The 115343-nt window shown below is 61.5% G+C and carries 104 protein-coding genes and 4 pseudogenes (1 of these 108 running past the window's edge); 54 read left to right on the top strand and 54 right to left on the bottom strand.

Annotation, left to right across the window (positions count from 1 at the left end):
- Positions 1-211 (top strand): TAXI family TRAP transporter solute-binding subunit (locus FJ954_RS17165; RefSeq protein WP_246681082.1); only part of this gene is annotated, 211 nt, incomplete at its 5' end.
- A gap of 86 nt (positions 212-297) precedes the next feature.
- Positions 298-2355 (top strand): TRAP transporter permease, encoded by a 2058-nt coding sequence (locus FJ954_RS17170; RefSeq protein WP_140662088.1) that lies wholly within the window; start codon positions 298-300, stop codon positions 2353-2355.
- A gap of 177 nt (positions 2356-2532) precedes the next feature.
- On the opposite strand, the pseudogene FJ954_RS32375 reads toward FJ954_RS17170, so the two are convergent.
- Positions 2533-2760: pseudogene (locus FJ954_RS32375) on the bottom strand (ATP-binding cassette domain-containing protein); the annotation flags it as partial.
- Here FJ954_RS32375 and FJ954_RS17180 point away from each other — a divergent pair.
- Positions 2743-3093 (top strand): hypothetical protein, encoded by a 351-nt coding sequence (locus FJ954_RS17180; RefSeq protein ID WP_181177839.1) that lies wholly within the window; start codon positions 2743-2745, stop codon positions 3091-3093. The pseudogene FJ954_RS32375 and the gene FJ954_RS17180 overlap by 18 nt on opposite strands.
- Before the next feature lie 304 nt (positions 3094-3397).
- On the opposite strand, the gene FJ954_RS17185 is transcribed toward FJ954_RS17180, so the two are convergent.
- From FJ954_RS17185 to FJ954_RS17205, 5 genes are all read right to left on the bottom strand, one after another.
- Positions 3398-4261 (bottom strand): VOC family protein, encoded by an 864-nt coding sequence (locus FJ954_RS17185; RefSeq protein WP_140662090.1) that lies wholly within the window; start codon positions 4259-4261, stop codon positions 3398-3400.
- A gap of 54 nt (positions 4262-4315) precedes the next feature.
- Positions 4316-4765, bottom strand: coding sequence for a DoxX family protein (locus tag FJ954_RS17190; RefSeq protein WP_281407726.1), 450 nt, complete (start codon positions 4763-4765; stop codon positions 4316-4318).
- Positions 4766-4785: 20 nt separating this feature from the next.
- Entirely contained in the window at positions 4786-5415 is a 630-nt protein-coding gene (locus FJ954_RS17195) for an NAD(P)-binding domain-containing protein (RefSeq protein WP_140662091.1), read from the bottom strand.
- 114 nt (positions 5416-5529) lie between these two features.
- On the bottom strand, positions 5530-6441 hold the full coding sequence (locus tag FJ954_RS17200; protein WP_140662092.1) for a LysR family transcriptional regulator: 912 nt from the start codon (positions 6439-6441) through the stop codon (positions 5530-5532).
- Between the two features lie 133 nt (positions 6442-6574).
- Positions 6575-8014, bottom strand: coding sequence for a saccharopine dehydrogenase C-terminal domain-containing protein (locus tag FJ954_RS17205; RefSeq protein ID WP_140662093.1), 1440 nt, complete (start codon positions 8012-8014; stop codon positions 6575-6577).
- Positions 8015-8722: 708 nt separating this feature from the next.
- On the opposite strand from FJ954_RS17205, the gene rnk reads away from it, so the two are divergent.
- The 3 genes from rnk to FJ954_RS17220 all read left to right on the top strand — a co-directional run bounded on the left by rnk (position 8723) and on the right by FJ954_RS17220 (position 10347).
- A complete protein-coding gene (gene rnk / locus FJ954_RS17210) occupies positions 8723-9166 on the top strand; it encodes a nucleoside diphosphate kinase regulator (protein ID WP_140662094.1) in 444 nt (147 codons plus the stop codon).
- Positions 9167-9311: 145 nt separating this feature from the next.
- The gene (locus tag FJ954_RS17215; protein ID WP_140662095.1) at positions 9312-9854 is read left to right on the top strand and encodes a nucleoside-diphosphate kinase; all 543 of its coding nucleotides are present in this window, start codon (positions 9312-9314) and stop codon (positions 9852-9854) included.
- A 322-nt stretch (positions 9855-10176) separates the two neighbouring features.
- Positions 10177-10347, top strand: coding sequence for a hypothetical protein (locus tag FJ954_RS17220; protein ID WP_140662096.1), 171 nt, complete (start codon positions 10177-10179; stop codon positions 10345-10347).
- A 232-nt stretch (positions 10348-10579) separates the two neighbouring features.
- On the opposite strand, the gene FJ954_RS32260 is transcribed toward FJ954_RS17220, so the two are convergent.
- A complete protein-coding gene (locus tag FJ954_RS32260) occupies positions 10580-10702 on the bottom strand; it encodes a hypothetical protein (RefSeq protein ID WP_281407727.1) in 123 nt (40 codons plus the stop codon).
- 1318 nt (positions 10703-12020) lie between these two features.
- Between FJ954_RS32260 and FJ954_RS17230 the strand changes: the two genes are divergently transcribed.
- Both FJ954_RS17230 and FJ954_RS32030 read left to right on the top strand, forming a co-directional pair.
- Positions 12021-13166: a PTS sugar transporter subunit IIA gene (locus tag FJ954_RS17230; RefSeq protein ID WP_140662098.1), complete on the top strand. Its 1146-nt coding sequence runs from the start codon at positions 12021-12023 to the stop codon at positions 13164-13166.
- A gap of 77 nt (positions 13167-13243) precedes the next feature.
- A complete protein-coding gene (locus FJ954_RS32030) occupies positions 13244-13507 on the top strand; it encodes a hypothetical protein (RefSeq protein ID WP_246681083.1) in 264 nt (87 codons plus the stop codon).
- On the opposite strand, the gene ligD is transcribed toward FJ954_RS32030, so the two are convergent.
- A complete protein-coding gene (gene ligD / locus FJ954_RS17240) occupies positions 13476-15413 on the bottom strand; it encodes a DNA ligase D (protein ID WP_140662099.1) in 1938 nt (645 codons plus the stop codon). The genes FJ954_RS32030 and ligD overlap by 32 nt on opposite strands.
- A 130-nt stretch (positions 15414-15543) precedes the next feature.
- Here ligD and FJ954_RS17245 point away from each other — a divergent pair, with 130 nt between their 5' ends.
- Both FJ954_RS17245 and xth read left to right on the top strand, forming a co-directional pair.
- Positions 15544-15726 carry a DUF3606 domain-containing protein gene (locus tag FJ954_RS17245; RefSeq protein ID WP_140662408.1) on the top strand — a complete coding sequence of 61 codons (183 nt, stop codon included), beginning with the start codon at positions 15544-15546 and terminating at the stop codon, positions 15724-15726.
- 18 nt (positions 15727-15744) lie between these two features.
- The gene (gene xth / locus FJ954_RS17250; RefSeq protein ID WP_140662100.1) at positions 15745-16533 is read left to right on the top strand and encodes an exodeoxyribonuclease III; all 789 of its coding nucleotides are present in this window, start codon (positions 15745-15747) and stop codon (positions 16531-16533) included.
- Here the strand turns inward: xth and FJ954_RS17255 are convergent.
- From FJ954_RS17255 to FJ954_RS17290, 7 genes are all read right to left on the bottom strand, one after another.
- Positions 16523-17471, bottom strand: a protein-coding gene (locus FJ954_RS17255) for an IS630 family transposase (RefSeq protein ID WP_140662101.1) whose coding sequence is annotated in 2 segments (ribosomal slippage) — positions 16523-17134 and positions 17136-17471 — 948 coding nt in all. Because the reading frame shifts where the segments join, the coding sequence is not laid out codon by codon here. The genes xth and FJ954_RS17255 overlap by 11 nt on opposite strands.
- Positions 17472-17775: 304 nt before the next feature.
- Positions 17776-19173 carry an L-serine ammonia-lyase gene (locus FJ954_RS17265; RefSeq protein ID WP_140662102.1) on the bottom strand — a complete coding sequence of 466 codons (1398 nt, stop codon included), beginning with the start codon at positions 19171-19173 and terminating at the stop codon, positions 17776-17778.
- An 88-nt stretch (positions 19174-19261) separates the two neighbouring features.
- On the bottom strand, positions 19262-20536 hold the full coding sequence (gene glyA / locus FJ954_RS17270) for a serine hydroxymethyltransferase (RefSeq protein ID WP_140662103.1): 1275 nt from the start codon (positions 20534-20536) through the stop codon (positions 19262-19264).
- Between the two features lie 17 nt (positions 20537-20553).
- A complete protein-coding gene (locus FJ954_RS17275; protein ID WP_140662104.1) occupies positions 20554-21114 on the bottom strand; it encodes a sarcosine oxidase subunit gamma family protein in 561 nt (186 codons plus the stop codon).
- A 10-nt stretch (positions 21115-21124) separates the two neighbouring features.
- On the bottom strand, positions 21125-24124 hold the full coding sequence (locus tag FJ954_RS17280) for a sarcosine oxidase subunit alpha (RefSeq protein WP_140662105.1): 3000 nt from the start codon (positions 24122-24124) through the stop codon (positions 21125-21127).
- Positions 24121-24423, bottom strand: coding sequence for a sarcosine oxidase subunit delta (locus FJ954_RS17285; protein ID WP_140662106.1), 303 nt, complete (start codon positions 24421-24423; stop codon positions 24121-24123). The genes FJ954_RS17280 and FJ954_RS17285 overlap by 4 nt, the downstream gene beginning before the upstream one ends.
- 11 nt (positions 24424-24434) lie before the next feature.
- A complete protein-coding gene (locus tag FJ954_RS17290; protein ID WP_140662107.1) occupies positions 24435-25688 on the bottom strand; it encodes a sarcosine oxidase subunit beta family protein in 1254 nt (417 codons plus the stop codon).
- A 129-nt stretch (positions 25689-25817) separates the two neighbouring features.
- Between FJ954_RS17290 and FJ954_RS17295 the strand changes: the two genes are divergently transcribed.
- On the top strand, positions 25818-26807 hold the full coding sequence (locus tag FJ954_RS17295; protein ID WP_246681085.1) for a GlxA family transcriptional regulator: 990 nt from the start codon (positions 25818-25820) through the stop codon (positions 26805-26807).
- 17 nt (positions 26808-26824) lie between these two features.
- Here FJ954_RS17295 and FJ954_RS17300 read toward each other — a convergent pair whose 3' ends face one another.
- The 5 genes from FJ954_RS17300 to FJ954_RS17320 form a co-directional block, all read right to left on the bottom strand.
- On the bottom strand, positions 26825-27919 hold the full coding sequence (locus FJ954_RS17300; RefSeq protein WP_140662109.1) for an ABC transporter ATP-binding protein: 1095 nt from the start codon (positions 27917-27919) through the stop codon (positions 26825-26827).
- Positions 27916-28749, bottom strand: coding sequence for an ABC transporter permease (locus FJ954_RS17305; protein WP_140662110.1), 834 nt, complete (start codon positions 28747-28749; stop codon positions 27916-27918). The genes FJ954_RS17300 and FJ954_RS17305 overlap by 4 nt, the downstream gene beginning before the upstream one ends.
- Positions 28746-29591 carry an ABC transporter permease gene (locus FJ954_RS17310; protein ID WP_140662111.1) on the bottom strand — a complete coding sequence of 282 codons (846 nt, stop codon included), beginning with the start codon at positions 29589-29591 and terminating at the stop codon, positions 28746-28748. Before FJ954_RS17310 ends, FJ954_RS17305 begins: the two co-directional genes overlap by 4 nt.
- A gap of 107 nt (positions 29592-29698) precedes the next feature.
- On the bottom strand, positions 29699-30835 hold the full coding sequence (locus FJ954_RS17315; protein ID WP_140662112.1) for an extracellular solute-binding protein: 1137 nt from the start codon (positions 30833-30835) through the stop codon (positions 29699-29701).
- A 91-nt stretch (positions 30836-30926) separates the two neighbouring features.
- Positions 30927-31841, bottom strand: coding sequence for a LysR substrate-binding domain-containing protein (locus FJ954_RS17320; RefSeq protein WP_140662113.1), 915 nt, complete (start codon positions 31839-31841; stop codon positions 30927-30929).
- On the opposite strand from FJ954_RS17320, the gene FJ954_RS17325 reads away from it, so the two are divergent.
- Complete coding sequence (locus FJ954_RS17325) at positions 31840-32721, top strand: creatininase (RefSeq protein WP_246681086.1); 882 nt, start codon at positions 31840-31842, stop codon at positions 32719-32721. The genes FJ954_RS17320 and FJ954_RS17325 overlap by 2 nt on opposite strands.
- A 339-nt stretch (positions 32722-33060) precedes the next feature.
- On the opposite strand, the gene FJ954_RS17330 is transcribed toward FJ954_RS17325, so the two are convergent.
- A complete protein-coding gene (locus FJ954_RS17330; RefSeq protein ID WP_140662114.1) occupies positions 33061-34275 on the bottom strand; it encodes a M24 family metallopeptidase in 1215 nt (404 codons plus the stop codon).
- A 264-nt stretch (positions 34276-34539) separates the two neighbouring features.
- On the opposite strand from FJ954_RS17330, the gene FJ954_RS17335 reads away from it, so the two are divergent.
- Positions 34540-35754 carry a M24 family metallopeptidase gene (locus tag FJ954_RS17335; RefSeq protein WP_140662411.1) on the top strand — a complete coding sequence of 405 codons (1215 nt, stop codon included), beginning with the start codon at positions 34540-34542 and terminating at the stop codon, positions 35752-35754.
- Positions 35755-35852: 98 nt separating this feature from the next.
- Positions 35853-36746 carry a LysR substrate-binding domain-containing protein gene (locus FJ954_RS17340; RefSeq protein WP_140662115.1) on the top strand — a complete coding sequence of 298 codons (894 nt, stop codon included), beginning with the start codon at positions 35853-35855 and terminating at the stop codon, positions 36744-36746.
- Between the two features lie 45 nt (positions 36747-36791).
- Here FJ954_RS17340 and FJ954_RS17345 read toward each other — a convergent pair whose 3' ends face one another.
- The 4 genes from FJ954_RS17345 to FJ954_RS17360 are packed head-to-tail and all read right to left on the bottom strand — an operon-like array spanning position 36792 to position 41041.
- Positions 36792-37601, bottom strand: coding sequence for an ABC transporter permease (locus FJ954_RS17345; protein WP_140662116.1), 810 nt, complete (start codon positions 37599-37601; stop codon positions 36792-36794).
- Between the two features lie 4 nt (positions 37602-37605).
- Positions 37606-38838 carry an ABC transporter permease gene (locus tag FJ954_RS17350; RefSeq protein WP_140662117.1) on the bottom strand — a complete coding sequence of 411 codons (1233 nt, stop codon included), beginning with the start codon at positions 38836-38838 and terminating at the stop codon, positions 37606-37608.
- Positions 38839-38841: 3 nt separating this feature from the next.
- Positions 38842-39963, bottom strand: a complete 1122-nt coding sequence (locus FJ954_RS17355; protein WP_246681087.1) for an ABC transporter ATP-binding protein — start codon at positions 39961-39963, stop codon at positions 38842-38844.
- A gap of 25 nt (positions 39964-39988) precedes the next feature.
- A complete protein-coding gene (locus FJ954_RS17360) occupies positions 39989-41041 on the bottom strand; it encodes an ABC transporter substrate-binding protein (RefSeq protein WP_140662118.1) in 1053 nt (350 codons plus the stop codon).
- Between the two features lie 1178 nt (positions 41042-42219).
- Between FJ954_RS17360 and FJ954_RS17365 the strand changes: the two genes are divergently transcribed.
- Positions 42220-44373, top strand: coding sequence for a hypothetical protein (locus FJ954_RS17365; protein WP_140662119.1), 2154 nt, complete (start codon positions 42220-42222; stop codon positions 44371-44373).
- A 122-nt stretch (positions 44374-44495) separates the two neighbouring features.
- The gene (locus tag FJ954_RS31595; RefSeq protein ID WP_181177840.1) at positions 44496-44642 is read left to right on the top strand and encodes a hypothetical protein; all 147 of its coding nucleotides are present in this window, start codon (positions 44496-44498) and stop codon (positions 44640-44642) included.
- A gap of 324 nt (positions 44643-44966) precedes the next feature.
- On the opposite strand, the gene FJ954_RS17370 is transcribed toward FJ954_RS31595, so the two are convergent.
- Both FJ954_RS17370 and FJ954_RS17375 read right to left on the bottom strand, forming a co-directional pair.
- Complete coding sequence (locus FJ954_RS17370; protein ID WP_140662120.1) at positions 44967-50996, bottom strand: DEAD/DEAH box helicase; 6030 nt, start codon at positions 50994-50996, stop codon at positions 44967-44969.
- On the bottom strand, positions 50993-54211 hold the full coding sequence (locus FJ954_RS17375; RefSeq protein WP_140662121.1) for an STY4851/ECs_5259 family protein: 3219 nt from the start codon (positions 54209-54211) through the stop codon (positions 50993-50995). The genes FJ954_RS17370 and FJ954_RS17375 overlap by 4 nt, the downstream gene beginning before the upstream one ends.
- A gap of 268 nt (positions 54212-54479) precedes the next feature.
- Here FJ954_RS17375 and FJ954_RS17380 point away from each other — a divergent pair, with 268 nt between their 5' ends.
- From FJ954_RS17380 to FJ954_RS17425, 10 genes are all read left to right on the top strand, one after another.
- Entirely contained in the window at positions 54480-57521 is a 3042-nt protein-coding gene (locus tag FJ954_RS17380; RefSeq protein WP_140662122.1) for a DEAD/DEAH box helicase family protein, read from the top strand.
- The gene (locus tag FJ954_RS17385; protein WP_140662123.1) at positions 57514-59382 is read left to right on the top strand and encodes a DUF262 domain-containing protein; all 1869 of its coding nucleotides are present in this window, start codon (positions 57514-57516) and stop codon (positions 59380-59382) included. Before FJ954_RS17380 ends, FJ954_RS17385 begins: the two co-directional genes overlap by 8 nt.
- A 36-nt stretch (positions 59383-59418) precedes the next feature.
- Positions 59419-59859 carry a hypothetical protein gene (locus tag FJ954_RS17390; RefSeq protein WP_140662124.1) on the top strand — a complete coding sequence of 147 codons (441 nt, stop codon included), beginning with the start codon at positions 59419-59421 and terminating at the stop codon, positions 59857-59859.
- Positions 59856-60863, top strand: coding sequence for a hypothetical protein (locus FJ954_RS17395; protein ID WP_140662125.1), 1008 nt, complete (start codon positions 59856-59858; stop codon positions 60861-60863). Before FJ954_RS17390 ends, FJ954_RS17395 begins: the two co-directional genes overlap by 4 nt.
- Before the next feature lie 67 nt (positions 60864-60930).
- Positions 60931-61272 (top strand): hypothetical protein, encoded by a 342-nt coding sequence (locus FJ954_RS17400; RefSeq protein ID WP_140662126.1) that lies wholly within the window; start codon positions 60931-60933, stop codon positions 61270-61272.
- Positions 61273-61292: 20 nt separating this feature from the next.
- Positions 61293-64259 carry a site-specific DNA-methyltransferase gene (locus tag FJ954_RS17405; RefSeq protein ID WP_140662127.1) on the top strand — a complete coding sequence of 989 codons (2967 nt, stop codon included), beginning with the start codon at positions 61293-61295 and terminating at the stop codon, positions 64257-64259.
- A 92-nt stretch (positions 64260-64351) separates the two neighbouring features.
- Positions 64352-64756 carry a hypothetical protein gene (locus tag FJ954_RS17410; RefSeq protein WP_140662128.1) on the top strand — a complete coding sequence of 135 codons (405 nt, stop codon included), beginning with the start codon at positions 64352-64354 and terminating at the stop codon, positions 64754-64756.
- Positions 64757-66007: 1251 nt separating this feature from the next.
- Positions 66008-66922, top strand: a complete 915-nt coding sequence (locus FJ954_RS17415; protein ID WP_140662129.1) for a hypothetical protein — start codon at positions 66008-66010, stop codon at positions 66920-66922.
- A gap of 12 nt (positions 66923-66934) precedes the next feature.
- Positions 66935-69016 (top strand): 3'-5' exonuclease, encoded by a 2082-nt coding sequence (locus FJ954_RS17420; RefSeq protein WP_140662130.1) that lies wholly within the window; start codon positions 66935-66937, stop codon positions 69014-69016.
- 233 nt (positions 69017-69249) lie between these two features.
- Positions 69250-69879: a hypothetical protein gene (locus tag FJ954_RS17425; RefSeq protein ID WP_140662131.1), complete on the top strand. Its 630-nt coding sequence runs from the start codon at positions 69250-69252 to the stop codon at positions 69877-69879.
- A 134-nt stretch (positions 69880-70013) separates the two neighbouring features.
- On the opposite strand, the gene FJ954_RS17430 is transcribed toward FJ954_RS17425, so the two are convergent.
- From FJ954_RS17430 to FJ954_RS17445, 5 genes and pseudogenes are all read right to left on the bottom strand, one after another.
- Positions 70014-70193: a hypothetical protein gene (locus tag FJ954_RS17430; protein WP_140662132.1), complete on the bottom strand. Its 180-nt coding sequence runs from the start codon at positions 70191-70193 to the stop codon at positions 70014-70016.
- 169 nt (positions 70194-70362) lie between these two features.
- Positions 70363-70855 (bottom strand): annotated as a pseudogene (locus tag FJ954_RS32380) (hypothetical protein); the annotation flags it as partial.
- 253 nt (positions 70856-71108) lie between these two features.
- A complete protein-coding gene (locus FJ954_RS31830; protein WP_210243320.1) occupies positions 71109-71270 on the bottom strand; it encodes a hypothetical protein in 162 nt (53 codons plus the stop codon).
- A 51-nt stretch (positions 71271-71321) separates the two neighbouring features.
- Positions 71322-72077, bottom strand: coding sequence for an SMC-Scp complex subunit ScpB (locus tag FJ954_RS17440; protein WP_140662134.1), 756 nt, complete (start codon positions 72075-72077; stop codon positions 71322-71324).
- A 2-nt stretch (positions 72078-72079) separates the two neighbouring features.
- A complete protein-coding gene (locus FJ954_RS17445; RefSeq protein WP_140662135.1) occupies positions 72080-73036 on the bottom strand; it encodes a DUF1403 family protein in 957 nt (318 codons plus the stop codon).
- 284 nt (positions 73037-73320) lie between these two features.
- On the opposite strand from FJ954_RS17445, the gene FJ954_RS17450 reads away from it, so the two are divergent.
- A complete protein-coding gene (locus FJ954_RS17450; RefSeq protein ID WP_246681104.1) occupies positions 73321-74385 on the top strand; it encodes a site-specific integrase in 1065 nt (354 codons plus the stop codon).
- A gap of 42 nt (positions 74386-74427) precedes the next feature.
- Here FJ954_RS17450 and FJ954_RS17455 read toward each other — a convergent pair whose 3' ends face one another.
- Positions 74428-74946, bottom strand: a complete 519-nt coding sequence (locus FJ954_RS17455) for an RES family NAD+ phosphorylase (RefSeq protein ID WP_140662137.1) — start codon at positions 74944-74946, stop codon at positions 74428-74430.
- Positions 74943-75278, bottom strand: a complete 336-nt coding sequence (locus FJ954_RS17460; protein WP_179296568.1) for an MbcA/ParS/Xre antitoxin family protein — start codon at positions 75276-75278, stop codon at positions 74943-74945. The genes FJ954_RS17455 and FJ954_RS17460 overlap by 4 nt, the downstream gene beginning before the upstream one ends.
- Positions 75279-75407: 129 nt before the next feature.
- On the opposite strand from FJ954_RS17460, the pseudogene FJ954_RS32035 reads away from it, so the two are divergent.
- Positions 75408-75542, top strand: a pseudogene (locus FJ954_RS32035) (integrase); the annotation flags it as partial.
- A gap of 38 nt (positions 75543-75580) precedes the next feature.
- On the opposite strand, the gene FJ954_RS17470 reads toward FJ954_RS32035, so the two are convergent.
- From FJ954_RS17470 to FJ954_RS17480, 3 genes are all read right to left on the bottom strand, one after another.
- Complete coding sequence (locus FJ954_RS17470; RefSeq protein WP_140662138.1) at positions 75581-75985, bottom strand: type II toxin-antitoxin system VapC family toxin; 405 nt, start codon at positions 75983-75985, stop codon at positions 75581-75583.
- The gene (locus FJ954_RS17475) at positions 75982-76215 is read right to left on the bottom strand and encodes an AbrB/MazE/SpoVT family DNA-binding domain-containing protein (RefSeq protein WP_027170537.1); all 234 of its coding nucleotides are present in this window, start codon (positions 76213-76215) and stop codon (positions 75982-75984) included. The genes FJ954_RS17470 and FJ954_RS17475 overlap by 4 nt, the downstream gene beginning before the upstream one ends.
- 240 nt (positions 76216-76455) lie before the next feature.
- Positions 76456-76731 carry a helix-turn-helix domain-containing protein gene (locus FJ954_RS17480; RefSeq protein ID WP_140662139.1) on the bottom strand — a complete coding sequence of 92 codons (276 nt, stop codon included), beginning with the start codon at positions 76729-76731 and terminating at the stop codon, positions 76456-76458.
- A gap of 1564 nt (positions 76732-78295) precedes the next feature.
- On the opposite strand from FJ954_RS17480, the gene repA reads away from it, so the two are divergent.
- The 4 genes from repA to FJ954_RS17500 all read left to right on the top strand — a co-directional run bounded on the left by repA (position 78296) and on the right by FJ954_RS17500 (position 82277).
- Positions 78296-79498, top strand: a complete 1203-nt coding sequence (repA, locus tag FJ954_RS17485; RefSeq protein WP_181177841.1) for a plasmid partitioning protein RepA — start codon at positions 78296-78298, stop codon at positions 79496-79498.
- 2 nt (positions 79499-79500) lie between these two features.
- Complete coding sequence (repB, locus tag FJ954_RS17490) at positions 79501-80511, top strand: plasmid partitioning protein RepB (RefSeq protein WP_140662141.1); 1011 nt, start codon at positions 79501-79503, stop codon at positions 80509-80511.
- 166 nt (positions 80512-80677) lie between these two features.
- A complete protein-coding gene (gene repC / locus FJ954_RS17495; RefSeq protein WP_140662142.1) occupies positions 80678-81883 on the top strand; it encodes a plasmid replication protein RepC in 1206 nt (401 codons plus the stop codon).
- Between the two features lie 46 nt (positions 81884-81929).
- Positions 81930-82277, top strand: coding sequence for a DUF5131 family protein (locus FJ954_RS17500; RefSeq protein WP_140662143.1), 348 nt, complete (start codon positions 81930-81932; stop codon positions 82275-82277).
- Positions 82278-82437: 160 nt separating this feature from the next.
- Here the strand turns inward: FJ954_RS17500 and FJ954_RS17505 are convergent, their stop codons facing one another.
- On the bottom strand, positions 82438-82638 hold the full coding sequence (locus FJ954_RS17505) for a DUF6494 family protein (protein ID WP_008878415.1): 201 nt from the start codon (positions 82636-82638) through the stop codon (positions 82438-82440).
- Positions 82639-83083: 445 nt separating this feature from the next.
- Between FJ954_RS17505 and FJ954_RS17510 the strand changes: the two genes are divergently transcribed.
- The 3 genes from FJ954_RS17510 to FJ954_RS17520 all read left to right on the top strand — a co-directional run bounded on the left by FJ954_RS17510 (position 83084) and on the right by FJ954_RS17520 (position 84245).
- Positions 83084-83377 (top strand): type II toxin-antitoxin system Phd/YefM family antitoxin, encoded by a 294-nt coding sequence (locus tag FJ954_RS17510; protein WP_140662144.1) that lies wholly within the window; start codon positions 83084-83086, stop codon positions 83375-83377.
- On the top strand, positions 83364-83795 hold the full coding sequence (locus tag FJ954_RS17515; protein WP_140662145.1) for a type II toxin-antitoxin system PemK/MazF family toxin: 432 nt from the start codon (positions 83364-83366) through the stop codon (positions 83793-83795). Before FJ954_RS17510 ends, FJ954_RS17515 begins: the two co-directional genes overlap by 14 nt.
- 237 nt (positions 83796-84032) lie before the next feature.
- Positions 84033-84245, top strand: a complete 213-nt coding sequence (locus tag FJ954_RS17520) for a cold-shock protein (protein ID WP_006339568.1) — start codon at positions 84033-84035, stop codon at positions 84243-84245.
- Between the two features lie 136 nt (positions 84246-84381).
- Here FJ954_RS17520 and FJ954_RS17525 read toward each other — a convergent pair whose 3' ends face one another.
- The 5 genes from FJ954_RS17525 to FJ954_RS17550 all read right to left on the bottom strand — a co-directional run bounded on the left by FJ954_RS17525 (position 84382) and on the right by FJ954_RS17550 (position 87668).
- Positions 84382-84846 carry a MucR family transcriptional regulator gene (locus tag FJ954_RS17525; RefSeq protein WP_140662146.1) on the bottom strand — a complete coding sequence of 155 codons (465 nt, stop codon included), beginning with the start codon at positions 84844-84846 and terminating at the stop codon, positions 84382-84384.
- Positions 84847-85143: 297 nt separating this feature from the next.
- On the bottom strand, positions 85144-85764 hold the full coding sequence (locus FJ954_RS17530; RefSeq protein WP_246681088.1) for a DUF309 domain-containing protein: 621 nt from the start codon (positions 85762-85764) through the stop codon (positions 85144-85146).
- 299 nt (positions 85765-86063) lie between these two features.
- Positions 86064-86897 (bottom strand): thermonuclease family protein, encoded by an 834-nt coding sequence (locus FJ954_RS17535; RefSeq protein WP_181177842.1) that lies wholly within the window; start codon positions 86895-86897, stop codon positions 86064-86066.
- 48 nt (positions 86898-86945) lie between these two features.
- Entirely contained in the window at positions 86946-87227 is a 282-nt protein-coding gene (locus tag FJ954_RS17540; protein ID WP_140662148.1) for a hypothetical protein, read from the bottom strand.
- Between the two features lie 255 nt (positions 87228-87482).
- On the bottom strand, positions 87483-87668 hold the full coding sequence (locus tag FJ954_RS17550) for a DUF3606 domain-containing protein (protein WP_140662149.1): 186 nt from the start codon (positions 87666-87668) through the stop codon (positions 87483-87485).
- Positions 87669-87799: 131 nt separating this feature from the next.
- Here FJ954_RS17550 and FJ954_RS17555 point away from each other — a divergent pair, with 131 nt between their 5' ends.
- Positions 87800-88678, top strand: a complete 879-nt coding sequence (locus tag FJ954_RS17555) for an ATP-dependent DNA ligase (protein ID WP_140662150.1) — start codon at positions 87800-87802, stop codon at positions 88676-88678.
- Between the two features lie 356 nt (positions 88679-89034).
- On the opposite strand, the gene FJ954_RS17560 is transcribed toward FJ954_RS17555, so the two are convergent.
- The 6 genes from FJ954_RS17560 to FJ954_RS17585 all read right to left on the bottom strand — a co-directional run bounded on the left by FJ954_RS17560 (position 89035) and on the right by FJ954_RS17585 (position 91305).
- Positions 89035-89280 carry a hypothetical protein gene (locus tag FJ954_RS17560; RefSeq protein ID WP_140662151.1) on the bottom strand — a complete coding sequence of 82 codons (246 nt, stop codon included), beginning with the start codon at positions 89278-89280 and terminating at the stop codon, positions 89035-89037.
- Positions 89277-89570, bottom strand: a complete 294-nt coding sequence (locus tag FJ954_RS17565; RefSeq protein WP_140662152.1) for a hypothetical protein — start codon at positions 89568-89570, stop codon at positions 89277-89279. The genes FJ954_RS17560 and FJ954_RS17565 overlap by 4 nt, the downstream gene beginning before the upstream one ends.
- Positions 89571-89757: 187 nt before the next feature.
- Positions 89758-89928: a hypothetical protein gene (locus tag FJ954_RS31600; protein ID WP_181177843.1), complete on the bottom strand. Its 171-nt coding sequence runs from the start codon at positions 89926-89928 to the stop codon at positions 89758-89760.
- An 11-nt stretch (positions 89929-89939) separates the two neighbouring features.
- Positions 89940-90644, bottom strand: coding sequence for an SOS response-associated peptidase (locus FJ954_RS17575; protein WP_140662154.1), 705 nt, complete (start codon positions 90642-90644; stop codon positions 89940-89942).
- Between the two features lie 2 nt (positions 90645-90646).
- Positions 90647-91006, bottom strand: a complete 360-nt coding sequence (locus tag FJ954_RS17580) for a hypothetical protein (protein ID WP_140662155.1) — start codon at positions 91004-91006, stop codon at positions 90647-90649.
- A gap of 20 nt (positions 91007-91026) precedes the next feature.
- Positions 91027-91305: a hypothetical protein gene (locus tag FJ954_RS17585; protein WP_140662156.1), complete on the bottom strand. Its 279-nt coding sequence runs from the start codon at positions 91303-91305 to the stop codon at positions 91027-91029.
- A 164-nt stretch (positions 91306-91469) separates the two neighbouring features.
- Here FJ954_RS17585 and FJ954_RS31605 point away from each other — a divergent pair, with 164 nt between their 5' ends.
- A complete protein-coding gene (locus FJ954_RS31605; RefSeq protein WP_181177844.1) occupies positions 91470-91718 on the top strand; it encodes a hypothetical protein in 249 nt (82 codons plus the stop codon).
- 69 nt (positions 91719-91787) lie between these two features.
- On the opposite strand, the gene FJ954_RS17590 is transcribed toward FJ954_RS31605, so the two are convergent.
- On the bottom strand, positions 91788-92999 hold the full coding sequence (locus tag FJ954_RS17590; protein ID WP_140662157.1) for a DUF1173 domain-containing protein: 1212 nt from the start codon (positions 92997-92999) through the stop codon (positions 91788-91790).
- A gap of 317 nt (positions 93000-93316) precedes the next feature.
- Here FJ954_RS17590 and FJ954_RS17595 point away from each other — a divergent pair, with 317 nt between their 5' ends.
- From FJ954_RS17595 to FJ954_RS17625, 7 genes and pseudogenes are all read left to right on the top strand, one after another.
- Positions 93317-94513, top strand: a complete 1197-nt coding sequence (locus FJ954_RS17595) for a DUF932 domain-containing protein (protein WP_140662416.1) — start codon at positions 93317-93319, stop codon at positions 94511-94513.
- A gap of 183 nt (positions 94514-94696) precedes the next feature.
- A pseudogene (locus tag FJ954_RS17600) lies at positions 94697-94843 on the top strand (DUF2958 domain-containing protein); the annotation flags it as partial.
- Positions 94844-94890: 47 nt separating this feature from the next.
- A complete protein-coding gene (locus FJ954_RS17605; RefSeq protein WP_140662159.1) occupies positions 94891-95091 on the top strand; it encodes a hypothetical protein in 201 nt (66 codons plus the stop codon).
- 118 nt (positions 95092-95209) lie between these two features.
- Positions 95210-97357: a ParB N-terminal domain-containing protein gene (locus tag FJ954_RS17610; RefSeq protein WP_140662160.1), complete on the top strand. Its 2148-nt coding sequence runs from the start codon at positions 95210-95212 to the stop codon at positions 97355-97357.
- A gap of 69 nt (positions 97358-97426) precedes the next feature.
- Positions 97427-97903, top strand: coding sequence for a hypothetical protein (locus tag FJ954_RS17615; RefSeq protein ID WP_140662161.1), 477 nt, complete (start codon positions 97427-97429; stop codon positions 97901-97903).
- Between the two features lie 86 nt (positions 97904-97989).
- Positions 97990-98382 (top strand): hypothetical protein, encoded by a 393-nt coding sequence (locus FJ954_RS17620; protein WP_140662162.1) that lies wholly within the window; start codon positions 97990-97992, stop codon positions 98380-98382.
- A gap of 84 nt (positions 98383-98466) precedes the next feature.
- Positions 98467-99096 carry a DUF1419 domain-containing protein gene (locus FJ954_RS17625; protein ID WP_140662163.1) on the top strand — a complete coding sequence of 210 codons (630 nt, stop codon included), beginning with the start codon at positions 98467-98469 and terminating at the stop codon, positions 99094-99096.
- 340 nt (positions 99097-99436) lie between these two features.
- Here FJ954_RS17625 and FJ954_RS17630 read toward each other — a convergent pair whose 3' ends face one another.
- Positions 99437-99913, bottom strand: a complete 477-nt coding sequence (locus FJ954_RS17630; protein ID WP_246681089.1) for a hypothetical protein — start codon at positions 99911-99913, stop codon at positions 99437-99439.
- A 196-nt stretch (positions 99914-100109) separates the two neighbouring features.
- Here FJ954_RS17630 and FJ954_RS17635 point away from each other — a divergent pair, with 196 nt between their 5' ends.
- The 8 genes from FJ954_RS17635 (at position 100110) to FJ954_RS17670 (ending at position 109958) form a co-directional block, all read left to right on the top strand.
- Positions 100110-104558 carry a strawberry notch family protein gene (locus FJ954_RS17635; protein ID WP_140662164.1) on the top strand — a complete coding sequence of 1483 codons (4449 nt, stop codon included), beginning with the start codon at positions 100110-100112 and terminating at the stop codon, positions 104556-104558.
- A 13-nt stretch (positions 104559-104571) separates the two neighbouring features.
- Positions 104572-105630, top strand: coding sequence for a toprim domain-containing protein (locus FJ954_RS17640; protein ID WP_140662165.1), 1059 nt, complete (start codon positions 104572-104574; stop codon positions 105628-105630).
- 245 nt (positions 105631-105875) lie between these two features.
- Complete coding sequence (locus FJ954_RS17645) at positions 105876-106817, top strand: DUF2493 domain-containing protein (RefSeq protein ID WP_140662166.1); 942 nt, start codon at positions 105876-105878, stop codon at positions 106815-106817.
- Positions 106818-107022: 205 nt separating this feature from the next.
- Positions 107023-107307: a DUF1778 domain-containing protein gene (locus tag FJ954_RS17650; protein WP_140662167.1), complete on the top strand. Its 285-nt coding sequence runs from the start codon at positions 107023-107025 to the stop codon at positions 107305-107307.
- Positions 107308-107817 carry a GNAT family N-acetyltransferase gene (locus FJ954_RS17655; RefSeq protein WP_140662168.1) on the top strand — a complete coding sequence of 170 codons (510 nt, stop codon included), beginning with the start codon at positions 107308-107310 and terminating at the stop codon, positions 107815-107817. It abuts the gene before it with no gap.
- 198 nt (positions 107818-108015) lie between these two features.
- On the top strand, positions 108016-108549 hold the full coding sequence (locus FJ954_RS17660) for a hypothetical protein (protein ID WP_140662169.1): 534 nt from the start codon (positions 108016-108018) through the stop codon (positions 108547-108549).
- 686 nt (positions 108550-109235) lie between these two features.
- Positions 109236-109559: a DUF736 family protein gene (locus tag FJ954_RS17665; protein WP_006339490.1), complete on the top strand. Its 324-nt coding sequence runs from the start codon at positions 109236-109238 to the stop codon at positions 109557-109559.
- Between the two features lie 57 nt (positions 109560-109616).
- On the top strand, positions 109617-109958 hold the full coding sequence (locus tag FJ954_RS17670; protein WP_140662170.1) for a hypothetical protein: 342 nt from the start codon (positions 109617-109619) through the stop codon (positions 109956-109958).
- A gap of 118 nt (positions 109959-110076) precedes the next feature.
- On the opposite strand, the gene FJ954_RS17675 is transcribed toward FJ954_RS17670, so the two are convergent.
- Both FJ954_RS17675 and FJ954_RS17680 read right to left on the bottom strand, forming a co-directional pair.
- On the bottom strand, positions 110077-110484 hold the full coding sequence (locus tag FJ954_RS17675; protein WP_140662171.1) for a hypothetical protein: 408 nt from the start codon (positions 110482-110484) through the stop codon (positions 110077-110079).
- Positions 110481-111302, bottom strand: coding sequence for a ParA family protein (locus FJ954_RS17680; protein WP_140662172.1), 822 nt, complete (start codon positions 111300-111302; stop codon positions 110481-110483). The genes FJ954_RS17675 and FJ954_RS17680 overlap by 4 nt, the downstream gene beginning before the upstream one ends.
- A gap of 348 nt (positions 111303-111650) precedes the next feature.
- Here FJ954_RS17680 and FJ954_RS17685 point away from each other — a divergent pair, with 348 nt between their 5' ends.
- Positions 111651-112058, top strand: coding sequence for a hypothetical protein (locus FJ954_RS17685; protein WP_140662173.1), 408 nt, complete (start codon positions 111651-111653; stop codon positions 112056-112058).
- A gap of 245 nt (positions 112059-112303) precedes the next feature.
- Positions 112304-114289 carry a relaxase/mobilization nuclease domain-containing protein gene (locus tag FJ954_RS17690; RefSeq protein ID WP_181177845.1) on the top strand — a complete coding sequence of 662 codons (1986 nt, stop codon included), beginning with the start codon at positions 112304-112306 and terminating at the stop codon, positions 114287-114289.
- A gap of 159 nt (positions 114290-114448) precedes the next feature.
- Here FJ954_RS17690 and FJ954_RS17695 read toward each other — a convergent pair whose 3' ends face one another.
- Positions 114449-115343, bottom strand: the 3' portion of a protein-coding gene (locus FJ954_RS17695; protein WP_140662175.1) for an amidohydrolase family protein. Its footprint extends 14 nt past the window's final position; only the last 895 of its 909 coding nucleotides appear in the window; the start codon falls outside the window, past its right edge; it ends in the stop codon at positions 114449-114451.

The raw sequence follows: 115343 nt of genomic DNA on the forward strand, positions 1-115343 counted from the left end.
CGCCGCGCAATGGGTGACCAGCGCCAAGCAGACCGACGACCTCGTCTACAAGATCGTCAAATCGCTTTACAGCGACGAAACCCAAAAGGCGCTGCAGGCTGGTCATGCTAAGGGCAAGCTGATCACGCTCCAGAACGCGGTCACCAGCGCCGGCATTCCGTTTCATCCCGGCGCGGAGAAATTCTACAAGGAAGTCGGCACCCTAAAATAGGAGCCACTTGGACCGGCTGACAACAACGAGGCGGAAGGCATGCTTTCCGCCTCGTTTGTCTGGGGATTCAGGATGCGGAACCGGCTATGAGCGACGACGACAAGATCAAGCTTTCCGCAATGGAGTTCGACGAGGAGAAGGCTCGCGAACTGGAGGAGAAATTCGATTCCGAGATCCGCTTCCGGCCACTGACCCGTGTCGCGGGCTGGCTGGTCGGCTTCCTCCTGGTGGCGCTGTCACTGTTTCACTACTACACCGCCGGCTTCGGCCTGCTGCAGGAAATGCTGCACCGGGGCATCCACCTGTCGATGGTGCTGGCGCTGATCTTCCTCGTCTTCCCGCTGGTGAAGAAAAGTTACGACCAGCCCGCGCAGTCCAGCCTGCTGCGGCCGCTCGGCATACCCCTTTTCGACTGGCTGCTGGCGATCGCTGCGGTCGTCGTCGTCATGCACGTGCCTATGATCCCGCTCGACGACCTTGCCTTCCGCGTCGGCAATCCCACGGCGCTCGACGTGGTGTTCGGCCTTATCCTCATCCTGCTTCTGCTGGAGGCAACGCGCCGCTCCGTCGGTATCCCGCTGCCCATCATCGCCGTCGTGTTCATGGCCTACGCGCTGTTGGGGCGGTACATGCCGAGCATTCTGGTGCACCCCGGCGCGTCCGTCTCCCAGCTCATCGATCACCTTTATCTGACGACGCAGGGCATCTACGGCATCGCGCTCGGCGTCGTCGCCACCTACGTCTTCCACTTCGTGCTGTTCGGCGTCTTCGCCACCCGCATTGGCCTCGGCCAGCTCTTCCTCGACTGCGCGGCGTGGGTCGCCGGCCGCTACGCCGGTGGTCCCGCCAAGGTGTCGATCTTCGGCTCGGCGCTGTTCGGCATGATTTCCGGCTCGTCGGTCGCCAACACCGTCACCGTCGGCTCGCTGACGATCCCGGCGATGATCAAGCTCGGCTACAAGAAACATTTCGCCGCAGCGGTGGAAGCGGCGTCGTCGACCGGCGGTCAGGTGACGCCGCCGATCATGGGCGCAGCGGCCTTCCTTATGATCGAATTTCTCGAACTGCCCTACACGACCATCATCCTTGCCGCCATCGTGCCCGCCTTCATGCACTTCTTCGGCGTGTTCATGCAGGTGCATTTCGAGGCCAAGCGAACCGGCCTCAGGGGGCTCAGGCCAGACGAGATGCCCGATGTCGTCGAGGCACTGAAGCGGGACTGGCCGACGATCATCCCGCTCGTCGTCCTCATCGGCGTGCTGCTCTCGGGCTACACGCCCTACATGGCCGCCTTCTGGGGCATCACCTTGTGTATTCTCGTCGGCCTGCTCAATCCGCGCCGGCGCATGTCGGTCGCCGACATCGTGACGTGCCTGCGCGACGGCGCCAAATATGCGCTCGCAGTCGGAGCCGCCGCCGCAACCGTCGGCATCGTCGTGGGCGTCGTCACCCTGACCGGAGTGGGCTTCAAGCTGTCCTACATCGTCACATCGACGGCTGGACACCTTTCCATTCTGTTCGGCACCTTCATCCCCGAGGCGATCTTCTCGGCCCAAGGCCTGACCCTGCTGTTCACCTTGATCATGACCGGCGTGGTCTGCATCCTGATGGGCTGCGGCATCCCGACGACCGCGAACTACATCATTATGGTGACGATCGCGGCACCGGCGCTTGTCATGCTCGGCACCGAGCCGATCGTCGCCCACTTCTTCGTGTTCTACTACGGACTGCTGGCGGACATCACGCCACCGGTGGCGCTGGCGGCGTATGCCGCCGCTGGCATGGCGGGGGCGGACCCGTTCAAGACCGGTAACACCGCCTTCCGGCTCGGGATGGGCAAGGCACTGGTTCCTTTCGTGTTCGTCTTCTCACCATCTCTGCTGCTGGTGACGAAGGATTTCACCTGGCCGAACTTCTTCCTCGCCTTTTTCGGCTGCGTGCTGGGCATCACCTGCCTGGGCGCCGCCCTGTCGCGCTATCTTCTGGTGCGCACACGCCCGTGGGAAAACGTGCTGCTTGTGTTCGCCGCCCTGCTTCTGGTGGCACCCGAACTCTATTCCTCGCTACTCGGCATGGCGCTTTTCGTCCCGGTCCTGCTGCGCCATTGGAATGCACGCCACACCGAAGAGGCGCAACCAGCCTGATCAGCGCCGCTCCAACGCAATCCTTCCCGGAGTTTCGACGTCGCGGATATGCGGAAAGATGAGAGGGGGCGGACCATCGAGTCCATTGCTTCAGCATAGTCCCGAAGATGTCTGCTCTTGAGAAGGGGCGACGACCGGCATGAGGCGCTTAGCATCCACAACTCCACTGGGGTTCATAACCAGGAGGATCTTTGGGTTGCGCACCAATGCACGCGCTATAGCCAGCATCTGTTGTTCGCACCTGACAAATCCGTACCACCGCTGGTGCGTCGTTCCAGCCGGGTGAACATCATATAAATACGTTCCAGCGGCCACCGGTCATACAGTCAATCCGGCCAGGATAATGTTCTCCTCGACGGTCAGGCTGCCGAAGATGCGTCGCTTCTCGTGCACCAGTTGCATGCCCCCCGGGCGATGCCGTGCGCCTTCCTGCCCACCTGGGCGGTCACGCCGGCGGGGCTTCACCTGTCCGTGGTCGTGGCGCTGCTGGGCCTGTTAGGTGCCTGGCTCGGCTATTCCGGATACCGCTCGGTGGAGAAGGACGGAATGCGCTTAGCTATGCCGATTTCGGTGGGATTGCTTTTCTTGTTGACGGGATGTGTCACCGCGCCGAAAGACGAACCCGATTCCAGCACGCCGCACGACCTCACGGATGTCGAAAAACATCGGATCAAGTTCAAGACCCCGGACGCACTGTTCTCACCCGTTCGCGCGGTCGTTCCCGGTCCGGCAAGATGACGGTATGTGGATGGGTCAGTGTGAAGTCCGACTTCCAGACTATCCCAGGTACCCTGACAACAGCCCGTTCGTGGTCACTTACATTTATGAGGAACCGCAGCTCAGGGATTTCCGCCTCGCTCATTTTGCCAATAAGCAGAGCGAAGTCCCGCCGTTGTACGTCCTATGCTCGACGCTCGGAATTCCGTTTTGACCGAAGGAAAGGCGCGAAGCCGGCAACCCGCCCGGCTCGCGATCCTTAGCCGCCGCTGTGCGGCGGCAGCCGATCAAGAGCTATCCTTTAGATCCAACGCGTGGCCGCATTTCACTTCCGGATTTTAATTGCGGTGCCCCAAGGGTCAGAGAATCTCACCGCACTCCTCTCGTTCGTGTGGGCGATTGCCATTCCTTCCGCCCGGGCGACTAGGCTTGCCAACACATCGGCGTCCCGTGCAATGATTTCCACCTCCTCTAGCCCGGCCGTTCCGGATGGACGGCCCGCCACCCCGCGACTGTTCCAGACGTTGCCCGCGAGCTGATGATGGTAGCCGCCGCTGCCATAGAAGGTTGCGCCGGGATAATCGACGGCCACGTCGAACCCGAGGACATCGCGATAGAAGCGGTCCGCCACAGCCGTGTCCCCGACCTGGAGATGGACGTGTCCGATGCTGCCGCCTTCCGGGAAGCCCGCCCATTCCGTTTCCCCCGCTGCCTTCAGGAGGTCCTCGACGTCGAGGCGTTCCGTCGCCATCTGGATGTTGCCGTCCTGATCGCGCCATCTTGAAACGGGACGATCCGCGTAGACCTCGATTCCGTTCCCTTCCGGATCGCTGAGGTAAAGGGCTTCACTCACGATATGGTCTGAAGCACCCTGGATCCGTATTTCCGCGGCTGTCACAAAGGACAGCCAGCGGCCGAGGTCCGCACGGGAGGGCAGGAGGAAGGCCGTGTGAAACAGCCCTGCCTGTCTCGGATCGCCAGGGCTGAGTGTGGGGTCGCCGTGCAAGGTGACCATCGACGTTCCGTTTGCGCCCAGCGTGACGCTTCCCTTGCTTTCGGCAGCGGGGATCAGGCCGAGAACGCGCTGGTAGAAGCTCGAAACCGTATCCAGGTCGCGCACCTTGAGGGTGACGGTGCCGATGCGCATGGGCGCGGCGTTCATGTCGAAGAAGTCAGATGTGTCGGTCATGATGGTGCTCCAGCGAGAGGGGCCGCGGCTCATGCCGCGGCCATTGAGGCGGGATCAAGCCTTGGCACGATTCAGTGAGAACGCGCCATCTCCAAGCAACGCCTGGACAATAAGGCCGACCGTCCAGAATGCGGGAAATTCCCAACCGCCGCCTTCATTCGAGAAGAAGAAGCCGGCAGCGCCATGGGGAGCGTAGATCGAGCCGAGCAGTACTGGCACCAGCGCAAGTGACACCCAACGGGTGGCGACGCCAACGATCAGGGCGATGCCGCCGGCAAGTTCCGCCGCGATGACAATGTAAGCGAGGAAACCTGGGAAGCCGAGGCTTTCGAAGAATCCGACGGTGCCACCCGGGGTGAAGATCACCAGCTTCAGCCAGACGTGGGCGAGAAAGAGGACGCCCATCGAGGCCCGCAGGATAGTCGCGGCGAGATCGGCATTGCTCACGCCCTCGATGAAGGTCGGCCGGGTGGACTTTTGAACCGTTGCGTAGGTCATGGTCATGTTCCTTGTGTTTGAGACAATCAGGCAGCGCGCTGCCAGGTGGGGGCTATGTCGGTTCCGTGGCCGAGGCCGTAGCCGAGCGTGATGTTCAGCGCCGCGACAGGCTCCAGGAAACGAGCGGTGGCGAGGCTACCCGTGTCGGTTGCTTCGAACCCGGCGCTGCGTGCCAGTTCGATAACCAAGGCCCGGGCGTCGGCATCGTCGGAGGCCACGAAGGTAGTGGCGGCACGGCCACCGGCCTTCCCGCCGTTCTGGAGCACCTGCGCGAAGATCGTGTTGAACGCCTTCACCACCCGCGCCTGGGGCGCATGCTTCTGGATTTCTTCGGCGGCGCTTGTCGTGTGGCCGATGCTGAGGCCGGAGTAGTCGGCCTTCATCGGGTTGGTGATGTCGACCACAACCTTGCCGGGCAGCCCGCCTGCGGCATCGATCGCCTCGGCCGCACCGTCGTACGGAACGGCGAGGACGACGATGTCGGCATCGGCGGCATCAACAACTGCCACTGCGGCTACTCCGCTGCCGATGTCGCGGGCGGCAGCTTCGGCCTTGGCAACATCACGAGCGGCGAGTGTGACGCGATGTCCGCCCTTAGCGAAGAGGGCGGCAAGGCCCTTGCCCATGTGGCCGGCTCCGATGATCGAGATGTCCATGTTCGTTCTCCTTGCGAAGCGCCTTCCTGGCGCGGTCACCTGAAGATGGGGAAGATCACGTCGTATGATAATCCGGCTCATAGGAAGATGATTGCATCCGGAACGGAAGCAATGTCACCAGCCCGCCTCCCATGCCGGAACACCTCGGTAGCGCTCGACCAAGGCGTCGACGAGCAGTCGCACCTTGGCTGCGAGATGTCGGTTGTGAGGATAGAGAACGTGAACGTCGTAAGGTTCGCTCTCGAAATCCTGCAAGAGGCGGACCACCCGGCCGGACCGGATGGCTCCCCCGGCGACGAAACCTGGAAGGCAGGCAATGCCTAGGCCCTCTTCCGCTGCCTGCAGACAGGCTTCCGTGTTGGAGTACCGGATGCGTCCCGTCACGCCCACCGTGTAGGCCTTTCCGGAGGAATGCCTGAAGGGCCATTTCTCGGGTTCGCGGAAGTTGGTGTCGATGATGCAGGCGTGGCGTGTCAAGTCTTCGGGTCTTCCGACTGGGTTGTGGTCCTCGACATAGGCCGGAGTTGCGACGACGACGATGCGGACGGCGCACAGCCTGCGGATGGTCAGGCTCGAGTCACCGGGGCGCCCGACACGCACTGCCATGTCAAAGCCCTCGTCCACCAGGTTCACCACCCGATCGGTGAAGCTGACGTCGAGCTCGATGTCGGGATGCCTGCTCGCGAACTCATTGAGCGCAGGGGCGAGTTCGGTGGTGCCGAAGGTGAGTGGAGCCGTGAGGCGAAGCCGCCCGCGCGGTGACTGGGAGATGTTGCGGATGTCGAGGTCGAGGGTCTCGAGATCGTCGATCAGAGGGCGTAGCCGCTCGTAGTAGGCCTGCCCGGCTTCGGTCGGCGAAACCGAGCGGGTCGTCCGGTTCAGGAGCCTTACGCCGAGGTCCGCCTCCAGCCTCGAAACGAGTTTTGATGCCTGTCCGGAACTGGTCTTCAGCCGTGTCGCAGCGCTGGCGAACCCCCCGGTTTCCATCACCGCGATGAACATCCGGTCGCATTCGAGACGGTCCATTGCTTCCTCCAACGACACAAAAAAGTGTCGAGCGAGGCTATTCTATCTCGATCAGGCAGCAGTGGCGACGACGGCCTATAGGCTACGGCGAGTAGAACCCTTGCCGCCGTAGCCGATCATCGGCAACCAACCGTCAGCCGACGAGCACGTTGCGGAACTGCCACGGATCCGATGCGTCGATGTTTTCCGGAAACAACCCGGGCCGACCGTCGAGCGGCGTCCAGTCGGTGTAGGTCCCGGAGACCTTCCCGAGATAGGGCGTCTGGATTTCCAGGCAGCGGCGGAAGTCGAGCTCCTCGACTTCGACGATGCCTGCCGACGGGTTTTCAAGTGCCCACACCATTCCGGCGAGGATCGCGGACGTCACCTGGAGGCCCGTCGCATTGTGGTGAGGGACGAGCACACGCGCCTCTTCAATGGAAAGCGTCGAGCCATACCAATAGGCATTCTTGCCGTGGCCGTAGAGCAGCACGCCCAATTCGTCGACGCCATCGGCGATCTCGTCCTCGCCGAGGATGTGGAAGGTCTCCTGCGGCGTACCAGCCTTGCCGAACATTTCATGCAACGACAGTACGGCGTCGTCACATGGATGATAGGCGTAGTGGCATGTTGGGCGATAGGCAGCCGCTCCGTGCTCGTCGCGCACGGTGAAATAGTCCGACAAAGTGATCGCCTCGTTGTGGGTGACGAGGAAAGCGTGCTGGGCTCCGGCGGTCGGGGTCCAGGATCGAACGCGCGTGTCGGCGCCGGGCTGCAGAAGGTAGATCGCGGACTGCGATCCCTTCCCATGCCTGCGGCCGTTCTTCGGCATCCAGGTTTCATGCGTGCCCCAACCCAGTTCGGCCGGCTGCAGCCCTTCGGCCACGAATCCTTCGACGGACCAGGTGTTGACGAATGTCCCGATCGGTTTCGGCGACAGCGAACGCTGGGTGTCGCGCTCGGCGATATGGATGCCCTTGACGCCGACATGCTGCATCAGCGCGGCCCATTCCTCCCGCGTCTTCGGCTCCGGAGCTTCGATGACCATGTCCGTGGCAAGGTTCAGCAGGGCCTGTTTGACGAGCCATGAGACCAGACCCGGATTGGCGCCGCAGCAGTTCACGGCTGTCGGGCCACCGGGGTTTTTTGCCTGCGCATCGAGGATGATCTCGCGCAGGGCGTAGTTGGTGCGTGCCCCGGGCCCGGCGTTCTCATCAAGGTAGAAGCCTGCCCAGGGCTCGGCGACGGTATCGATGTAGAGCGCCCCGACTTCGCGGCAGAGCTCCATGACGGCGCGCGACGAGACGTCGACCGACACGTTGACGCAAAAACCCTGGCCACCGCCGTCGGTGAGGAGCGGTGTCAGGAGGTCACGGTAGCCGTCTCGGGTGACCGCCGCATGGACGAAGCGAACGCCATTCGCGTCGAGGAGCGCGCGGTCCGCGTCGTTCGGATCGATGACGACGAAGCGAGAGCGGTCGAACTCGAAATGGCGCTCCAGCAGATGCAGCATGCCTTTGCCGATCGAGCCGAAACCGATCATGACGAGGGGTCCCGTAATCCTGCCGTGAACCGGCCATTCGTTGTTGTTCATGAGACTGTCCAATCTTCAATTCTGCGCCTGTTCGGCGCGCTGTAATGCGCGGGGAGATCGCCGGACGCGGAAACGCGTCCGGTTTGTCGCGCGTCGGCGCGATCAGTGTTTGAGCCACTTGTCGGGACGGGTCCGTTTCCGGCTACGTCGTGGGATGACCGCCCCGCGCCCAAGGCGTGTAGACGGTCATGATCATCGTGTTTGAAAAGGAGATTGCCGCGCGGCGTCGATCGACCGCCACCAGCATTTTGGCCCACAGCCGGGCGCAACGCGTCCCGACCGGGGGCTAGTTGCCCGCGATGGGGCACACCCTGAAGAGAATTCCGCTGAGGGGGAAGACACTGGTCATCCCCCAGAGGTGGGAGCTATCGGCATGCTTGTCAAGGCAGCCGCGGCGGCAGCGTCGGGCATCCTCCCCCGTCGGGGCTGGAGCAATATTTCGCCCGGCTTGACTTTGCGTCTGGGGCGTCCCACGTTCTGTAGCATGTCGACTGATCGCTGCATCCACCCGCTTGAACGGGCGTTCCCCATCGCGGGCACCTAACCCCCGGCTCGGTCGCGTCGCGCCCGGCCGCGGGGCATATGCCTACTCGCGCTGCGATACGCGGCACTGTAGGACCGGCGACAAACCAATCCACACAGACAGTCCTTCAGCCGTTGGCGCCCTTGTCGCGCCCGCGTTTTGATCAATTTGGAAGAGTTTTGAAAATGACCACCACTACGGGCAGGCGCAAGCCTGCCATCACCATGACCCGCTCCGACCATTCCAGCCTGTCGCGCCTTGCCGAATCCCGCGCGGCGCGGGATCCGGATATGCCCGAGCAGTTGCTTACCGAACTCGACCGCGCTCGCGTCGTGGAAGACAGGCGCATCGCGGCCGATGTTGTACGCATGGGCTCGACGCTACGGTTCACTACCGACGCGGGCGAGGACCGGACCGTCACGCTGGTATTCCCTGGAGAGGCTGACATCGCAAGGGGCAAGGTGTCCGTCCTGACGCCTATCGGCGCGGCGTTGATCGGCCTGTCCGCCTCACAGTCGATCGATTGGACGTCGCGCGATGACCGCGTCCACAGGCTGACCGTCGAGCACGTCGAACAGAACGATGTCGCACGGCCTGCGCGGCCGCAGCCTGAGCACCGGACGGCATGACCATGTCAATGCCCCTCAGCCGCCTCTCGCTTTACGGAGGATGCCTCATCGCAGGATCGTAGCCCCCTGTGCCGCACACATGCGGCCAGGGGTTCTCCACCTCGACCCGACTCACCGCTCCCAGGCGGAGCAATGGAGAACTACGATGTCAAAAGAAACCTGCATTCTAACCACAAAGGACTTCACGATTGTCGAAGTCATGCGCGACCGTTGCCTCGGCCAGGACGATCTGCTCGCTCCGATCCTCAAAAGGAAGATCGAATCCGCTATCGTCATGTTCCGCGATGACGTTCCGGACGATGTCGCCACCATGAGCAGCCGCGTCACGTTCAGCGTGGACGGTCGCGATCCCGATACTAGGATCATCTCGCACGACCGGATGACGTCTCCGATCGGCATGTTCCTGCCCGTCACCACCTTGCGCGGGCTGGCGCTTCTCGGCCTCGCTGAGGGTGAGCACTTCATCTTTTCGAACAGCGACGGCGTGGAGGAGCGGATCCTGCTCGAGAAGGTCCACTACCAGCCGGAGTCCGCGCGGCGTGAAAAGGAAGCTCTGGAGAGACACTCACTGGGACAAGCATCCGGCAAACCTTCCCTGAAATTGATACGCGGTGCGTTCTACGACCGAGCGCCGCTCGTCCCAGTCTCCCCCGACGGTTTCGACGATCCCGGCCCTTCGGCTGCGTGACGGCAGCGCCGCGCTAAACGAGGGCAGACAATGAACAGGTGTTCGGTCGGCTGTAGTCGAGCTCGGTCGTCGGCGGCGACAGGCGGATCACGTAGAGTGCCGCAATTGATCTGTTTCAAGGGGCGAAATGGAGAACTATCAGCTACTTCTGATCCTAGCCCTGCCCTTTCTGGCAGGGCTCGCGGCGTTGCTCCTTCCGTCAGATTCGAGCGCTTCGGCCACATAGTTTGCCGGGGCGACGACCTTCGCATGTCTCGCGTTGACGCTGTCGCTCTGCCCATCAGTCAGCGATGGCGGCACCGTCCATCACAGGACTGCAAGGATGCCATCGCTGGGGGTCGACTTCACCCTCTGGACGGATGGGTTCGCCTGGATCTTCGCCTTTCTGGTAAGCGCCATCGGTTTCCTCATCGTCATATACACCCGCTACTACATTTCGCCCGAAGATCCGGTGCCGCGATTCTACGGTTCTTCCTGGCATTCACGGGCTTGATGCAGGCGTCATCCTGTTAGGCAACCTCATCGTCCTGGTCGTGTTCTGGGAATTGACCAGCATCACCGTCACCACTCCGGTCACGCTGATGTTGCTTGCGCGGGCGTCTATCGCGACTGTGCGGAGATGGACGCGACCGTACCTTCGCGCACGATACTCGCCGTTGGCCCTATCGCAGGATGGAAGCAGCGACAGCGCCTCATGAGGGACGCCGTCGCGCAGAATGCGGGTGTCAGCGCCGCTTCGCTCCAAGTCCGGGCTTGGCGATCGCCGACACTGTCGACGGAGCTTGAACCTGCTTCTCCTTGGGCTGCTTCGGCTTGCGGCCTTCGCGATTGCCTTTTCTGGTGGCCATTTTCGGTCTTCCTTCTTCCAATGCCCATCGAGCCGGCCGCATGCGAGCGCGCCAGACGCCTGGATGGAATGCTTCGAACTATAGAACGGGCAGCCCTGGTCCTGGGCGCTCGCCGCGGACCAGGGCTAGAGGCCTGTTTTGGGCCGCCGCCGGAAGCAAAGTCCGTAAGATGGAATTCTATTCATGGTGTGCATCATGGCCAAGATTAGAATAAAGTCAAACATAATGGGCGCGCACCAAGCAGTGACGCAAGGCCGCACTTAAGATTTGCAGCTTGAAACATCCTTCTGGAGTTGTTAAATCTATTGTATGTTAAACGTCATTCAGAAGAACAACTGGTTCGCTTTTATAGCGCCATCCCTGACCCGCTCTTAGCCCCGAGCGGCTCGAACGCACGCGTTCGCCGCCTCGGGGATTCCAACATGACAATCATGCACAACGCGATGGCGCGCTTCCCAACGGGAACGCACCAGACGTCATGCACGCTGCCAGCGCAATCTTGCGCGCGCGGCTCAGTCAACATCGTGAATGGAGCGGCAATCATGTCCGAATTCAAACAGTCAGGTACCCGTCCCAGTTCAGGCCCGCGATCCGGTTTCCGCGCGGCATTAGCGGTTTTCGTCTCCCGCGCGATGGAACGTTGGCACCGCAGCCAGCGGCCGCAGTGCTTCATCGCCTCGAAGACAGGCAGCTGGAAGACATCGGCATCTCGCGGAATGAGATCCCTCACGTCGTCGCAGGTCTCGTCCCTTCGAACATCGAGACCTCAACACAGGAATCCCGGATCTCGGCTCATGCCGCCAGGCTCCTTGGGGCCGCCCGATACCAGTGATGGAGACCGAAATGGATATGACGACCAAGACAATCGTGGGCGTTGGCCTCCTCAGCATGATGATCATCGCTTTCCTGGTGATCTGAACGAACTGCAGCGATGACGCGCCGTCCCGAGAGCCAGGCTAGGTTAGGTAGACGCCACCATGCGCATTGAAACGTTCATCAGGATATCGAGGCTTGCCGGGAAAGGCCGAGTCCTTTCCCGGAGCAGGCACCCCACCCTGTATTCCCGCATGTAGGCGCCTGCTTCCGGGACCCTTTCGACAATGCGGTTCATTCCGCGGCGCCTGCGCGCCGCATCGATGGAGCGTGACATGAGAAAATCCCGGTCGAGACGCGTTTGCCTTTCCTGTAGCCGTCCGTTGCCTCGGGCGGCGTCCCGTTGCCCGTGGTGCATCGATTCCGTCGTCGTGCCGGCGGCGCTGCTCGATCACCCCGCCCCGCATCGCCACCTACGCGGACGCGACATGATGCCGAGGCAATCATGAAACTTAGCGAACTCCTCGGAGAGGACGGTTTCGTGCTAGGCGTGCTGTCAGGAGAGAAGCGTTCTGCCCTCAAGACGGTCGCGGCGAAGCTCGCCGCCAGAACGGGACCTAGCGAAGGAGCGATCCTGAACGTGCTCCTGCGGCGCGAGCGCCTTGGGTTGACGGCGACGGCAACGGGTGACGGTGTTGCGGTTCTGCACGCAGTGCTCGATGGCATATCGGAGCCTGCAGCCGTCATCGCGACACTGAAGCACCCTATTTCGTTCGACGGGCCAGACGACAAAAATGTCGATCCGCTGCTCGGCCTCCTATGGCCTTGCGGCGGCAATTTCGGCGTGGTGACGAGCTTCGAGTTCAAGCTGCATCCGATCGAGCCGGAGCTGATGTTATGCGGTCCGGCCTATCCAGAAGAGCGCGCCAACGAGATCATTCCACTCTGGCGCGACTTCATGCAGACCGCACCCGACCGCCTGAGCGGCCTGGCCGAGTTCTCCACCCTGCCCGACGATCCCTCGATTCCCGAGCATGCAAGGGGCCGGCGCGTCCTGGCGCTCGCGCATGTCTATGACGGACGGGCCGACGAGGGCGAGCGGCTCGTGGCGCCGTTGCGCAGCTTGGGGGAACCACTCGTCGATTTCAGCGGCCGCATGCCGTATCGCACCATCCAGTCGCTCTATGACGGGCTGTTCCCGAAAGGCCGCGACCGCTGCTACTGGAAATCCACCTACCTCTCGCACCTCGGCGACGAAGTCATCGAGGGGATCACCGCGCGGATGGTGAAGCGGCCCTCCGAAATGACCTTCGCGTCGATCTGGAAGTTCGGCGGTTTCGTCCAGCGCGTTGCAGCCGATGCAACTGCCTTCGGCGACCGTTCCATGCCCTTCATGCTCAGCCTCGACGCCATCTGGCTAGGCGCTGACGAGGACCATGCGAACATCGGCTGGGTTCGCAGCTTCTTGCAGGACATGCAGCGCTACGCGACCGGCCGCCTCTATCTGAACTTCCCCGGCCATGGCGAAGGAGCGGACCTCGTGCGCGACGCCTTGGGAGCCGAGGCCTACGCGAGGCTCGCCAAGATCAAGCACAGATACGATCCGGACACCCTGTTCCGCCTCAACCAGAACATCCTGCCAATGCACTGACGCGCAATTTCAAGTCGGGCGTACGGTAGCGCAATTGCGAAGCCAAGCAACTTTCCGGCAGGACGGTGACGCCGAAGGTGAAATTCACCGATTTCCAGCAAGTAACACGCAGCCGTACCCTTCCAAGGCTCGTGCTGGGCGCCGATGAAATGCTTGAGGTGGCACAGACCATTGCTCGCCGACCTGTTTCCGATCGGGAAGGGTATCCGCTTGCTGGGTGTGACGCTGTCATCATTGGAAGGTATGGACAGCGTCGCGGTCGTAGATCAGCTAGGACTGTTTTGATGCGGTTCAGACCGAGCTGGTCGACTACTGAACTGCTCTGCGCATACGGTCCGTAAGCGTTTGCTCGACCTCGAAATACCCATGCCAGGCATCGGGCTCTTGAGCCCGCGCCGCAGCGGCAAAAACGTCAAAGGCATTGGCGCGTGTGAGCTTCGGCAACTCTTCCCAGGTTACGGGGACAGCGCAGGAGGCACCGGCCCGCGCACGGGTCGACCATGGGCAGATGGCCGTGGAGCCTTGTCCATTGCGCAGATAGTCCAGAAACATGCGGCCCTTGCGCTTGGCCTTGCTCATGTTGGCGACGAACCGCGAAGGGTCTGTGCGGGCCAGCAGTTCCGCGAAGTCTTGGCAGAAGCTTTTAACCTCCTCCCAGTCCGCTTCGGGAACGAGCGGAACGACGACATGCACGCCCTTGCCGCCGGACAGCAGCGGCCAGGATTGCAAACCAAGCGCTTCGAGTACGCCGCGAATGTCTAGCGCCGCCTGCTTGACGTCGCCGAAGCCCAGGCCCTCGTCGGGATCGATGTCGAAAATCATGCGGTGCGGCAGGTCAGGCTGCTGGCGCAGGCTGCCCCAGACGTGGAATTCGAGCACGTTCATTTGGACACCGGCGATCAACCCCGCCAAGTCGTCGACCCAGAGGATGCGGCTTTCCTTGCCTGACATCTTCTCCACTTGGCCGTCATGGATCGCCTTGGCCATGCCAGGCAGCTTGTGCTTCTGGAAAAAGGTCTGCCGCAGGTCGCCGTCGGTGTCGCGCACCAGCGATAGCGGCCGATCCTGGATATGCGGCAACATCTTCTCGGCGACGGCGGCGTAGTATGCGGCGAGCGTCGCCTTCGTCACCTCTGTGCCTGGATACATAAGCTTATTGGGATGTGTCAGGGTCACGCCAACCGCACGGGCGATCTCCTTGCCCATAGCGGGATCGAGATCGGCCGTCGCGGTGGTCACGACTGTCTTCGGCATTTCCATCACCACCTGGTCGGCTTGCTTGTCTTCGCGCATGCCTTCGAAGCTCGGATGGCGCAGGCTCCCGTCGGGCGTCACCTCGGAATATGTGACCTCGGCGACGAGTTCGGGCTTCACCCACCTGGCACGACGCGCGATGTCGCGCGGCACGGATACGAACGCAGGCTTGTCCAGAAGCCGCTTCTCCAACTGCGTGAGAATGGACCTGCGCATCGCTTCGGTGAACCCGGTGCCGACGCGACCGCGGTAAATCAGCTTGCCGTTCTCGTAGGTGCCAAGGATCAGCGAGGCCATACCGCGGCCGGTGTCGCTTGGCCGGTAGCCTCCGACCACGAACTCCTGTCGTTTCGTGCACTTGATCTTCAGCCAGCTCGCGGTGCGGTCTCCGACATAGCGACCGTCCGCGCGCTTGGCGATAATGCCCTCATGGCCGCCGGCGCACATCGTATCGAAGACCTTCCTGCCATTGTCGGCTATATGGCTGGAAAACTGCAGGCTGTCGTCCGGGTCCCTCTCGCCCAAAAGTTCCGCAAGCCGTTCCTTGCGCTCGAGCAGGGGCAGAGTGGAGAGGTCCTCGCCATTCAATTCCAGCAGGTCGAAGGCGTAGAATTTGAGGGGCATGCCCGCGGCAATGCCGGTTTTTAGCATTGAGAAGTTCGTGCGGCCCTGGCTATCGATGGCCACAATCTCGCCGTCGATTAGCGCCGAGCCCCTGGTCAGTGCCTGAAGCGGCGGCAGGATAACCTTGAACTGGCGGGTCCAGTCGTGGCCGTTGCGGGTGTAGACGACGACGTCCGCTCCCGACATGGCGACTTGGGCGCGGTAGCCATCGAACTTCATCTCAAAGAGCCAATCGGCGCCAACCGGTATGTCGTCGGTCAGCGTGCAGAGTTGGAACGGACGAAACTGAGGCAGGGGGTATTTCGGGTTAGATTCTGAGTCCCTGCGCCGCGTGCGCTTTTTGCTTGGGGCGGCCTTTACGGCCGACATGTGGAACTCGAATACATAGTCCGATTCAATACTCTGCCCTGTGATTCAGTTCCACACTGCGCGCCCATGAATTGAACCGGAAGAGTCCGGCCGCGTTAATGCAGACTGGAACGGAACTATGGAGGAAGAAATGGCCACCTCTCAAACAACTCGCGGGCGCAACCAGGACCGCGCAAAGGTCGCTGGCGGGCAGGACCATGAGGTGAAATACGAGGCGGGCAAGACCCGAGCGAGCAAGGCCCAGGTCAAGTCGGCGGTCAAATCGGTCGGCAACAGCCGCAAGAAGGTCGAGGATAAGCTGGGCAAGAACTGAACCACGGCATCGGGGTAAATGCTGCGCGTTGCCACATTCAACGTAAACGGCGTCAATGGTCGCCTGCCGGTCCTCATCTCGTGGCTAAAGGCCACGCGCTATGACGTCGTCTGTCTTCAAGAACTGAAGACATCCGACGAGAAGTTCCCGGTTGAGGCGATCCGCGAGATGGGATACGGCGCGATCTGGCATGGCCAGAAATCCTACAACGGCGTCGCTATCCTGTCTCGCGGAACAGACCCCATCGAGCGCCGGCGCGGGCTTCCCGGCGACCCTGACGACACCCACAGCCGCTACATCGAAGCCGACGTGAACGGGCTCATTGTCGGCTGTCTCTACCTGCCGAATGGGAATCCGGCGCCTGGTCCCAAGTTCGACTACAAGCTGCGCTGGTTCGACCGCCTGATTAGCTACGGCCAGGATCTGCTCAAAGCGGGAGCGCCGACCGTGCTGTGCGGCGACTACAATGTCGTTCCAACTCCGATTGATGCCGTGGTGCCGCGACGATGGATCGGCGATGCGGTTTACTTTCCCGAGAGTCGCCAAGCCTATGCCGCGATGATCGAGGACGGCTGGATCGATGCGGTCAGGCTCATCCATCCGGAAAAGGGGGTCTATACGTATTGGAATCACTCTTATGGCGGCGGCTACGACAAGAGTTCTGGCCTGCGAATGGATCACCTGCTGATCGGTCCCTCGTTATCGCCAAAGCTTCGCGACGCCGGGGTGGATGTTGAGACGCGAGGGTGGGAGAAGCCGAGCGATCATGCGCCGGCATGGATCGAGCTAGAGTCTTTCATGTTTTGACGGAAGCGTATCCAGCGTTGTTGAAGTAGTTCGCGCATTCGTCAGGCTTGATGGTGCCGACGAGGGTGCCGAGATGGCGCCATGTGTCTTCGATGGTTCGCTTCTGAGCGTGGCGCATCCAGTGCTTGATCTTGGCGAAGGTCTGCTCGATCGGGTTGAGATCGGGCGAGTATGGCGGCAGGAACCAGAGCCTTGCGCCAGCGGTCCTGATGGCCTGACGGATGGCTGCGGATTTGTGGCTGCCCAAATTGTCCATGATCACGATGTCGCCGGGCCGCAGGGTTGGGAGCAGTTGCTGGCGGACATAGGCGTGGAAGCATTCCCCGTTGATGGGGCCGTCGAAGACGCATGGCGCGGTGAGTGCGTCGCAGCGCAAAGCGCCGAGGAAGGTCAGGGTTCGCCAATGGCCATGTGGAGCGAAGCCACGTAAGCGCTGTCCCCTTGGGCCCCAGCCGCGAAGCGGGGCCATGTTGGTCTTGATCCACGTCTCGTCGATGAAGACCAGACGCGCCGGATCGAGGCGACCTTGCCACGACCTCCAGCGTTGGCGGCGACGGGCAACGTCGGCCCGGGCCTGCTCAAGAGCAAACAGCGTTTTTTTTGAAGCTCAGGCCCTCGCGCCTCAGGAACATCCAGACCGCGTTATGCGAGACCGTCACCCCGCGTGCGGCCAACTCGTCCTTCAGCCGATGCAGCGTCAGATCAGAGGTCTGGTTGATCCGCTCCACGATGAAGGCTCGATGCGGCTCCAGCAACCGCTTGCGATGCCCGCCCATCTTGCCTGGTGCCACCGAGCCGGTGGCACGGTAACGCTGCGACCACTTCACCGCCGAGGAAACTGCAATCCCAAAGCGCGACGCCACCGCACGGCAGCTCTCGCCTGCGCCAACTGCCTCAACAACACGCTCACGAAGATCGTTCGAAAGGGCTCGCGTCATCAGATGCTGGCCTCCGTCCAGCCAGCATCTTGAATCACAAACCCGCTTCTTTGGGAATCCTACGATTCTCTCAAAAGATGAAACGCTCTAGAGTAGCGCGATTTTGACGGGCAAATTCAGATTGCCTCCAGCAGGCTCACCCGTGCCATGCTTGTCCGAAATTTTCCGTATTCGGACGGTCCTCGTCTGGAAGCGCACCAACCGGGCCAAGTTCGTTCGACATTTCGTTGAGGTTGCCAAGAACCTGCCAGCTCGCGGCTGAAGAAGCACAATACCTAAGTTCGTCAACCGTCTCACGTCCCGCTCAACACTCGGGTAGATTGACAGCGAGCCCGCCAAGGCTGGTTTCCTTGAATTTCATGCTCATTTCTACGCCGGTCTGCCGCATCGCCTCAATGCAATTGTCGAGCGGCATGAAATGCGAACCGTCGCCGCGCAGCGCCAGAGAAGCGGCCGCGACTGCCTTGGTCGCCCCGATACCGTTGCGCTCGATGCATGGCACCTGGACCAGCCCAGCGACCGGATCGCAAGTCATGCCGAGATGGTGTTCAAGCGCGATTTCGGCTGCGTTCTCCACCTGCTCCGGTGTGCCGCCGAGAACCGCGCAGAGTCCTGCGGCGGCCATCGCTGCGGCCGAGCCTACCTCGCCCTGGCAACCGGCTTCCGCGCCCGAGATCGAGGCGTTGTGCTTGATAAGGCCGCCGATCGCGGCTGCGGTCAACAGGAACTCCGAAACGCGGGCCGGGTCGGCACCGACGCAGTGGCCAAGATAGTAGCGCAGCACCGCTGGCACGACCCCGGCCGCGCCATTGGTCGGCGCGGTGACCACTTTGCCGCCGGCCGCGTTCTCCTCGTTCACCGCCATGGCATAGACGCTGAGCCAATCGGAAGCGACATGCGGTTGAGCGCGGTTCGAGCCGCGTTCCTGCTCAAGTTGCTGAAGGATTTTCTTGGCACGCCGTTTGACGCGAAGGCCGCCCGGCAGTTCGCCGTCAAGCGCAAGCCCTCGGTCGATGCAGTTGCTCATCGTCGCCCAGATCCGCGCCACGCCCTCATTGAGGTCGCGCGGCTGGCGCACCACGAGCTCGTTGGCCCGCTTCATCGCCGCGATCGAAAGGCCAGTGTCCCTGGCCATGCGCAGCATCGACGCCGCTGTGTCGAACGGATAAGGCCAGCGCGCAACCTCGCCGGCCGGTGTCGCCTGAGGTGCCCCCCGCTCTGCCGCCGTGACGACGAAGCCGCCGCCTATCGAGTAGAAGGTTTCAGCGAAGTATAGTCTGGTATCGGCGTCGAACGCTTCGAAATGAAGCCCGTTGGCATGGCCGGGCAACGCAGGCCCGTAGTCGAACACGATGTCAGTGCTCGGATCGAAGGCAAGTGGCGGCAGATCGACAGGCCGCAGCGTCTTGGTGCCTTGCAAATCCATGAGCCGCGGTTCCGCCTCATCCGGGTCGAGATCGGCTGGCGTGTAACCAAGCAGTCCGGTCGCCACGGCACGATCCGTCCCATGGCCCTTGCCGGTGAAGGCCAATGAGCCATAGAGCGTAACGCGCAAGCTGGCCGGCTTGGAAGTTTCGCCAGCCGTTGATGCATGCTTCTTCAGCGATTGCAGGAAGCGGACCGCTGCGGTCATCGGGCCCATCGTGTGCGAGGACGACGGACCAATGCCGATCTTGAACGTGTCGAATACACTGAGAAACATCTGACTGCTCCGGCCCATCAGGCTGGCGAAATTAGGCGCGCCGGGTGGACACGGCACATTCGCGAAAGATTTGGCCATCGAACTGGCGCTACTGGTAAATAGGAAAACGGCGGCAGAGGTCGCGGACTTCGGCCAGAACCTTTTCTTCGACTGCGCGGTTGCCCTCCGGCCCAGCCTCGGCGAGTGCATCGATCACCGACAGGATCAATGCACCGATCCGCCGGAATTCCTTATCGCCGAAGCCGCGTGTCGTGCCGGCCGAGGTGCCGAGCCGCACGCCGGAGGTGACAGCCGGCTTTTCCGGATCGAAGGGGATCGAGTTCTTGTTGCAGGTCAGTCCGGCACGCTCCAATGCCTGCTCGGCATCGCGGCCCTTGACGCCCTTCGGCCTCAAGTCGACCAGCACCATGTGGCAGTCCGTGCCGCCCGAAACAATGTCGAGGCCGCCCGAAATCAGCATCTCACACAGCGCCCGAGCATTGGCGACCACCTGTCCGGCATAGGCCTTGAAGTCGGGTCGCAAGGCTTCGCCGAAGGCCACCGCCTTGGCGGCGATGATGTGCATCAGCGGGCCGCCCTGATTGCCCGGAAACACTGCCGAATTGAACTTCTTCGCCAGCGTCTCGTCATTGGTCAGGATCATGCCGCCGCGCGGGCCACGCAGCGTCTTGTGCGTCGTGGTGGTGACCACATGGGCATGCGGCAGCGGGTCTGGATAAAGGCCGGCAGCGACCAATCCGGCATAGTGCGCCATGTCGACCATAAGATAGGCGCTGACCTCGTCGGAGATTCTGCGGAAAGCCGCAAAGTCGATGGCGCGTGGATAGGCCGATGCGCCGGCGATGATGAGCTTCGGCCTGGTTTCCAGTGCTTTGTGCCTGAGCATATCGTAGTCAATCTGCTGGTCGGAGAGGCGCACCTCGTAGCTGACGACGTCGAACCATTTACCCGACATTGTCACTGGCGAGCCGTGGGTGAGATGCCCCCCATGCGCCAACGACATGCCCATAATGCGGTCGCCCGGGTTGAGCAGCGCCAGGAACACCGCTTGGTTGGCCTGCGCGCCCGAATGCGGTTGGACATTGGCAAAACCAGCGCCGAACAGCTTCTTCGCGCGGTCGATGGCAATCGTCTCGACCTCGTCGACGAATTCGCAGCCGCCATAATAGCGGCGGCCCGGATAGCCCTCGGCATATTTGTTGGTCAGTACCGACCCTTGCGCCAGAAGCACGTCGTTCGAGACGATGTTTTCGGACGCAATCAGTTCGATCTGGTTCATCTGTCGATCCAACTCGCGGCCGATGGAGGCCGCGATCTCAGCGTCACCGAGCGTTGCATTCAACTCTGTTTGGTGGACGGTCATTTGCTTGTCCTTTGTTCTCAGATGCCGAGCGCGATTTCGCGGCTGGCTGCCCGCAGCAGTCCCCAGACGTGATCGGCGAAAGAGCGCCAGACCTCAATGCGGAACCGGTTTTCGTCGTGGCGGATCAAGATGATCTGCGCCTTGTCGAAAATGGTGCGCGTTCCGGTGCCCGAAGGCATGGTGTCGAAGTCGAAAGCGCAGGCCGATCGCAGCGCCAGCACAGCGTCAGCACCTTCGACGGCGATGCCGATCTCGCGATGGCCGACATCGACCAGGCTGTGCGGGCATCTCGCATAGAGCGCGGCGAAGGTGGCTTCGATGGCGCGGCTTTCGTCGACAGGTGCGTAGAGCTGCCACTCGGCCGGACCAAGGCAAAGCGCCAGCCTGCCACCCGAAGTCGCGGTCGCGCCGATCGTCGCCGGCAGTGCGCAGCCAAAGGCTTTCGAGGCAGCTCCCAGGTTTTCCGGCGCGATGCGGAGATTGAAGCGCGAAGAATCCTCGGCGTCGTGGATGACGAGGGAGGATCGCTCGGCCAGTGAGATGCGGTGACCCATCAGCGGGTGGCGTTCTTGCAGCATGATGGTTCTCCTAGGCGTTGAGGCGCTTGTTTTCCGGATCGACGAACACCATGCCGACGATCTCGGCTTGGTGGGTGATGTCCGGCATCGGAACGTGAATGGTCTGACCTTCCTTCGCCCGTCCGCCCTCGACGATGGCAAGCGCGATGGAGCGTCCGAGCGTTTCGCTCCAGTAGGACGAGGTGACATGACCGACCATTTTCATCGGCACCCGCTGCCTTGGGTCGAGGACGATCTGAGCCCCCTCCTCCAGTACGGTTTTGGGATCGCTCGTCAGCAGCCCGACCAACTGCTTGCGGTCGGTCTGGAGCATATCCGGCCGGGTCAGCGAGCGCTTGCCGACGAAGTCCGGCTTGGTCTTGCCGATGGCCCAGGCAAGGCTCGCATCGTCTGGCGTCACCGTGCCGTCGGTGTCCTGGCCGACGATGATGTAGCCCTTCTCGGCGCGCAGCACGTGCATGGTCTCCGTGCCATACTGTGTGAGGCCGTATTTGCGGCCGGCGTCATAAAGCGCTTCCCAGACGGCCCGGCCGTACCGCGCCGGCACGTTGACCTCGAAGCCGAGTTCCCCGGTGAAGGAGACGCGGAACAGTCTTGTCGGTACGCCGCAGATCTTGCCCTCGGCGACCGACATATGCGGGAATGCCTCGTTGGTGAGGTCGATGCCTTCGACCAGCGGCTCAAGCAGCTTGCGGGCGTTCGGACCGTTCAGCGCGATAACTGCCCACTGCTCTGTCGTCGAGGTCAGCCACACCTTCAGCTCGGGCCATTCGGTCTGGAGATAGTCCTCCATCATGTTGAGCACCCGCGCCGCGCCGCCCGTCGTGGTGGTGACATGGAAGCGGTCCGTCGAAAGCCGGCCGATGACGCCGTCGTCGCGGATGAAGCCGTCCTCGCCGAGCAGCAGGCCATAGCGCAGCCGTCCCGGCGCCAGCTTGGTCCAGGCGTTGGTATACATGCGGTTCATGAACTCGGCCGCATCCGGACCGACGACTTCGATCTTGCCGAGCGTCGAAGCGTCGAACATGCCGACCGACTGGCGCGTCGCCCGGCATTCCCGCGCCACCGCCTGGTGCATATCCTCGCCCTGCTTGGGGAAATACCAGGCGCGCCGCCAGAGCGACACCGGCTCGTAGGCCGCGCCATTCTCTTCGGCCCAACTGTCGATCGACGTTTTGCGAGTCACCTCGAACAGGTCGCCGCGATTGTAGCCGGCGAAGGCGCCAAAGGTGGTCGGCGTGTAAGGCGGGCGGAACGTGGTTAGCCCGACCGACGGCGATGGTCGCTTAACCGCGTCCGATGCGATAGACAGGCCGTTCATATTTGACGTCTTGCCCTGGTCGGTCGCCATGCCGGTGGTGGTGTAGCGCTTGATGTGCTCGATCGACTTGAACCCTTCGCGGACGGCAAGGCGGATGTCCTTGGCGGTCACATCGTTCTGGAAGTCGACAAAGGCCTTGGCAAAGGATGCGTTCTTGTCCGACGGCAGTTCGCGGTTGCTAGCACCAGCGCAAAGCACCTCGCCTTCCACCGCGTAGGACCCGGCGATGGCGCCAAAGCCGGCATCCGTAGCAGCCGCGGCTCCCGCCGAAGCGCCTTCCACCAGGGACTCTTCCAGACCGAAGTTGCCATTGCCGGCGCCGGCGCAGCGGCTGTCCTCGGTGCGCGCACCCGGCAGGAACATCTGCCGCTCCTCATTCCAGTCGAGCTTGCCTTTGGTGTGGGAAAACAGATGGACACTCGGCGTCCAGCCGCCCGACATCAGCAGCGCGTCGCAGGCGATCGTCCGGGCCGGTCCGACCTGGCCGCCGACAGCGACCGGATTGACCCGAACAGAGCTGACGCGAAGACGCCCTTTGGTTCCAGTCACAGTCCAGCCACACAGGGTTTCGATGCCCAAAGCCTTGGCGCGCTTGACAAAGTCGTCTGGAACCTTTGCGCGGACGTCGACGATCGCCGCAACCTTTGCGCCGGCCTGCGCCATGTCGAAAGCGGCGAGCCAAGCCGAGTCGTGCGAGGTGACGACCACAGGCCGGTTGCCAACCTTGACGCCGTAACGATTGAGAAAGGTCCGCGCCGAGCCGGCCAGCATGACGCCCGGCCGGTCGTTACCGTCGAACACGAGCGGCTTTTCGATCGAGCCCTGCGCCAATACGACCTGCTTTGCGCGCACCTTCCATAGCCGTTCGCGCGGCGCGCCTTCTGGGGGGTCGGAAAGGTGGTCAGTCAGGCGCTGGCATAGGCCGACAAAATTCTGGTGGTAGTATCCGATCGCCGTGGTGCGGTTGAGTAATATGACGTTCTTCATCGCAGCGAGCGCCGCGTTGGTTTGTTTTAGCCAATCCCAGGCCGGAAGACCGTTGATCTGAGCATCCGGCTCGCTGAGCAACGAGCCGCCGAATTCAGCATTCTCGTCGACAAGGATGATCTTGCCGCCGCTCCTTCCCGCTTCTAGAGCTGCCGCAAGACCAGCAGGACCTGAGCCGACCACCAGCACGTCGCAATGCGCATAGCGGCTGGCATAGGTGTCGGGATCGGGAACCGCCGGCGACTTGCCGAGGCCAGCGGCACCGCGGATGAACGGTTCGTAGACCTTGTTCCAGAAGGACTTCGGCCACATGAAGGTCTTGTAGTAGAAGCCCGCGGAAAACAGCATATAGAGCGGATCGTTGATGGCACCGACATCGCGTTTCAGCGAAGGCCAGTGGTTCTGGCTGACCGTGTTCAGCCCGTCGAAGATTTCAAGCACCGTCGCGCGTGTATTGGGCTCGGCGCGGCCAACACCGCGATTGACCCCAACCAGCGCGTTCGGCTCTTCTGATCCAGCCGAGAGAAAACCGCGCGGGCGATGATACTTGAAAGATCGGCCGATGAGATGCACGCCATTGGCTAACAACGCGGAGGCAAGCGTGTCGCCCTGGCGGCCCTCGAAAGTCTCGCCGTTGAAGGTGAACCGGACCGGCCGATTGTGATCGACGCGACCCTTGCCGGATACGCGATAGCTGTTCATGAACGCGCTTCCTTAATCTTGGTTTCAGTCGGGCGCGGCAGCCCGGCCTTGTAGGTCATGGCGAACCGATCGCTGACCGTATCGCGCACGGCATTGAAGAAGCGGCCGCAGCCATGCACATGACGCCAGCGTTCGAAATGCGTGCCGCGCGCATTCGAACGGACAAACAGGAAATTCTTCCACTCGTCATCGGTCAGCGCGGACGGATCGGCCGGGCGGGCAACATGTGCCTCACCGGCATAGGCGAATTCGACCTCGGGTCGTTCGGTCTCGCAATAGGGGCAGCGGATAAGAAGCATCGTTTTCTCCCTCAATGCGCCACGGCGGCGGCGGCGGCCTCGTCGATCAGCCGACCGTTGGTGAAGCGTTCGAGCGTATAGGGCGCGTTGATCGGGTGCGGCTCGTCGCGGGCGATGGTGTGGGCGAAGATGTGGGCCGCGCCCGGCGTCGCCTTGAAGCCGCCGGTGCCCCAGCCGCAATTGACGTAGAGCCCAGGAACCGGCGTCTTGCCGATGATCGGAGAACGATCCGGCGTGACATCGACGATGCCGGCCCATTTGCGCAGCATGCGCATGCGCGTGAAGATCGGAAACACCTCGCAGATCGCCGCGACCGTGTGTTCGATCAGCGGCAGGCCGCCGCGCTGGCTGTAGGACACGTATTGGTCGGTACCCGAACCGATGACCAGTTCACCCTTGTCGGACTGGCTCATATAGGCATGCACGGTGTTCGACATGACGACGCACGGGAAGATTGGCTTGACTGGTTCTGACACCAGCGCCTGCAGCGGAAAGCTCTCCAGCGGCAGGCGGACACCGGCGGTGTCCATCACCACCGAAGTGTGACCAGCAGCTGACACGGCCACCTTCTTTGCCTTGATGAAGCCGCGCGGCGTGTCGACGCCGATGACCTTGCCCAAGACGTCGCGACGGATCGCCGTCACCGGGCAGTTCTGAATTATGTCAACACCGCGCGCGGCCGCACCTCTAGCATAGCCCCAGGCGACCGCGTCGTGGCGGGCAACACCGCCGCGCCGCTGCAGCGCCGCCCCCATCACCGGATAGCGCGCGTCTTTTGCGATGTTGAGGGGCGGGCAATAGGCCTTCGCCTGTTCGGGCGTCAGCCATTCGTTGTCAACGCCGTTCAGCCGGTTGGAATGGATATGGCGCTTGAAGCTCTGCACGTCATGGACCGAATGCGCCAGCATCATCACCCCGCGCTGCGAGAACATGACGTTGTAATTGAGTTCCTGGCTCAAGCCTTCCCACAGGTCGAGTGCGTGGTCGTACAGCTTGGCGCTCTCGTCATAGAGGTAGTTGGAGCGGATGATGGTGGTGTTGCGGCCGGTGTTGCCGCCACCGAGCCAGCCCTTGTCGATGACCGCGACATTGGTGATGCCGTGCTCCTTGGCGAGATAGTAGGCCGCGCCCAATCCATGGCCGCCGGCGCCAACGATGACGACGTCGTACTCGGCCTTCGGCTCGGCGTCTGGCCATTGCGGCTGCCAATTCTTGTTGCCGGTCGCGGCGTTGCGCAGCAGTGCGGAAAACGAAAAGCGGGTCATGACTTACCCCGGGTTCAACATGCCGCGACTATCCGCCCAATTTCCGGTCTTAGACAGGACAGCTGCGTCATAGTAGTATTACCGGTGCGACAGATGGGATGGCGTTGGATCGGGGGCTGGGAAATACGGATGAAATCGAGACATGCGCCAAGACGCGGCGGCCCACGGCGTCTATCCGTCGGCTTCATCCTGGCCCGGCGCTTCACGCTTTGCGCCTTCGCCAATTTCGTCGACGTGCTCCGCCTCTCCGCCGACGAGGGCGACCGCAGCAGGCCGATCCTGTGCGGCTGGCGCGTGCTTTCCGCCACGATGGATCCCATCGTCTCCAGTTCGGGCATCGCGGTCCAGCCCGAGGAGCGCCTGGGCGACCCGGCCCGCTTCGACTATGTCGTGGTGGTTGGCGGATTGATCGACGAGATCGAAAACCTGCATCCGGACTATGTGCGGTTCCTGCACCGGGCGGCAGAAGCCGGGGTGCCGCTGGTCGGTGTGTGCACCGGCGCATTCGCGCTTCACCGCGCCCGGCTGATGGACGGCTACAAATGCTGCGTCAGCTGGTTCCACCACGACGATTTCCTGGAGCAGTTCGACGGACTGAAGCCAGTTTCCGACCAGATCTTCGTGGCCGACCGCGACAGGCTGACCTGTTCGGGCGGCGTCAGTTCTGCGCATCTGGCGGCCTATCTTGTCGACAAGCATGTCGGCCGCGCGCAGGCCAGCAAGAGCTTGCACATCATGATCATCGATGAGGCCGAGCGCGCGGAGACGCCTCAGCCAGGGATGCCGCTCGACCTGCACACTGACGATCCGATGGTGAAGAAGGCACTACTCCTGATGCAGCAGACCATCGACACGCCGGTCTCGGTTAATGAACTCGCCCGGCGGCTTGGCGCCAATCGGCGCCAGATCGAGCGTCGTTTCCAGCGGACGATCGGCATTGCGCCAATGCTGGCCTACAAGATCATGCGTCTTGAACATGCCGAGTTTCTGCTCAAAAACTCGCAGGGTTCGGTAACGGAAATCGCCAACTCGACCGGCTTCTGCGATTCGTCTCACTTCATCCGCGCCTTCCGCGAGCGCCGCGGCGTGACGCCTGCTGTATTTCGAAGCCACGCTTAGAGAAAGGAGCTTCGGGCCTACTCGCCTGGCAGGATGTGGCTCGACTCGGTGCGCCAGGACATCCAGATTTTCGCACCCGGCGTCAGGTTCAGCCGTTCCAGCTCGTCATGGCTCTTCTGCGCCTTGAGTTCCAGGCCGTCGGCGCCTTCGAGGTGGATGACCGCTGTGGCGCCGACGAACTCCTCGCCGACCACCGAGGCCTGCATGCCGTTGACGGCCTCCGTGGGCTTCTCGTTGGTCAACTGCACGCGGTCGCCGGAGACGACGAAGGTCGCCTTATCGCCTTTGGCCAATGTCTTGGCAGGATTGCGGGCGACGCCGAACTCGCCCGAGGGCGTGACGATCCTGATGGCATCGCCGTCCGCTGCTGAAACCTTGCCGGCGAACACATTCGAAGAGCCAAGAAACTCGGCGACGAACTTCGTCCGCGGCGCGCGATAGATCTCCTGAGGGTTGCCGATTTGCTCGATGCGGCCGCGGCTCATGATGACGACGCGGTCGGCCATCGAAAAGGCCTCAGACTGGCTGTGCGTGACATAGACGAAGGTGATGCCGAGCTCTTTTTGCAGATTGGACAACACGGTCTGCATGCGCACCTTGAGATGCGCGTCGAGCGCCGACAACGGCTCGTCGAGAAGCAGGATTTCGGGCTCCGTCACCAGCGAGCGCGCCAACGCCACGCGTTGGCGCTGTCCGCCCGAAAGATGAGCGACGTTGCGATCGGCGAATTCGGTGATCTGCATGCGCTCGAGCCACTTGTCGACGCGTCGCCTGCGCTCGGCTTTTTCGGTGCCGCGCATGCGCAGGCTGAACTCGACATTCTCGCGCACCGTCAGGAACGGGAACAGCGCCAGGCTCTGCCACACCATCGGTGTGTCGCGACGCCAAGTCGGCAAGTCGTTGATGCGCTTGCCGGCAAGGCGGATCTCGCCTTCTGTCGGCGCTTCGAGCCCCGCCAGCATTCTGAGTGTGGTGGTCTTGCCGCAGCCGCTCGACCCCATGATGGCGAGAAATTCTCCTTTGCGGATTTCGAGGTCCATGCGCTCGACGGCGTTGAAGTTGCCGAAACTTTTGGCGACGCCGTCAAAGACGACGAGAGCTTGATCGATCATGACACCAACTCCGGCGCGTTGCCGCCGGCCTTGGGCGCGGCGCTGCGTTTCATCAGAAGAATCTGGGCGAGGATCACCAGCGTCATCGAGGCGAGGAAGACGAATGTGCCGATGACGTTGATGCGTGGGCTGACCTGGCCTTGCAGAAAGCCGAGAACCTTGACCGGCAGTGTTTCGTGCAGACCCGACACGAACCACGACACCGCGAATTCGTCGAACGACACCGCCATGGTGATGAACAGCGCGGCGAAGATGGCAGGTCGGCAGAACGGCACGATGACGTGACGCATCGCCATCCATTCCGACGCGCCGAGGTTCCAGGCAGCGGCTTCCAGCGAAGGGTCCATCTGCGAGAGGCGCAACCGGCAGATCGCCATGGCGAAGGGTGCGCACATGACCACATGGGCGATGATGACGGAATGGACCTCGCCGGACAGGTGGACGTTGGACAGGAAGGCCAACATCGCCAAGCCCAGAATGACCACGGGAATGGTCGGCGGCAACAGTGCAAGCGCAAGGTAGAACGGCTTGCCGAAGAATTTATAGCGGAAGTCGGTATAGGCGGCGCCGAATCCAAGTGCCGTGGCGACGACCGAGACGGTCGCGCCAACGATCAGCGTGTTGCGCAAGCCCTCCCAGACGAGCGGATCGGCATAGACGGCTTCGTACCAGATGGTCGAGAAACCACCCAGTGGCAGCGAGGGAAATCGGTCTATGTTGAGCGAGAAGACGAAGCTCGCGGCGATCGGCGCGAAGATGAAGGCGAAGGCGAGTACGATGTAGAGTTTCAGCGCCCAGTCGATCAACGGATTGCGGTTGAAATCGTTCATCGACCGCGCTCCTTGTAGGCAAAGCTCACCGCCGCGAATGCCACCGCGAGCAGCGTCGCGATCATGGTCAGCGCGATGACGGCAGCACGCGGCCATTGCTGGCCCGATTTGGTGGTGTCGGTGATCAGGATGGACAGCGTCGGCGGGTCGCCGCCGCCGAGATAGAGCGGGCTGACGAAATCGCCGAAGGTGAGGATGAAGCAGAACAGCGCCGCGATCACCAGCCCGACCCTGGCCGCCGGCACCACCACCTCGAACACCGTGCACAAACGCCCGCAGCGCAGATTGTGTGCCGCTTCGATCAGCGTGCGGTCGACGAACATGAGGCTGAACAATTGCAGCAGCACGACAAGCGGGAAGCTCAGCGTCAGATAACCGACCATCGTTCCGAAGACCGAATTCAGCATGCCGAACGGGCCGATGCCCGTCTTTGCCAGCAGCGCATTGATGATACCGTTGTCGGACAGGAAAATCTGCCATGAATAGACGCGCACCAGATAGCTGGTGAAGAAGGGGATGACCATCAGGAACACGGCCCAGCGCCGCGCCGTTTCCGACAGCTTGAAGGCGATGCCGTAGGCGCAGGGGAATGCCAGCGCGCTGGTGATGGCGGCGGCCGCCGTCGACAGCACTAACGTGCGAAAATAGGCTTCCCAGAAGACGCCTCGGCCAAGCATCCTGGCCCAGTTGTCGGGATTGAAATCCGGCTCCATGCGGAAATTCCGGACCGTCCAGAAACTCAGCGCGATCAGGAAGACCAGCGGCGCCAGAAAGAACAGCACCTGCCAGATCAGCATCGGCAGGGAGAATGTCAGTCCGTAAAGGGTGATCGATTTCCGCATCGATGCAGGTTCCGTCCGTTGAGGCACGGCTCGCCCGTCTGCATGACGCACGACCATTCTCCAAGAAATGCCGGGCGGGCTTGGTGCCCACCCGGCGATGATGACTGTTACGATCCCTTGTATTCGGACCAGAAGTCATTCCAGTCTTCAAGACTCTGCTGAACCGGCAACTGGCGGTATTTGATACGCCCATTGCGGATCATGTCCATGACATTGCTCTGGTTGAGCAGCATGCCCTGGCGCTTGGCCTCCGCGGGAGTTTCAGTGGCCAAAAGCTCCCAGCCCTTCTTGTTCGGGATGAGGCAGGGATAGGCTACCATGTTGGCCGACTTCACCTGGCCCTTGGCCGAGGTAATGTACTGGATCCATTTCTTCGCCAGATCGGCCTTCTGCGAGCCTTTGCCGATCGAGAAGGATTCGGTGAACTGCAGGCCGCCCTCTTCCGGAATGACGGTCCGCACCTTCGCGCCGCCCTTTTCCAGCGCCCCGGTGATCCAGTCGCCGATGCCGGCCATGGCCAGCATCTGGCCGTTCTGAAGCGACGAGAAGGTGCCGCCGTAGTCGAAGAAGCCGCCGATCTGCGGGCGCAGCGACTTCGTTTTATCCTGCACCGCGCTCCACGCTGCGGCGTCAATATCGTAGGGCGAGGCGTTGCCGGTGAGCAGGCTGATCTGACCGAGATTGGGCAGATGCCAATCGAAATGCCCGACCTTGCCCTTCAGCTTCTCGGCCCAATAGACATTGTAGGTGGAGGCCTCCTTCTCGGTGATCGCGTCGGTGTTGTAGGCCACGCCGAGGAAGCCGAAACGGGTAATGACGGAATAGAGGTCGTTGCCCTGCCAGTGTCCTGGAAAATGCTGGAATTCGGGGAAGAATTCGTCGAACGGATAATCAGCGGGATCGAGCTTCTCGATATAGCCGGCCGCGTTGAGCTGCTGCACGTATTCGGCATCCGACAGGATGATGTCAAAGGTTCCGGGAGGCGATTGGGCGATCAGCCCGAGCATGTTGTCGCCGCCGGTATAGTATTTCGGCTTGAACTTGACGTTGTTCACCGCCTCGAACTCGGCCACCACGTCAGGTTCGGCATGGCCATACCATGCGAGCATATTGAGCTCGACCGGCTCGGCGAAAGCCAGGCGGCTGAGGAACGGCATCGCCAGCGCGCCGCCGCCCAGAATACTTGCACCCTTTAGAAGATCGCGGCGCGTGTGCACGCCGGACAAGCTTTTCTTGATTGTCATGGTTGTTCCCCTTGGCTTGTGGTTCCAGCAAGCCTACGAACGGTCCAACTATTTGGAAAATTAATTCTCATAATAAATGCATTTACACCCCTTATTGACGGTCCAGTTCGATCGGCCGCCGTACCGGGTCGCCGGAGACACCGGCTTCATCCAGGCGCGCGACGATGTGATTGACCAGCCTGATTCCGGCATCGGACAGGCGGGGATGCTTGTAGAACAAGCCGACCCGGATTTCAGCCAGCGCTGGGAACCCGTCGCTGTGGTCCAGGACCCGCATACCGGGCAGCATTGTGTAACGGGTCAGCGCGCTGACGCCGAGGCCGTTCACCACGGCATTCTGCAGCCCCGCGATGCCAGACCCGGTATAGGCCACGCGCCAGCGGATCTGTGCGGTATCCAGGGACTGGATCATCCGCGCCCGGTAGGCGCACCCTTCGGGGTGGGCTGCCAGCGGTACGCCGCTTCCCAGGTCAAAACGGGCGGCATCGGCGGCAGCCCAGATCGGCCGCTCAATCCATGAACGCGACAGATATTGGGAGCGCTCATTGTTGACCATCGCCACCGCCAGATCGAGTTCGTCGGCGCGCAGTCGATCGAGAATGTCGGCGCTCCAGCCGCAGTGGATTTCCAGCGAAATGCCCGGATGCTGGCTGGTGTATTCGGTGATGACGCCCTGCAGGAAGGCGACCGCATAGTCGTTCGGCAGGCCGATGCGTAGCACGCCGGCTATCTTCGACCGATTGAAATAGGAAGCCGCCTCATCGTTGAGCCGCAGCATTTCGCGGGCATAACTTAGCAGCATCTCGCCTTCGCTCGTCAGCGTGAGCGTGCGTCCGACTTGTTTGATGAGCGGCGCCCCGACCAATTCCTCGAGCCGGCGGATCTGCAGCGAGATGGCCGGCTGGGTGCGCCCCAGCGCGTCTCCGGCCTTTGTATAGGCGCCAAGATCGATGACCGAAACAAAGGTCCGCAGCAGATCGGTTTGAAAGTTGATGAAATTTCGCATGGATTTGGATTTCTCATACCAGGATCATGAATATAAATTTTTCATATCACCAGTACCACCACTAATCATCAGCCTCAACAGCCGAAGCTGGGAGGAACTCATGCCCGATATCACTGTTTTTGCCGCCGAACTGCCTTGGCAGGACTACGATGCGAAGGTTCGGGACGGCTCCGTGCCCATCCTCCTGCCGGTCGGGTCGATGGAGCAGCATGGCCACCACATGCCTATGCATGTCGACGTGCTATTGCCGGTCGAATTCTCCCGCCGTGTCGCTGGCGAGATCGGCGCACTTGTAGCTCCTCCCTTCACCTACGGCTACAAGTCGCATCAGAAATCGGGTGGCGGCAATCACCTGCCAGGCACGACCAGTCTGGACGGCGCGACACTGGTCGCGGCGCTCCGCGATGTCATCAAGGAATTTGCCCGCCATGGCGTACGCAATATCTGCTTGATGAATGGCCACTTCGAGAACTCGTGGTTCATCGTCGAAGGCATCGATCTGGCGCTGCGCGAGCTTCGCTGGGGCGGTATTAACGACATGAAGATTGTGGTGCTGTCTTATTGGGATTTCGTCGACAAGCCGACCATCGCGCGGCTCTATCCCGACGGGTTCACCGGCTGGGATCTGGAACATGGCGGCGTGCTTGAGACATCGCTGATGCTGTCGCTTTACCCGAACTTCGTGCACCTCGAGCGAGCCGTCGATCATGAACCGGCCAGCTTTCCGCCATACGATGTTTACCCCCCCAAGCCTGAATGGACACCGGCGAGCGGCACATTGTCGTCGCCCAGGGAAGCTTCGAAAGCGAAGGGTGACATCTTGCTGGATGTCTGCGTGGGGGCCATCGTCAAAGCCCTGCGCGTCGAGTTTCCGCGCTGAGCCCTGCTCTTACGCCGATCGTTTCCGGATCTGCGATCGGGGCCTTGAGCTCCAATGCGAGGCAGCGCGCGAAGGCCACCCCGTCAAGCGATTCTCGATCCGGCACGCATTATCAGTATGGAAAAGGCCAATTCGGTGGCGCCTGCCCTCTCGTGTCGGCATTTTCGTCGGGTGGGCAATCACCGCGTTCCACGAGAGTGTCAGCCGTGAAAACTCTTATCAGGAAAATGAGGCAGCCGCGGGCGAGGCCACAGACCGGCGACGCTGCGTAAGGGTTGTGTCGGTTTGTTCGGCTGTCCCCCCGCTGATGCAAATCATGAGGGATGTAGAACACGTCCGTCAGTTCCCGACGATGTTGTGGTCCGGACCGAAGGGGAAGCCGGTGATGTTTTCCGCTCCGTCGTCCTTAATGATCAGAATGTCGTGTTCCCGGTACCCCCCGGCGCCTGGCAAGCCCTCCGGCAGCATCACCATCGGTTCCATCGAGACCACCATGCCGGGTTGCAGCACCGTATCGATGTCCTCGCGTAGCTCCACGCCGGCTTCGCGGCCATAATAATGACAGAGCACGCCGAAGGAATGGCCGTAGCCGAAGGAGCGGTATTTCAGCAGGTCCCATTCCCGATACATCTCGTTGAGCTCGATCGCGATGTCCTTGCACCGCGCGCCGGGCTTGATCAGTTCGAGACCGCGACGGTGGACCGCGACGTTCTTCTGCCAGATGTCAAGGCTGGCGTCGTCGACATGATCGCAGAACAGCGTGCGTTCGAGTGCGGTGTAATAGCCAAAGATCATCGGAAAAGTGTTGAGCGACAGGATGTCGCCTGACCGAACGACGCGGTTGGTGACAGGGTTGTGGGCACCGTCGGTGTTGATGCCTGACTGAAACCAGGTCCAGGTGTCCATCAGTTCGACGTAAGGATGCGATTTCGCGATCTCCCGGATCATGGCGTTGGTCGTTGCAATAGCCACCTCGTGCTCTGGCACGCCGGCTTTCACGGCCGCCACGCAGGCGGCACCGCCGACGTCGCAGACGCGCGCCCCCTCGCGGATCAGTTTTTGCTCCTCCAGCGACTTGATCGAGCGCATCCACATCGATGGTTTGGCGACATCGACGAATTCGACACCCGGCAGCGCCTCCTCAAGCTGACGGCGGAAGTCGACGTTGACGTGGTCAAACTCGATACCGATGCGCTTGGCGCCCGCGGTGAGTTGGCGCACTGCGCGGTAGAAATTGTCGCGGCGCCAGTCAGTATAGGTGATGTTGTCGCCAAAGCTGCGACGGTAGGGCTGGCCGCCATCGATCCCGGCCGAAATGGTCGTGGCTTTATTGTGGTCGATAACCATCCCGTATTTCCGGCCGAAGTAGCAGTAGAGCCAGCCGGAGTAGTAGTTGATGCAATGATAGGAGGTGAACAGCACCGCATCCACCTTGTTCTCCGCCATCCAGCGGCGAACATCGGCCTGGCGGCGCTTCATCTCGGTATCCGAGAATGGCGAATACTCCTTTTCACCATTGTGCCACGCCATCACATGCAACATGTCGTCGGTCATCGCGTGCTCCCCTGCACTGCACTGTTGATGCAGGGATGCTACGATCGGCGCGCGCATCAGGACAATTTATTCACCTGATGCCTGTATTTCCATAAATTATGGCAATTGCCGACGCCGTTGTGGCGGCACCGACCGATTAGCAACACTAATCCTCCGATATCGACTTCTAATTTCCTGCGGCCGGATCGACTTTTTATAGTCCGCTTCCAACCAGAAACCTCAATTTGGATGCGGAGGAAAGAAATGAACGTCTACGCCAAGGGCATGCCCAACGAATTGCTGCGGCTACAGAAGATGCATAATGGCGAGAAGGCTGTCGCCACCTTCAGCCCCGCCGAGATGACGCGCCGTCAGGATGGGCTGCGCAGCATTCTGGCCGAGCTGAAGCTCGACGCGGCGGTGCTGACCTCCTACCACAATATCTGCTATTTCTCCGACTTTATGTTCTGCTATTTCGGCCGTCGCTATGCCTTTGTGGTCACCCCGGAGAAGGCCGTGTCTGTTTCGGCCGGCATCGATGCCGGCCAGCCATGGCGCCGTACCTTCGGCGATAACATCACCTATACCGACTGGCAGCGCGACAACTATTTCTATGCCCTGCAGCAGACGCTGCCCAACGTGAAGCGTATCGGCATCGAGTTCGATCACGTCAACCTCGAGTTCAGGAAACTGCTGCAAGACGCCTTTCCGAACGTCGAGTTTGTCGACGTCGGTGCGCCGACCATGTGGCTGCGCACGATCAAATCGGCCGAGGAAATAGTCCTGATCAAGGAAGGCGCGCACACCGCCGATATCGGCGGTGAAGCCATTCGCAACGCGATCCGCGAGAACGTTCCCGAATATGAAGTCGCGCTGGCCGGCACACAATCCATGGTACGGCACATCGCCAAGACCTTTCCACATGCCGAACTGATGGACACCTGGGTCTGGTTCCAGTCGGGCATCAACACCGACGGCGCCCACAATCCGGTCACCTCGCGCAAGGTTCAGAAAGGCGACATCCTCTCGCTCAATTGCTTCCCAATGATTTCGGGCTACTACACCGCGCTCGAGCGCACGCTGTTCCTCGATCATGCCAGCGATGAGCACCTGCGCATCTGGGAGATCAACTGCGACGTCCACCGTCGCGGGTTGGAACTCCTTAAGCCTGGCGCACGCTGCGGCGATGTGGCGACAGAGTTGAACGAAATCTATCGCAGCCACAATCTGCTCGGCTACCGCTCGTTCGGCTACGGCCACTCCTTCGGCGTGCTGTCGCACTATTATGGCCGCGAAGCCGGCGTCGAACTGCGCGAAGACATCAATACCGTGCTGCAACCCGGCATGGTTGTCTCCATGGAACCCATGCTGACCATCCCCGAGGGGCTGCCAGGTTCCGGTGGCTACCGCGAGCACGACATTCTTGTGATGACCGAAGACGGCGCCGAAAACATCACCAAGTTCCCGTTCGGCCCGGAGCAGAACATCGTCAAGGCGTGATCGCTACTACTCGACTTCTGGCGGGCCTTCCTGGAAAGGAAGGCCCGCTTGCGTTTGTTTGGAACGGCGTGATCTAATCGGTCAATGTGGAGCTAACCATGCGCAGCATCCCAACCGACCTTCTCCGCGCCTTCGTCACCGTTATCGACCTGCGTGGCTATACGCGAGCGGGAGAAAAGCTCGGCCGCACGCAGCCAGCGATCAGTCTGCAAATGAAGCGACTTCAAGAACTGCTCGGCGTCTCGCTCTTCGCCAAGGAAGGTGGCGCGCAGATCACCGAACAGGGTGAACTTGTCGCCGGCTATGCGCGCCAGATCCTGGCGCTCAACGACGACATGATGCTGAAGCTCTCCAAGCGCGACAGCAAGGGCCGGCTGCGACTCGGCATTCCCAACGACTACGCCGATCATTTCCTGCCCAAGCTGATGGCCAGCCTGGCGCGCGACGGCGGCGACCTGACCTTCGACGTCGTCTGCGATCTGTCGCACAATCTGCTGCAGGGCCTGCGCAACGGCCTGTTCGACATTGTCGTGGCGATGACCCCGGACGGGCCTTCCGAAGGCGCTTTCATGACCTGGAAGGAGACGCTGGCCTGGGTCTGCGGAGCGCAGTCCCCGAACCTGGCGGATGATGTCGCAAGTCAAGGAGAACTGCGCATTGTCTGTTATCCCGAAGGCTGCCTCTACCGTCGCAACATGCTAACCGCGTTGCAACGCGACGGCCGCAATTTCGAGATCGTCTACACGAGCCCAAGTCTTGCCGGCCTCGAGGCCGCCGTGGGCGCCGACTTCGGCGTCACGGTCCTGGCGCGCCGGATTATTCCAGCGAACCTCAGGATCATCGAGCCGTCGGTCCACCTGCCCCGGCTCGCCGATGTCGTGGTCGGCATCTATGTCAGCCCCGACCGCAAGCGGTCGACCGTGGCGCAGAGTTTTGCCGCCCGGTTTGCCGATATGTTCGTCGCCGGCGAAGGCACCACCAGGGTCGGCTGAGAACGGCTTCGGGTCCCAGCCCGACGAAAGGCCGTGGCCGGCCGCCTATTTCACCCGACGCCGGGTCAGCAGGGCGAGCATCGCGAACAGGATGATCGACAGCGCGAGCAACAGCGTCGCGGCGGCCATGATGGTCGGATTGATCTGGTCGCGGATGCCGGAAAACATCTGCACCGGAAGAGTGCGCTGTTCGGCCGCCGTCATGAACAGCGCGACGACCACCTCGTCGAACGAGGTCGCGAAGGCGAAGATCGCGCCGGACACCACGCCCGGCATGATGCTCGGCAACGTCACCCGAAAGAACGCCGACGACGGCGATGCGCCGAGGCTCAATGCCGCGCGCGTCAGATTTGTGTCATAGGTGGAAAGCGTCGCCGTCACCGTGATGACCACGAAAGGCGTCGCCAGCGCGGTGTGTGCCAGGACGAGTCCAGTGCGCGTGTTCGTCAGGCCGAACTGGCCGAAGAAGAGATAGCTGCCGACAGCCACGATGACGATCGGCACGATCATCGGCGAGATCAGCAATGCCATGATCAACCGCCGCGCCGGGAAATTGGGGCGCGAGATGCCGAGTGCCGCCAACGTGCCGAGCGTGGTGGCCAGGATCGTGGTCATCACCGCCGCGACGGCACTGTTGAAGATGGCATTCATCCAGCGCGCATTGCCGAAGAAATCCGCATACCAGCGCAGGGAATACTCCTTCACGGGCAAGGTGAAGAACGGGTCCTTGGAGAAGGATAGCGGCACGATGATGAACAGCGGCGCGATCAGGAACAGGAGCACGGCAACGGCGAACGCCACCACCAGCGTGCGCACCAGGCGTTCGGACGGCGTCGCGTAAGAAGGCAGCCACATAGCGTCACCCCAGCTTGATCTTGTCGGCGCCAACGAGGCGCAGGAACAACAGGTAGATGGCAAGCGTCACGACAAGCAGGACCACACCGAGGGCGGCGGCCAGGCCCCAGTTGAGATCGCGGTTGATGTAGACCGAGATGAAATTGGACACCATCTGGTCGCGTGGCCCACCAACAAGAGCCGGCGTGATGTAGTAGCCAAGCGACAGGATGAAAGTCATCAGGCACCCGGCAACGACGCCAGGCAGCGTCTGCGGCGCATAGATGCGCCAGAAGGCGGAAGATGGCGGGGCACCGAGCGAGCGCGCCGCCCTGAGCTGCGTGGCGGGAATCGAGCGCATGACGCTGTAGATCGGCAGGATGGTGAAGGGCAACTGGATGTGCGTCATCGCGATGACCGTTCCGGTGCGCGTGAAGATCAGCTGAAGCCGCTCGCTGGCCAGATGCAAGGTCATCAGCACGTCGTTGACGATGCCGTCGGACTGCAGCAGCACGACCCAGGCGGTGGTGCGCACGAGCAGCGACGTCCACAAGGGAAGCAGCACCATCAGCATCATGATGCCGGCGATTGCCTTGGGCGCGATGGTCAGCACATAGGCGACTGGATAGCCCAGGATAAGGGTGAACAGTGTCACCAGCCCCGCGACGAACAACGTACGCGCCAGCACGTCGAGGAAGATCGCCTGGTCGCCCTGGACGCGTTCGACCGACCCGTTCGGGGCCTGCTGGAGGTCGAGCGCGGTCAGCAGATAGTAAGGCGTGAAAGAAGCACCGTTGCGCTTGATGATCGCCCAGGTTTCCGGCGAGCCCCAATCCTTGTTCTGCTCGAGGAACTTCTCCTGGTAGGGGCCCGTATCCAGCTTCTCGACCATCCGCGCCGCCGCCAGCACGCGGCTGCGCATGCCGGAAATCTCGTAGTTGAGACGCTTGCCGAGCAAGGCGGCCGTGCTGTTGTCCTTGGCGATTTTCAAGTCGGCGGCGAGCGCGGCGTAGACCGGCTCGTCCGGCGTTGAAACGCCATCCCAGCTTTGCAGCGCCGCCAACGTGCGCGGCAGCACCTCGCGCGTCTCCGGATTGCCCACCGCCGTGACCAGCAGGTAGAGGATCGGAGCGACGAAGGCGACCAATAGGAAAACGATCAGCGGCAGGGCCAGCGAAAGTGCTGCACGCCGGGCGGGTTTTTCGGCCCGACGGACGGCCATGAAGACGTTGATCCGGTCGATATCCACGACGGTCATGGCTCACACCTCCAGCAGACGGCATTCCGAAATGCCGCATTCGAGGACGACATCCGTGCCGGACGCGAAATGCAATGCCTGCCGCGCCGGGATGCGCGCGGTGACAAGCTGGCCACCAAAGGCCTCGATCGACAGCCGCATATGGTCGCCGAGGAAAAAGACGTCGCGGGTCTTGCCAGTGAAGCGGTTGAAATCGGCGCGGACACCCTCCCCGGCCAGCGAAATATTCTCCGGCCGCATGGATAGACTTATGTCCGTGCCCGCGCCGGACACATTGGCGCCCGCGGCCTTCAACGTCGTGCCATCGGCCATGCGCACGACGGCCAGGCCGCCTTCTCGTCCAAGCAAGGTGCATGGCAGCGAGTTGTTCTCGCCAATAAAGGAGGCAACGAAGCGGTTGGCCGGCTCGTTATACAGCGTTGCCGGATCCGCGAGTTGCTGGATCCGCCCGTCATGGAACACCGCGATGCGGTCCGACATGGTCAACGCTTCGGACTGGTCATGGGTAACGTAGACCATGGTGATGCCGAGCGAGGTCTGGAGTTGCTTGATCTCGATCTGCATGCGTTCGCGCAATTGCTTGTCGAGCGCCCCGAGGGGCTCGTCCATCAGCACCAGCGAGGGCTCGAACACCAGCGCGCGGGCCAATGCGACACGCTGCTGCTGGCCGCCGGAAAGCTGCGCCGGACGACGATCGCCCAGCGCATCGAGACTGACGCGGCCGAGCGCCTGGCGGACCTTTTCCTTCGCGGCCGGGCCGGTGATGCCGCGATAGCGCAGCGGAAACGCGACATTCTCCGCCACCGTCATGTGTGGAAACAGCGCGTAGTTCTGGAACACAAAGCCGATGTTGCGCTTCTCCGGCGGCAGCCGCTCGACAGGCTTGCCGTCGAGCCGGATATGGCCGAGCGTCGGCTGCTCGAAACCGCCCAGCATCATCAGCGTCGTGGTCTTGCCCGAGCCGGACGGCCCCAGCATGGTCAGGAACTCGCCGCGCAGGACGTCGAGATTGAGGTCCTTCACGACGAAGTTGATGCCGTCGTAGGATTTCTTCACCTCCTCGAACCGAACGAGGGCATCGACTGGGTTGTCCGTCGCAAGTGACATTCGCTGGGAAAAATTCATCGATGCTCTCCTCCGGAAGCCCGCGCTACTGCGCGAGCCAGGTCGTGAACCGCTTGCGTATTTCGTCCCCGTTGTCAGCCCAGAAGCCATTGTCAAGCGTCAGCGAAATCGTCAGATTCTGCGGGCTGGTCGGTAGATTCTTGGCATCCTCCGGCGCCACGAACTCGGCCGCCGATTTCCGTACAGGGCCGTAGGGAATGTATTTCGTGATCCCCGCGAGTACCTTGGGCTCGACCGCGTATTTGATAAAGGCAAGCGATCCCTCGGCATTCTTAGCGCCCTTGGGGATTACCCAGTAATTTGAGTCAAGGATCTGGTTGTCCCAGACGATCCGAAAATCCTTGCCTTCCTTGTTGGCGTTGTAGATGCGGCCGTTCCACGCGGTCGTCATCGTTACCTCGCCCGAAGCGAGCAACTGCGGTGCCTGGGCGCCCGCTTCCCACCACACAATGCTGTCCTTGATCATGTCGAGCTTGGCGAAGGCACGATCCACGCCCGCCGGGGTCGACAGCGTTTCGTAGACCTGGTCAGGCGCAACGCCATCGGCGAGCAACGCGAATTCCAGGTTGGTTGCGGGGTTCTTCCAGAGGCCGCGCTTTCCGGGGAATTTCTTGGTGTCGAACAAGTCTTTGATCGTCTTAGGCCCGTCCGGCAGCTTGGTGCCGTCATAGGCAAGGATCGTCGCGTAGACGATCGTGCCGACGCCGCATTCCGAGGTCGTGCCCTTGATCCAGTCGTTCTCTGGTCCGATTTTCGACCAGTCGATCTTTTCGAAAATGCCCTCGTCGCATCCTTGCAGCAACGTCGGCGCATCGACGTCAACGACATCTATGGTGGTATTGCCGGATTCGATCATCGCCTTGATCTTGGCGATTTCGCCGCCGTACTCCTGCTCGTCAATCTTGGCCCCGGTCTTGGCGGTGTAGGTTTCAAACACCGCCTTCCGCTGCGCTTCCTGGTAAGCGCCACCGAAACTCATGACCGAGAGCGTGTCTTGCGCTCGCGCTGCATTCGAACAAAGCGGCGCAAGCGCCAGCAGCGACAAACCCAGCACACGACCTGTTGAGCGATATCTCATTTCCGCCACTCCCATTGGTTGAAACTCGGCGTCGACTTCCTTTGAGCGAGCCTTGGCCGATGCAAAACGCTAATTTGGTGGAAGCACTACGGCAAATAAGTACATCGCATGGGTCCATGAGGAACCGTTATCGCGACAAGGCGTCTCAGACCAATAGCCGCGTTCGCAGCACTGGACGGCCAGCGTGGTGCGGCTGGCCCGCCACAGCTGCAAAGTGTTCAGGGACCTGCCGCTCTCTCAAAGCCTAATAACGAAAAATCAGAAACGACACGTCTGGCCTTCAGCCCGCGTTCCACTGTGCCGTCCAGAATTATCTGTCGTCGTCCGGAATTAAGCCGGGCTTAGAACTGAAACGAATACGCCGAGAGGTGCGAGCGGCACTCACTCGAAAAGGGTTACCAAACCTGGTCCTGTGGGTTACCAATCCGCGTGTTGAGTGGCCTTAGGTTACCAATCAGGGCCGCAATAAGCTCATTGAAGACAGCTCCTTAGCGCCAGTTCGGAATTAAATGTCATTGGGGCACATTGGTAACCTGTTGACCGAGGGGCATTGGAAACCTCTTCTGGCGAAAGGGGTGGAATATGAGCCGCTTAGCAGTGGGGCCGACGACAGATAATTCTGGCCTTGGACTCTCACCAGCGACAGGTAATTCTGGACGGCATACCAGTCTGCCATTTATGCGACTTTTGACGCACAAACCATGAACACCGCGGCCGCGTGGTTATTGATTTCCAATCGCCACTTAGTCGGCTTGCATGTTCCGAAATGACCGCATTGGGGCCGCAATTGGACCGGCAGCTTCGGGCTGCGGAGCGGACATTTCGGTTTGAGGTGACCATCGTCGTGATTTTACGCAAAGGGGGAAGGGTGCCGGCAGACTCGAAGGTATGCCAGCGGCAATGTTACTTCGACTACGAACGATGGTGGTGGCTGAACTGCACAACGATAGTCGCAAGATATCGGAAACTGCAGTTGAGCGTTCGGTCTATTGTCGATAGGCTCAGTTGCTGGATTCGGGGGTAAGCTGCAAGTGACGTCGGTTTTTGTCGCATACGCCTCCGGTAATCAGTTCCATGGTGATATGATTGTCGCAGCCTGCAAATCGGCTTCAACTTCCGATCGATCAATAACGCCATGGTCGACACTTGACACGTCGGGCTCACCAGTTGCGCGGTCGGTGGAAAGCTGGATCGAAGGCGCCGACGCTTTCATTGCCGACATCTCTCTCGTCAATCACAACGTGACCTACGAGCTGGGATTTGCGATCGGATTGCAAAAGCCCACGCGATTGATCCGCTCGACCCACATGGACTTCCAACCGGTCAAAGCCATCGGCTTGCTAGATACCTTGGGCTATGACGGCTACGACTATGATCACGTTCTTGTTCGCACCCTATCAAAACGCGACGAAACGACCCGCTGGGCTGAACTGGCTAAAAATAAGGATCAACCGGTTTTCATCCTTCAACTTCCGACCCCTACTGAATCCACCCTACGGACGACCAGCGCCGTAAAGAAGATTGCGCGGATCAAATTCCGCAACTTCAATTCGAGCGAGATCAGCCGACTAAACGCCAGCGAGGCCTATGAACAGGTGGCTTCCTCGTTCGGCATCATCGCTTTCTGGATGGAAGGTGACAGCGAGCAGGCTGCTCGCAATAATCAAAGAGCGGCGTTCATTTACGGCATTGCCCGCGGTCGCAACATTCCGGCATTGTTAATAGCTCACCAGAAGTCCAGCCTTCCTCTGGACCTACAGGACCAAGCCGACCGGTGGTGGAAACTAGGGGACATCGATGAGATCATAGGCGCTTTCAGATTGCGCGTGGCAGACGTTGCCAACGAGTTCGTCTCGATTAAGCCAGATCACGAAAACCTGCTTGAACGATTGAGTTGCGGCGATCCTGTAGCCGAGAATGAAGCAACTTCGCTTGCAGACCATTTCCTAGAGACCGACGGCTATCAGCGAACTCTACTCGGCGAAGCCAACGTTCTGGTCGGTAGGAAGGGAAGCGGCAAGACAGCGGTTTTCCTACAAGTAAGAGATCGCACTAGGTCGAATAAGGCAAACATCGTCATCGACTTAATTCCAGACGGTTACCAGCTCATCAAGATGAAAGAGTTTATCTTGGATAAGCTCAGCTTCGGTACTCGAAAGGAAGTTATCGCTGCTTTTTGGGAATACGTACTGTGGCTCGAAATCACCTACAAGCTGTTGGAGAAGGATGAAACGAGGGCGTTGCGCGACATGCGTCTTCTCCAGGGCTACAACAAGCTCAAGGCCCTATTTGAGGCGCGTGTCGACACAGGAACCGGGGACTTCTCCGAACGACTGAAACGACTGGCACAAAACGTTGTCGACCGGTTTCGCAGCAGCGCCATCGTTGACGTTGAACTTCACCAACTGGATTCATCCAAGGTGCTAGAGGCCATCTATGGGCAGGACGTCCGAGAACTCCGAGAGACCGTTCTTGAGTACCTTCGCCTCAAGGGTTTCGTTCTATTCCTCTTCGACAATCTCGACCGCTTTTGGACGCCCGGGGGCTTCACCGACGACGATGCCCTGATAGTGGTCGGGCTGACCGAGTCAATGCAGGAGATCGCACGGAAGTTCCGTCGGAAGTCGCTTGAATTTAGGTGGGCTATTTTTATTCGAAGCGACGTATACGAGTTCCTAATACGCGGGATGGCGGACTACGGAAAGTTGGCTGTCCAAAGCATTGAATGGTCCGATCGCAGCTTGATGAAGGCCCTTTTCGAACAACGCCTCCAGTCGAGTGTCTCCGCCATTGGCGAGTCTTGGAGTTCGCTTTGGGGTCGTGCTTCCGTGGCGACGGTAAACGGGCGCCCTGTCCTCGATTTCCTGATCGACGGCTGCCTTATGAGACCCCGCTATCTTATCCGTCTTTTCGAGACAGCACGTCGTCGCGCCCTGACGTTTGGGCGCAACAAGATGGAGGAAGAGGACTACGTCGTCGCATTGAGGGAGCTAGGATGGCAGGTGTTGGAAGATTTGGACCGCGAGATCGCCGATCTAGTCCCGAACGGATCGGACCTACTCTTTGAAATTCTACAGCATCGCGATGGACTGACGGCGGCAAAGTTCCGGTACATAGCGGCAAAGCAGATGAAGACGCCGGACAACGTGGAGAAGCTGCTCGACGTCATGCTTTGGAATGGCAGCGTCGGAGTTTTGGACAATGGCGCTCCAAAATACATCTTCGACTCGGGATATAAGCGCCAGTATTTGGCGGCCTTGGTCAAGGCAAACGAGGGTGTCCAGCTCACCCTGCATCCCACTCTCGTTGCCGCCTTGGGCTCTGCGGTTTAGATCGGCAGAGCCCACCATCGCCGTGCTCGGTAAGGCTCAGGGCCGAACGCGGATCACTCCGGTATCGCATCGGATCGATAAACAAGCCAAAGTACCTGAACTAGTCCGACTTCGAGACCCTCTTGCTGGCGCCGCTCGAGTTCATCGAGCGCAACCGCGTGCGGTGCACGGCCTTCGGGCAGCGCATCTCCTACGAAGACATGACGCAGACGGTCCCTCTGTTCGGCGATGCGCTTGCGGCGGAAGCTAGCCTCGGCCTGTCAGAATAATGAACCGGGCTGCTCGCCAGAGAAGAATCTCGAGCCTATGCCGCCGAGCAGGCAGTGGCCCGGAATGAGGAAATCAGAATCTGGGTCGGGACCGTCCAGCCGCCATGGGAATGACGCACGGCGTGATTCGAGGGATTGTGCTTGCTGGACAGCTCTGCGGATTCGGAGACCCCGACCAGGCGGCAGCTTATTTGTAGTCCTGACCCAATAGCGGACTAACAGCTTTCGGCCCTGGCATACACGCATTTGATCGTCGCTGCAGTCGATGACCGCTGTTGGCGCATGCGCGCTGCAGCAAAGGCGGACGCAGTAGGCAAACTTCGCCTAAGATCGCCACACCACCATCTGGCTGTCATGATCATGCCGACGACGGAGTCTCCCTGACAAATTGGCGATGCGGCTTGCCGCGACCTGCGGTGCTGCGCCTGCGTCGAAGCTTCGGTCGAGGCCTTCGTAAAGCAGCCAGCCGAATCCCTGGTCAAGATCAACAATCAGCTTCCGGCCTGACTCGTACACGAGGATCAGACTTCGCTTGTGGGGCGGCTGGCCAACTGTCAGCTTGACGTCGAGATTCCGACGGTCGCCATAGGCTCCGGCAAAAGCGTCCAACATGTCGTTGTCGGTGATGTCAGAGGCGACCTGATTCCGCGAAAACCCCGAGTCCTTGTCCGATGCGGTCTCGATCGACAGAGGTATCGTCTCGCCTCCGGTGAGAACTGACACGGTATCAACGAGGAGACGAAGAACTAACGGTGACCGCGCGAAGCGATCACGATAGGAAACTTGGACAGGCCGTTCCTTCGCCGAGACACCGCAATCAGCTGCGGCCTTGCGGATAGCTTTCGACATCTTCTCGCCGAAGGCACTGATTGGGCCGTCAAGGGTTCGATCAAGGATGACCACTGCGGCGCCGCTCTTCGGCGCCAACCTTTCTGGGCTGACCGTCGCTAGCCTAGGCTCGAGTTCAAGGGGCGCGCGTGCAATGGGAAGACTGTGGCTGGCGCCCCAGTCGGGTGCAACCATTTGGATCGCGTCGTCCCGGCTCGCCCAGGCATGACCGCCCTGCCCATCCGTCGCATAGGCAAACAAGATGCCACCATTGCTAAAGCGTACGGCATCCCCCTCTGCGATAATAACGTGGTGCCTCGAACTGTAATCCCGGAGATAAAGAAGTTGAGACGCGTCGAGTGCGTCGACAGTGCCTCTTGGAAGAATGAGCGTGACTGCCCGGCCGTTGCCTGCCCAGCGCCGGAACAGAGAGGTCGGGGGCCAATCCTCCAGTGCTGCCAAATCGCGCAACTGCGCCCAGAAAAAGAGTTTCGATTGGCCGCGACCGTTCAGCCATTCGTCGATCTCCGCGAGCGGTCGCCCGGAGATGTCGGCGCGCTGTGCGAAAGCGTCCTCTGGGCTGATCATGTCCGGAAGGCAAAGATGCGCATCCATAAAGGTAATGGCCTTCTTTCGGTCGAGTTCCTCCTCTTTCTCCGGCGCATCGGAGACGAGGACGCAAGATGAGCAGGCATGGGTACACTTGCGCGGACAGTCGAGTATCGCGCGAGCACTCTTCAAGATCGCACGGATGTCGTCTGCAGCGCGCACCACATAGCCTGCGCCTCCCGCAGCCCGGTCGTAGAGGAAGATGGAAAGCGTGGTGCTGGTCATGGCATTGCGCGATGCGCCAATGCCGTAACCCATCTCGTCCGGCTCGATTCCCAGGTGCCGCGCCAGCGCTTCGCGCATGGCGATCGCGAGCGCATTTGCCGCACCAATGTCAGGTGTTGCTGCCGGTTGCAGTTCCAGAACATCCGTGTGAATCTCATAACCCAGATGCAGGCCAGTCTTGATGGTGAACGGCTTTTCGTTTCCCTCGCAGGGCTCCATGAAATTCTCCGGCGAGCGAAGCGGCTTATGGTCATCAAGCCCCGAGCACACCATTTCGCCTAGCTTCATCGGCTCCATGCGGCCGCAATATAGGCATAGCCCATAGCCAGAGGGTTGCGATCCCGGCCCTTTCGTATGGTAGTATACGGTTCCGCGACGGTTGAGCCTCAAACGCCCAGCGGTCGGCTTGGTCAGGGCTTCCCATCGGGCGGATCCGGCCGAAATGCGCGGCGGCTCGGGTCGTACATAGGCGACTTGGTCGATATCGGCATGCGTCTCGACATGGCTGTCCCGAAGAAAGCCGGCTGGCTTCAGGTAGTGGTCGACTTTAATCGCCGCGTCCGCGCAAGTCCGGCACTGTTCGGGCCACGAGCCGGCACCTGTCCATGAATCGCCGCAATGTGCGCAACGTGTAGCCCAGCGCAACGCCTGAATCTCACGCACGCCCTGTTCGCTTGAAGGGCGATGCCAATTCAGCGTAACCCCGCCAACGCGGTAGACTTGCCCGTCGACCACCGTTTCGGAACCCGGAGCGTAGTCACGGATGGCGATGTCGAGCGGTCGCTTCGGTCCGCCGTGACGCTGGCCGATTCTGCCATCCGGCACATCCTCGTCAGGGAGAGAACCGCCAAGCTCGAAAGAAACAATGTTGTTTGGAAAGCCATGCCCAGGCAGAAATCCTCGATCTGCGAGATCAGACAGCAGGAACTCGCCGCACAAGCGTTTCAGATGGAGTTCAAGGGATTTCGCAGCACCGATTTCCGTCGCCCCCGGCAATTGTTCCTGAAGCGCTCGCCACTCGTCGGCGAACTCGGATTCCACGCCTGCCATGGCTTCGGCGGTGAGCTCCGCCAGGTCCTGCCGCCCGTCCAGCACGGTGCCGCGCACAAGGCGATGGAGCGCGGCTTCGCTGTCATTTGCGGTCGTAGCCAACCCTAGCCAATCTAGAAACCGCGCGACGGGCCGTTCCGCCTTCAAGGCGCGAGCGGCGCGTGGCACCTCAGGACAGCCGAAGAAATCGCCAGCAGCCATTTTCAGGGCGTTGCCGCTATTTGCCTCTAGGAAGCGACCGAGAAAGAAGGCTCCCACGTGGCGCAGCACGATAGGTCGGCTGTCCAGCGCTACTCTGGGCGCCGCGATTTCGCGCTTCAGATAGGCCGCAGGATCTCGGAAAGCCTCACGATCCAGCGGTCTATCCTTCGCAAACGTGAAGGCGAGCGATAGAGGCTGACCGCGCCGTCCAGCACGGCCGACGCGCTGTCGATAGTTGGCGATCGAGGGCGGGACGTTGGTCATCATGACGCCGTTCACCGAGCCGATGTCGACACCCATCTCCATCGTCGTCGAGCAATTTAGGAAATTGATCTCTCCGGCTTTGAACCGTGCCTCGTAGCGACGCAACCGTGCCGGCGACAGCTGAGCCGAATGTTCGGCGGATCGCGCATAGGGCGAGAATAGCGCGATGCGGTCGTGGAGGTCCGTCCAGAGACCTCGCGCCCGCAGCTTCGCAACAGTCGTGTCGTTTTCCGTGAATGCGCGGCGGATCGCCTCGTCCCCGTCAACAGGACAGGACGGCAACGTAACAGGCTCGGCGCGATCCCTTGCAATGTGAGCATACGGGGTCAGCCCGAAAGGTGCGACGTCGACGATACGTCGCGTGATGGGACAGAGAAACGCGTTCTTGAGCGGCGCAATCTGTAGCAGGTCAAAATCCAGGGCGCGCTCGCCGCTTTCATTCGCCGGGAAGAGTGGAAGGAGCTGGTTCCACGCTTTCTCCAGCCAATCGTTCATCTCAATCCGGTCTTCCTTCGAACCCGGATTGAGACCAAGGCCCAGGCGAAGCAACTCAACTACCTGAGGGATTTTCGCCGACGTGGAAGCACGTGGCCAGGCCTGTTGTCTTCTCGCCGGCTCAAGGCCTGGCGACGAGAGTTTCTTCGGAAATCCCTTGCGCGCAATCCAACGGAGAAGATCACGTGACACGGCGACAGCAAACGGTGACCGCACGGCAAATACCAAAATGCTGCCAAGCCAGGCCTTCCAATCCTCAAGCGTGGCGCCTCGTTGCAGGAATCCGCGCGGGGCGTCTACAATCCTCTCGACCGTTGGATAGAGGAGCCGCGCCAGCCCCATGGTCTCAGGCGTGTTCGCCATGCGTGGACGTCGCAGCAGTTCACGCAGCAGGAGCGCGTTCGCCAACTGCGAAGCAGGCGACGACCCGGAGGCCTTGAAGATGTCAGCGCGATCACCCCAGACCTGCGGCAGCCATTCTCGTATCTCAATCCGGTCAGCCAAGCTCGCGCGAAGGTCGGGCCAGCTGATAGTCACGTCGCCAGACTGCTGCGCAAGCTCCTTCTCCCAGCCAGCCACGAGGGATGCGAATAAGGCGTCGTCCTGCCATCCCTCGCGATCCTTGACCCGAGCTATGTTCCCTCGAAGTTCTATCGTTTTCTCGGTCTCCCCGTCACCCGCAGCCTTCAGCTGAACGGCCTGGTAGATGAACGAGCGGACGAAAGCTCGCTCCGACTCGATCTGCAGGCGGGCGGCCATGCGAGCGGTTCCCTGGCGGCTGTCGGTAAAGCTGATGAGTTGGCGCCCGCTGGCTGGAAGGTCCGGGGGTGTTTGCGGCAGAAGAGGTACGACCACCTTATCGGCAGGAGGCATGGCCGCAAGCAGCATTGGAGCCGCGTTGCCAATGATGAAAGGAGCGCCAAAGCGGAAAGGATAGAGCTTGTCACCTGACTTGTTTCTGGCGCTGCAGGAGGGGCAAGGTCCCGTTCCATCGCCATGAGATGTTAGACGGTAACGGCCCTCACCGCCCGAATCCGCCGAACGGCCAGTCGCCTTGTCTATGAAAAGGGGTAGCAGACCTGCATCTTGCAGCGAAAAACAGTGACGAACCGACGGCATGTCTAACGCGGACACCTCCTCGATAGCCTCAAACTCCCCATCATCTTCGACTTCGCGGATCGCTTCGAAAAGGAACTCGTCAGAGGGCGGCAGATTGCGTGGCGGAGTTAGGCGATCGCCTTTCTCCTCGGCAATCATGAAGGCTTCGCCGCACTCGTTGCATGTGAACAGTTCGGCGACGGGCATACGGCATGACGGACAGGTTTCTTCACGCTCGTAAAGAATCCTTCCGGCCGACCATCCTTCACCCATTTTGGCGGGACAATCTGGATTGGTGCAGGACCAAAGGCCAGGTGAGGCGCGATGGAAGGAATGGACGCGCAGAGGCGCCAATGTTTCTCCATTTGCATTCTGGGCGCGCGCGAGCGCCATTGCCAGTGTTTCGCCATTCACCCCGATCGCGCCGGCCAATCGTTCGAGCTCTGCCGCTGGAACCGATCGATCCTTAAGCCCTTCCACCAACGACCACACAGGATTGTGGCTGCCTAGCGCGTCGAAGAGAGCTTGCGGAGACATCGTCCCGAGCTCGGCCACTTTTGGCGCGACGCCACCTGTTCCTGGACGGCGCGGAAGCCGGCGATGTCCCGTGATCATGGTCACTTGGTCGAGCTGAATGCCGCCTATGTTTGCAAGGAAGCGGCGCAATTTATCTTCAACATCGGCGCCCTGGCCGATCGTCGCCGAAGTGGCAACGAAACGGACCGTCGTGGGGTCGACCTCGAAGGCTTCCATGACTCGACGTAAGAGCAACGCAACTTCTGCTGCCGCCGAGCCGACTAGTGTATGGGCCTCGTCCAGCACGATCCATTTCAGTCGACCGCGAGATGCTTCCAAAATTGGCCTGTCCTGCGGGCGGACGAGCATGTACTCAAGCATCGTGAGGTTCGTCACGAGAAGTGGTGGCGGATCTCTGCGAAGCGCCTGGCGGTCCGGCACATTCTGCGGCGCGCGCGACAATGCCTCTCGTTGTTCGTTTGCCTTCAGCTTCTCACGCAAGTTGCCGTTATATAGGCAGTAGCGGATGGCGCCATTGGCCGGCTTCGTCCAGGCGTCGAGGCGTTCCTGTTGGCTGGCGATCAATGCGTTGAGCGGGTAAAGCATGATGGCTTCGACACCACTCACACGCGCCCTTCTCCTGTAGAGGCTGTCGAGCATAGGGACGAAGAAGCATTCGGTCTTGCCCGAGCCCGTACCTGCGGAGATGATGGCGCTCCTTGGTTTCGGATCTCCTAGTACGCGCCACGCCTCAAGTTGATGCTGATAGGGAAAGCGCTTCTGCGGAAAGGAATAGCCTTCGCCGCTGTTGTCTCCGGCAAGAGCTGCGACAGTTCGCTCATCGAGAAGTCTCCCAGACAGTGCCGCCAGCGTCTCGTCGGCTGTGACGAATGGAAAGGCGCCTTCCAGAACGGGTGGCGGTATGAGCGCGCCTTCATGGTGCGGGTTGGGCAGCGTTTCTCTTAGATGAGCCGTCAACGCCGAATGCCGCAGACCTGATTGGGCTATCACGGCTTCCGCCATGCGCTGGCGCAAGCGGCTTAGGGTCTCGAAGGGCCTGATGGTCATTTGGAAAGGAACTCGAGGCAATGAGGGTAAGCTGTCGCGATGTAGGTGCTATCGAAGTCCAGCGCGTTGCGGAGGCCTGCCGCCACATCCGGCGTCATCTCCAGTTTTCCGCAAGCAATGCCGGCGAGACAAAGCGGCATCAGTAGCATCGGGAAGTGATTGTAATCGAAGCCCTGGAGCCCGGCTGGGGCGCCCAGTCGAGCAGCGTATTCAGCAAGGCTGCGTGGCAGATCGTCCACTTGGTCGTGGCGAAGGCGGACATAATTCTGGGCCACGGACCGAAGGTCTTGAGGCAACGTCTTTCCAATGCCGATTGAACGTGACACACCGGCAAACCACAAGGTGCGCTCAGCCAGGGTTTCAAATCGCTTCTGCATCTGCATCGTGGCTTGTTTCGACGCTTGGGCGGAATCGAACACAGTCGACAATTCCTGCATAGCGCGATCCCATTCGGCGCCTGCGGCTAGTTTCCATGCGTCCACAGGCAAGGCCATCCAGAGGAACGGCAGATCGCGTTCCAGCGTCAGGATTGCCTCTAGTCTTTCGGGGCTCGCGGCCAACAGCAAACGACACAACAGCTTGGGACAGGAAGGCAACTCCCGCGTGAGGTCGAGCGCTCGCGGACTGAGCCCCTTAAGCGACGCGACAACACGGATAAGGTGAGAGAGCTCCGCGCTAGATGCCGTCCGATCGGCAATGCTCGAAAGCTCCTCCTGGATTGCCAGTCGCCGTTCGTCTTCCTTTGAGATCAATGAATTCGCCTGCAGGCGCGTTGTGGTCGCAGAGCTGCCACCGCCTACAGGAGCGTCAATCAGCCAGGGACGTGTCACAACTGCGTCGCCTTTACGGCAATACACGAGATACGGGCCATCCGGCTGGGTTGGCAGCTGGAATAGTCCGGAGCCGATCTGGGTGAGGGCCAGCTCCGTTTCAGGATGGAGGAGTGACCTTGCCACTGCGAACGCATCTGCAGCCAAACTCGCGAAGAGGGCCTTGCCGTCATTGACGAACGGCACGGTTTGACTACGGCGGATGGTGCATAGCGGCCGATTGCGATCGTCCCTGATCACCACGCTGGGGCCACGTTCGGCCGACAGGCCCAGCAGGCTTTCGGCCAGCGCACCAAACTTGATCATTGGCGTCTCGCCTTCGACACGGCGGGCGATCAAAGCGCGCGCACTCGCCGCTCCTCGCAAATCGAGATCGATCGTCACCGCCCGACCGGTGAGGAGAACGGCTCCGCGCAAATTGGCAAGCGATAATTCTGGCGCGTCCTTGCGGATCCTGCCTGATGCGTCGACGAGGACGGTCTCGTTAGCCGCCAGGTCCAACATGGCCATGACCGCAGATCCATACGGATCGATCAACCTGATGGGCAGTTGCGCAGTAGGTTGTCCCTGCCATGGCGCGACGAAACCAGCATCGAGGCGTTCGGCCTCGAGCAACGTGCCAGACGCATCGACTGCCGCGACTTGCCAGCCCTGCAACCCTTGCCAAAACACGCGCGCGCCCCCGGCCTCAATGCGGCCCTCCAGACTAAAGCCCAGAGGCAGGGCGAGAACCCGAGCCCGCTCGATAAGGAATCCTTCGTCATCGAGCCATTGAACGGTAACGAGGCCTTCCGCGGCTCCTCGAGCATTGACCTCACGCCCGTCTCTGAGAAAGCGCAAGCGCGGTTCACCGCCGCTCCCGCGAGTTCGCGGCCGCAGAGGTGCGGCCACAGGTTGAATTGATCCGTCTTCGAAGGACAAACCAGAAACGAAGATTGTCTCCAAATCGAGCCGTCGCTCGTCGTCCGACGAGGCTCCGGCCTGCACACGATAGCGCTCTCCCTCTTCGGTCTCGACGAGCGCCATGCCGTCGACGCGCCAGAGCGCCCGCCCGTCGGATTGCCATAGCCGCTCTACGCCACCGCCGTCGTGGCCCAGCACCCTCGATTGTCCCGAAACCCACACATGGAGCAATTCGGCGGTCGAGCGGACAGATCCGGTACCAACGAGCTCGAGGCGGTCCTCCCTCTCAGTTGACCTTAGCACGTGGCATGCGGAAGCGACGGCGCGGCCGCCTGGCCAGCAGACGGCTGGCAGCGTCCGGCCTTCTCGCGAGAGCGCGACCGTTGCCATTTCCGAGAAAGCAAAGGGGCCAACGAACCCAGGATGGCCGAGCGCCTGTGACGTTACCTCGAACCTCCCCTTGGAGTCAGTCTCCGAGCGGTAGATCAGTGCGAATTCCCGTGAGGTCAGCCGCGCGGCGCTTCCTGCGAAATAGGCGCGGAATCGGCCCTCTTGTTGATCGCGCAGTGCATCGAACTGGAGCGGGCCGTCCGCGTGAACGACGAATCCTTCACGCCATCTGCCCTCCGGATCGCGTGCGAGCAGGCGCCTGAGGCCGATGCCCCCACTGCGAGACTTTGGCTCAACGGTCAGCAGGTCGTTGAACAGCCGACTGCATGCCGCCTGGTCTTCGGGAAGATAGATCGGAAGGCTCTCGCGCCAGCCTTTTGCATGAGCATCGAGCCAACCAGCCGGATTGTTGTTCAGCTGGTCCTTTGGCAAGGCGCGACGGCACTCGATCAATCCTGCAATGAGCTCCGCAGCTAAGTCGAGAATGCCGTCGTCCTGGTAGCTGACCGGCAAACCTTCTGCATGCCTACGTGCGATGGTCAGGTAGTCGGCGTGGGCGGAAGGCCAAGGTAACGCGAGCGAGTCCGCCATGACATTCTCGAAGTAGGCGCGCACAGCATTTGCCCGCTCGCCCACCAGCAGCGTCGACGGAAGCCCGCCATTGCGGGCGAGCGTCATCAAATACTCGTTGCGGGTACGATGGGGTCCTTCGGTTACGATGAGCTTCAGGCCCCACCAGCGAAGCCCGGCGAGAGCGATGTCATTCCGTTCGCTGACTGAAATCGTCACCGGCACCACCCCAACATCCTGCCAGCGCCGCCATAAAGTGTCGGCCTGCCTCCGGAACCATTCAGACGTGACGAGCGCGAAAATTGCGCAAAGCGGGCGGTTCTTAGGGTCTAAGAGTGCAGAGTTCCTCTGTACCAGATCAAGACCACAACGATACTGAGCATCACTGATACGGTAGCGATGCAACGGGCGACCATCGGGCGCCTCAAGTCCACTTTGTGTAAGGAGCTCGTTGAGAAAGCGGTGGGTAGACGATACACGTACGCCGGCGCCGTCCGATGACGGGCCTCGCTCAAAATTCATGACGACAATTACACCCCCCGAATCAAGCCCAACTCAATGAACTGCTTCCCACGGAAGTTGTCTAGTATATTAATAGCATACGCACCTGACGTACTCTCACAATCGCTTCTTGATCAGAGCCTTGATTTGAATGGATGAGATCAGCCTCGTCCGATTGTGTTGCATTCGCGTCAATTCGCCACCCCTGGCATAAGTCACGAAACAGTCGCGGCGGTTGATCGCGAGGAGATTGGCGTCCATTGTCCGAGGGAATCGTTCCGGGGGGAACATGACCAAGCCATTCTATTCAGAACCTATCCTGAATTCTCCATATCTGCCGCCGACCCGTCATCATGCGCTTGATGACGAGGGGCAGCCTTTGGACCTGCCGCCTATCGACGGAAGGAGGACGTCGAAGTACCTTGTTCCCGTGCCGCGCGGGAAACGTTCGAAGGCGACGGCCGCACAGCGGGCGCTCGATCTGGATGAGGCTGGGCACGAAGCCGGCAAGTATTCCCCGAATGCGCTGGTCAACGAGTTACGGCGGCATCTGGAATCTTGGCGCGCCATTCCGAATCCTTCCGATTGGGGTGTGACGCCCACAACCCAGCGACTGCTCCAGCATTGGCGGCATCACAAGTTTTCCAATCAGCAGCCGTTCTTCTGTCAGGTTGAGGCAACCGAGACGGTCATTTGGCTGACCGAGGTCGCCCGAAACCGAAAACAGTATGCCCACATCTTCAGGTCTCTCGATGCGGCAAACAGGGATTCGAATCCCGAACTGTTCCGGCTAGCGCTCAAGCTGGCGACAGGGGCCGGCAAGACGACCGTCATGGCAATGTTGATCGCCTGGCAGGCGATCAATGCCGCCCGCCAGCCAAATTCGAGCCTGTTCTCTCGCGGTTTTCTCTTCGTTGCCCCCGGGATCACGATACGCGACCGGCTTCGCGTCCTCCTGCCCTCGGACCCCGACAACTATTATGTCACGCGCGAGTTGGTGCCGCCGGACATGATATTTGATCTCGGCAAGGCAAAGATCGTCATCACTAACTACCACGCCTTCCAGCGCCGCAAGGCGCATGACCTCAATCCCGTCGGCGAACGCCTCATGCAGGGACGCACGGGCGCCCCAATCGAGAAACAGGAAACCGAGGGCGAGATGCTGCAGCGCGCGTGCGGCGAGCTCCTTCCCCTCAAGAACATCGTCGTCATCAATGACGAGGCGCATCATTGTTACCGCGAGCGGCCGGGCACGGACGAGGAGGCTGAAGCCAAGGGCGAGGACAAGGAGGAGGCGAAGAAGAATAACGAGGCCGCGCGCCTCTGGATTTCCGGCATCGAATCCCTGAAGCGCAAGGTCGGTCTTCGCGGTGTCTACGACTTGTCGGCGACACCCTTCTTCCTGCGCGGCTCGGGCTACGACGAGGGAACGCTGTTTCCGTGGGTCGTGTCGGACTTCTCCCTCGTCGACGCGATCGAATGTGGCATCGTCAAGCTGCCCCGGGTGCCAGTCGCGGACAACGCGGTCAACGCGCCCACGCCGATCTACCGAAACCTCTGGGATCACATCGGCAAGAAGATGCCGAAGAAGGGCGCTGGCAAGTCCGGGGACCTGGATCCTCTAAGTTTGCCAAGTGAGCTTCAGACGGCCCTCCATTCGCTTTATAGCCATTACAAGGAGACGTACGAGGACTGGGAACGCGTCCCAATCGACGTGCCGCCCGTGTTCATCGTGGTCTGCAACAACACGGCGAGTTCGAAGCTTGTCTTTGAGTGGATCGCCGGATGGCAGCGCCAGCGCGAAGGCGAGATCCAAACCATCCACACGGGCCACCTCGACCTGTTCCGGAACTTCGACGAACGCACGGGCGAGCCCCTGCCCCGCATGAACACGTTGCTGATCGATTCCGAGCAGCTTGAATCCGGCGAGGCTCTGGACCCGAATTTCCGCCAGATGGCCGAAGCCGAAATCGACCTGTTCCGGCGCGAGAAGCAGGAACGAGAGGGAGCGGCGGCCGGAAGCATTTCGGACTCCGAGCTGCTGCGCGAGGTGATGAACACGGTTGGCCAGAAGGGCCGCCTTGGCGAGAAGATCCGCTGCGTCGTCTCCGTCTCGATGCTGACCGAAGGTTGGGACACCAACACGGTGACCCACATTCTCGGCGTGCGCGCCTTCGGCACCCAGTTGCTCTGCGAACAGGTGATCGGGCGCGGCCTACGCCGCCAGTCCTACGAGCTCAACGCACAAGGCCTGTTCAACACCGAATATGCCGACATCATGGGCATTCCGTTCGACTTCGCGACGGAGCCGCAGAAAGTCGTTCGTATCCCGCCAAAGAAGATTACCCGCGTGCAGGCAATGAAGGAGCGGGACCGGCTCGCCATCCGATTCCCGCGGGTTGCAGGATACCGCACGGAACTGCCGCCCGACCGCATCTCGGCCTCCTTCTCGCAGGATTCGACGCTGACCCTCACTCCGGAAATGGTCGGACCGACCAGCGTGCGGCTCGAGGGGCTGGTCGGTGAAGGCATCGACATGTCCCCGGCGGCGCTCGACGACATGCCCCCCAACACCGTCAGCATGCACCTGACCAAGCGATTGATCGAGCTCTACTTCCGCGACGGCGACCAGGATCCGCCCTACCACCTGTTTAGCCAGGTTCAGCCGGTCACACGCCGATGGCTTCGCGAGTACGTCAAGACGGTCGGTGGAACCAGGATCGGCATGCTTACCTATGCGGAGCTGGCGGAGAAGGCCGCGAACCTGATTTACAGCGGTATCGTACGCGAAGCCGGCGCGGAGGGTGCTTCCGTCGTCAAGGCGATGCTCGATCCCTACAACCCGGCCGGCACGACGAACTTCGTCGCCTTCAACACGACCAAGACCAACCTCTGGAAGACCGCGCCGGACAAGTCGCACATCAACTACGTCGTCTGCGATTCCGACTGGGAGGCTGAGTTCGCCCGGGTCGTGGAAACACATCCGGGGACGCTCTCCTACGTCAAAAACCAGGCGCTCGGCTTCGAGGTGCCATACCGCCTTGGCTCGACCACGCGGCGCTACCTGCCGGACTTTATCGTCCGGATCGACGATGGGCACGGTCCCGACGATCCGCTGCAGCTGGTTGTCGAGATCAAGGGGTTCCGCGGGGTCGACGCGCAAATCAAGGCCGAGACCATGGATTCGCTTTGGGTGCCGGGTGTCAACAATATCGGCACCTTCGGCCGCTGGGGCTTCGCCGAGTTCCGCGACGCCTTCGCCTTAGAGGAGGAATGGAAGAAATTGATCGACGCGCTGATGGTCGCCAAAGGGGAAAAACACAGTGTTTGACAGTACCAAGCAAACGCTCAAAACGCTATTGGAGCAGGTGAATGACGGCAAACTTCAGCTACCTGATTTCCAGCGCGGATATGTCTGGAACGAAGATGCGGTGGTGAGTCTCCTGGCCAGCATCGCGAAAGGTTATCCCGTCGGTGCCCTTCTGACGCTCGAGCGCGGTGGATCGGTGAACTTCAAGTTCCGACCAGTCGAGGGGACGAAGACTGACGGCGGAAATCCCGAAGCGCTTCTGCTGGATGGTCAGCAACGAATGACCTCGCTCTATCAGTCGGTCTATTCGGATCGGCCTGCGAGGGTGAAGAATGCCCAGTCGGAAATCGTCGAACGCTACTTTTATCTCAATCTCAAGAAGGCTCTGGCCGACGGCGATTTTGAAGACGCGATTGAAACAGTTCCGTCGAGCCGTATTCGAATGAAGGCCTTTGCGCGGGAAATCGACCTCGACGTTTCCACCCCTGCCCTTGAGTTCGAACAGCACATGTTTCCGCTGAACCGATGTTTCGACGAAAAGGACTGGGTGTACGGATGGCGCGACTATTGGAGGGCGCAAGACGTCAATATCTACGAGACGGACAAGGCTTTCGATCGGCAGATACTCGATCGAATTCAACGCTACGAAATGCCCATCATCAAGCTCACCAAGGACAATGGACGCGAAGCCGTCTGCACCATATTTGAAAAAGTCAATGTCGGCGGGGTCAAACTTGATGCGTTCGAACTCGTTACGGCGATCTTCGCGGGGACGGGCGAAGGTTTTGACCTTCGCGAAGACTGGTGGGGAACCAAGTCGCAACATGGGCGCCTCGGGCGCATCCGCGGCAATACAAAGCCCGATGGTGTCTTCGCGAAGCTGGCAAGCACGGACTTCCTCCAGGCCTGCACTTTGCTGCACACCATGGAAGTGCGTCGGCAGCGTGAGGCTAATCCTATTCCAGGCATTCAGCTGCCGCAGATCACGTGCAAGCGAGACGCCCTGCTGGCGTTACCGCTTGGAGCCTATCAGCATTATGCGGACCGCATTGAAGCTGGGTTCATAGAGGCGGGAAAATTCCTCGCCGAGCAGAACATCGTCTATCAGCGTGATCTTCCGTATCCGCCGCAGGTTGTTGCGTTGGCCGCACTATTCGCAAGCATTGGAACTACATTGGTCAACAATGCCACCATACGCGCCAACCTTGCGAAATGGTTCTGGGCTGGCGTCTTGGGCGAGCATTATGGCGGCGGAACGGAAACCAAGATTGCACGCGACGTGCCTCAACTGATCGGTTGGCTGGAGCATAACCAGTCCGCGCCGACCATTTTCCAGGACGTCACGTTCGTATCGAACAAGCTGGTACGTTTGCGGCGTCGCCAATCAGCTGCCTACAAGGGCTTTCATGCCCTTTTGATGCGGGAAGGCTGCCGCGACTTCGTTTCAGGGAAACCTTTCGACCTGATGACGCTCTGGAACGAAGCGGTCGATATCCATCACATCTTTCCGCAATCATGGTGCCGTAGCCAGGGCAAGGCTATCGAACAATACGATTCCATCGTGAACAAGACGCCGTTGTCGGCAGCCACAAACAGATACATCGTCCGGGGCGATGCCCCCTCCGTCTACCTGAAGCGGATCGAGCAGGATCACAAGATTTCGTCGCTGGAGCTGGATGCAATCCTCAAGACGCATCTGATTCCGGTGCAGCACCTGCGTGCGGACAACTTCGAGGCGTTTTTCGAAGAACGCATGGCGCTACTGGCCGGCATGGCTGGGAGCGCCATGGGCAAGGCCAGTGTCGACGCCGCCGCGTTCGAGGAGACCGCTGCGCCCGACGACGCGTTGTTTGATGAGATCGAAACAGCGGATGCGGCCTAGGAGCGACCCAAGAATGACGATCGCGGCGGAGTGACCATGGTCAAATACGGCCCCTACAACGATTTGAAGACCGACGTGATCAAGCGCTTCTGGCAGCACATGATCCGGCGGCACCGCGAAGAGTTTCGCCACGGCCTCGCACAGCCTCGTGGCGCGCGCTGGCACGCCATTCCGGAACTGGGTCTGGAGATCAGCATCACCACCGGCATTGACTTCGTCCGCGTCTTCGTCCGCACGATGGAAGGCGGGAAAGCGTCGAAACTGCGCGAGCGCCTGACGCACTGGCAGGAGGAACTGGTCCCCGCACTTGGCGCCCCGTTGAAAAGCTCGGGCGAGAGCGAGAGGTTCTTCTCAAGCAGGCTTGATCTCGACATGAACGACGAAGGCAATTGGGACGCCGCGGCCGATTTCCTCTGGGACACCTCACAGCGCTATGAAAAGGCCCTGCGCGAAACTCTGGGTGGGACCGAAGCATGACCGACCCCCGCGAGCCCCACTTCGTGGCACAGGAACGCGCACGTCAATCGGCTTTCTTTGAAGCGCATCTTCCCGGCGAAGGAGGGTTCGAGGGAAGCGCCTATCGCCTTGCTCCTTCGAACCGCCTTTCGAACCTCAACCCCGGTATCCGCGACATTGCCGCGCGCTATTTTTCTGACAACGCCATTGCCTGGCATCAGCACGCCGCTCACGGGCTTTCCTCGCAGGTCTGCTGTCTGAATTTCCTGATGCCTCTCGCGACGCGCCCAGAATTGTTGGCGCGTCTGGTCCAGCAGGCCATCGGCGGTGAGCTTCCGGAAATGCTGGAGGTCGAGAAAGGACCGGACGGCGAACCCTGGTTCGTCGGCTTCGAATGGATCGGCCGCAAGGATTACCTCAACGAATGGCCCCGAACTGGATCGCCGAAGCGAGGCGCCAACGTCACCAGCGCCGATGCTATTGTGCGCTTCCGACAGGCGCAGGCGGGCCGGGTCGAGACCTTGCTGATCGAGTGGAAGTACACCGAGTCCTACGGCGCTTCGCCCGAACCGAAGCGCGAAGCGGAGCGTCTTCGCCGATACCAGAACATTGCCTTCGCACCGTTCGGCCCGTTGCGCACCAATGCCGACCTGAAACTTCCCGACCTGTTTTGGGAACCGTTCTATCAGCTATTCCGCCAGCAAATGCTGGCGTCTCGCATGCAAGCTGTCCAAGAGGATGGCGCGGAGCGTGCCCGCGTGCTCCACATCGCTCCCGCGGCGAACAGACGCCTGACCCGTGTCACCTCACCCGCAATGCGTCCGCTGGGCGACAACGCCTTCAAAGTCTACCGCTCGCTGCTGATCGAAACCGACAACTTCATCAGCCGCTCGACTGAATCCCTATTCTCGCCGCTTATCGACGATGCGTCGACAGACGATGCCTGGGCGAAATATCTTCGCAATCGCTACGCCTTCCTGGCCGACTCGGCCAGATCCTCCTGGGATGAAGTGACCACGGCTTAAATACCACCTTCGACGGGACAGGACTGGGAATCTAAATATTCAGATGGACCACACAGGGTGGGAAAATATGGCAAACTACAAGGATGGCGTAGTCCGGGACGGATCTTCGATCGGTTCCGGCACCGCATTGGGCAATCTCAGGAATGGAGTCATCCGCAAAGGTGGGTCATTGCCCGGCTCGGGCGTCGCCGCGGGTAATGTGAAGGACGGTGTGATCCGGAATGGCTCGTCCGTGGGATCTGGAACGGCCATCGGCAACGTCAAGGATGGTATCGTGCGGAACGGATCGAGCAAGGGTAGTGGCTCGATCGTCGGAAAAGTTTCGGACTTCACGATCAAGGGCATCGAGCGCGAACGCGATGATGAGATCGTCGCCGTCTATAACTTCCTCATCAAGAAATTTCTCTGACGACCTGATTGGACTGCCTGATGGCCAAAACGCCGATACAAAAAGCCGTCGACGCCCTCACCCACGATACGGCGCGGCGCATCAACGTCCCCACGGCCGAGATGGCGTCGCTGTTCGAGCAGCAGCAGGAACTCCTGGGCGATGTCGAGCGCGAGATGACGATGGCCCGCCCTCGCCCGCTGGCCCATGGCGAGACGCGGACCCGCGATGGCGATCTCGACCCGCAGATCGTCTGGAACGGCGCGAAGATCCGCATCACCAAGGAGCAGATGCGCCAGCTGGCCGAGACTGGCGAACTCGAGCTCGGCGACGCGCAGCTCGTCTGGCGCGGCAAGGATTCCCAGGACTGGTCCGACCTCGTGGTCAACGCGCCGCCAATCTACCGCCAGGAAGCCATCCACCCGAAGCACCTGATCGACGATCTGAGGCGCATGTCGGACCGTGCCCGCGAGAGCGGCGCCGAGCAGCCGAACCTGTTTGCCGACTTCAACGGCATCGCCGATCCGGAGGCGCGGGCCGAGTTCTACCAGCACGCCCAGCACTGGACGAACCGCTTCATCCTTGGCGACTCGCTGCAGGTGATGGCGAGCCTCGCCGAGCGCGAGGCGATGCGCGGCAAGGTGCAGTGCATCTATTTCGACCCGCCCTACGGTATCAAGTTCAACTCGAACTGGCAGGTTTCCACCCTCTCTCGCGACGTGAAGGACAAGAAGGAGGACGTCAGCCGAGAGCCGGAACAGGTGAAGGCGTTCCGCGACACCTGGAAAGACGGCATCCACTCCTACCTCACCTATCTGCGCGACCGTCTTATGGTCGCTCGGGAATTGCTGACCGAGAGCGGCTCAATCTTCATCCAAATCAGCGATGAAAACTGCCACAGAGTTCGCACACTCTTGGATGAGGTCTTCGGAGAATCTTGTTATGTAAATACGATCGTTTTTAAGAAGAAAAGTTCGACTATTGTTACTGAGACGGTATTCGATGAAATCATTTGGTATTGTAAAGACCCCCGAAAAGTCAAGGTTAGGAGCCTCTACGAATCCCGGCGTGACCCGGAGGGAGAGTCGAAATTCAATTCTATCATACTTCCAGATGGCACCATAAATAATATCGCAAAGGCCACGGAGACCACCATTGAAGATCTGCTTAATGCTGGCGGGAAATGGGCGAGAGTTAACTATCCGATAGTTAGCCAACACCCAAGCAAGACCCGGAGCGACGACTACGTTTTTCGCGGCAAATCAAAGACCTGCGGTGCAAATAAGCAGTGGCGATTCAACATAGAAGTTGGATTGCCACGTCTTGAGCGGGCCGGACGTATCTTTGACGGAGGAGGTGAATCACTTGGAGGTGTAGCCTTTTGGGAGGATTGGAACCAAATCGGTCTGCCAAATATTTGGGCCGACGTTCATGGTGAGAAATTTCCGACGTACATAGTGCAGACAGCGATTACCCCCGTGGCTCGCTGCATCTTGATGACCACAGATCCCGGAGACTTGATACTAGACCCGACATGCGGCTCTGGCACTACAGCGGCAGTGGCGGAGCAATGGGGCCGGCGTTGGATCACCCTTGACACCTCCCGTGTTGCGCTTGCGCTCGCCCGCACGCGGCTTATGGCTGCGCGCTATCCCTACTACCTTCTCGCTGACAGCCCAGAAGGGCGGGAGAAAGAGCTAGAGATTTCGGGCAGAATTCAGCCGCAAACACCAACTGCGGGCGATATCCGCCAAGGATTCGTCTACGAGCGTGCACCACGTATCAAGTTAAAGCATGTCGCCGACAACTCTCAGATCGACGACCTCTGGGAGAAGTGGCAGGCGGTACTGGAGCCGCTGCGCGCCGAGCTGAATGAGAGGCTGCAGGCCGACTTCGAGGAATGGGAAATCCCGCGCGACCTCGATCAGTGGCTGGAGACGAAGGACGGCGCCGGCAAGGCCGGGCTCGTGAGCGCCCAGGTGCGTGAGCTGCATGAACGCTGGTGGGAAGGCCGGATCGCGCGACAGAAGGAGATCGACGACTCCATCGACCGCGCCGCCGACGTCGAGATGCTTTACGACCGTCCCTACGAGGACAAGACCAAGGTGCGCGTCGCCGGCCCCTTCACGGTCGAGAGCCTGTCGCCGCACCGCGTCGTCACCTCGCGCGACGACACGCTCGCGGGCGAAATGTCCGCCGCCGAAGGCACTATGCAGCCCGCGCCGAAGAATGTGCCGGATCAGGACTTCGGCCGGATGGTGCTCGACCATCTGCGCTCCGCCGGCGTCCACAGCCAGGAGCGCCGGGACACGATCCATTTCCACTCGGTCGAGCCCTGGCCGGGCAACTGGCTGGCCGCCGAAGGCCGCTATGCCGACGGCGACGGGCGCGAGAAGCGTGCGGGAATCCTGATCGGGCCGGAATTCGGCACGCTGACCCGCTCCAACATCACCGCCGCCGCGCGCGAGGCCTCCGACGCCCGCTTCGACGCTCTGATCGCCTGCGCCTTCAACTTCGAGGCCCAGGCGAGCGACCTGAACCGGCTCGGCCCGCTGCCGATCCTGAAGGCACGCATGAACCCCGACCTGCACATGGCCGAGGACCTAAAGAACACGGGCAAGGGCAACCTCTTCGTCGTCTTCGGCGAGCCGGACATCGACCTGATCGAGACGCCGGAGGGCGGGCTTCAGGTGAAGGTCAACGGCGTCGACGTGTTCGACCCCTCGACGGGCGACATCCGCTCGACCGACACCAAGGGCATCGCCGCCTGGTTCATTGACACCGATTACAACGAGGAGAGCTTCTTCGTCCGCCACGCCTACTTCCTCGGCGCGAACGACCCCTACAAGTCGCTCAAGACGGCGCTGAGGGCCGAGATCGACGAGGACGCATGGTCGACGCTCTACTCCGACACCTCACGGCCGTTCCCGCGACCGGCGACTGGGCGCATTGCGGTGAAGGTGATCAACCACTTCGGCGACGAGGTGCTGAAGGTCTTTGGGGTGTGAGTGATGAACGTAGTTCAACCACCAACCATACTGCGGATGCGTTCGTAATTGAACGCACGGGCCGCCACGGAATGGAGAGGAGATATTTCAGAATGCGCAGAGAGACCGCCGACTTGATTTTGTCCGGTGACAACTTGAACTACCGACGGTGGCTTGCTCAAGAAGTAGGTGATTTGGCCTCGAAGATTAGCAACTTGGATGCATTCTCCCCCATGGCCATCCTGCCTCTCGCAAAGATCGCCGGCTATGGCGACGCCAATGCAAGTCGATTGGCGGTAGCGTGCGACATGGAATTAAGTGAACTTCAAACCCACCTCGACGCTCTCCGCGAGTTTGGTTTTATCGAGGATACCTCTAGTGGATTTGATATTACACCATTGGGAGAACGAGCATTTCTCGCCATCAGTCGGAATATCGTAGTTCGTGAGAGATACGAACTAAAGGGACGCTTAGAGAAAATCAACAGGTTATACGAAAAGATGAAAAATTTGGTTTGATATTTGATATTATCATGAAACGAGCATCGGATACTGTCCTCCGATGAAAGACCCGTGATGTATATTTACTAATCGCCTGCATACATAAGATTATGAAGTAGGTCCCAGCCCATTGCCCATCTTTGTCGCCGCCAGCTTCACCTCCTCCCGCGCCGCCGCGCCGGGCCACGACGCTCTCAAGATTCTCGGAGCTTCACTATGGGCAATTCCTACAACGGCTATAGCTGGCAACAACGGGCCAGGATCATATCAGCGCATCGAAAGCTCACCGGTCGGAACGCGCCATTGGAAGCGGCGCCGTGTGCAATGTGCGGCGATCCTGACCGGCATCCCAGCGAATGGCACTCCGAGGACTATTCCGAACCCTACAGCTTCCGGCCACCGCAGTCTTACCCGCTCTGCAAGCCTTGCCACAGCAGGTTGCACAAGCGCTTCAATGCGCCTCCTGGCGAATGGGAGCTGTTCTGTCTGCATCTCGATATGGGCGGATATGGGTCAGAGTTCGCCACAATGAGAAGCCTGGCGGAACGCCGAGCATTGGGCCAGCAGATCGCGTCGGGATCGCAAATCACACTGGAAAGGATCCGCCTACGGGAACCAGGTCCTTGTTGGTGGCGCGGACTGACACTCGATCCCGAGTCATTGGCCGCACCGTGGGCTCGGCCTCGACCCCTGCGACCAAGGCCCGATGCTGCCGCGTTTTGTAGGGCATTCGAACGACTTGGACTTTCCGAGCATCAGATTGCATTACTTCGGGCGCATGCCAATGCCCCGCGGCGCACGGCAACGATGCGGACCTTGGCGAAAGTGGCCCTTGAAAGCGACAGCCCGAAAACAGCCAATCTCCTTTATGGAAGTCTTGCGCGGCAACTGACCTCAGCTCTTGAGTGGGAGCCGGACCGGCGAAAGGATGGCTCGCCTATCTGGATGAGCCTCCTGGCCGAGGGCTGCTATCCGCCTGGGCGCGAATACGAATTGACGATGGTTGCCACGGCAGCCGAAGCCACGCGAATTTGCAACGTAGGTTTATCGCTTTGACATCCCACGTTGCCGACTGCCGTGGCTCACGACCGATCCTGACAAGCGTCGCTTGGTCCTGATGATCATCAATCAACTCGGGAGGAGGTACTGAAAGTATTTGGGGTGTGATGGATGGGACGGGGCTACAACCACTGTTCTAATTGTGGCTGCGGTTGGTGCTCCAGCACGTGGGGCAATATCAGGGTTGACCGCACGCAGTTGCGCAACACGATGCAAACCCGCGATGCAGAGCGTATCCTGCGAGAGCAGCGTGCAAGCAGAGGCTACGCCTCCTGCTTTGTAAATCCGAACGCTGTTTGTCCGGTCTGCGCCGCCTCGGTCTTCTATTACCAGAACGACAGAGGCAGCCGCGTCTTCTTTGACGATTTAGGCCCGCCGTGGCCGAAGCACCCCTGCACTGACAACCCCACGCGCTCAGCGAGCGCAATATCCGCGCGCCCCCAACCTCGTGCGCGCGGAATACGCCTGGAGCTAGCAGAAGCGGCGAGTTTTCTCGGAATCTATGACGGTGGCCGTTTTCATAGCTCTGGCTACCCTATTGACTGGCAGATGATTGAAATCCTGTCAGTCGAGCGCAAGGGCTTTCAACTTTTCCTGACTGGCCAATTGATCGAAATGGCCGATGGGCCTGTGGTCTATTTCTCCATCACGTGTCCAGAGGAAATCGTCGTAGCTGGTGACGTGGTCAGCGGCTGCTTTTCTGCAATCAGCGCATTTCATCCGACCAAACTCGCACCCCGCTCCTATAAAGTCACCTGGTTCGAAAACGAGCGGTTCCTCAAGGTGAGCGTCACTGGCGAACATGCCCTGAGGCCTTTACGGGAGCCAAGCACGTTCATTAGCATCAGGTCCGAAGGCCCCACTCCAGCGGCAATCTTGATTCGACGCTCGAAGACTCCCCGGGCTCGCCCGAAGTCTGCCACTCCTCCCCGGGCGAAAGATAACGAGGCCAAGAGCAGACCGCGTCCCGACAGCAAAGGGGCCAAGCCCTTGCGGGCGAAGAAACTGAATGCGGACCCCAAGCCCGAATCGGCAAAACAACTAAAGCGTGATGAAATGATTTCGAAAGTCGTTGTGGAATACCGTCGTGGCCGGCATTCGCGGTCACCGAAGGACGGAAAGTAGAGAGTCGCCACATTGCGCACCATTCTCGCCGACAGCTTCACTACATCCCTAGCCAAGCTCGCCAATGATGAACAGAGGCAGGCGAAGCTGACAGCGTTCGACCTGCAGGCGAATCCTGACCAGCCTGGCCTCCAGTTTCACCGCATCGACAAGTCCAAGGATCCGAACTTCTGGTCGGTGCGGGCCAGCCGCGACGTCCGCATCATCGTCCATAAGACGGGCGGCAGCCTGATGCTGGCCTATGTCGGCCATCACGACGACGCCTACAAATGGGCGGAGCGGCGGCGCATCGAGACGCATCCGGCGACAGGCGCTATCCAGATCGTCGAGGTTCGAGAACGGATCGAGGAGATCACCGTGCTCCCCGCCCCAGCCCAGACGGAAATGGCTTTCGACGCTCAGCCTCCGGCCACCGCTTCTCTGATTTTTGTGCTATTGGGAGCGGAGCAAATCCTGTCCGTCGGCGTGCCGGAAGACTGGATCGCCGATGTCCGGAAGGCCACGGAGGAATCCTTCTTCACGCTTGCCGGACATCTGCCTCAGGAAGCGGCGGAGGCACTGCTCGAGTACGCCGCAACGGGTATTCTTCCGCCACCGGCGCCGCCGGTCGCGAATCCCCTCGCGCATCCCGACACAATGCGCCGGTTCCGGGTCCTGGAGGGTGTCGAAGAGCTTCAGGCGGCTCTCGACGCGCCCTTTGAGAAGTGGGCCGTCTTTCTTCATCCGCTTCAACGGCAGGTCGTCGAGCGCGACTATTCCGGCCCGGTGCGCGTGGTCGGCTCGGCAGGGACGGGTAAGACCGTCGTAGCTCTGCATCGTGTCATGCAAATCCTGCGAAGCGGTACCGGAGCTCGCGTATTGCTGACCACTTTCTCTGACCCTCTCGCCGAGTCCTTGGAAAGGAAGCTCGCAATCCTAGCGGGCGGCCGACAAGAGGTCACCGATCGCGTCACTGTGGCGTCGTTCCGGCGCACCGCCGAAGAGCTGTACGCTCTGACCATGGGTCGAAAAGCCCATGTGGCCGACCGGGACACCGTCCGCAAGCTCGTCGCGATGGCCGCCGCCGACGCCGGCGGCACCGGCTTCTCGCCTCGCTTCCTGATTTCAGAGTGGGAAAACGTGGTCGACGCCTGGCATGTCGAGAGCGCGGGCGCTTACGCGGACGTGCCACGCATGGGCCGCAAGAACCGGCTCGGCCAAAAGCAGCGTGAGACATTATGGCAGGTTTTTTTGCGTGTTCGTGAAGGATTGCGTCAGCGCGCCCTGTTTACACCGGCGGCGTTGTTCCAGCATGTAACAAGCACCTACACAGGGCGGGAAGAGAAGCCGTTTTCCCATATAGTGGTGGACGAGGCTCAGGATCTTGGGGTGCCGGAACTCCGGTTCCTCGCTGCGATCGCACCAGCAACGCCGGAAGCGCTCTTTTTCGCGGGAGACATAGGGCAGCGCATTTTCCAGCAGCCATTTTCCTGGCTCGGACTGGGCATCGATGTCCGCGGCCGCTCCTTCACGCTCAAGGTGAACTACCGTACTTCCCAGCAGATCCGCCAGATGGCCGATCGACTTCTTCCTCGAACGATCCGCGACGTGGATGGGCTGGAAGATGATCGCCGCGGCACGGTGTCAGTGTTCGACGGCATCGAGCCGGAAGTGGTAATCGCTGATGACCAGGCGGCCGAGAGAGAAGCGGCGGCCGCTTTCATCCGTAGCGCCTTGGACGACGGCATCGCGCCGAGAGAAATCGCTATTTTCGTTCGCTCTCCCGAGCAGCTTCCGAGAGCGCGCGCCATCGCCCAGGCTGCCGGCTTGTCGTTCAGGACTGCCACGACGCGTCGGCAGGACGAAGAATCTGCTCTCGTCGGCATCATGCACCTCGCGAAGGGGCTCGAGTTCCGTGCCGTTGCCGTCGTCGCCTGCGATGAAGGCGTGCTGCCGCTGGCTTCCCGGATCGCAGACGTCGCGGACGAGTTCGAATTGGACGAGGTCATCGCCACGGAGCGTCAGTTGCTCTATGTCGCCGCGACGCGAGCGCGGGACCGCCTGTTCGTATCTGGCGCACAGCCGGGATCGGAATTTCTCGAAGGCTTCTCGTAGAAGTCGCTCAATTAGCAGCGCTGGGTGGAATCAGCATTTTTTGATTTCCGCTGAGAGCTGACCCGGGGATTGGAGTGAACCCCTCGGGCTGGAGCACCGGGACCCTGATACGCTCGATAGGCCTTGAACGGGAAGGCTCATGAAGTCACGAGGTCCATCTTGGTCGACGTTTAATGCATCGTTGCAGAACCCATCGTCTGCCGATAGGAAGCGACGAAGCACGGGGCGGTCGCATGGCTTTCACTACCGGATATTTCATCATCGTAACGAAGTCGGCGGACTTCGACTCGAAGAAGCCGCTTAGGCTCGTACCTTTCAAGGAATACTGGTGCATCGAGGACAAGAACTGGGGCGTCGGCGATATCTTCGTTTGCGAGCGTGAAGATGCGGCCCGGCGGCTCTTTGATTTCAAGAAAATCTGCAGCCGCAAATATGGCCACGAGACCTCCATACGGTTCGCCCGGACGCTCACGCGAGCCGGAGCGGCCAAGAAGGGTTTTGCTGGCGAAGGCGAGATCATTGAGCATTTCCGCCCCACACGGGAGGAGGCGGAGCAGTATGCGAAGGAGGATAGGGAAAAGGAATTTACCCTAGCCCGTGAGGACCTCGCCAGGTATCGCGAAATCATCGACAGGGCGCACAGGCGCTTTCCGAAAATAGATCAGTCCGCCATTCCGGCTCCGTGGCCGGACGATCCCACGCGGGAGGTAATCCACGTCGATCACTACGTCTGCGGGCTGGCCAGGTGCGGAGCCATTTCAGAGGCTGAGATGGTAGAGTTCCGGAAGTCGCTGAAAACCGGATACTCGGATCATCGATTCACCGCACTGGCTGACGAGATCGTCATGGTGCCGAACGACTAGGCTGCCCCCGCCCTTTTTTTTCGCCGCTAGAGGGCAGCCGAAGAAATTTCTTGAATCCATGCTCGGCCGCCCGCATGTAAAGTACTTCTCAAACAACAGTTTCGCCGGAAATAGCGATCCCGACTCGGGGCTGGCTATTCGTCCCGCCAGATTACGCGCTTCTCCCAGCGGATCTCAACCAGGCGCCGGAAGCGGATTTTGTGCGCCTGCTCGCCCGTCGGATGGAACAGTTCGGCTTCCATCCACTCGCGCGTCCCGCATTTCTGGCACCGGATCTTTTCCCGCACCTCGTCGATCGTGACGTTGCCGATCACAACACGGATCCCCGAGCCGTCGTGCGGTTTCTGGCAGAAATGCTTTTTTGGCAGCGACAGCGGGCATAAACGGCTTCAGCCGCTGTCGCACTGCCTGGGGCTGGAGCCGGCGGATGTGACCATAAAGCATCTGCGCGCGCTCGTTATCGGTCAGATCTTGGACATTTACGACGACCTGGCTCTCCTTGAACAAGGGGAACGCGCTCTGCTTTAAGTGGGGTCGGGCCGCTCCCCAGATATAGTTGCGGGACGTAAAGATGATGCGGGCGCCGCCCTCGATCGCCGCACGCATCGTGCCGAGTTCGGCATTCCACCGGCTCATCCGGTCTACGTCGAAGTGATTGGACCAGAAGGCATCGTCAACCCATACAAAAGTGCAACTCGTCTGGCGCGTTGATCTTCACGGCGCCGATACAGCCGTCGTCAAGTGCGCCCAGAGCCAGGATCGCCGCGATCGTCGATTTGCCAGAGGCCGGATCACCCAGCAAGATTACGAAGCGATGCTCTTGGAGCGCCTTGATTGCCTGTCGATGGGCGTCGGTCGGCACGAAGCAAATGAGATCGGATCCCATATTCTCGAGGATCGCCTTGGCCTGCTTGCAGGCAAGGTCGGTGATGATTTGTGAGAGGTCGCCGATCCCGTAGATGCGGGGCACCAGCATGCGCAGACGGACACTCTGGTCGAGCTGTTGCCGGAGCCACGAGCCGCCAAACACCTGACACCGCTTAACGCCTGCCGCCTTGAAGGCGGCGCAAATCTCCTGTCCGCCTCACCCGAGACGCCCGCATAGGTCAGGATCACATAATCTTCAGCGAGCCCGTTCTGAGCCAGCAGCACTGCCTTCGGCAGCTCGCTCTTGAGATTTGGCCAACGTCAGGTTGGCGCCCGGCTTCCCGTGTACTTGCACTGGGGCGTCAACTTGATCGGCTGACCGTCGTCACGGGTCCAAGTCCCAAGAAACCTCCATCGTTCGACCCGAGGAAGGTCTGCACCGGGCGTTTCAGGGTCTCAGCCGCGACGACCGTGGCGAGATCCTGAAAGGCTTTCCAGCCCAATTTTGTCAGATCAAACGTCATCGCTGTGTTTCGCCTGCCGCAAGATCAATCATCCTGGTCGTGGATTGGGACCTATCGCTGACGACGAGATCCAGAGACGACCGCTGGAGGCACTTCATCTTCAACGACCTCTGTCTTTGGCGCATCCTCGTCCCCGTCGCTCTCCCCGCTTGCCAATCCGGTTGGAATATCTCCCGCCAGCAGCTTTTCCTTCGACAGCAGCCCTGCGTCCTCGAGCGCCTCGAAATCCGGCAGCTGGCGCAGCGTGTCGAGCCCGAACTGCGACAGGAAGTTTTTTGTCGTCACATAGGTGTAGGGGGCGCCCGGCTGCGGGCTGCGCGGCCCGGAGGCGATAAGATCCTGCGCGCGCAGAACGCCGATCAGATCGCGCGACACCTCCTTGCCGAAGAAGGTCGACAGCTCTGCGCGGGTGATCGGCTGGAAATAGGCAATGCACATCAACACCAGCGCCTCGGATTGCGACAATTCTTTCGCACCCTGCCCCGCAGGTGTACCGAATGCGGCGTGGATGGTGTCTCCGAAGGCTTTCTTGGTCCGGTGCTGCCAGCCGCCCGCGACCGCGACCAGCTCGTAGGGGCGGCCGGCGAGCTCGGCGCGGATGTCGTCGATGATCAGCTCGAGATTGCAGTTCTTCCCCACCACCCGCGCGAGGAGACTACGTGTCACCGGTTCGCTGGCGGAAAAAATCACCGCTTCGACCCGGCCCATCCATTCGCGCCAGCGCAGTTCCGCCGGCAGATGTTCCAGTTCGGTGTCGAGTAGCGCCGGCTGATCGTTTGGATTGCGGCGGGCGGACGCTTCGCTCATCGCTACAGCCCGAACAGCCGGAATGTGGGGCGGCCGGAGAGCTCGCGCACGGCCTCCAGTTGCTGCAGCCGTTCGAACAGCCGCCGCGATGCAAAGCGCGACAGATTTTTCGTCGTCAGCGATCCGGAGACGGCGTCTTCACTGAGCAGCAGAAAGATTACGTCGCCGGCGCCTTTGGCGCGCAGTTTCGGCGCCACCGCCAGGAGTTTTTCGGCCCGGCGCGACAGCTCGGCGGCCAACCGACAAGCGTCCGCGGCGGCCGCAACGAGCGCGATGCAAACCGCCCGCTCAAAATTCTTGTCCCCGGGCCGGATGCGCCGGCCACCACCGGCCTCGGTGCGGAAGGATGGTCCAAAAACCTGCGCCATTAGGAGCGGCAGGGGCTGCGGCCAGCCCAGGCGTTGCGCCAGTACCAGGTCGGCGAGCCACCAGCCAAAGAGCTCGGCATCGGGACGCATGGCGACGACCTCAGCGGCGATCGCCGCGGCGTCGAACGGCGCCGACCGCTGGGATACCGCGAGTTTTTCGATCTGCGTGCAAAGGTCGGCGAGCGCGTCGCCGTCCCAATGGAGGCCAAGCTGGTCGAGTATCTTCCCGAGCCGGCCGGGCGTAGCAGCGGGCGGCTGCCTGGCCAACTGCCGCCAGGCGCCAAAGACGGCGCCGGCGGGACCGGGATCAGCACCTGGGGGACGCAAATGCCAGGCATCGCGCAAGGCGGCCGCATCCTCGGCGCGGCCGGCGAGCCGCATGCTGGCGGCGGCGCAGCGAAGCGCCAGCCGCTGCCGCCAAGCGCCGGCCCAGGCAGGCTGCGCGCGGGCGAGCGTGTCGAGGGCACCCAGGGCGGCGCCGGCCCGGAAGGCGGCGTCGCCGTCGCTCGGCGCGCCAGCGCTTGTGATCGCCCAAGCCGGAACGGAGGGCGGCGCAGAGGATCTGGCGGTCGCGGGATCGAGGCGAATCATGATTTGGAGGGTAAAGCGTCGGTGCGCTTTGCGCTACGCTTGTTGCGCCAAAACGCACAGCCTGTCGAGCGGCCAAAACGAACGATAATCTTGCATTATCGTTCGTTATGTTCTTTATAGAGGGAATGGCCTCTCTCGTCGATCAAAACCCAGCAAAGCGCGCTCGGCATCGCTCCGCTCAACCACAGAAAACACCGGCGGGTGTCGACCAAATTGCGCCGGCGGCCTCGGCTCAGGCCGACGCCTCGATTGCCGACGACTTGCCCGACATCATCGACGTTGTCATGGAGATGAGCGGCGCGCCGGAAGAGCAGCCGAACAAAGCCCCCTCCCCTGTTCCGGCCGTCGCCAATCCCCGCCTGCCGGCGCATCTCGACGCGCTGGCCGATCGCGCCCGCGACTATGTCGAGGCGGCGAGTTCCGCCAATACGCGCCGCGCCTATGCGGCAGATTGGAAGCATTTTGCGAGTTGGTGCCGTCGGCAGGGCATCGAGATGTTTCCGCCCGATCCGCAGGTGGTCGGGCTCTACATCACCGCATGCGCCTCGGGAAAGGCGACCGGCGACAAGAAGCCCAATTCCGTGTCGACGATCGAACGTCGGCTGTCCTCGCTGACCTGGAATTTTTCCCAGCGTGGCCAGCCGTTGGACAGGAAGGACCGCCATATCGCCACCGTGATGGCCGGCATACGCAACAAGCACGCCGCCCCGCCGCGACAGAAGGAAGCGATCCTGCCCGAGGATCTGATCGCCATGCTGGAAACGCTCGAACGCGGAACCTTACGCGGCCTGCGCGACCGCGCCATGCTGCTGCTCGGCTTTGCCGGCGGCCTACGCCGCTCCGAGATCGTGGCTTTGGATGTCGGCCGCGACCAGACCGAGGACGGCCGCGGCTGGATCGAGATCCTCGACAAGGGCATGCTCGTTTCCCTTCGCGGCAAGACCGGCTGGCGGGAGGTCGAAGTCGGGCGCGGCTCGTCAGATGCCACCTGCCCGGTTGTCGCGGTGCAGACCTGGCTCAAGCTCGCCCGTATCGCGCACGGACCGCTGTTCCGGCGCGTCACCGGCCAGGGCAAGGCGGTTGGCGCCGATCGGCTCAACGACCAGGAGGTCGCCCGCCTGGTCAAGCGGACCGCGCTGGCGGCCGGCGTACGCGGCGACCTGCCGGAAGGCGAACGCGGAATGATGTTTGCTGGCCATTCCTTGCGCGCTGGCCTCGCCTCCTCGGCCGAAGTCGACGAACGCTATGTGCAGAAGCAACTCGGCCATACCAGCGCCGAGATGACCCGCAGGTATCAGCGGCGGCGTGACCGCTTCCGGGTCAATCTCACCAAAGCATCAGGCCTGTAAGGCGAAAGACTCCTCCCCTGCCCTTCGGATGCCGAGAGTGCGTTATCGCCAGGATAGCTGGTCCTTCGGCAGCCGGCCACTCGGGTCGAATACAGTTACCTTGTGCGGCAGATCCGGACCCCAGTCCCAAAGGACCAGGTTGCGATCCTCCATCTCGGCGCTCGGCGCGAAACTTGGGACAACGATGCCGGCAATATTTCGAGGTCGCAAGCGGTCGTAGATGGACCAGGACGTTGGGCGCTCTCCGTCGCTGAGCGCCGTCCCCCAGGCGCAGGCCATCTCCTCGAGCGCGATAGAAAATTCTCCCCTCACTTCGTCCGTTGTCAGATCCACGATGTCATCGCAGTCGATCTCATAGGAACACAGCACGCACGGATCGATCCGGTGCGCGAACCCCTGGTTGGCTTCCTTGACCGCTGTCATGATGGTCAGCGCCAAATAGAGCGCCGGCACCCCTTTGGGATTAAATCGCGCACCTCTGATCGCCGCCCCTTCGCCGGAAGTCGGCTTGAATGCCCAACGTGGATCGTGTGCGCGGTAGCAGGTTCCAACGAACCTCAAGCGAAACCACCAACGGCCATGTGATCGAGATAATCACGGACCGCAGCTGCCTTGCCATCCTTCACCAGCGCTTCAGCAGTGCGTCCGCCAAAAGCTGGAAGCGGCTGAGCCCGGTACCAGGCCATCGCCTGCTCCTTGCCGCCCGCCCAATCCGTCACGCGGCTGATGATCTCGAGCATTTCCCGCAGACGCCCCTGTGTCTTAACCGTAGCGCTGCGCTCCGACCGATAAAGGGTCTCGCGCGCAAGACCAGCGGTCTGGGCCAACTGGCCCTTGGACATGCCAAACCCGTCCGCGACCTGCTCGATCGCAATCTTCCCGTTCCGGTCCATATAGGACAAGATGAGAGGTCCATTCTGCTCGGGGATCTTCAGTGCATGAGCCACAGAATTCATCCTACCATATTGAGAGTCATATTTCCTGTACAAAATATATGGCAGTGCTGGGCAGCTTTCAAGCGCCTCCCCTCCTCAGCCGAGGTCGACGAGCGCTATGTGCAAAAACAGCTTGGCCATGCTTCGGCCGAGATGACCCGCAGGTATCAGCGGCGGCGTGACCGCTTCCGGGTCAACCTCACCAAGGCGTCCGGGCTTTAGGCGCTGGTAGAAGGCCCCTCCCCTGCCGTTGCGGCGGCTCACATGTTGGGCGCAATCAGTTTCAATGACGGAAAGTACGTCCGGTAACGCCTCACATCGCGCGTCAGCAGCGGCAGCTGGGCGACAGCCGCATGGGCACCAATGAAGAAGTCGGGCAGCACACCGGTCCTCGATCCACCGGCCCGCCGATATTGTGTAAAAACCTTGCCCGCCAGAAACAAGGCGGCACGCGGTATGGACGTCATTTCGAGCCCAGCACCGTCGACAAACGCCTCGAGGTGCTCGATGCGTTCATACCGAACAGCAAGCTCAGCATAAACCGCGTCATTGATCAGCAGCGGCCCATCAAGGCTCGCTGCTTCAAGCTGAGAAAGTGACCAGTCCGCCCACTTGGGATCGTCGGTGACAAGATCGAGGAGGACGTTGGTGTCGACAAGCGTCACGATTCACCACGCGTCAGCGCCATGATCGCGTCGGTATCGAGCCCCTTGCCGGCATGGCCACGCAACTTGGCGAAGCGGCTTGCGGGCTGCTTCTTGTCGGCGCGCGCAAGCACCACGCTGCCATCGGCGGCGCGACGGAAATCGACCTTGCTCCCAGGAACAATGCCGAGAAGATCACGAACCGGCTTCGGAATGGTCACCTGTCCCTTGGCTGTGACGGTGGTGGTCATGTTCGCTCCTTGGTAATACCGAATGCCAAACAGGTATTACACAGAAGGTCAATTTTCAACCCCGGCTGGTCGAGTTGATCGGCCCATGCATAGGGCGTCGCCATTAGATCGGGCCGCCAACGCGCACATATCAGCACCGTCAATCGTTCAGCGCTACAGGGGCGTCCGGGTTGTAGGAAAAGCCCGCTCCCCTACGGTGCTCAGTGTGATGCACCAGCAGCTTTTTTGGTCGTTTCCTTCTCAGACGACAGGGCTCGCAGCACAGCCTCTCTCCATGATGCGAAGCAAGGTGCCCCCAGCGCCACTCGGGTGCCTTTTTCCCTGCTCCCATTTCTTGTAGCCGGATGGGCTGGTCCCGAGCACGGTTGCCATCTGGTCCTGCGTCAGATCGAGCTTCTTGCGCACGGCTTTTGCGTCCACAGCGCCAACCTCCATATCGTGCACCTTGATGCCGGCAACGTCCTTGCCTTGGCGCGTGTCTGTGCGGCTGCGCAAACTGTGGTCGAAGTTGTCCACGTGTAACTGTGCTGCCCTTGAGAGGTTCGCCTGAGACGTTTGCAGCGGCGACCCAGCGGAGATGCTCTGGAAGCCTGCCCCTGCCCTGGTGTACTATTGGCAAGTCACTGCCGATGGGCGTTGCCGGGCCGCTCACCGCTGCTGGGTCCGAGAGACATCCAGCAAGCGCCAGGAGCGAGTTGCACGTGTACAACTGCGGCGAAGCCTCAGGCGCGCTTGGAGGACGGCTTGAGACAAAGTCCATTTCCCAGATCGACCTCAAGGCCCTTGAGCTTGTCTCGCACGTAGGCAGCTGGGAGATCCAGGGATTGTTGCAGCCCGAGTGATACTGCGGCTCTCTTTCCGATCCAGCTGGCTGATCCTGTGCTTGATGAAGTTGCACATGAGAAAACTGCTCAAGCGAGGCCGTGATGTCGACCGCTTGGCATAGACTGTCATCAGGACTGGTGCGCAATTGGCTCCAGGCGCTGCGATTTGGCAGAGCAGCTGCACGCGCTCAATCTTGCGCGAGATCCGCCGTCGGTCCCGACCAGGGGGCCGAGCCGCTTAGAGCCAATTCCGCCGCGACATCGGTTGCGGTCTAAGCAGACGCCTACGGCACCGCCGGTAATCGCCAAGAGCGATCGCGGCAAGGCGCACTGATCGGGAACCGGGCGGGAATTGCCCCAGGGCGGCTACGACGAGCAGCTCGCCGGCGACTGGGCCGTGAGAGCGCCTATTGAGTTGTACACGGACAACTGCCGACGGCGGTGTAGCTGTCGTCGCATTGCGTCAACAACAGTAAGCCGCATTCCATTCTGCTCAACGGCCGAGCTGCCCTTGCAGCTTTCCGCGATTCACCGGCGACGACAACGTCCCGCGCGGCTAATCGGCGGGCGCAGTTGTCACGGCCGCACAAGTCGAGGTGGCTGGACTGGGCGTTATCCAGATGAGTTGCACACGTACACCTTGGGCTTCGAGCAGGGCAGGGCTCCTCGCACGTCGGTCCCGCAAGTGTGATGGCTCTGTTGACGGCAGAATTCTCGAGCACCACACAATGCGCGAAGTCACATCGTGCTTTGGGTCAAACCCATCGAACGCCATCGCGCGAACTCCGGCTCCATGACCCTGATGCATTAGTGCCGCCTAGGCGACGGGCCGGCCCTGCCGCAGCGCGCGAATTGTCGGCAACCCTAACAGCCCCACGCCGCGAGCAGAGAAAATGCCGCTCACGCCAGTGGCTTCCAGCGCCCACCTTCAAGTCGGGTTGCACATGTACAACCGAACAAGACGCACCGCGCCCAATTCGCGCGCCGTCAGCGCCCACTGCGGCGCGCGGCTATGCCCCGGCGCGAGGGTGACCCAAAGTATGCGCGAGAAAGCTCCCCCAGATGTCTTGCCGACATAGTATACTCGCACGTTGATTCTTTGGACTTTCCAAGTCCCCGCAGACTCGCTCAGCGATCAGCTGCGTTAACCTTTTGTTAACCAAAAAGCGTTTGTCGGCCGTCCAGAATCAGTTCATCTTAATCAGCGCATTTACGTTTCTCTTTCGCTAAAATGCGCAGATCAGGAGAGGGTCGTGTTGGACAAGGTCAGCCATGGCAGGCCGGCGGGTGAAAGCCTTCGCGAACTCATCGCCGCGGACGCCACCGAGCTATCGAGGCAGCTGCAGGCGCACCAGGCGAGGACCTTCCCGCCGACCGCGCAAAAGGGCATACGCTTGTTCACGCCCGGCGAGGCTGCTGATTTCATCGGCATTCATGAAGGCTACCTGCGCCAGATCGTCTCCGAAGGCCACGGGCCGCAGCCACAGGCGAACGGAAGGCGCCTGTATTCCGTGGGGGACATCGACCGGCTTCGCCAGGTGCTCGACGAGGCAAACTCAAAGGCGCCGGGAAAATACATACGTCACCGAAGGGGAGGGGAGAAACTCCAGATTCTCTCGGTGATGAATTTCAAGGGAGGCAGCGCCAAGACCACCACCGCGGCTCACCTTGCCCAATTCCTGTCGTTACGCGGTTACCGGGTTCTTGCGATTGACCTTGATCCTCAAGCCAGCCTGTCAGCCATGTTCGGCCATCAGCCTGAACTCGATGTCGGGCCCAACGAGACCATTTACGGCGCGATCCGCTACGATTCGGAATGCAGAAGCATTCTGGAAATCGTCCGCTCGACCTATACACCCAACCTGCATCTGGTCCCCGGCAACCTGGAGCTCATGGAATTTGAGCACGAGACGCCGAAAGTGCTGGCCAACCGCCAGCCGGGCACCATGTTCTTTGCCAGGCTTGGCGAATGTCTGGCCGAAATCGAGGCCGCATACGATGTCGTGGTCATCGATTGCCCGCCGCAACTGGGCTTCCTGACGCTGTCTGCCTTATGCGCGGCCACGGCCGTCATCATCACCGTGCACCCGCAGATGCTCGACGTGATGTCGATGTCCCAGTTCCTGCTCATGACCTCAGACCTGCTAACCGTCGTCGAGAACGCCGGCGGCAACACCGACTATGACTGGATGCGCTACCTGGTCACCCGGTTCGAGCCGAACGACGGCCCGCAAAGCCAGATGGCCGGGTTTATGCGCTCGATCTTCGGCAACCGGGTTCTCGAAAATTCAATGCTCAAGTCGACCGCGATCTCCGATGCGGGACTGACCAAGCAGACCCTTTATGAGGTTGAACGCGGACAATTCACGCGCGGGACTTACGACCGAGCGCTTGAGAGCCTGACGCTTGTCAACGGCGAAATCGAGGAGCTGATCCGCAAAACCTGGGGGCGGAAATAATCATGGCCCGCAAGAACCTTTTCGAACTGTCCGAGGCTGCTGGCGAGCAGGCACCGCCTGACGCCGCCAGGACCTCGCTTGTACGCCCCCTCATGGGCCTTGATCGACCATTGAAGCCGGGCGGGCCGGTGGGCGCCATCTCGCAGTCGCTGGAGAATATAAACTCGCGCGCCCAGCGTGCCGACGAAATCGAGCGCAAATTATCGGAAGGGCAGGCGGTTGTCGAACTCGACCCAAGCCTTATCGATCAGTCTATCGTGGTCGATCGCCTGGGCATCACCGACGAAAGACGAACGGCGCTCGTCGATCAGATACGCGAGCACGGACAACAGGTGCCCATCCTGGTGCGGCCGCATCCAGGCGACAGCGCTCGCTACCAGGTCGCCTACGGACACCGTCGATTGGCTGCGGTTCGGCAACTCGGCCGGATGGTGCGCGCGGTCGTCAGGGAACTGACCGACGAGCAGCTCGTCGTCAGCCAAGGGCAGGAAAACAACAGTCGCAGCGACCTTTCCTACATCGAAAGGTGCTATTTCGCGGCAAAGCTCGAAGCCAGGGGTTTCTCGCGCGACATCATCATGGCCTCGCTTGGGGTCGACAAGGCAGCGCTGTCAAAGATGATTGCGCTGGTCGCGCACCTGCCGGCGGAGATCATCGAGGCCATCGGCACCGCTGAATCGTTCGGTCGCCAAAGATGGGCCGAGCTCGCCGATCTGCTCGAAGAGCGGGCCAAGCGCGCCAGAGCTCTGAAGGCAATCCAGGATCCCGAATTCGCAGCGCTCTCCAGCGACGAGCGCTTCCAGTCAGTTTACGACATGGTCAAGATTCCGGCAAAAAAGCCCGACCGGACGCTATGGACAGCACCCAACGGTTCTCGCCTGGTCAGCATCAGCGACAGCGAATCCAAGACGACCTTCGCCTTCGATAAGCGTATCGAACCGGAATTCGCCAACTTCGTTCGGGAGCGCTTGCAAGCGCTTTACGACGAATTCCTTCAAAAGATAACGGACTAAGGAGCACTAACCCGCAAAAGAAAAAGGCCCCCAGACGTCGCCGTCGTGGAAGCCTCTCTCATGATCTAAGCAGTCTGAGAATCGCAAATCCACGAATCACTGTCAAGAGTCATTGGCGCCGATTTGGCGAGCTGATTTCTTTTGCCTAGCAATAGGTGGAAGAGAAATGGGAACGCATACCGCAACGACGCCCTTTGGGCGGCGGCCGATGACGCTTGCGCTGGTGCAGGCGAACGTGGCGGCACGAGAGATCCCGCAAGGGTCTGCCGTGGAGAAATGGCAGGTCTATCGCTGGCTTTGCGAGGGCAAGTCGATCATCGGAGTGGGAGACCGCGCTTTGGCCGTGCTGAGCGGGCTGTTGTCATTCTATCCGGACGACCAGATCAGTGAGGAAAACGGCCTTATGGTCTTCCCCTCGAACGCCCAGCTGTCAATGCGAGCGCACGGCATGGCAGATTCCACGCTGCGCCGGAATCTGGCCGAACTGGTGACCTGCGGTCTAATCATCCGCCGTGACAGTCCGAACGGCAAAAGGTTCGCTCGCAAGGGGCAGGGGGGGACCGTCATGGAAGCCTTTGGCTTCTCACTGGCGCCGCTGCTGACGCGGGCTGAGGAGTTCCAGCGCGCGGCCGAGCAGGTTCGCGCCGACAGCCGGGCGCTCAAATTGATGCGGGAGCGGATCACGCTCCATCGCCGTGACATCCATAAGCTGGTCGAGGCCGCGATCGACGAGGGCGCACCTGGCGACTGGGGAGCCATCTGGACGCGGTTCAGGGCCATCGTGGAGGCGATTCCGAGGCGGGCAGGGTTGCCTGAGCTGGGAGGGATCGTTGCTGAGCTGACCATGCTCCATGACGAAGTGGATAGCATGCTGGAAAGCTTCATGAATTTCACAATTCCGAGCGGCAATGAGTCCCAAACTGAGCGGCAGCAATCTGATTCAAACACCGACTCTACTTTTGAATTTGAACCTGCTTTAGAGAAAAGCGGGGCGACGGTCGAACCAAGACGGGCAGCCGACGAGAAGCCGAAAGGCTATCCGATCGGACTTGTGCTGAAAGCCTGCCCCGAGATTGCCGACTATGCAGCCGACGGGATCGCAAACTGGCGCGACTTGATGATCACCGCGGCTCAGGTGCGAGGCTACCTTGGCGTGTCGCCCTCGGCCTATGAAGAGGCTTGCCATGTGATGGGCCAGGAGGTCGCCGCGATCGTGATTGCCTGCATCCTGCAAAGGGCGCAGCATATCAACTCGGCCGGCGGTTATCTGCGGGTGCTGACCGAAAAGGCGAGGGCAGGGCAGTTCTCCGTCGGGCCGATGCTGATGGCGGCGCTTAAAGCCAACGGCGCCACCGCGAGGATGACCGGATGAAGTTGCGAGCACATCGCTGGCCCCACCAAGAGCTTGCGCAGGAACCGTGACACAAAATCAGGAAGTGAAGTGGAGCTGTGATGTCCTTCTGGAGCCTTTCTCCTGGAGAGGTCCGAAGACCGTGCGTGTTCAGCCCGATCTTTTCGAGCCGGAGATCCGGAACGCGTGGCGCGACAAGGTGTTTGCGGCAATGGCGCTTTGTCCGCAGCATCGATTTTGGCTGAGGACCGCCTATCCGCAGGTTTACGGTCAGTACATTGAACAGATCGCCCATGATCGTCTCGAATGGCTTGCCTGGCGGGTGTCGGCAAGCCAGGTGCTGCGGGAGCTTGGCCGGGAGGAGGCGACTGGCGATGGCCCGGCGTGGCCGCTGGCCAATGTCGATGTCGAATGAGCGGCGCAGTCCGCAACGGGCCGAGGGCCTCGTTTTCGCTTGTAGTCGAACGGCACCAGTCGGGCCGATAGCCAAGAGCGTGGTGAGCGGTACTGCGTGGATCCGACAAGACCCCATTCCCGTCTCGACGTTTTCGGCCGCGTCGGACGTTTCGCCTGGCTTATGGAAGTTCGATCTCGCCGTCCACCACGTGGTTGAGGCCGGTACCTTCCGCCGTCAGCGTGATGCGGACGTTCAACTTCTTCTTCTTCTCGCCGCCGATTTGCCCTTCGCGCACCGTCTCCTCGATCTTGCGCTGGGAGGTGACGCCGACTTCCTTTAGGAACTTGCGGATCGACATGTTGAAGGCGTCTTCGCTCATGCGGAACTCCTCTGTGTCTGGAAGAGATTGTAGGGGAAGGCAAGGGATCAAGGAAGCAGGACGGTGACGCTCGGTCCCATAGAAACAGATCCCGAGCCGGAAGGAGGCGTCGGGTCCTTGGATTTGATCGGCCTTTGGAAGAAGGAAGAGTGGCGCTTACTGCCAAGGCGCTACCGTGAATCGGTGTCGTAATAGTGCACTAGGGCCGTCTTTGTGCGGGCAGCAGTGTTCCCGTGCCTTGCCGGCGGCGGGCTTCCGCTTCTCTCCAGTGACGTTTCCGCTCTTCGTCCGGGCGCGGATGCCACATACTCTCGGCCCGTTACACGACGGCCTCAGCCTTCCGGGTGTTGGCAAACTGCCTATCACTGCATCGTTTTCGCGGGCCCGTCGATACTTGTGGAAAGCCCGGAAAGCCCGTATATTCCGGAAGAAAGGAGTTCTGCCGATGACCACTACCGTCACCGCCGCCGCCGTCTCGAAAAACTTCGGCGCCTATCAGGATGCCGCGGTTCGCGACCCGGTCATCATCACCAAGAACGGCCGGCCGCGCACCGTGCTGCTGGCTTACGAGGACTTCGTCCGGCTCTCCAAGCGGGACCGGCGGGTCGAGCTGACGGCAGAGCTCAGTGCGGACGAAATCGCCGCGGTCCAATCCGCCGAAATGGAGCCGGGTCTTGACCATCTCAACGACGAACTCCTTCCGGCAAAAGGTCTAACGGCAAAAAATGCTGCCGGCTGAAATCAAGGTCGGCCACGTTTTTCGTTATTCATATCTCTGGCATTGGCAACATCGCGAAGGCCGCGAGGAAGGCGACAAGGACCGGCCCTGCCTGGTGCTAGCGCTGGTCGTAATGCAGGAGGACGGCTCGCCGGTTGTCCGAGTCCTGCCGATCACGCACACACCGCCCTCTGATCCCGCCAATGCCATCGAAATCCCGGCTGCGGTCAAGTTGCGCTTGCGGCTCGACGGGGAGCGGTCGTGGATCGTTATGACGGAAAGCAACCGGTTCGCCTGGCCGGGCCCCGATATCCGGCCGCTGGACACGGAGAGCGGCTATTACGGGCCGCTGCCACCAGCGCTGTTTGCAGCGGTCAAGCGCCGGTTTGTCGCCATTGCGACAAGCCAAGCGCACAGGAGCACGCCACGCTCCGCGTAAGCGCTGATCGGCGCCGATCAGCGCACGATCGGTCAAGGAGCCTTGTACTTGCGCCGACAGTTGGGGCGCCGCGGTAGGCGGTAGAGAGCATACTCGTCATGTGCGACCCACACCCGGCCGATCGATGGGGTCTTGCAATTTTCGATTCTGCTGCGTTTAACTCCACAGTCTCGAAATGAACCGGACTGGCTTAAGGGCCAAGTCCACGTCGCAGTTGTCACAGAGGAATGCACAGATATGGCGACCGGAACCGTGAAGTGGTTCAACAGCACCAAGGGATTTGGATTTATCCAGCCCGACAATGGCGGGCAGGATGTTTTCGTCCACATTTCCGCTGTCGAACGCGCGGGCCTCTCGACGCTGAATGACGGCCAAAAGATCAACTATGAGATCGAGCAGGACCGCCGCACCGGCAAGTCCTCTGCTGGCAGCCTCAGCAAAGCTGGCTGAATTTTCGCCTGCGTCCCGGCAACAGCGAATGAAATGAATGCGAGGTAAGGCAGGGATTGGTCCCCGCCTTACCTATTCTGCGCAGATCATATCGATAAGCAGCTGCGCGCTCCAGAATGACCCTCGAGAGATAAAGTTAGGCTGTGACCTTCTTGCGGGTCCGCTTCGCCGGCGCTGGCGTTTCAGGCTCTTTCGGTTTGCGGCCGAGCCCCATGGTCTTGGCCAACGCCGAGCGTGCAGCGGCGTAATTCGGCGCGACCATCGGATAGTCCGCTGCCAGGCCCCATTTGGCGCGATATTCGTCCGGGGTCAGCCCATAGTGGGTTGAAAGATGGCGCTTTAGCGATTTGAATTTCTTCCCGTCTTCAAGGCAGATGATGTAGTCCGCCATCACCGACTTCTTGATCGGGACCGCAGGCTTGAGAGCCTCCGGCTCTGCTACGGAGATGCCTCCGGTTGTGCCTTTCAAAGCCGCGTGTACTTGGCCGATCAGGGCAGGGAGATCGCCCACCGGGACTGGATTATTCGAGACATAGGCTGACACGACATCGGCGGTAAGCTCGATGAGGCTGTCGAGATTGTGATCGGCTTCTTCTGTCATGAAACTCTCCGGGTGGCTTGAAAGACAGCGGGCGAAGTCCTGCTACATATTGATGGCGGTCGCTGAAAGCAATAAATGTCTCGGCAGCATAAGTATCGGCATAAGCTAATGCTGATACGCGTCGGCCCCGGTGCTCGTTCGGCTGCTATGCGCCGGAACCGATGTGCAGCCGTGCCGTCTTGAGCCTTTGTAATTCCGAAAACAACGTGAGGAAATTACGCGCACCATCAAACAGGCCAGGTGAATGGAACCTGGGCATCCGTCGTTCGCCAGTGACGTGGGGCCAACGAGGCCGGTCTATTCCTGGCGTCTTCTCTGGATGACTGTTTGTCTTTGTTGCGATCTGATCGGGCTTTCGCCGGAGCTTGGTCCGAGAATGAACTCAAATACGGGTTGCGGCTGACCGAGCGCTGTCGGCTGCAGGGCTGCCGGGGTCCTTGCCGCGGCTTCGGCGTGTTCGGCGAGCGCTGCGGGTGACATGCCGAGCGCACGCTCGAAGCTATGATCGGCCGTGTTCATCAGCCGACGAAGGAGCGCCGCGGCGCGTCCGGCATGACGCATCGCCGCCGCCTGCTTGCCCTCGCGGATCTTCACGCCGGTCGCCGATAACAGGATCAATCCCTTGAAGAGCGTCCGAAGCGGAGCGCCTCGGTCTGCAACTTGCCAGAGACCTTCCCAAGCCTCGTGGGCTTCCCAGTAATAGCCATAGTTGAAGAGGTCGAGACCCCAGAGGAATGTGTCTGAATCAAGCGAGATCTCAGCCGACAGCATGGCGTCGCTATTGTAGCTGTGTCCCGCGGGATCGCGCACCGGATGCGGTTGCCTGCCCGGCAGATACGCATAGGATGGAAAGCTCTTTTCCGGCAGCCAACGCCGGCGCAACATCGAACCAATAGCCATCAAAGCCGTATAGCACACCCGTGACATCCTGAACGGATGATCACTCCGGAGCGCCCGTCGGCAGAAAAATGAGGTTTTGGGCAAACTTGCGGCGCGACAATGAAGCTGCGAGCGGGAAGTTTTTGGGGCCTTGATCCGGTGGACCAGCAGGATGAATTTAAAATTTTTTCAAGGGCCTGTTGTGCCTGCCACAAGAATTGGGACGGTAGACGAGCGCGACTGCAGAAGCGCGCGCTGATGTAATCGTGGTCAGCGATCGGTACGCGAATCTATCGAGTTCCAGTTCTAGATCGAATGGCCTCGTTGGCGGCGAGGCATCAGCAAAGCGTCTCGCACGCCATGCCGTCGCCGTCCCGGTCCAGCTTCCGGCCCCACGAGCAGTTGTGCAGATACCATTGGGCTTCGTCGCACGAACTGATCTGTGAGCAGTAGCGTCGCGGCTCGCACGAATAGACCCCGCTCTGCGCGACCAGCTTGCGGCTGACTATGCCGAGTCGCTGGCTCGACGGCGCTGCGCCGTCGGCGTGCGACGCTCGCCAGTCCCAAGGCGCCTGAAACGTTCCGACCCATAGACCGACCTTCGTCGCTTCAGCCGTGGCCTGCTGCCCTGCATAGGCGCCGTGGCTGTAGCGCGGCCAATCGAGCGCCTGGCCGTGCTCGACCATCCATGCCGCCACGCTGGCGCCGTCTGCGCGCCGGCAGTCGCCGACGAAGCGGCGATAGCGATCCCACGTCACGAACGTGCATTGCACCGGCCTCGAGGCGGCCAGGAACCCGTCCAGCGCTTCGGCGGAGCGCCGGCCGCAGGGATATTCGAAGCCCTTGGCGTCGTCGCAGTATTGCCGGCTCTCGGGTGCGTCGATGCCGTTGAAGCGGATCCGCTGGCCGTGGACTTCGATCGTGTCGCCGTCGATGACGGAGGCGACGCCAGTTATCGGCGCCGGCTTCGGGCCGATCAAATTCGACAGGTTGAGCTCAGGGATGCTGTCGCTGTGCTGCATAGCTGTTTGCGCGATCAGCGCGCCGCCCGCGGCGACCGTCACGAAGATCAGCCGTCGCGGCACGCTCGCCCAACGCAGCGCACGCGACCGTCGCGCTCCAGTGCGCTTGCGCCATTGGCCAGACCGATTGTCGTGACGAGACTTGTCCAAGCCCTTTCCCCCGCTTGGGAGGATGCTCTTAAATAGGCTCGAAGTCTACTATGGCTGGAGCAGAGCGCCACCGTATTGCGCCCACAGATGTTCGCAGTCCCTTGTCCTTAAGCTTGGCGTTCCTGGTTCCCCGTAGAAGACCATTGCACCGCGGACGTCGTAGCCAAGCACCGACGCATTGGCCACGAACTGGACAGCGCGCCCTAAGCTGATGGCGCCGATCTGGACTTCACTTTTGCTGGTGAGGTCGATCACCCCGCGGATTTCCGCGTCTGCGCCTCTTCCGGCCAAGACAGCAGTCGAGATCGCATCGTCCAGGGCAAGGAGCATCGCGTGAGTCCCCGTGAGCAGCGCTTGCTAACTTCGAAGCGCGAAATTTGTTCCGCGTCCGTGAAGCGATCTGAGATCAACTGTCCAGTTCAAGCGGCGCATGGTCCAGCTGTTCATGCCAAATGAGTTGCCGGAGATCGCGTTGGTCGATCGACTGGCCTCATTTCCTGCAATGGTAGAAGTGATCCTGTTCGCGAGGTGGATCGCCCCCATGTCGGCGCCCGACGATGGGCGGCCCAAGGTCCGAAAGCTTCGTCACCCGCGCAATTTCCTGGCCTCGCGTTCCAAGGTCTTCCGGTCGTTGCCGTGAGCGCCGATCAACTCCCGCACTTGGTCGGGCGTGATGCGGTGCTGCTTGGCGAAGTAGCGTACCTCATAATCCTCATCTGCTGACACGCGGTCGCGGTCTCGGAAATCGCGTTTCGTTTTGTCGTCGGTCATGGCTGTTCCTCCTGGCCAGAAAAACGGCGGCTGCGCCGGAACGTTCCCCTCAAGCCGTTTAAGCAACCGCTAACGGAACGCTTGCGGCTGTGCGATATTGAATCAAATTTGAGTTTTGCGTTGGGGTTCCGATGCGTAAGCCCGCCGGCGGGGTCCGGTTGTCCTTCGTCCGTCCGATGGAGCCGGAGCTCGTCGAGCAGCCGCCCAAAGGCGACGGATGGAGCCACGAAGTCAAATTCGACGGCTACCGTACGCAGTTGATCAAGGATGTCGACGGCATCCTCCTGTACACCAAAACGGGGATCGACTGGACGGCGAAATATCGGCCGCTCGCGGAGGAAGCCGCGGCGCTCGACGCCGAAAGCTTCATCATCGAAGCCGAAACGATCGTGACGAACGAAGCCGGGCTGTCGGACTTTCATGCCCTGCGCTCGGCCATCACCAGACGCCCGCAGGATCTCTATCTAGTCGCGTTCGATCTCCTGCACGTCAACGGGCACGATCTGCGCGACATGGCGCTGAAAGATCGCCGCGAGGTGCTGGAGGCGCTCATTCCCGCCGGCGGCCACATCCAATTCAGCGAGGCGCTGCCGGGTACCGGCGACGCGGTCTACCATCTGGCATGCGAAGCGGGCTTGGAGGGCATTGTTTCGAAGCGGCTGGACAGCGTCTATCGCAGCGGCTCGACGATGAACTGGCGCAAGATCAAGTGCTACGTCGAGAAGGAGATGGACATCATCGGAGTCAAACGCGAGGCGGGAAAGCCGGCGATGGTGCTGATGGCCGATCAAGGCCGCTACATGGGCGGCGCCTTCGTCACCTTCAAAGCCGACAAGCGGCAGGCCCTATGGGACCGGGTACAGGGCAAGACCGGCGCGCCGCCGCCGAAGGGCCTTGCGAAGGAGAAGGCCGAATGGCTCCGGCCCGGACTGGTCGGACGCGTGAAGTTCCTGAAGGGCGAGGAAAAGCTGCGCCATGCATCGCTGAAGGACTTCCGCGAGGAATATTAAGTGTTGCTTATGCGCTACAGCGCATCGCCTCGGCCAGCTATAAGGTTTTGGCGGATCCACGGCGGACCATCCGGCGAAGCTCTGAAATGGGGATACCTGAAGAAGTCCTATGAGAAGCCTGTTCTGGCCAAGCGCGAGAAGCTGAGCGACATTACAGCGCGGCCGCCCTTCGTCGCTGGCTGGGTAGGCGAAACGCGGGAGCGGCCCGGTAGTCTTGTTTGTTTGGGGATCAAAGGCCGCCGGGCCTAACCGGCGGGATAGCTAAGGGGACTTGTGCTAAGGGCACCGGCTGTCGATGAATATACGCTCCTGCTAAAATATAAGGATGCATACATAAGGCGAAGTCTCCCACCTCTTTAGAGCGACTTTCCAGCGCGGATCATCGCCCGTGCAATTGCCAACTCGGCTTCCACCTTGGCGTTTTCCTTCTGCGTCATGTTGTCGGCCGCGATCAGACGCCGCAGCGATCGCATGACTTCGCCGCGCTGCCAGCCGACCTCCAACATGCAATCGATAATGGCCTGAAAGCCCGGCTCCATTGCTTCCTGGCAGTCGATCTCCCGATCGGCGTAATCGAGCTTCTGTCTTGGCCGGCTGATCATGCGTTGCCTTCCACGGTGCTCTCTTCATCCAACTGGCGCGGCACAGGCAGGTAGGCATTGGCCACCAGCCACTCGCTGACGATCGTCTCCACCAGATCCCGCTTAGCAGTTCCCATCTCGTCGGCCAGCCCGCTCAGTGCCTCGTCGGTACGCGGATCGAGACTGAGCCCGCCGACGTTTCTCAGCAGCAATGCAGCCCTTCGCAGCAGCACTTGCAAGTCGGCCCGCGAAGCGTCTGCGATATGGTCGGCGGTGCTTTCCAGTTCCTGCACGAATTGATGGAGGGACATCGGCCATGCTCCTAAAGGAATCTCTCGCCTTCGCCGCGGTGCTCGAAACAGAACCAGTGCGACGGCTGCCTTGGTCGGGCGAAACCCCAACCGGCATCCTTGCCGCATCCAGTGTGCTCGCAAACGTGTCCAAGCGGTCCGTGATCGCGCAGCTGCACAAATTCTCCGGGGCGGGTCGGTTCGTCGCTCACTTTTGCCGCCGTTTGAGCGCGTCGATCTGATCCTGCAGGCGGCCGTTGAGCACGATCATTTCTTTCAACGCCTTCATCGTATCGCCCTCGTGCAGGGAAACGAACCTGTCGGCAACCTTCTGCAGAGCTGCCTCCTGGCGGCTGTCCAGGGTGATGATCTGATCCATGGCGGTTCTCCTTAGAACAAGGAAGCCTGCGCCGGCGGCTCGGCTGGAAACTTGATCTGCGTCGCAGGCTTCTCGACAATCACAAGCGCGTCGTCAGGCGCGGGCCGCTGCAGCTTCTTTGCTTCCGACCATGGCGCGGTGAGCCACAGTTCGGTTTCCTCCGGCGTGGTCAGGATCACTGGCATCGCCTTCTCATGAATCGGCGCGATCAGCGCGTTCGGCCTTGTGGTGAGGAAGCCGTAGAGCTCGTGGTCGCCCGGACCTTCCTTCACCTTGCGCACACCTTGCCAGGGTGTCCACAGGCCGGCGAAGAAGAACAGCGGCCGCGCTTCGCTCAGCGCGAACCAGAAGTTCTTCTGGATGCCGGTTTCGGGATCCTTGTCGCCGGGCTTCGGCGAGGGCTCGGCGAAGCTCGTCACCGGCACCACGCAGCGGTTTTCGACGCCGAGATAGGGTAGCCAATGAGCATATTGCGGATTGCGGACGTTGGTCGTGCCGGAATCAGCGTTACCACGCACGCGCTCCGGCGGTGTCGGCATGCCCCAACGCAGATTGGCGAGTTCGCGGCTGCCGTCGGCGGCGTTGCGCACCACCGGGCCAAATTGATTGGGGTAGATGTCGATCGACGGCTCGAGGTTGCCGGAGATGTCGCGGAGCGCCCGCGTCCATTGGCGGATCGCCTCCTGGCTGGTCGTGATGTTGTAGAGATTGCACATGATCAGCTCCGCAGGGCTTCGGGGACGCTGAGCGGCCCAAGCTCCAGAATTCGCTCATAAGCGCCCTGCCGGCGCCAGACACCGCGAGCGCGCCCGTTCTCCCTGTCTCGCTTCGGATCGAACATGATGCCACCGAAGTGGTCAAGGAAAGCTGCCGCGGCCTCAGGATTGGCGAAGCAATGCAGCCGCCATTGTTCCTGCTTGCCGCATTCCCAGATCGCCAACACCGCCCTTGTCCTGCATGTCAGTCCGTGCTCCTGCAGAAAGCGCCTGATCAGCGTGTAGTTGCGATCGGTACAAAGGTCGTCGGGCAGCGCGACCTGGTGCGGCAATTCGCGATCGATGACCGTGGGCGTGGGCATTCCCCGGCTGCGCCTGACCATCAGTGTCGGGCGCTGGCCGTTTTGCTTTCACGCAGATAGATGTCGGTCTGTTCGCGCATCGCGTCCGAAAGTGACAGCGCCAACTCCAGGTTTTCCGGGTAATTTGCCAAGATCCATATGGCCGTCAATTCAGCAATGGCCTGCTTCTGACTGACGTCAGACAGACCACGCATTTGCTTCGCCATTTTGCTGACGGCCCGGTGAATGGCGGGCCGCTCACGCTTTACCGTGGCATATATCTCGGGCTGCTCAGATTCGGTGGCGATGATCGATTTCATGGCCGTACCTCCATTTGCCAGAAGTGAACAAAAAGAGAACGCAAGAGTCAAGCCCCCTTGACCTCACAGGAATATGTTCCTCATTTCAGCATATGCCGGATCAACCACAAAAGTGGCCGCGAGGTGCTGCCTGGACCCTGACGCATGCCCACGACGCGGGGCAAGTGGCGGGCATCCGCTGCGCCCGCTGCAACGTCACGCGCTACTACAAGCCGCTCGAATTGCGGGAGGTGATCGGCAACGTCACTATCGACGATGTGCGGAACAAGGTCCGCTGTCAGCAGTGCAAGAGCCGGGAGTGGATGAGCGCGCAGCTATTCCACCTCACCGGAGAGCAGGCGCACACGATCCGCTTCCGGCGCTTGGTGGAGATCCGATGGGAGCGGCGTGTGATCTGGCGCGACGAAAAATAAATGCGAGCGCTTAAGATACCGGTCACGCACAGGCCGGGTAGCTGAAAATACTCGCCGGCGCGCGAGTCACTAGCGTCCGCCGTCTTGCCGACCAGGCAAAGTCGGCATCTCACTATCGGCCGTCCGCCAGATCCAGGAATCAAACTCCGGTCGCGATGCGATCAGTTCGCCCAGCGTTTCCTGGTACGCACCATCGGAGGAGGGCGGTACGACATACAGGCCAACCGGCCGCGGCTGTATCTGCAATATCGCCGTCGCGGTCGGCTTGTCCGCCGGCAGGTTGAAGCGCAGTCCTTTCACGCTTCGCTCTCTTATCCTGGCAAGGGCGTCGACCAGCTTCTTTTCATAGGTGGAGTCGTACGGCACCCAATTCTCCGCCACGACCATAACGGCCATTTCCTCGATCACCGCCAGCCCCGCCGGGGTCAACCCGAAGGTGGCGATCGCAATCAAATGCGATGCCTCATCCGAACCCCAGAGTGCAATCTCACTTTCAAAGCGAGTTTGAAGCCGACGATGAAGACTCTCATCCAACAAGAACACGAACCCCGGCATGTGCTTGACGATCAACTTGTGGCCGCTCCGAGCCGGGCTGAACTCCTTGACCTCGCCTACCAGGATCATCAGCTTTCTGGGGCCGCTCTTCGGGGGCAGCGCAGGTGCAAGCGCCTGCCTGCGCCTTTGCTCGATGGCGATTTTGTCAGCGGACCGGAACGGCTCGGGCACGAACAGGATTTCGCTCAGCGCTCCGCCCTTGACCGTCATCTGGCCAGCGGCCTCGACGAGGTGCCAACGAATATTCCACCAATGCCGTTTGCCAGCCCATCGCGACGTCCAGACTGTCAGTTCCGCTTCGTGCCAGAGATAATGGAGCAGGCCTCGCAGGGAGAGTCTCTTGGTGTCCCCGACCACGCTGTCCGAACCTGCGGCGCCAACTGCCGGCACAGATCGCGTGCCGACCTTCGACAGGCGAAAGTCCAGCTTCAGTGCGGCCATGCCGCTCTCGGAATCGACTTGGATAGCGCTGCCCATCAACACGCCAAGGCCGGACAGTTCGTCGGGCGGTTCGTAAGAGGAACAGGAAGAATCATGGCTGCCACCCGACAGCGGCATCCGCTTGACCATGTATTGGTCGCCAACCTGCGCAATATACATCGCCGGGCAGGGCTCTTTGCACAAGCAAAGCGGTCGCAGCTTTCTACGATATGCATCCGCAAGCGCAGCCTGTAGATCAGGCGCCGCCTCCTCGATCACCTGGTCAGCAAGTCTAAAACGTCGCATTGCCTCCGTTGCTCCGGATGCCGCCGCATCCCCACGTCCATTGAGTCATGGTTTTGCCATCGAAGCAACGGGCTTGTTCGTCACGACATGATCGCTGGATCTCGCTCCGAGAGGGGCTGCGCTTGGCTGAACATCCGGCGTGCGGCTGGTCTTCACCTTGGGCGTTTCACCTTGGGCGTGTGTTTTGGCGCTGCCACGCCGGCGGGCACTTCGAGAGGCGACGGTGCGGCCAGCAGAGGAAGAGGGCAGGCGGGGCTTGCGGTGGGCGGACGAAGGTCCGGGGGAGAGGCTCCCGGCGTCCGCCGCGGAGCAAACTCATGACACAGATGGAAATTCAGGCACCGACGCTGAACGCGCGTGCAGGCTACAAGGTGGATGTGGGCCGCGGCCAGCGCGTCGGCCGTGTGTCGTCTGAATGGTTCAACCGACCAGCCGACGAGCGCTACCTGTCGCTCACCGACCTCCGGAACTCGGTGGGGGCCCGATCGCAGCGCAGCCGTACGCGCGTTGTCGAAAGCGAACGGATCCGCGTCGAAGCCAGCCGCGACGACGCTGAACGCCTCATGCTCATGCTGCCCGATGCCGAGGCACCGGTTGCACCCACGCATTGGAGTTTCGGTCAGCTTGCGAGCCTGGTCGGCGCACCAGCTGCTTACCTGCGCCAACTTCCGGCCCCGCTTGCCGCCATCAATCTCCAGTTCGGGCTGACCTCGCAGCGGGCCGAGCAGGTAAAAACGCTCGAAATTCAGAATGGCCGCGTCGAGCTTCGCGCCGTGACTGGCCCCGATTACGGCAGGATTTTCGACCACGAACTCGTCGAGGCAGTCCAGAAGATTGCCGGCAATGGCACCGGTGACACGCGCTGGAAGGTGCCCGGTGTACTCGATTGGTCGACCAGCATCTACAACCCCAATGTCGACATCTCGAAGGACACGACCACGCTCTATGCCTCGGACCGCGACATCTTTGTGTTCCTGGTCGACGACCTCAATCCGATAGAGGCCGGAAAGCTGCCAAACGGCGATCCGGATCTTTTCTTCCGGGGTTTCTACTGCTGGAATTCGGAAGTGGGCGCCAGGACACTCGGCATCGCGAGCTTCTATCTTCGTGCGGTTTGCCAGAACCGTAATCTTTGGGGCGTGGAAAATTTTGAGGAGATCACCATCCGGCATTCCAAATATGCGGCTTCGCGCTTCGCCGCTGAGGCGGAGCCGGCGCTGATCCAGTTCGCCGACTCCTCGCCCATGCCCTTCGTCAACGGCATCAAGGCAGCGCGCGAGCGCGTTGTTGCCCGCAACGACGATGATCGGACGACATTCCTGCGCAAGCGCGGCTTCTCGAAAGGCGAAACCACGAAGATAATCGATGCTGTGCTCACCGACGAAGGCCATCCGCCGGCATCGGTGTTCGACTTCGTCCAAGGTATCACCCGCGTTGCGCGCGACAAGCAGCATCAGGATGTGCGGCTCGAAATGGAAGGAAAAGCCAAGAAGCTCCTCGACCTCGCTCACTGATCCCCGCCCAGGCCGGCGATCCCACATATCAAAGCCGGCGTCCCTTTCATCGCCACTTCAAAGCGCCGTCCTCACAAGCACGAGGGCGGCGCCTTTCGTCGTGACGGACCACGAGGTCGGGAGGCGGGCTTTCGATCGTCCGTCATGGAGCGCGACCCATGCACGAATACCGCCAATACCCGAATGCCGCTGCTGACAGCTGACCAGCGTGAACAGATCCTCGCCAACGGCCGCCAGAGCGATCGCGACCATGTCCCGGTGGTCAAGTTCTTCAATCCGGTCGGGATCCGCACCTGGCTTGCAACCGAGCTTGATGCTGACGGCGACATCCCAGGCGTCGGAGCCACGTCCGCACCGGCCGAACCGAGGACCGCGCCATGAGCGATCGCCCCATTCTCCAGCTCTGTACCACTTTTGCCGAGTTCGAGACCCTGCACGAGCGGCACGATCGCACGCGCAGCACCAGCAGGACGGTCACCGTCGATCGCCAGGCGCTCATCCACATTCTCATGGACGATGCCCGCATGCTGGAGGCGCTGCGCAAAGCCGGACGAGCCGATGTCGCCGAACCGCATTGAGGCCGCCGGCTTGCGCCGGCGCGGCGGCCGCGAGAGGCAGAGGGCGGAGGGGAGGGTTCCTGACGGGTTTGGAGGTTCGGGGAGAGTTCCCGGGCCGCCCGTCATGGAGACCCTGACCATGGCAAAAAGCGCCATTCAGAAGATCGCAATGAACCCTTCGGAGAATATCGCCTACGACAAGCTTGTCCTGTCGCAGCAGAATGTTCGCCGGGTAAAGGACGGCGTCACCATCGAGCAGCTCGCCGAGGACATCGGCCGGCGCAAGCTCTTGCAGAGCCTGAACGTCCGTCCCGTCCTCGATGGAGACGGCGAGGAGACCGGCACCTACGAAGTGCCCGCCGGCGGTCGCCGCTATCTCGCGCTCGGCATTCTGGTCAAGCAGAAGCGTCTCGCGAAGAACGAGCCGATCCCCTGCATCGTCAATCGCAGCGGAACGACCTCGGCCGAGGAGGACTCGCTTGCCGAGAATGTACATCGCGAGAACCTGCATCCGCTCGACCAGTTCCGCGCGTTCAAGGCACTGAAGGAGCAGGGTCTCGACATCCAAGAGATCGCCGCCCGCTTCTTCGTATCGGCAGCCACCGTCAAGCAGCGCCTAAGGCTTGCCTCGGTATCGCCAAAGCTGCTTGAGCTCTACGAGAAGGACGAGATTCGCCTCGAGCAGATCATGGCGTTCTCGATCTCCAACGACCATGCCCGCCAGGAGCAGGTCTGGGAGCGCATCTCCGGCAACCCGCACATGCAGGAGCCCTATTACATCCGGCGCCTGCTCACGGAAACCACGGTTCGTGCCGACGATCGTCGCGCGGTCTATGTCGGCGCCGAGGCCTATGAAGCCGCGGGCGGCGTCATCCTCCGCGACCTCTTCGAGCAGGATTCCGGCGGCTGGTTCCAGGATGCGGCCCTTCTCGAGCAACTGGTCTTCGACAGGCTGAGAGCCGACGCCGAGAGCATTCGCGCCGACGGATGGAAGTGGGTCGAGGCGGCGATCAGCTTCCCTTACGGCCACACCTCTGGCATGCGGCGCGTTTATGCCGAGCCGGCGGAGTTGAGCACCGAGGAGATCGCCCGCTATGACGCGGTGAAGGCCGAGTATGATGCGCTCGATGCCAAATATGCCGAGATGGAGGATGCCGACCAGGAGATCGAGGACAAGCTCGATCAGCTCGGCGCCGAACTCGACGCGTTCAGCGATCGCCCCCAGGTCTATGACCCGGCGCAAAAGGCCATCGCCGGAGCGTTTGTGGCGCTCGGCGCCAGCGGCCAACTGCAGATCGAAGCTGGCTTTGTCCGCCCCGAGGACGAACCACGGGTCGAGACGGGCAATGACGATGAAGAAGCCGATCGCGACCCGTCGCAGTCCGACGACGACAGCGCCAATCACGTCGTCGTCAACGGCCGGTCCGTGAACGGCGCATCCAACACGGCCGAAGAGCCCGAGGATGAAGGGATCAAGCCGCTGCCCGATCGCCTCGTCTTTGATCTCACCGCACAGAAGACGCTTGCGTTGCGCAACGCCTTGGCAAGCGACCCCGACATCGCCTTCGTCACGGTTCTCCATGCGCTCGTGCTGCAGGTGTTCTATCGGTTCGCCAAGGACAGCTGCCTCGAGATCAACATGGTGAGCAACAGCCTCAGTCAGGTCCAGGGTCTGGCCGACACGCCCTGGGCGAAGGAGATCGCCGATCGCCACGAGGCCTGGGACAGGGATATGCCTGACAGCAACAATCTCTGGGAGTTCCTGCTTGGTCTCGACGAAGCGAGCCGCAAAGCGCTGTTCGCGCACTGCGCGTCGCTCTCGCTCAACGCCGTCGTCGAGCCCTGGAACAGGCGGCCGGGCGCGCTTGCCCATGCCGATGTGCTCGCCGCCACGCTTCAGTTCGACATGGTGGAGGCTGGCTGGTCGCCCACGGTGGACAACTATCTCGGCCGTGTCACCAAGGTCCGGATCGTTCAAGCCGTGCGCGAGGGACGCGGCGAGGATTCCGCACAGCTGATCGACCACATGAAGAAGGATTTGATGGCACGTGAGGCCGCTCGGCTTCTCGAAGGGTCGAACTGGCTGCCCGAGCCGCTGCGCCTTGATGGCGACAAGGCGGTTGCCAATGCCGGCGAGACCGCCATCGATGATGTGACGGATGAGACGGCTCTCGATGGCGATGCCGCCGAGCTGCCGGCCTTCCTCGCCGACGATACCGGCACGTCCTCCGATGAACCGGTGACCGAAACCGGCGAGGAACCCGACCACCTCCAGGCCGCCGAGTAATTGGCCCCGCTTTGCACCGGGCCCGGCATCCGCCGGGCCCCTTTTCGTGTTCCGACATGGAGATTCCGCATGTCCGCTCATATCGTCTACGATTCCGCCCCTCTGGGGAGCGTCATCCGCTACTGTGACGGCACGGCAAGACCGCCGGTCCACTTCAGAAAGAAGCTCGCCGCGTGGGAGAGCCGCAATGGCACCGGCCGCCTGGTGAAGAAGGAGCCGCCGCGAACGCGCGCGACCTATAGCTCGCCAGCCTGTTTCACCCTGCATGAGGGCGATTTCGGCCAAGGGGGCACCGTCGTTGTCTCGGTCCGGCGCACGTGGTCCGTCGAAAGCGACCTGCGCTTCGAGGTTGTCGAGCGTCCGTCGATCGGCACGGTCCGCGTCCTGCAGGACATCGGCGAAAGCCCGGAACTCCTGCATCTCGCCAGGGATCGCGAGGCCGCCGAACGCTGGCTCGCCAACAATCCGTATAGCCAGGCCTATCTCGAGGAGGTCTCCGCCGATGAGGTCGGTGCCGACGTCATCGACGGCCGCGCGGCTGCCTGACTTCCTCATCGCATTAAACCAACCCACGGCATGCCCGGCAGTCGCGCAAGCGATCGCCGGGCATGTTCCGTTTCATGGAGATCGACATGTTCGACTGGAACACAAGCTGCTCCTACAACGAGCAGCAGAAGAGACGTTTTCATACGAGGGCGCGCTCACGGCTGAAAGAGCTTGTCGCCGAACTTGACTTGCCGCCGGGTAGCTTTGACCTGCGCTCGAATAGGGCGGGTATCGCCGTATCCGGTGAAATCACCCTGCATCATGACCGCGCCTATATCCAGGTCGGCCAGTTCGGGCTGTCGTCGGGGCACGGTATTCTGATCCGCACCTGCAAGGGCCGCAAGGACTATACTGGCGGGGCCAACCACTTCGTCGCGCTCGGCATGCTCGATGACATCCCGGCGCTCGCCGCAGCGGTCCGCGCCATTACGGGCGTCGGATACGATGCCGCGCCTTCCGCGGATCGCCGCGCCGCCTGAACTGCCCATGATCCCGTCACCCGCCGACAGTCACCCGCTGCAGCGCTGCTGTGGTGGGCGACCGCCTATTTCCGGAGAGCAGCCATGTCCACCCATCCCCCGTTCCGAAAGGTGTTCGACGGCGTCGCAACGCGCGAGCAGATGTTCCAGCTCTTCAACCGGCATAAAGACACCCCGGGTATAGATCCAATTTCCGGCACGCCCTATGCCGGCGAGTATTTCGAGATTGCCGCCGAGCAATACCACTTCATGCTCGCGTTGCTGCCGCCGCTGTTCCAGCGAACCGGCATGTTCGGCATGTCCGAATACAAGGCTGGCAATGTCACCAGCGTCTTTTTCGCCATCAGGATCCGTGGCCGCGAACGATGGTTCCACGGCTTCTGCGACCTCTCCGACAAACGCAGTCCGGACGCCATGCGCGCGGCGATCATCGCCCACGAGACGGGCGCCGTCGACAGCATGACGCGCGAGGAAAAGCTGGAGGCGATCTGGTCCGCCACCCATTCCGACTTCAAGGGCATCGCCGGCGAGGCAAATCCGGACGCCTGGCCGCCGGAGCATCACGGCAAGCGAACCATCCTGATCAATGCTGGCGCGCAGGGGACAGTCTTCAAGCTGCTGGAAGATCTCTCCGACGAAGAGATCGACAATCGCATGCCAGCAATCCATGCACGGTCGAGGAGGGGAGGGGCGAGCGATGCGGAGCCATCATAAGCAGTCGCCGACGGCCAAACACACCTAGGACACGCACTCCGTGATCCTGCCGTCGCATGCCACCCGACGCTCGTCGTCGTCGATGCCTTCGGCGTAAAGCGTGGGCCGAAGAAGGCGCCCGCTTTCGCGCGATAGCCGATCAACTCCGGGGCGGCGACAATGCGCTCGACGTCTGTTCGGTCGCCACCGACCAGTTGCGCCGCGACGGGTTCCGATCGCGGCTGACACGAAGCAAAAGCGATCATCGAGGAACGCCGCGATCCCGATGAGCTGACAGAGCCACCAGGGTCATGATCAGCACCAACGCAGGACCGAAATCCTTTCCGAGCAAACCGTCAGATCACCGACGAAGGGCTTTTGGCAGCCGACGTTTCCAACGCTGCCCACGTGGCAAATTTGGTTCGTCGAGACGTCTGACACGTTTTCGAGGCGACCGTGCAGGCTCCTCGGCAGCGCCTTCCGTCTCGACCTCAGCAGGATGCGGCTCGGCATGGTTTGCGTCGGTAATGGCGTGCGCATCACCGTCTTCTGATGGGGTGTCCATGGAGGAGCCGGTAATGCTCGTGCAGTCAACGTCGACGATCGGATCGGGATCGCGATCATTCCCGACCGGCTCAAGGATCCCCTCGGAAACGGGCAAAGTGTCGGCGGCTACAGTGGAAAGGTCCAGGTCGCCCCAGATCGATCGCGGTTTTGCAGGACTGCCGCGCCTCTTCTTCACTTCCACGACAAAAGGTCGCGTGGGTCGTTTCATAATCGCGTTCCCTGGTGAGAATCGATCCCATTGCAGGATCCGGTCGTCATTTACTTCGGTCACGAGCAGCGGTCCACCAATCCCGCCGTCCCCGCGACCTCCAGCCGCTGGGTAGTCCGCAGCTTCCCTACCTGAATAGCCCTTCGCTACATCTCGCTTCTCGTCGCGAGAGGGAGAGCGGGGCCGGAAGGAGCGCGGCCCGGCCGGGGCACAGAGAGTGCCGGCGGGGCAGGCACTCTCTCCCGCGAAGGACATCTCCATGAACATTGTTTCGACCTTATCGACCGCCGCTCGGACGGCCCCTCCCGTTACAGCGCCGGCATCCGACGCCATCGACACCGCCCAGGCGATCCACCGGGCGGCCACGGAGCTTCTGCCTCTCCTCGAACAAGGCAAGCCCATCACTACGAGGACATTGCGCGTTGCCATGACCGACAGCTTCGGCGGCACCGACGCACAAGGCTTCTGGGTTTGGAAGGATGCCTATGAGGCGCTTGAATCTGCCCAGGTCCTGTTCATCCGCAGATTCGGACCGGCGATCTTGTCCCGGTCGGCCTCGCCCGAGGCAACGCTGGCGATGATGAGGCGGATCGCCGATCTCGTTCCCACCCACACACGGCGCTCCGACGAGAGCCAGGCCATGCAGCAGCTGTCGACGCCGCTGCCGCTAGCCTTCGTCACCGCTCAAGCGGCGGCGATCTCCTCTTCGGATGTCGTCCTCGAACCCTCGGCCGGCACCGGCCTGCTCGCGGTCCATGCCGAGATTGCCCGAGCCTCGCTCGCCCTCAACGAGCTTGCGATAACCCGCGCGGATCTGCTCGGCCTGCTGTTCCCGCGCGCTCCCGTTTCCCGGCACGACGCAGCCCATATCGACGATCATCTCGATACCGCCATCGAGCCTTCCGTCGTGCTGATGAATCCACCCTTCACGGTCGGCGCCTATATCGACGGCCATGTCTCCGATGCGGCATGGCGGCATCTGTCCTCGGCATTCGCCCGGCTGCGCGCCGGCGGGCGAATTGTCGCCATCACCGGCACCGGGCTTTCCCCTGAAAACCCCAAATGGCGAGCCGCCTTTGAACGGTTGCAGCGGCAGGGCACCACCGTCTTCACCGCGGCGATCGACGGCCGCGTCTATTCCCGCCACGGCACGACCGCCGAAACCCGCCTCACGATCATCGACAAGGTGCAGGCAGCCGATCCAGCACGTTTCGTCGCGTCGCCGGGCAAGGCTTTGGATGTTGAAACGCTGCTCGCCTGGATATCCGACCTGCCCCCCCGCACACCGGGCGGCTTCCGGGGCTCGATCGGCGCCCGCTCGAACCAGATCCTGCGCAATGCCGCCATGCAGATGGCTACGCGATCCGCGCCGGGAGCGGCACCTACGGCAACTGCTGCCAAAACAATCTGGCCTGTCCGTCAAGTTGCCCGGGCAAAGCCCAGCGGACCAGTCGTGCCAGACGCCACGCCTACGGTTCCGGTTGCCTATGAACTGCGCGACTGGATGCCCGAGGATGGCGGCCGGCTCACCGACGCGATCTACGAGCCCTACGCACTCCAATCGATCCACATCGCGCGCGCCAAGCCACATCCGACGCCGCTGGTGCAGTCGGCAGCCATGGCTGCGGTCGCGCCGCCAAAACCCTCCTATCGGCCTCTCCTGCCCGATGCGATCGTCGACGAGGGTCTGCTGTCCGACGCCCAGATCGAAAGTGTGATCTATGCTGGTGAGGCACATTCCGGCCATCTCGCCGGTACGTGGACGGTCGACGAAACCTGCGATGTCGTCTCGGCCGCCCCCGAAGGCGCCGAGAATGCGTACCGCTTCCGCCGTGGATGGTTCCTGGGTGACGGGACCGGTTGCGGCAAGGGCCGGCAGGTCGCCGGCATCATCCTGGACAACTGGCTGCAGGGCCGTCGGCGCGCGATCTGGATCTCCAAATCGGACAAGCTGCTCGAAGACGCCCAGCGCGACTGGGCAGCACTCGGCCAGGAACGTCTTCTCGTCCAGCCGCTCTCGCGCTATAGGCAGGGCACGCCGATCCGCCTTGCCGAAGGCATCCTCTTCACCACCTATGCCACCCTCCGCTCGCAGGAACGCGATGGCAAGAAATCCCGCATCGCCCAGATCCTCGACTGGGTCGGCAAGGACTTTAGTGGCGTCATCGTCTTCGACGAAGCGCACGCCATGGCCAATGCCGCCGGGGGAAAAAGCGAGCGTGGCGATGTTGCGCCTTCACAGCAGGGTAGGGCGGGGCTGCGGCTCCAGCATGCACTGCCCGACGCCCGCGTCGTCTACGTCTCGGCAACGGGTGCGACAGCAGTCGAGAACCTCGCCTACGCACAACGCCTCGGCATCTGGGGCAGCGAGGATTTTCCCTTCGCAAATCGTGCCGAGTTCGTAGCCGCCATCGAGGACGGCGGCGTCGCGGCCATGGAAGTGCTCGCCCGCGATCTCAAGTCGCTCGGCCTCTATGTGTCCCGTTCGCTCTCTTATGACGGCGTCGAATATGAGCTCCTCGAGCACGCGCTGACCGAGGAGCAGATCCGCATCTACAACGCTTATGCGGACGGCTTCCAGATCATCCACAACAACCTGACCGCCGCGCTCGAGGCCGCCAACATCACCAGCGGTCCAGCCACGCTCAACCGCGACGCCAAGGCGGCTGCGCGGTCGGCCTTCGAGAGCACCAAGCAGCGCTTCCTTTCGCACCTCATCACATCGATGATGACGCCCACCCTGATCGGCGCGATCGAACAGGATCGCACTCAGGGTCATGCGGCAGTGGTGCAGATCGTCTCGACCGGCGAGGCGCTGATGGAACGTCGGCTCGCGGAAATTCCCACAGAAGAATGGTCCGATCTGCATGTCGACGTGACGCCGAGGGAATACGTTCTGGGATACCTCAGCCATTCCTTCCCGACGCAATTGTTCGAGGAGTATTCCGACGCCGAGGGCAACGTCTATTCGCGTCCCATCCATGACGCGGACGGCAATCCGGTCCAGTGCCGGGAAGCGGTGCGCCGGCGCGACGAGATGATCGAGAAACTTGCATCGCTCCCGCCGGTCGGCAGCGCCCTCGACCAGATCCTCCACCATTTCGGCACCGACATCGTTGCCGAGGTGACCGGCCGCTCGCGTCGCATCGCCAGGAAGACCGGCCGCGACGGCATCGACCGGCTCGCCGTCGAGAACCGTCCGGGCTCGGCCAATCTCGCCGAGACCCAGAGTTTCATGGACGACGACAAAAACGTGCTGATCTTCTCGGACGCTGGCGGCACCGGCCGCTCATATCATGCCGATCTCGGGGCGAAGAACCAGAGGCTGCGCAAGCACTATCTGCTCGAGGCCGGCTGGCGCGCCGACAATGCCATCCAGGGGCTCGGCAGAACGCATCGCACCAATCAGGCGCAGCCGCCGCTGTTCCGGCCGATGGCCGCAAATGTCAAGGCAGGCAAGCGCTTCCTGTCGACCATTGCCAGACGGCTCGACACACTGGGCGCGATCACGCGCGGCCAGCGCCAGACTGGCGGGGCAGGGCTGTTCCGGTCCGAGGACAATCTGGAAAGCTCCTATGCCCGCGCCGCCCTGCGGCAATTCTACATGCTGCTGCACCAGGGCAAGATCGACGGTTGCTCGCTGATGACCTTCGAGACGGTCACCGGCCTGTCGCTGACCACCGAGGATGGTGGTTTGCGCGACGAACTCCCGCCGATCACGACCTGGCTAAACCGGCTGCTGGCGCTGCGCATCGAAACCCAGAATCTGCTGTTCGAGGTATTCGAGCAGCTAATGACGGCAAAGGTCGAGGGCGCCATCGCCGCCGGCAACTATGACAAGGGTTTGGAGACGATCACGGCGGAGAGCATTGTCGTCACTGATCGCCGGACCGTCTACACCCACCCGGTCTCGGGCGCGCAGTCTCATGTGCTCACCGTCGCCCGCAAGGATCGCATCCGGCCGCTCGGCCTGGTCGATGCGCTGGCCATCGCGCGCGCGGAGCCGCAATCGGTCCTGCTGGTCAACGCGTGGTCGAGCCGCGCGGCGATACAAATGCCAACCGCGAGCCTGATGCTCGACGACGGCACGATAGAGCATCGCGTGCGCCTGCTGCGGCCGACCGACGAGCTGCGCTTCGGTCTCGGCGCCCTGGCCGAGACCCATTGGGAGCCGGCTGACCGGAAGCAGTTCTGCGAGTTGTGGCAGTCGGAAGTGGCCGCCGTCCCGGAGTTCACCACCAGCACTTTCCACATCGTCACCGGCCTGCTGCTGCCGATCTGGCGTCGGCTGCCAGACCATGATTGTCAGGTCTACCGGATCCAGACCGATGCGGGCGAACGTATCATTGGCCGTCACATCGCTCCGACACTGGTCGCGAGTATGTTGCGCAATCTCGGTGTCGACTATGTGCCGACGCTCGCGCCCGAGGAAGCTTGGACTGGGTTGGCCAACGGACGGATCGGGGCGCAACTCGCCGACGGCCTGATCCTGCGCCGCAGCCGCGTCATGAATGACTACCGCGTCGAACTGATCGGCTTCACCGATGCGATGGTGCCGCGTTTGAAGGCTCTGGGTCTGATCGCGGAAATCATCTCCTGGAGGCTCAGGCTGTTCATTCCGATCTCTGCGCAGGGGTCGGCCATGCTCGCCTCGCTTCTTGAGCGCCATACGCTGGTCGGGGTCACCGACCGCACCGCAGCGGCTTGAAACGGAGGCGATTATGACCGGCTCGGCCTCCGAGCTGGCGCGCCACCTTGGTGACCATGCCGAGGCGGTGTGCCGCGAATATCTCTCCAACGGTTATCGCTCCGGCAATTACTGGATGGTCGGTGATGTCCGCAACACGCGCGGGCGGTCCATGCATGTACGGCTGAAAGCGAATGCCAAGGGCCCTGCCGGGAAGTGGGTCGATGAGCAAAGCGGGGAACATGGCGACCTGCTTGACGTAATCAAGCAAAGCTGCGGTCTGGTCGAGTTCCGTGAAGTCGCCGACGAAGCCCGTCGGTTTCTCTCCATGCCCCTGCCGCCGCCCCGGCCCACTGGCGCGCAGGGTCAAGCCGCCGCGACACGCGGCTCGCCTGACGCGGCACGTCGGCTGTTCGGCATATCCCAGCCGATCGTCGGCACGCTGGCCGAACGCTATCTGGCCGGCCGCGGCATCCTCTTGACCGCGCGTGAGCGCGCGTTGCGCTTCCACCCCGGCTGCTACTACCGCGATCTGGTGACCGGCGAGACGCAGACCCTGCCCGCATTGATCGCCGCCGTCACCAGTCTGGACGGACGCCTCACCGGCCTGCAGCGCACGTATCTCTCCCCCGGGCTGGACCCGAGCGGCAGGGTCGGCAAGGCGCAGCTCATCGATCCCCGTCGCTCGCTGGGTCACCTGTTCGGCAACGCCATCTGGCTCGGCCTTGATCCCCGCATGCCCATCCCGGTCATGGCCGCCGGCGAGGGCTTCGAGACGATGGCCTCGCTGCGCACAGTGATGCCGGCACTGCCGGTCGCCGCCGCCACCTCGGCCAATCACCTCGCCGGCCTGACCTTCCCGCCTGGCTGCCGTCGCCTTTACATCGCCGCCGATGCGGACGCCGCTGGGCGGCATGGCATCGAGCGTCTCAGCCGGCGCGCAGGTGAGGCCGGTATTCTCGCCATGGTGCTTCGCCCGCAGCTTGGCGACTTCAACGACGATCTACGACATCTCGGCCCGGCTCATCTCGCGGCAGGGCTCAGCGATCAGCTCCTCCGGGAGGATGCCCGTCTGCTCCTGCCGCCAGGATGAACGGCCAGAGCGGCAGGCGGGCCGGGCGGCGTCACCGGATAGCTTGCAGGCATGGCGGCGGTCCGCCGGAGAGGCCGCGCCCCGCGGCCTGCCTGAGAGGCGACCCCTGCCACCCCCCGGTCGTGGCCGCAACGGCTGCGCCGTCCTCCGCTTTGCTACGGCCTTCGGTGCGGCCGCGCCCGGCGCGCGGCCGGGATGCGCTGTCAGGCCGCGAAGGGCGCGGCCACAACCGACGGAGACCCGCCATGACCTACGAGCTTCCTTTCGACGACACCTACGAGCCCTACCACGCCTCCTCGCCGACCGACCGCGTCATCCTCGAACTGCAGATGTACGGCCACCGCCCGCATCAGGATGAACCTGATCCTCGGCCACTTCCCGACGATGAGGTGATCCGGGCCGGCCTCGCCGGAATCGTCGAGACCTTCGCCGGCATGCTCGGCGACACCAGGCTCGAACCCGATCTCGATGACCTGCTCTGGTCCTTCGCAAACGTCTTCCACCGTGCCGCCGAGCGCGTCGCCCGCAGCCTCGATCGCAATGAGGAGGCCCAGCGTTCAAGTCAGCAGGAGCAGGACGGTTCCGAGGTGAAGTCGGTCGAGTTGGAACGGCTCACTGCCGAGGGCATCACCTATATCGAGCGCCGCAACGTGCTGGAAATCATGCGCGACGAGGCCGCCGACCTCTACGAGGCACAAACAGGATCGGCATGGCGGCCGCGCACCGGCTCCAAGGTCTCCCACCAGGCAATGACCGCAGCCATGATCGACTCCAGAGACTTCCTCGCCGCCCGCCGTCACGCCGAAACCGAGGTGCTCGTCCCGGCCGGCACCAAGATTGCCTTCGCCGGTGGTCTCGACTGCAACGATCACGACCGGATCTGGGACGCGCTCGACAAGGCCCGCGAGAAGCATCCCGACATGGTCCTGCTCCACGGCGGCAGCCCGCGCGGCGCCGAACGTATCGCCGCCTGCTGGGCTGAGAACCGGAAGGTCACCCAGATCGCCTTCAAGCCGGATTGGAGCCGGCACGCCAAGGCAGCTCCGTTCCGCCGCAACGACCAGCTTCTCTCGGTGGTGCCCTACGGCCTGATCGTCTTTCCCGGCTCCGGGATCACCGAGAACCTTGCCGACAAGGCCCGTCGGCTCGGCATCCCCGTCTGGCGGTTCGCGGAGGGCGGCGCGTGAAGCGCCGCTTTCCTCGCAACCGCACTATCGAACCCGACCGGGCGCGGTCGGGTTCGGCCCGCGCGAAGCGCACCAAAGCCGCGCGCGAAGCACGGCACCTCCGCTTCCAAAGATCGTATCGATGCGGTGGAGCATTCCGCCAGGCAACGTGTATTGCGTTCAGCGTTACATAGACGTATATAAGTCCGCAGCACAGGAGCGCGCCATGGCCACCACAGCCCCGAGGAAGGAAACACCCGTCTCGATGCGGTTTCGCGATGATGATCTCACCATCATCGACCGCGGCGCGGAGCTGCTCGGCCTGTCGCGCACGGAGTTCATGCGACGCGCAGCACTCCACGAGGCGCAGGCGGCCATCCTCAACGAAACCGTCATCCGCGTGTCCCCGCAAGCCTATGACGCCTTCATGCAGGCGATCTCGGCGCCGGCCGCCGCGCCCCCAGCAAAGGCGGCCGAGCGGCTGCGTCGGTCCCCGCCCTGGGACCGCTAGGTGGCGCTTTCAGGCATCGAATTCCTCGACGACGCGCACCGCCTCGACAGCTTCGATTGCGGCAAGCCGGCGCTTAACACCTGGCTTGCCGGCTTCGCGCGAACGAACCAGGCCCGCGGGTTTACCCGCGTCCTGATCGTTCACGACGAGGGAATTGTCGTCGGTTATTACGGCCTTGCGCCGGGCGTGATCCAGCCAAACAGCGCACCGCGCGCCATCCGGACCGGACGGCCGCCCGATCCGATCCCCTGCCTGCTGATCGGACAACTCGCCGTCGACCACCGCTATGCCGGACAAGGAATCGGCAGCGGCCTGGTCAAGGACGCGCTGCATCGCTGCGTCGCCGGCGCCGACATCGTCGGCAGCCGCGCGGTGGTTGTGCGGGCGATCGACGCCGAGGCCGAGCGCTACTGGCAGAGCTGGGGGTTTGTCCCGTCGCGGGACAACCCGTCTATCCTGATGCGCTCGATCCAGGACGTGAGCCTCTGGCTGGTCGACAAAGGCCGCTAGCTCGCGGCGTGCTGCGCCACGGAATGGACAGGGCCTGGGCGCGCCGGCCTGCGGCCGGCCGGGCTCTAGTCGCGGCGTCCCGCCGCTCCCCGCGCCGGCTCCGCCGTCTCGGCCTTCGGGTGACGATCCCTCGCGCAGGGCCAGAGGGAGAGGGCGGCTGGAGCGGGGCAGGGGACCCCGGAGAGAAAGGAAGTCACGATGTCGATGATATTCATAGGCGGATCACGCGAGATATTCGAGCTGCCGGAACCTGCCATCGCTCGCATCGGCGCAATCGTTGCTGGCGAGCACGGCGTTTTGATTGGCGACGCGCCCGGAGCCGATGCCGAGGCGCAGGTCCTGCTCGCGGGCTACGGCTACGAACATGTCGGGGTCTTCCACGCCGGCAAGGAACCCCGCAACAATCTGGGCGACTGGGCCGCCTACCATGTTCCTTCTCCCGAGGGCGCCGAAGAATACTGGGTCCACGCCGCCAAAGACCGGGAGATGGCGCGGCGCGCCGACTTTGGCATGATGGTCTGGGACGGCGCATCACCCGGCACGGCCGTCAACGTGCTTCGGCTCGCCATCGCCAACAAGCCGTGCGTCATTTACGATCTGGCCAGGGGCAACATGGCGACTACCTACAATGTGGAAGACTGGTGCGCCATGCTCCGCCATGCCGGTCTGGACATTCGCCAGCAAGCCGAAGCCCGCATGATGCCGGACGAGCGTCTGGCCTTGCCAGGATGATATGCGCGCGGTCCCGCCGATAGCCGGCGGGTCCCATCCGATATGCTTGATCCGGCCCCGCGTCCCCACCTCCAAGTGTATGAACGTCCGCAGCCGGCCCCTTTCGAACCCGGCCCACTCGCAGAGCCTCATCTCGACCCCTCTCGCCTCTGAAGCGGGTGCAAGCGTGCCGAACCTGGCTTGCGCGGTCATCCATCCTGGCCGCGAGGCATCGCCAGGGGTGTGAAGTTCGCTGCCAGCCGGCTCCGATCTCGAAACCGCTGTGCCGCCATTCCGAACGCGCAAGGCGGTTCACGCACCGTGCTGCTGAGGTATCGACGGCGCAGGCGACATGACCCGAGAGGCTGGCGGGTAAGGCTGTTCCTGCGGTCCGGCAGCGTTGCGTAGGCGGTCAAGCGATGGCGGCCTTGAGTTCTTTCCATCTGCCGCATCCAGGACCATTCCCGTTTCATGTCGCCTTTGTAGACGACCGCCTGCTTTGTGCGGTCAACCCCCGTTGGGGGTACACTCGGCGAATATTCAGGAAAATTCGATTTCTGTTTTTGTCCGCAGGCCGGCTAAGGGCCTGCCCGCAATTTTTCGGCAAATAGAATTTTCCAGAATTTTCGCCGAGATGACCGCAGCAGGACGGCCCTCTCCTTTGGCGCCATCGGGAATGGTCCCGATGCAACAGAAGGAGAACTACCATGGCCACCACGATCGCAAACCTCACCACCAAGTCCGACGGCTCGATGGAAGGCGTCTTCGCCACGCTCCGGGTCAACGCCCCGATCACCCTGATCCCGAACACCAACAAGTCGCGCGAGGACGCGCCCGACTACCGGATCGTCAACAAGCGCACGGGCTTCGAGATCGGAGCCGGCTGGCACCGCATCTCCCAGCGTTCTGGAGAGGAATACCTCTCAGTCAAGCTGGAAGCCCCCGAGATCGGCGTCATCTTCGGCAACCTCGCTCCCGCCCCGGGCGGCGAGGAAAACAAGAAGGTCATCCTCTGGAACAACCCCCAGTGAGGCATCGGTGGCCGGCCCCGGAAGGGGCCGGCTCCCCACCGGCAAAAGGAGGTTGCAATGAGCCGCTACACGATCACTGTCACTGGCACCGTCACCGGACAGAGCCGCTCGGATCCAGACGCTGTAATCGGCTACGACCCACCGCTTCGGACCTACTTCCTGCAGGCGTTCCCGCACGAAGAAACCGACGAGCCCGCGCTCTGGCTTGGCACCCGTGATCGCGCGTTCGAAGGGCTTGAGGATCTTCGCCAGGCAGCCATCTCACACGGCTACGACTTCATGCCGCTGTCGCCCGAACTGTCCGCAAAGCTGATCGACGACAAAGCGGCAGACGGCGGGCGTCCGAACCGGGACGGCATCGTCGGGGAACTGCTGAAACACCTTAACCAACCCAAGTAGGGAAACACGTCAAGGGCCCGCGACGGAGTGTTCCGTCGCGGGCCCTTTTTTTGCGCGTCGCAAAAGAGCCGCGAACATTCACCCGTCGCAGCGTGCGACAGCGACTCCACGTCGCCGATTATTCCTTCGGCAGTTTGTGCTTATGAATGCGGATATAATCCTGCACAGCCTTTCGCAGCAGCTCGGTCATGCTGTGCCCGTTGCTGATCGCCAGCAACTTGAACTGCCGCTGCTCCGCAGCCGTGAGGTAGTAGCCGCAGCGGACCATCTCCTCCTCGCGCATCTTCTTTCCGGCGATGGGGTCCTTTTTCTGACCCTGTCGCAGCAGCTTGCGAAAATCTGGCCCGACTGCCGGGAGCGGCTTTGTCGGTTCCTGCATCTGTGGCGCAGCCTGCGCCTTGATCCCTGACGTCTCGACCTTCGGCGGGATGAACATGCTGGGCAGCGCCGGCGGCTGCGTGGAAATCGCCTTCATCATGCGGGCCTTCTTGTCGTCACCGGGTTTCGGTGCGGTTTCTTCGCTCATGCCGCGTTCCTTGTGGCTGCGATGAAGGTTTGCAGAAGGTCTTCAAAGACCCCTTCACTCTCGGCAATCGCCTTCGCGTCGGGCACATCGGGGCTGTAAAGGGTCTGCCCGGTCTGGAGGTCACGGTAGGCAACGCGATTGTGCAGGACGTGTTCTGCAATCGGCGTGCCGTTGGCCTGGATGATGGCGCGCAGTTCGCTCAGGGCTCGTGCCCTGCCATCGATGATGGTCTGCTTGGTCAGCACGAATATCGCGGGCAGCGGTCTGCCCCGGCTCTCGACCGCCAGCGGAATGTAGTGGTCGGTGATCTGGATGGCGGCGGTCACATCGTCGAGGGCAAAATAGACCGGCACGACGACAATATCGGCGGCGAAGAGCCCAGCCATGAGGTTGTCGTTTGTGGTGCCTTCCGTATCGATCAAGACGACCGAGCGTTCACCGTTGTGGGTGGCCGCGGCGCGAAGGATTTCCTGCGGGGTCATCGCGCTCACCATCTGGAGCCTGTCAGGACGATTGCCAGCTTCGCCCAGCATCTGGAACCAGCGGTTCATGTTCTGCCGCCGGTCGCCGTCGATGAGAGTGACCGAATAGCCCCTATGCAGCGCGACGGATGCGAGGGCACGCAGCATCGTCGATTTGCCAGTGCCGCCCTTGGGGATCGCAGCGGAGATGATCATGGGGGCCTCCTTCCGGCATTGTCTCCTTGTCTCCATGTTAACATGGAGACAAGTCAGCATGGACACATGAAACAAAATCACGGTCGAAACAATCATGACATAGTCGACGGGGAAGCCTGCTTTGGCAACCCAGGCGCGCATAGATAAGGGCTCGCTGAAGATGCAGTTTTGCGCAGCTGCTTTCGTCAGAAAACAAGGTCCGGCGGACCATCGACTGCGCGTTTCCGACTAAGCGTGTTCCGGCTGCGCAAAGGGCCGCCCGATGTATCCATGTTAACATGGATACAAGTCGCCAACGCATCATAGACACATCGCATCAAATCACGATGGGAACTTCGCCTGCGCTGCTGCCGCTCACAAATGGCCGGAGAAAACCGCGCGGCCGCAATTTTGACTCCTTCCTCTTGGCAGGATAGCCTATTTTGTGATACACACAAAATAGGCGGCGCGGCCCTGGCGGGCCTTAGCGCCCGCAAGCGGGCTTGAGAGATGGATGCAGACGCCCAGAAACCAGCGGTAAAGAGCGCGTCAGGACGCTATGGCGAGGTGACGCACATCCGGTTTTCGGCTGACGAGCTGGTCGGCCTCAAAGCCATTGCGGAGCGGGACGGCGTAACCGTCAGCGAGGTCGTCCGGCGTCTGGTGCGGGCAGAGGCGGGGCACCTGCCTGTTGCATCAGAGGCGTTGCGACCGGCGATCGTGGACATGACCGATCAGCTGCGGCGCGTTGGCATAAATTTCAATCAGGCCGTGCGCGCCATGAACGACGGCCGAGTTGCCCAGGATGAGGATCTTGAGCAGGCGCTGATCGCCGTGGGCGACCTCGTGCGGCAGTTTCGCGAGGAACTGAAGGCGATGACCGTCGGGTCCCGCAAGGCGAGGAAGGCCAAGCCATGAGCGGTCGTCTTGCTGGCTACGCGGCCGAGATCGAACGCTATCTGCGGGGCGCTGCCGGCGTGAAGCGTGAGGAGATGGACGACGACAAGTCCCTGGCGGGGGCCCGACGCGAGGCCGGCGAATTCCAGGCAATGAAGAGCTCTCAGCGGACCCTTGGCGGCGGACGGCTGGGCCAAGGACAAGCCGGGTCGACAATAGCTGGCGGCAGGAACGCCCCTCGTTCGTCGCCGGCAGGGACAGGAGTGATGGGGAGCTCCGTCTCCAGCGGGACTCCGAAGTTCATAGCTGCGAGCTCGCCCAAGGCCGCTAGCGCGTCGATCATCGTCTATGGCGCCACGCTCGCCGGTTTCCGGCCGGAAGAGGAGGAGGAAGACTGGAAGCGGCGCGGCGGCGGCGGCCGCGGCGCGGGTCGCCCGAGCGGTACTGGACGAGCGGCGCGGGTCGTCTATCAGGCACGGGCCGTGGCAGCACGGGCAGGCTTTGCGGCGGGTGCGCAGCCTGCGGTGTTCAAGGTCATGCCCAATCCTCCGTCGACCAGGGAGGCCGCCGCGCGGCTGCTCAATTACATCGGGAAGCGCGAGGACGAAAAAGGCGAGAAACACGACATCGATATCTTCGACGAGGATGGGCAGGTCCTTGCGACAGGCGGCGCACGAAAGGCGTTCCTGGAAACGTTTTGCGAGACGTTCGAACCACCTTTGGAAAATACCAATTTTCTGGAGGTTCGTTTCGAGCTCGCCGGCGAGGTCACCGATGCCGCCTTGAGCGAGGCCTTGAACAAGGCCTTCGGCGCAAAACCGTTCATCTATGCACAGGATGGTCAGGCGGTGGAGGTATACGCGCACACCGATGAGCGGGCCGGGCCGCTCGCCAAGGTGCTTGCCGGTGGGCGGGAGAATTCGCGCAGCAAGGCGGTCGACAAGATCGAGGCGCGGTTGTCCGAAGCCATGGGCTCGGCGGGGGTGGAAGCCAAGGCAGAGGTAACGGCGGCCGTGAGCCGTGAACCCAAAGCGAAATATTTCCTGCAGAAGTTCATCCGCACCCACAGCCAGGCTCGCCACGCAAATAACGAGCCTGTATCCGGGGCGAAGAATTCCACCAAGGCGGCGGCCTCGGTCTATGAACAATGGCGCCCACAGTTTTCGGGACGTGAGCGCCGCAATGCCTATCACCTGCTTTTTTCGGCAAGGGCCGGCACCGATGCCAACGCCGTCATGGCCGCGGCGCGCGCCGTGATGGAGGAGCGAGCGCCAGGATACAAGTTCGTCCTGGCGCATCACAAGGACACCAAGCACGTCCATATCCATGCGATGGTGCAGGCGCGCTCTGCCGACGGCGAGCGCCTGAAATTCTACAAGCCAGATCTTGTCGCCTGGCGCGAGACTTTTGCGGAAAAAGCACGGGAGAACGGCATTGCGATGGTGGCGACGCGGCGCATGGATCATGCGATGACGCGGCCATTCACCAAGGAGCATGCCGGAGCCTATAGCCGCGCCCAGAGCGATCCGCGCTACCAGGTCAGCGCCAGGACGATCGAGCGAGTGGAGGCCAAGCGGCAACGCCGTTTGGATGGGCAATCCCTTGTCGTGAACGGCGATGCAATCGCTGCCGCATGGCAAAAGACTGTGGCAACGATGCGGACCGCGGGCGTAGTTGGTCAGGCTCTCACGGCGGCGGAATCGATCGGCAACAATTTTCTGCGGTTCCGTCGCGATCGAACGGGGGAGGGGCCGCCAAGTCCTTCCGCAGGTCGCGGAACGGATCAATCTGGCCAGAAGTCTTTCCTGTCCCATCCCGGTATGAGAGAATTGAATGCACTGATAGGAGATTTGAACATGGCGCAAACCCCCTTGGAAATGCGGCGTCAGATGACCCGTGTCAATCAGGCTCTGGACAACATAAGCGAGACCCTGCCGCCGGCGCAGCAAGGACAGTTCGAACAGTATCGTGAAGAGGTCAACGACAAGATGCACGACCGTCTCGCGCGGCTGCAATTCGAGCGGCAGCAGCAGCGTCGTGGTGGTGGCGGTGGCGAGCCGATTCCCGAGCGCGAGGCGCGGGGGCGAGACCTTCCAACCCGGGACGATCCCCGCCAGCCGGAGCAGCCGCGCACCGGCGCCGAGCAGGAGATGCGAGCCAAGCAGAAGGACGCCAACAAGCAGAAGGCTCATCAGGCGGAAGAGCAGGACCGCAAGACGCAGCGCTCGAACGATAGCGATTACGAGCGCTGAGCAAGGGCGAACCTAGCGTCCTCGCGCGGTGGTCTATCAAAACGACGCATTCGTCACAGAGTGGTCAGGCTGCATGGCAGTATTGCGCCATCTCGGTCGTTGATGTCACTTTCTCCGTATCCTGGAAGCGGACATTCAGATTAATCGCATACAGCAGCATTAGATCCGATAGAATCTTTCTGCATTGGAGCAAAGTACAGCGACGCGCTCGGATTCGGACATACCCTTTACCACGCCGCAAATGGTGGAAACGATCTTTGCTGGCGGTGCAAACAGGAGATCCACTGGCATGTTGGTCCCTACCATCGTACGCCCGGTGCCGAAGGTGTCCAGGACATGGTGCAGCAGTGGGAATGTGTCCTCGATCGTCCAGGCCGGTGCGCCGAGGCCGAAGCCGCATAGCTTCACGCTGACATTCGGTGCCTGCGCGAGGCGGCTGATCGCCGCTCGCCATGCCGTAAGGCCTTCTTCGCTGCGATCAGCGACCATGCCGAAATGTTCGAGCACGATCGCGGTGTTCGGGAAGGCCTTCGCCAGCGCCAGTGCGCTGTCCATTTGCGGCCAGTAGAGCTGAAGGTCGAAGCTCAGCCCGAGCGGTGCGAGGCGGGCAAAGCCACGCCGCCATTGCGGGCTCTCCATGAGATCGGGGCCGGGCGCGCTGCGCAGGCGTGGCTCGTCGTGCCAGTTCAAGATTTGCCGAATTCCGCGTAGGCGTGGAAAACCGGCATGGGCCTCCAGAAGCCGCTCAGCATCCGGCGCGGCCAGATCGGCATAGGCGACGATCGCGTCCGGCATGCCTTCCTGCCTGGCCAACGCGCTTAGCCAGCGTGTCTCGTCGAGCTGATCATGCGGATTGCGGCCGTTCTGGACATGCACCGTCTTGACGATGCCAAGCCCCGCCATGTCGCGACGGTAATCGGCTGGCAGGTAGTCGCGGCGGATGGGCGAGAGATCGCCCTCCAATGGCTCGGGCCGGTCGGGATCGAGCCACGGATAGGCGGCGTCCGAGAGGCTCTGGAAATGCTGATGCGTATCGACGATCGCCCAGCTTTCG

This window comes from Mesorhizobium sp. B2-3-15, assembly GCF_006442875.1.
Lineage (GTDB): Bacteria > Pseudomonadota > Alphaproteobacteria > Rhizobiales > Rhizobiaceae > Mesorhizobium > Mesorhizobium australicum.

What these genes read in the sequence shown, in the direction of transcription:
- FJ954_RS17170 (WP_140662088.1), top strand. Translation starts at nt 298, where the DNA reads ATGAGCGACGACGACAAGATCAAGCTTTCCGCAATGGAGTTCGACGAG.
- FJ954_RS17185 (WP_140662090.1), bottom strand. Translation starts at nt 4,261, where the DNA reads ATGACCGACACATCTGACTTCTTCGACATGAACGCCGCGCCCATGCGC.
- FJ954_RS17190 (WP_281407726.1), bottom strand. Translation starts at nt 4,765, where the DNA reads ATGACCATGACCTACGCAACGGTTCAAAAGTCCACCCGGCCGACCTTC.
- FJ954_RS17195 (WP_140662091.1), bottom strand. Translation starts at nt 5,415, where the DNA reads ATGGACATCTCGATCATCGGAGCCGGCCACATGGGCAAGGGCCTTGCC.
- FJ954_RS17200 (WP_140662092.1), bottom strand. Translation starts at nt 6,441, where the DNA reads ATGGACCGTCTCGAATGCGACCGGATGTTCATCGCGGTGATGGAAACC.
- FJ954_RS17205 (WP_140662093.1), bottom strand. Translation starts at nt 8,014, where the DNA reads ATGAACAACAACGAATGGCCGGTTCACGGCAGGATTACGGGACCCCTC.
- rnk (WP_140662094.1), top strand. Translation starts at nt 8,723, where the DNA reads ATGACCACCACTACGGGCAGGCGCAAGCCTGCCATCACCATGACCCGC.
- FJ954_RS17215 (WP_140662095.1), top strand. Translation starts at nt 9,312, where the DNA reads ATGTCAAAAGAAACCTGCATTCTAACCACAAAGGACTTCACGATTGTC.
- FJ954_RS17220 (WP_140662096.1), top strand. Translation starts at nt 10,177, where the DNA reads ATGCCATCGCTGGGGGTCGACTTCACCCTCTGGACGGATGGGTTCGCC.
- FJ954_RS32260 (WP_281407727.1), bottom strand. Translation starts at nt 10,702, where the DNA reads ATGGCCACCAGAAAAGGCAATCGCGAAGGCCGCAAGCCGAAGCAGCCC.
- FJ954_RS17230 (WP_140662098.1), top strand. Translation starts at nt 12,021, where the DNA reads ATGAAACTTAGCGAACTCCTCGGAGAGGACGGTTTCGTGCTAGGCGTG.
- ligD (WP_140662099.1), bottom strand. Translation starts at nt 15,413, where the DNA reads ATGTCGGCCGTAAAGGCCGCCCCAAGCAAAAAGCGCACGCGGCGCAGG.
- FJ954_RS17245 (WP_140662408.1), top strand. Translation starts at nt 15,544, where the DNA reads ATGGCCACCTCTCAAACAACTCGCGGGCGCAACCAGGACCGCGCAAAG.
- xth (WP_140662100.1), top strand. Translation starts at nt 15,745, where the DNA reads ATGCTGCGCGTTGCCACATTCAACGTAAACGGCGTCAATGGTCGCCTG.
- FJ954_RS17265 (WP_140662102.1), bottom strand. Translation starts at nt 19,173, where the DNA reads ATGTTTCTCAGTGTATTCGACACGTTCAAGATCGGCATTGGTCCGTCG.
- glyA (WP_140662103.1), bottom strand. Translation starts at nt 20,536, where the DNA reads ATGACCGTCCACCAAACAGAGTTGAATGCAACGCTCGGTGACGCTGAG.
- FJ954_RS17275 (WP_140662104.1), bottom strand. Translation starts at nt 21,114, where the DNA reads ATGCTGCAAGAACGCCACCCGCTGATGGGTCACCGCATCTCACTGGCC.
- FJ954_RS17280 (WP_140662105.1), bottom strand. Translation starts at nt 24,124, where the DNA reads ATGAACAGCTATCGCGTATCCGGCAAGGGTCGCGTCGATCACAATCGG.
- FJ954_RS17285 (WP_140662106.1), bottom strand. Translation starts at nt 24,423, where the DNA reads ATGCTTCTTATCCGCTGCCCCTATTGCGAGACCGAACGACCCGAGGTC.
- FJ954_RS17290 (WP_140662107.1), bottom strand. Translation starts at nt 25,688, where the DNA reads ATGACCCGCTTTTCGTTTTCCGCACTGCTGCGCAACGCCGCGACCGGC.
- FJ954_RS17295 (WP_246681085.1), top strand. Translation starts at nt 25,818, where the DNA reads ATGAAATCGAGACATGCGCCAAGACGCGGCGGCCCACGGCGTCTATCC.
- FJ954_RS17300 (WP_140662109.1), bottom strand. Translation starts at nt 27,919, where the DNA reads ATGATCGATCAAGCTCTCGTCGTCTTTGACGGCGTCGCCAAAAGTTTC.
- FJ954_RS17305 (WP_140662110.1), bottom strand. Translation starts at nt 28,749, where the DNA reads ATGAACGATTTCAACCGCAATCCGTTGATCGACTGGGCGCTGAAACTC.
- FJ954_RS17310 (WP_140662111.1), bottom strand. Translation starts at nt 29,591, where the DNA reads ATGCGGAAATCGATCACCCTTTACGGACTGACATTCTCCCTGCCGATG.
- FJ954_RS17315 (WP_140662112.1), bottom strand. Translation starts at nt 30,835, where the DNA reads ATGACAATCAAGAAAAGCTTGTCCGGCGTGCACACGCGCCGCGATCTT.
- FJ954_RS17325 (WP_246681086.1), top strand. Translation starts at nt 31,840, where the DNA reads ATGGATTTGGATTTCTCATACCAGGATCATGAATATAAATTTTTCATA.
- FJ954_RS17320 (WP_140662113.1), bottom strand. Translation starts at nt 31,841, where the DNA reads ATGCGAAATTTCATCAACTTTCAAACCGATCTGCTGCGGACCTTTGTT.
- FJ954_RS17330 (WP_140662114.1), bottom strand. Translation starts at nt 34,275, where the DNA reads ATGACCGACGACATGTTGCATGTGATGGCGTGGCACAATGGTGAAAAG.
- FJ954_RS17335 (WP_140662411.1), top strand. Translation starts at nt 34,540, where the DNA reads ATGCCCAACGAATTGCTGCGGCTACAGAAGATGCATAATGGCGAGAAG.
- FJ954_RS17340 (WP_140662115.1), top strand. Translation starts at nt 35,853, where the DNA reads ATGCGCAGCATCCCAACCGACCTTCTCCGCGCCTTCGTCACCGTTATC.
- FJ954_RS17345 (WP_140662116.1), bottom strand. Translation starts at nt 37,601, where the DNA reads ATGTGGCTGCCTTCTTACGCGACGCCGTCCGAACGCCTGGTGCGCACG.
- FJ954_RS17350 (WP_140662117.1), bottom strand. Translation starts at nt 38,838, where the DNA reads ATGACCGTCGTGGATATCGACCGGATCAACGTCTTCATGGCCGTCCGT.
- FJ954_RS17355 (WP_246681087.1), bottom strand. Translation starts at nt 39,963, where the DNA reads ATGAATTTTTCCCAGCGAATGTCACTTGCGACGGACAACCCAGTCGAT.
- FJ954_RS17360 (WP_140662118.1), bottom strand. Translation starts at nt 41,041, where the DNA reads ATGAGATATCGCTCAACAGGTCGTGTGCTGGGTTTGTCGCTGCTGGCG.
- FJ954_RS17370 (WP_140662120.1), bottom strand. Translation starts at nt 50,996, where the DNA reads ATGACCATCAGGCCCTTCGAGACCCTAAGCCGCTTGCGCCAGCGCATG.
- FJ954_RS17375 (WP_140662121.1), bottom strand. Translation starts at nt 54,211, where the DNA reads ATGAATTTTGAGCGAGGCCCGTCATCGGACGGCGCCGGCGTACGTGTA.
- FJ954_RS17380 (WP_140662122.1), top strand. Translation starts at nt 54,480, where the DNA reads ATGACCAAGCCATTCTATTCAGAACCTATCCTGAATTCTCCATATCTG.
- FJ954_RS17390 (WP_140662124.1), top strand. Translation starts at nt 59,419, where the DNA reads ATGGTCAAATACGGCCCCTACAACGATTTGAAGACCGACGTGATCAAG.
- FJ954_RS17395 (WP_140662125.1), top strand. Translation starts at nt 59,856, where the DNA reads ATGACCGACCCCCGCGAGCCCCACTTCGTGGCACAGGAACGCGCACGT.
- FJ954_RS17400 (WP_140662126.1), top strand. Translation starts at nt 60,931, where the DNA reads ATGGCAAACTACAAGGATGGCGTAGTCCGGGACGGATCTTCGATCGGT.
- FJ954_RS17405 (WP_140662127.1), top strand. Translation starts at nt 61,293, where the DNA reads ATGGCCAAAACGCCGATACAAAAAGCCGTCGACGCCCTCACCCACGAT.
- FJ954_RS17410 (WP_140662128.1), top strand. Translation starts at nt 64,352, where the DNA reads ATGCGCAGAGAGACCGCCGACTTGATTTTGTCCGGTGACAACTTGAAC.
- FJ954_RS17415 (WP_140662129.1), top strand. Translation starts at nt 66,008, where the DNA reads ATGCAAACCCGCGATGCAGAGCGTATCCTGCGAGAGCAGCGTGCAAGC.
- FJ954_RS17425 (WP_140662131.1), top strand. Translation starts at nt 69,250, where the DNA reads ATGGCTTTCACTACCGGATATTTCATCATCGTAACGAAGTCGGCGGAC.
- FJ954_RS31830 (WP_210243320.1), bottom strand. Translation starts at nt 71,270, where the DNA reads ATGACGTTTGATCTGACAAAATTGGGCTGGAAAGCCTTTCAGGATCTC.
- FJ954_RS17440 (WP_140662134.1), bottom strand. Translation starts at nt 72,077, where the DNA reads ATGAGCGAAGCGTCCGCCCGCCGCAATCCAAACGATCAGCCGGCGCTA.
- FJ954_RS17445 (WP_140662135.1), bottom strand. Translation starts at nt 73,036, where the DNA reads ATGATTCGCCTCGATCCCGCGACCGCCAGATCCTCTGCGCCGCCCTCC.
- FJ954_RS17450 (WP_246681104.1), top strand. Translation starts at nt 73,321, where the DNA reads ATGGAGATGAGCGGCGCGCCGGAAGAGCAGCCGAACAAAGCCCCCTCC.
- FJ954_RS17460 (WP_179296568.1), bottom strand. Translation starts at nt 75,278, where the DNA reads ATGGACCGGAACGGGAAGATTGCGATCGAGCAGGTCGCGGACGGGTTT.
- FJ954_RS17475 (WP_027170537.1), bottom strand. Translation starts at nt 76,215, where the DNA reads ATGACCACCACCGTCACAGCCAAGGGACAGGTGACCATTCCGAAGCCG.
- repB (WP_140662141.1), top strand. Translation starts at nt 79,501, where the DNA reads ATGGCCCGCAAGAACCTTTTCGAACTGTCCGAGGCTGCTGGCGAGCAG.
- repC (WP_140662142.1), top strand. Translation starts at nt 80,678, where the DNA reads ATGGGAACGCATACCGCAACGACGCCCTTTGGGCGGCGGCCGATGACG.
- FJ954_RS17505 (WP_008878415.1), bottom strand. Translation starts at nt 82,638, where the DNA reads ATGAGCGAAGACGCCTTCAACATGTCGATCCGCAAGTTCCTAAAGGAA.
- FJ954_RS17510 (WP_140662144.1), top strand. Translation starts at nt 83,084, where the DNA reads ATGACCACTACCGTCACCGCCGCCGCCGTCTCGAAAAACTTCGGCGCC.
- FJ954_RS17515 (WP_140662145.1), top strand. Translation starts at nt 83,364, where the DNA reads ATGCTGCCGGCTGAAATCAAGGTCGGCCACGTTTTTCGTTATTCATAT.
- FJ954_RS17520 (WP_006339568.1), top strand. Translation starts at nt 84,033, where the DNA reads ATGGCGACCGGAACCGTGAAGTGGTTCAACAGCACCAAGGGATTTGGA.
- FJ954_RS17525 (WP_140662146.1), bottom strand. Translation starts at nt 84,846, where the DNA reads ATGACAGAAGAAGCCGATCACAATCTCGACAGCCTCATCGAGCTTACC.
- FJ954_RS17540 (WP_140662148.1), bottom strand. Translation starts at nt 87,227, where the DNA reads ATGCTCCTTGCCCTGGACGATGCGATCTCGACTGCTGTCTTGGCCGGA.
- FJ954_RS17550 (WP_140662149.1), bottom strand. Translation starts at nt 87,668, where the DNA reads ATGACCGACGACAAAACGAAACGCGATTTCCGAGACCGCGACCGCGTG.
- FJ954_RS17555 (WP_140662150.1), top strand. Translation starts at nt 87,800, where the DNA reads ATGCGTAAGCCCGCCGGCGGGGTCCGGTTGTCCTTCGTCCGTCCGATG.
- FJ954_RS17560 (WP_140662151.1), bottom strand. Translation starts at nt 89,280, where the DNA reads ATGATCAGCCGGCCAAGACAGAAGCTCGATTACGCCGATCGGGAGATC.
- FJ954_RS17565 (WP_140662152.1), bottom strand. Translation starts at nt 89,570, where the DNA reads ATGTCCCTCCATCAATTCGTGCAGGAACTGGAAAGCACCGCCGACCAT.
- FJ954_RS31600 (WP_181177843.1), bottom strand. Translation starts at nt 89,928, where the DNA reads ATGGATCAGATCATCACCCTGGACAGCCGCCAGGAGGCAGCTCTGCAG.
- FJ954_RS17575 (WP_140662154.1), bottom strand. Translation starts at nt 90,644, where the DNA reads ATGTGCAATCTCTACAACATCACGACCAGCCAGGAGGCGATCCGCCAA.
- FJ954_RS17580 (WP_140662155.1), bottom strand. Translation starts at nt 91,006, where the DNA reads ATGCCCACGCCCACGGTCATCGATCGCGAATTGCCGCACCAGGTCGCG.
- FJ954_RS17585 (WP_140662156.1), bottom strand. Translation starts at nt 91,305, where the DNA reads ATGAAATCGATCATCGCCACCGAATCTGAGCAGCCCGAGATATATGCC.
- FJ954_RS17590 (WP_140662157.1), bottom strand. Translation starts at nt 92,999, where the DNA reads ATGCGACGTTTTAGACTTGCTGACCAGGTGATCGAGGAGGCGGCGCCT.
- FJ954_RS17595 (WP_140662416.1), top strand. Translation starts at nt 93,317, where the DNA reads ATGACACAGATGGAAATTCAGGCACCGACGCTGAACGCGCGTGCAGGC.
- FJ954_RS17605 (WP_140662159.1), top strand. Translation starts at nt 94,891, where the DNA reads ATGAGCGATCGCCCCATTCTCCAGCTCTGTACCACTTTTGCCGAGTTC.
- FJ954_RS17610 (WP_140662160.1), top strand. Translation starts at nt 95,210, where the DNA reads ATGGCAAAAAGCGCCATTCAGAAGATCGCAATGAACCCTTCGGAGAAT.
- FJ954_RS17615 (WP_140662161.1), top strand. Translation starts at nt 97,427, where the DNA reads ATGTCCGCTCATATCGTCTACGATTCCGCCCCTCTGGGGAGCGTCATC.
- FJ954_RS17620 (WP_140662162.1), top strand. Translation starts at nt 97,990, where the DNA reads ATGTTCGACTGGAACACAAGCTGCTCCTACAACGAGCAGCAGAAGAGA.
- FJ954_RS17625 (WP_140662163.1), top strand. Translation starts at nt 98,467, where the DNA reads ATGTCCACCCATCCCCCGTTCCGAAAGGTGTTCGACGGCGTCGCAACG.
- FJ954_RS17635 (WP_140662164.1), top strand. Translation starts at nt 100,110, where the DNA reads ATGAACATTGTTTCGACCTTATCGACCGCCGCTCGGACGGCCCCTCCC.
- FJ954_RS17640 (WP_140662165.1), top strand. Translation starts at nt 104,572, where the DNA reads ATGACCGGCTCGGCCTCCGAGCTGGCGCGCCACCTTGGTGACCATGCC.
- FJ954_RS17645 (WP_140662166.1), top strand. Translation starts at nt 105,876, where the DNA reads ATGACCTACGAGCTTCCTTTCGACGACACCTACGAGCCCTACCACGCC.
- FJ954_RS17650 (WP_140662167.1), top strand. Translation starts at nt 107,023, where the DNA reads ATGGCCACCACAGCCCCGAGGAAGGAAACACCCGTCTCGATGCGGTTT.
- FJ954_RS17660 (WP_140662169.1), top strand. Translation starts at nt 108,016, where the DNA reads ATGTCGATGATATTCATAGGCGGATCACGCGAGATATTCGAGCTGCCG.
- FJ954_RS17665 (WP_006339490.1), top strand. Translation starts at nt 109,236, where the DNA reads ATGGCCACCACGATCGCAAACCTCACCACCAAGTCCGACGGCTCGATG.
- FJ954_RS17670 (WP_140662170.1), top strand. Translation starts at nt 109,617, where the DNA reads ATGAGCCGCTACACGATCACTGTCACTGGCACCGTCACCGGACAGAGC.
- FJ954_RS17675 (WP_140662171.1), bottom strand. Translation starts at nt 110,484, where the DNA reads ATGAGCGAAGAAACCGCACCGAAACCCGGTGACGACAAGAAGGCCCGC.
- FJ954_RS17680 (WP_140662172.1), bottom strand. Translation starts at nt 111,302, where the DNA reads ATGCGCGCCTGGGTTGCCAAAGCAGGCTTCCCCGTCGACTATGTCATG.
- FJ954_RS17685 (WP_140662173.1), top strand. Translation starts at nt 111,651, where the DNA reads ATGGATGCAGACGCCCAGAAACCAGCGGTAAAGAGCGCGTCAGGACGC.
- FJ954_RS17690 (WP_181177845.1), top strand. Translation starts at nt 112,304, where the DNA reads ATGGGGAGCTCCGTCTCCAGCGGGACTCCGAAGTTCATAGCTGCGAGC.